98 protein-coding genes, 2 tRNA genes and 1 pseudogene (2 of these 101 running past the window's edge) are annotated in these 115343 nt (G+C 65.6%); 23 read left to right on the top strand and 78 right to left on the bottom strand.

Annotated elements, in window-relative coordinates:
- From AC1DCF_RS13550 to AC1DCF_RS13540, 3 genes are all read left to right on the top strand, one after another.
- Positions 1–117: the final stretch of an APC family permease gene (locus tag AC1DCF_RS13550; RefSeq protein ID WP_477211458.1), read on the top strand. Its footprint begins 1371 nt before the window's first position; only the last 117 of its 1488 coding nucleotides appear in the window; the start codon falls outside the window, past its left edge; the stop codon is at positions 115–117.
- Positions 118–327: 210 nt separating this feature from the next.
- The gene (locus AC1DCF_RS13545; RefSeq protein ID WP_477211457.1) at positions 328–1737 is read left to right on the top strand and encodes an aldehyde dehydrogenase family protein; all 1410 of its coding nucleotides are present in this window, start codon (positions 328–330) and stop codon (positions 1735–1737) included.
- Positions 1738–1972: 235 nt separating this feature from the next.
- Positions 1973–3385, top strand: coding sequence for an amidase (locus AC1DCF_RS13540; RefSeq protein ID WP_477211456.1), 1413 nt, complete (start codon positions 1973–1975; stop codon positions 3383–3385).
- A gap of 38 nt (positions 3386–3423) precedes the next feature.
- On the opposite strand, the gene AC1DCF_RS13535 is transcribed toward AC1DCF_RS13540, so the two are convergent.
- Together AC1DCF_RS13535 and AC1DCF_RS13530 are read right to left on the bottom strand one after the other, a co-directional pair.
- Complete coding sequence (locus tag AC1DCF_RS13535; protein WP_477211455.1) at positions 3424–4701, bottom strand: aspartate aminotransferase family protein; 1278 nt, start codon at positions 4699–4701, stop codon at positions 3424–3426.
- A 67-nt stretch (positions 4702–4768) separates the two neighbouring features.
- Complete coding sequence (locus AC1DCF_RS13530) at positions 4769–5788, bottom strand: phosphotransferase enzyme family protein (protein WP_477211454.1); 1020 nt, start codon at positions 5786–5788, stop codon at positions 4769–4771.
- A gap of 149 nt (positions 5789–5937) precedes the next feature.
- Here AC1DCF_RS13530 and AC1DCF_RS13525 point away from each other — a divergent pair, with 149 nt between their 5' ends.
- Positions 5938–6543 (top strand): TetR/AcrR family transcriptional regulator, encoded by a 606-nt coding sequence (locus AC1DCF_RS13525; protein ID WP_477211453.1) that lies wholly within the window; start codon positions 5938–5940, stop codon positions 6541–6543.
- A 21-nt stretch (positions 6544–6564) separates the two neighbouring features.
- Here AC1DCF_RS13525 and AC1DCF_RS13520 read toward each other — a convergent pair whose 3' ends face one another.
- Positions 6565–7107 (bottom strand): hypothetical protein, encoded by a 543-nt coding sequence (locus tag AC1DCF_RS13520; protein ID WP_477211452.1) that lies wholly within the window; start codon positions 7105–7107, stop codon positions 6565–6567.
- 77 nt (positions 7108–7184) lie between these two features.
- On the opposite strand from AC1DCF_RS13520, the gene AC1DCF_RS13515 reads away from it, so the two are divergent.
- Positions 7185–9200, top strand: a complete 2016-nt coding sequence (locus tag AC1DCF_RS13515) for a primary-amine oxidase (protein WP_477211451.1) — start codon at positions 7185–7187, stop codon at positions 9198–9200.
- A 93-nt stretch (positions 9201–9293) separates the two neighbouring features.
- Here AC1DCF_RS13515 and AC1DCF_RS13510 read toward each other — a convergent pair whose 3' ends face one another.
- The 4 genes from AC1DCF_RS13510 to AC1DCF_RS13495 all read right to left on the bottom strand — a co-directional run bounded on the left by AC1DCF_RS13510 (position 9294) and on the right by AC1DCF_RS13495 (position 14181).
- A complete protein-coding gene (locus tag AC1DCF_RS13510) occupies positions 9294–9881 on the bottom strand; it encodes a TetR/AcrR family transcriptional regulator (RefSeq protein WP_477211450.1) in 588 nt (195 codons plus the stop codon).
- A gap of 66 nt (positions 9882–9947) precedes the next feature.
- Positions 9948–11363: a pyridoxal phosphate-dependent decarboxylase family protein gene (locus AC1DCF_RS13505; RefSeq protein WP_477211449.1), complete on the bottom strand. Its 1416-nt coding sequence runs from the start codon at positions 11361–11363 to the stop codon at positions 9948–9950.
- Positions 11364–11528: 165 nt separating this feature from the next.
- Positions 11529–12830 (bottom strand): MFS transporter, encoded by a 1302-nt coding sequence (locus AC1DCF_RS13500; protein ID WP_477211448.1) that lies wholly within the window; start codon positions 12828–12830, stop codon positions 11529–11531.
- Between the two features lie 67 nt (positions 12831–12897).
- Positions 12898–14181, bottom strand: a complete 1284-nt coding sequence (locus AC1DCF_RS13495; protein WP_477211447.1) for a M20 metallopeptidase family protein — start codon at positions 14179–14181, stop codon at positions 12898–12900.
- 111 nt (positions 14182–14292) lie between these two features.
- On the opposite strand from AC1DCF_RS13495, the gene AC1DCF_RS13490 reads away from it, so the two are divergent.
- The 5 genes from AC1DCF_RS13490 to AC1DCF_RS13470 all read left to right on the top strand — a co-directional run bounded on the left by AC1DCF_RS13490 (position 14293) and on the right by AC1DCF_RS13470 (position 21176).
- Positions 14293–15342, top strand: a complete 1050-nt coding sequence (locus AC1DCF_RS13490) for an Lrp/AsnC family transcriptional regulator (protein ID WP_477211446.1) — start codon at positions 14293–14295, stop codon at positions 15340–15342.
- Between the two features lie 90 nt (positions 15343–15432).
- On the top strand, positions 15433–16218 hold the full coding sequence (gene hpaH / locus AC1DCF_RS13485) for a 2-oxo-hept-4-ene-1,7-dioate hydratase (RefSeq protein WP_441790154.1): 786 nt from the start codon (positions 15433–15435) through the stop codon (positions 16216–16218).
- Entirely contained in the window at positions 16203–17039 is an 837-nt protein-coding gene (locus AC1DCF_RS13480; protein WP_477211445.1) for an HpcH/HpaI aldolase family protein, read from the top strand. Before hpaH ends, AC1DCF_RS13480 begins: the two co-directional genes overlap by 16 nt.
- Positions 17040–17152: 113 nt before the next feature.
- Positions 17153–19300 carry a hypothetical protein gene (locus AC1DCF_RS13475; RefSeq protein WP_477211444.1) on the top strand — a complete coding sequence of 716 codons (2148 nt, stop codon included), beginning with the start codon at positions 17153–17155 and terminating at the stop codon, positions 19298–19300.
- A gap of 205 nt (positions 19301–19505) precedes the next feature.
- Positions 19506–21176 carry a thiamine pyrophosphate-binding protein gene (locus tag AC1DCF_RS13470; RefSeq protein ID WP_477211443.1) on the top strand — a complete coding sequence of 557 codons (1671 nt, stop codon included), beginning with the start codon at positions 19506–19508 and terminating at the stop codon, positions 21174–21176.
- Between the two features lie 120 nt (positions 21177–21296).
- Here the strand turns inward: AC1DCF_RS13470 and AC1DCF_RS13465 are convergent, their stop codons facing one another.
- Complete coding sequence (locus AC1DCF_RS13465) at positions 21297–22301, bottom strand: aldo/keto reductase family protein (RefSeq protein ID WP_477211442.1); 1005 nt, start codon at positions 22299–22301, stop codon at positions 21297–21299.
- Positions 22302–22422: 121 nt separating this feature from the next.
- Here AC1DCF_RS13465 and AC1DCF_RS13460 point away from each other — a divergent pair, with 121 nt between their 5' ends.
- The 4 genes from AC1DCF_RS13460 (at position 22423) to hpaD (ending at position 27394) form a co-directional block, all read left to right on the top strand.
- Positions 22423–23910, top strand: coding sequence for a fumarylacetoacetate hydrolase family protein (locus AC1DCF_RS13460; RefSeq protein ID WP_477211441.1), 1488 nt, complete (start codon positions 22423–22425; stop codon positions 23908–23910).
- Positions 23910–24629 (top strand): GntR family transcriptional regulator, encoded by a 720-nt coding sequence (locus AC1DCF_RS13455; RefSeq protein ID WP_477211440.1) that lies wholly within the window; start codon positions 23910–23912, stop codon positions 24627–24629. The genes AC1DCF_RS13460 and AC1DCF_RS13455 overlap by 1 nt, the downstream gene beginning before the upstream one ends.
- Positions 24630–24676: 47 nt before the next feature.
- Complete coding sequence (gene hpaE, locus AC1DCF_RS13450; protein WP_477211439.1) at positions 24677–26170, top strand: 5-carboxymethyl-2-hydroxymuconate semialdehyde dehydrogenase; 1494 nt, start codon at positions 24677–24679, stop codon at positions 26168–26170.
- 144 nt (positions 26171–26314) lie between these two features.
- Positions 26315–27394, top strand: a complete 1080-nt coding sequence (gene hpaD, locus AC1DCF_RS13445; protein ID WP_477211438.1) for a 3,4-dihydroxyphenylacetate 2,3-dioxygenase — start codon at positions 26315–26317, stop codon at positions 27392–27394.
- Between the two features lie 78 nt (positions 27395–27472).
- On the opposite strand, the gene AC1DCF_RS13440 is transcribed toward hpaD, so the two are convergent.
- From AC1DCF_RS13440 to AC1DCF_RS13425, 4 genes are all read right to left on the bottom strand, one after another.
- Positions 27473–27793 (bottom strand): hypothetical protein, encoded by a 321-nt coding sequence (locus tag AC1DCF_RS13440; protein ID WP_441790163.1) that lies wholly within the window; start codon positions 27791–27793, stop codon positions 27473–27475.
- Between the two features lie 121 nt (positions 27794–27914).
- Complete coding sequence (locus tag AC1DCF_RS13435; RefSeq protein WP_477211437.1) at positions 27915–28094, bottom strand: hypothetical protein; 180 nt, start codon at positions 28092–28094, stop codon at positions 27915–27917.
- 203 nt (positions 28095–28297) lie between these two features.
- Positions 28298–29011, bottom strand: coding sequence for a GAF domain-containing protein (locus AC1DCF_RS13430; RefSeq protein WP_441790165.1), 714 nt, complete (start codon positions 29009–29011; stop codon positions 28298–28300).
- A gap of 10 nt (positions 29012–29021) precedes the next feature.
- Entirely contained in the window at positions 29022–29729 is a 708-nt protein-coding gene (locus AC1DCF_RS13425; RefSeq protein ID WP_477211436.1) for a GAF and ANTAR domain-containing protein, read from the bottom strand.
- Between the two features lie 178 nt (positions 29730–29907).
- Between AC1DCF_RS13425 and AC1DCF_RS13420 the strand changes: the two genes are divergently transcribed.
- The gene (locus AC1DCF_RS13420; protein WP_477211435.1) at positions 29908–30672 is read left to right on the top strand and encodes a helix-turn-helix transcriptional regulator; all 765 of its coding nucleotides are present in this window, start codon (positions 29908–29910) and stop codon (positions 30670–30672) included.
- On the opposite strand, the gene AC1DCF_RS13415 is transcribed toward AC1DCF_RS13420, so the two are convergent.
- The 9 genes and pseudogenes from AC1DCF_RS13415 to topA form a co-directional block, all read right to left on the bottom strand.
- On the bottom strand, positions 30597–31004 hold the full coding sequence (locus AC1DCF_RS13415; RefSeq protein ID WP_477211434.1) for a VOC family protein: 408 nt from the start codon (positions 31002–31004) through the stop codon (positions 30597–30599). The two genes, AC1DCF_RS13420 and AC1DCF_RS13415, sit on opposite strands and share 76 nt — an antisense overlap.
- 237 nt (positions 31005–31241) lie before the next feature.
- Positions 31242–31817: pseudogene (locus AC1DCF_RS13410) on the bottom strand (isochorismatase family protein); the annotation flags it as partial.
- A gap of 51 nt (positions 31818–31868) precedes the next feature.
- On the bottom strand, positions 31869–33425 hold the full coding sequence (dacB, locus tag AC1DCF_RS13405; RefSeq protein WP_477211433.1) for a D-alanyl-D-alanine carboxypeptidase/D-alanyl-D-alanine endopeptidase: 1557 nt from the start codon (positions 33423–33425) through the stop codon (positions 31869–31871).
- A gap of 187 nt (positions 33426–33612) precedes the next feature.
- Positions 33613–34596, bottom strand: coding sequence for a Gfo/Idh/MocA family protein (locus AC1DCF_RS13400; RefSeq protein WP_477211432.1), 984 nt, complete (start codon positions 34594–34596; stop codon positions 33613–33615).
- A gap of 80 nt (positions 34597–34676) precedes the next feature.
- A tRNA-Thr gene (locus AC1DCF_RS13395) sits at positions 34677–34749 on the bottom strand.
- 152 nt (positions 34750–34901) lie between these two features.
- Positions 34902–36434 carry an alpha/beta hydrolase gene (locus tag AC1DCF_RS13390; protein WP_477211431.1) on the bottom strand — a complete coding sequence of 511 codons (1533 nt, stop codon included), beginning with the start codon at positions 36432–36434 and terminating at the stop codon, positions 34902–34904.
- 49 nt (positions 36435–36483) lie between these two features.
- On the bottom strand, positions 36484–37671 hold the full coding sequence (locus AC1DCF_RS13385; RefSeq protein WP_477211430.1) for a DNA polymerase III subunit delta': 1188 nt from the start codon (positions 37669–37671) through the stop codon (positions 36484–36486).
- 143 nt (positions 37672–37814) lie between these two features.
- Positions 37815–38438, bottom strand: coding sequence for a dTMP kinase (gene tmk, locus AC1DCF_RS13380; protein WP_477211429.1), 624 nt, complete (start codon positions 38436–38438; stop codon positions 37815–37817).
- Positions 38435–41416, bottom strand: coding sequence for a type I DNA topoisomerase (topA, locus tag AC1DCF_RS13375; RefSeq protein WP_477211428.1), 2982 nt, complete (start codon positions 41414–41416; stop codon positions 38435–38437). Before topA ends, tmk begins: the two co-directional genes overlap by 4 nt.
- Before the next feature lie 118 nt (positions 41417–41534).
- Between topA and AC1DCF_RS13370 the strand changes: the two genes are divergently transcribed.
- On the top strand, positions 41535–41774 hold the full coding sequence (locus AC1DCF_RS13370) for a hypothetical protein (protein WP_441790175.1): 240 nt from the start codon (positions 41535–41537) through the stop codon (positions 41772–41774).
- 8 nt (positions 41775–41782) lie between these two features.
- Here the strand turns inward: AC1DCF_RS13370 and AC1DCF_RS13365 are convergent, their stop codons facing one another.
- The 6 genes from AC1DCF_RS13365 to AC1DCF_RS13340 form a co-directional block, all read right to left on the bottom strand.
- Complete coding sequence (locus AC1DCF_RS13365) at positions 41783–42211, bottom strand: Rv3654c family TadE-like protein (RefSeq protein ID WP_477211427.1); 429 nt, start codon at positions 42209–42211, stop codon at positions 41783–41785.
- A gap of 11 nt (positions 42212–42222) precedes the next feature.
- A complete protein-coding gene (locus tag AC1DCF_RS13360) occupies positions 42223–42585 on the bottom strand; it encodes a TadE family type IV pilus minor pilin (protein WP_441790177.1) in 363 nt (120 codons plus the stop codon).
- Positions 42566–42751: a DUF4244 domain-containing protein gene (locus AC1DCF_RS13355; RefSeq protein ID WP_477211569.1), complete on the bottom strand. Its 186-nt coding sequence runs from the start codon at positions 42749–42751 to the stop codon at positions 42566–42568. The genes AC1DCF_RS13360 and AC1DCF_RS13355 overlap by 20 nt, the downstream gene beginning before the upstream one ends.
- 300 nt (positions 42752–43051) lie before the next feature.
- On the bottom strand, positions 43052–43573 hold the full coding sequence (locus AC1DCF_RS13350) for a hypothetical protein (RefSeq protein ID WP_477211426.1): 522 nt from the start codon (positions 43571–43573) through the stop codon (positions 43052–43054).
- A gap of 45 nt (positions 43574–43618) precedes the next feature.
- Entirely contained in the window at positions 43619–44626 is a 1008-nt protein-coding gene (locus AC1DCF_RS13345; RefSeq protein ID WP_477211425.1) for a type II secretion system F family protein, read from the bottom strand.
- A complete protein-coding gene (locus AC1DCF_RS13340) occupies positions 44623–45744 on the bottom strand; it encodes a TadA family conjugal transfer-associated ATPase (protein ID WP_477211424.1) in 1122 nt (373 codons plus the stop codon). The genes AC1DCF_RS13345 and AC1DCF_RS13340 overlap by 4 nt, the downstream gene beginning before the upstream one ends.
- Before the next feature lie 405 nt (positions 45745–46149).
- Here AC1DCF_RS13340 and acs point away from each other — a divergent pair, with 405 nt between their 5' ends.
- On the top strand, positions 46150–48096 hold the full coding sequence (acs, locus tag AC1DCF_RS13335) for an acetate--CoA ligase (RefSeq protein ID WP_477211423.1): 1947 nt from the start codon (positions 46150–46152) through the stop codon (positions 48094–48096).
- A gap of 103 nt (positions 48097–48199) precedes the next feature.
- On the opposite strand, the gene AC1DCF_RS13330 is transcribed toward acs, so the two are convergent.
- The 5 genes from AC1DCF_RS13330 to AC1DCF_RS13310 all read right to left on the bottom strand — a co-directional run bounded on the left by AC1DCF_RS13330 (position 48200) and on the right by AC1DCF_RS13310 (position 52522).
- Complete coding sequence (locus tag AC1DCF_RS13330) at positions 48200–49555, bottom strand: acyltransferase family protein (protein WP_477211422.1); 1356 nt, start codon at positions 49553–49555, stop codon at positions 48200–48202.
- 137 nt (positions 49556–49692) lie between these two features.
- Complete coding sequence (locus tag AC1DCF_RS13325; protein ID WP_477211421.1) at positions 49693–50400, bottom strand: response regulator; 708 nt, start codon at positions 50398–50400, stop codon at positions 49693–49695.
- The gene (locus tag AC1DCF_RS13320; RefSeq protein ID WP_477211420.1) at positions 50397–51698 is read right to left on the bottom strand and encodes a sensor histidine kinase; all 1302 of its coding nucleotides are present in this window, start codon (positions 51696–51698) and stop codon (positions 50397–50399) included. The genes AC1DCF_RS13325 and AC1DCF_RS13320 overlap by 4 nt, the downstream gene beginning before the upstream one ends.
- 171 nt (positions 51699–51869) lie before the next feature.
- Entirely contained in the window at positions 51870–52340 is a 471-nt protein-coding gene (locus tag AC1DCF_RS13315; RefSeq protein ID WP_477211419.1) for a RidA family protein, read from the bottom strand.
- 2 nt (positions 52341–52342) lie between these two features.
- Entirely contained in the window at positions 52343–52522 is a 180-nt protein-coding gene (locus tag AC1DCF_RS13310; protein WP_441790187.1) for a DUF4177 domain-containing protein, read from the bottom strand.
- A 51-nt stretch (positions 52523–52573) separates the two neighbouring features.
- Between AC1DCF_RS13310 and AC1DCF_RS13305 the strand changes: the two genes are divergently transcribed.
- From AC1DCF_RS13305 to AC1DCF_RS13295, 3 genes are all read left to right on the top strand, one after another.
- On the top strand, positions 52574–55177 hold the full coding sequence (locus tag AC1DCF_RS13305) for a transglycosylase domain-containing protein (protein ID WP_477211418.1): 2604 nt from the start codon (positions 52574–52576) through the stop codon (positions 55175–55177).
- A gap of 29 nt (positions 55178–55206) precedes the next feature.
- A complete protein-coding gene (locus AC1DCF_RS13300) occupies positions 55207–56160 on the top strand; it encodes a metallophosphoesterase (RefSeq protein ID WP_477211417.1) in 954 nt (317 codons plus the stop codon).
- A 108-nt stretch (positions 56161–56268) separates the two neighbouring features.
- Positions 56269–56342 (top strand) — tRNA-Pro (locus tag AC1DCF_RS13295).
- 72 nt (positions 56343–56414) lie between these two features.
- Here AC1DCF_RS13295 and AC1DCF_RS13290 read toward each other — a convergent pair.
- From AC1DCF_RS13290 to AC1DCF_RS13245, 10 genes are all read right to left on the bottom strand, one after another.
- The gene (locus AC1DCF_RS13290) at positions 56415–57848 is read right to left on the bottom strand and encodes a GntT/GntP/DsdX family permease (protein WP_477211568.1); all 1434 of its coding nucleotides are present in this window, start codon (positions 57846–57848) and stop codon (positions 56415–56417) included.
- 84 nt (positions 57849–57932) lie between these two features.
- On the bottom strand, positions 57933–58457 hold the full coding sequence (locus AC1DCF_RS13285; protein WP_477211567.1) for a gluconokinase: 525 nt from the start codon (positions 58455–58457) through the stop codon (positions 57933–57935).
- Between the two features lie 163 nt (positions 58458–58620).
- Positions 58621–59403: an HAD-IIB family hydrolase gene (locus AC1DCF_RS13280; RefSeq protein WP_477211416.1), complete on the bottom strand. Its 783-nt coding sequence runs from the start codon at positions 59401–59403 to the stop codon at positions 58621–58623.
- A 165-nt stretch (positions 59404–59568) separates the two neighbouring features.
- Positions 59569–60882, bottom strand: coding sequence for a UDP-glucose dehydrogenase family protein (locus AC1DCF_RS13275; RefSeq protein WP_477211415.1), 1314 nt, complete (start codon positions 60880–60882; stop codon positions 59569–59571).
- 62 nt (positions 60883–60944) lie between these two features.
- Positions 60945–63317, bottom strand: coding sequence for a sensor histidine kinase (locus tag AC1DCF_RS13270; protein WP_477211414.1), 2373 nt, complete (start codon positions 63315–63317; stop codon positions 60945–60947).
- 2 nt (positions 63318–63319) lie between these two features.
- Positions 63320–63988 carry a response regulator gene (locus AC1DCF_RS13265; RefSeq protein WP_477211413.1) on the bottom strand — a complete coding sequence of 223 codons (669 nt, stop codon included), beginning with the start codon at positions 63986–63988 and terminating at the stop codon, positions 63320–63322.
- Positions 63989–64047: 59 nt separating this feature from the next.
- Positions 64048–64761, bottom strand: a complete 714-nt coding sequence (locus tag AC1DCF_RS13260; RefSeq protein ID WP_477211412.1) for a thymidine kinase — start codon at positions 64759–64761, stop codon at positions 64048–64050.
- Positions 64762–64836: 75 nt separating this feature from the next.
- Positions 64837–65916: an Rv2578c family radical SAM protein gene (locus AC1DCF_RS13255; RefSeq protein ID WP_477211411.1), complete on the bottom strand. Its 1080-nt coding sequence runs from the start codon at positions 65914–65916 to the stop codon at positions 64837–64839.
- A 91-nt stretch (positions 65917–66007) separates the two neighbouring features.
- Positions 66008–67438 carry a malate:quinone oxidoreductase gene (locus AC1DCF_RS13250; RefSeq protein WP_441790311.1) on the bottom strand — a complete coding sequence of 477 codons (1431 nt, stop codon included), beginning with the start codon at positions 67436–67438 and terminating at the stop codon, positions 66008–66010.
- Between the two features lie 137 nt (positions 67439–67575).
- A complete protein-coding gene (locus tag AC1DCF_RS13245; RefSeq protein ID WP_477211410.1) occupies positions 67576–68028 on the bottom strand; it encodes a DUF1801 domain-containing protein in 453 nt (150 codons plus the stop codon).
- Positions 68029–68126: 98 nt separating this feature from the next.
- Here AC1DCF_RS13245 and AC1DCF_RS13240 point away from each other — a divergent pair, with 98 nt between their 5' ends.
- Positions 68127–69014, top strand: a complete 888-nt coding sequence (locus AC1DCF_RS13240; protein WP_477211409.1) for a response regulator transcription factor — start codon at positions 68127–68129, stop codon at positions 69012–69014.
- A gap of 53 nt (positions 69015–69067) precedes the next feature.
- On the opposite strand, the gene AC1DCF_RS13235 is transcribed toward AC1DCF_RS13240, so the two are convergent.
- The 16 genes from AC1DCF_RS13235 to AC1DCF_RS13160 form a co-directional block, all read right to left on the bottom strand.
- The gene (locus tag AC1DCF_RS13235) at positions 69068–69457 is read right to left on the bottom strand and encodes a hypothetical protein (protein WP_477211408.1); all 390 of its coding nucleotides are present in this window, start codon (positions 69455–69457) and stop codon (positions 69068–69070) included.
- Positions 69454–69921 carry a hypothetical protein gene (locus AC1DCF_RS13230; protein ID WP_477211407.1) on the bottom strand — a complete coding sequence of 156 codons (468 nt, stop codon included), beginning with the start codon at positions 69919–69921 and terminating at the stop codon, positions 69454–69456. The genes AC1DCF_RS13235 and AC1DCF_RS13230 overlap by 4 nt, the downstream gene beginning before the upstream one ends.
- The gene (locus AC1DCF_RS13225; protein ID WP_477211406.1) at positions 69921–70580 is read right to left on the bottom strand and encodes a signal peptidase I; all 660 of its coding nucleotides are present in this window, start codon (positions 70578–70580) and stop codon (positions 69921–69923) included. The genes AC1DCF_RS13230 and AC1DCF_RS13225 overlap by 1 nt, the downstream gene beginning before the upstream one ends.
- Before the next feature lie 84 nt (positions 70581–70664).
- Positions 70665–71303 (bottom strand): SipW-dependent-type signal peptide-containing protein, encoded by a 639-nt coding sequence (locus AC1DCF_RS13220; RefSeq protein WP_441790202.1) that lies wholly within the window; start codon positions 71301–71303, stop codon positions 70665–70667.
- A 34-nt stretch (positions 71304–71337) separates the two neighbouring features.
- The gene (locus tag AC1DCF_RS13215; protein WP_477211405.1) at positions 71338–71958 is read right to left on the bottom strand and encodes a SipW-dependent-type signal peptide-containing protein; all 621 of its coding nucleotides are present in this window, start codon (positions 71956–71958) and stop codon (positions 71338–71340) included.
- Positions 71959–72131: 173 nt separating this feature from the next.
- A complete protein-coding gene (locus AC1DCF_RS13210; RefSeq protein WP_477211404.1) occupies positions 72132–73301 on the bottom strand; it encodes a GGDEF domain-containing protein in 1170 nt (389 codons plus the stop codon).
- Between the two features lie 39 nt (positions 73302–73340).
- On the bottom strand, positions 73341–75080 hold the full coding sequence (locus tag AC1DCF_RS13205) for a sensor histidine kinase (RefSeq protein ID WP_477211403.1): 1740 nt from the start codon (positions 75078–75080) through the stop codon (positions 73341–73343).
- A 48-nt stretch (positions 75081–75128) separates the two neighbouring features.
- Positions 75129–77546, bottom strand: a complete 2418-nt coding sequence (locus tag AC1DCF_RS13200; RefSeq protein ID WP_477211402.1) for a putative bifunctional diguanylate cyclase/phosphodiesterase — start codon at positions 77544–77546, stop codon at positions 75129–75131.
- A gap of 99 nt (positions 77547–77645) precedes the next feature.
- Positions 77646–78425: a dienelactone hydrolase family protein gene (locus AC1DCF_RS13195; protein WP_477211401.1), complete on the bottom strand. Its 780-nt coding sequence runs from the start codon at positions 78423–78425 to the stop codon at positions 77646–77648.
- Between the two features lies 1 nt (position 78426).
- Positions 78427–78954, bottom strand: coding sequence for a MarR family winged helix-turn-helix transcriptional regulator (locus AC1DCF_RS13190; RefSeq protein ID WP_477211400.1), 528 nt, complete (start codon positions 78952–78954; stop codon positions 78427–78429).
- On the bottom strand, positions 78944–80779 hold the full coding sequence (locus AC1DCF_RS13185) for an MFS transporter (protein WP_477211399.1): 1836 nt from the start codon (positions 80777–80779) through the stop codon (positions 78944–78946). Before AC1DCF_RS13185 ends, AC1DCF_RS13190 begins: the two co-directional genes overlap by 11 nt.
- Positions 80780–81098: 319 nt before the next feature.
- Positions 81099–81857: an SDR family NAD(P)-dependent oxidoreductase gene (locus tag AC1DCF_RS13180; protein ID WP_345065228.1), complete on the bottom strand. Its 759-nt coding sequence runs from the start codon at positions 81855–81857 to the stop codon at positions 81099–81101.
- 47 nt (positions 81858–81904) lie between these two features.
- Positions 81905–83227, bottom strand: coding sequence for an ATP-NAD kinase family protein (locus AC1DCF_RS13175; RefSeq protein WP_477211398.1), 1323 nt, complete (start codon positions 83225–83227; stop codon positions 81905–81907).
- Between the two features lie 134 nt (positions 83228–83361).
- Entirely contained in the window at positions 83362–84924 is a 1563-nt protein-coding gene (gcvPB, locus tag AC1DCF_RS13170; protein WP_477211397.1) for an aminomethyl-transferring glycine dehydrogenase subunit GcvPB, read from the bottom strand.
- A complete protein-coding gene (gene gcvPA / locus AC1DCF_RS13165; RefSeq protein ID WP_441790209.1) occupies positions 84921–86351 on the bottom strand; it encodes an aminomethyl-transferring glycine dehydrogenase subunit GcvPA in 1431 nt (476 codons plus the stop codon). Before gcvPA ends, gcvPB begins: the two co-directional genes overlap by 4 nt.
- A gap of 4 nt (positions 86352–86355) precedes the next feature.
- Complete coding sequence (locus tag AC1DCF_RS13160; protein WP_477211396.1) at positions 86356–88503, bottom strand: beta-galactosidase; 2148 nt, start codon at positions 88501–88503, stop codon at positions 86356–86358.
- 155 nt (positions 88504–88658) lie between these two features.
- On the opposite strand from AC1DCF_RS13160, the gene AC1DCF_RS13155 reads away from it, so the two are divergent.
- Entirely contained in the window at positions 88659–89324 is a 666-nt protein-coding gene (locus AC1DCF_RS13155; protein ID WP_441790211.1) for a GntR family transcriptional regulator, read from the top strand.
- 340 nt (positions 89325–89664) lie between these two features.
- Here the strand turns inward: AC1DCF_RS13155 and AC1DCF_RS13150 are convergent, their stop codons facing one another.
- The 19 genes from AC1DCF_RS13150 to AC1DCF_RS13060 form a co-directional block, all read right to left on the bottom strand.
- A complete protein-coding gene (locus AC1DCF_RS13150; protein ID WP_477211395.1) occupies positions 89665–89892 on the bottom strand; it encodes a GIY-YIG nuclease family protein in 228 nt (75 codons plus the stop codon).
- Between the two features lie 330 nt (positions 89893–90222).
- Entirely contained in the window at positions 90223–91077 is an 855-nt protein-coding gene (locus AC1DCF_RS13145) for a carbohydrate ABC transporter permease (protein WP_477211394.1), read from the bottom strand.
- Complete coding sequence (locus tag AC1DCF_RS13140) at positions 91074–92000, bottom strand: carbohydrate ABC transporter permease (RefSeq protein WP_477211393.1); 927 nt, start codon at positions 91998–92000, stop codon at positions 91074–91076. The genes AC1DCF_RS13145 and AC1DCF_RS13140 overlap by 4 nt, the downstream gene beginning before the upstream one ends.
- A gap of 1 nt (position 92001) precedes the next feature.
- Positions 92002–93315 (bottom strand): ABC transporter substrate-binding protein, encoded by a 1314-nt coding sequence (locus AC1DCF_RS13135; protein ID WP_441790214.1) that lies wholly within the window; start codon positions 93313–93315, stop codon positions 92002–92004.
- Positions 93316–93614: 299 nt separating this feature from the next.
- Positions 93615–95360 (bottom strand): amylo-alpha-1,6-glucosidase, encoded by a 1746-nt coding sequence (locus AC1DCF_RS13130; RefSeq protein ID WP_477211392.1) that lies wholly within the window; start codon positions 95358–95360, stop codon positions 93615–93617.
- A complete protein-coding gene (locus AC1DCF_RS13125) occupies positions 95357–96304 on the bottom strand; it encodes a carbohydrate ABC transporter permease (protein ID WP_477211391.1) in 948 nt (315 codons plus the stop codon). Before AC1DCF_RS13125 ends, AC1DCF_RS13130 begins: the two co-directional genes overlap by 4 nt.
- Positions 96301–97263 (bottom strand): carbohydrate ABC transporter permease, encoded by a 963-nt coding sequence (locus tag AC1DCF_RS13120; RefSeq protein ID WP_477211390.1) that lies wholly within the window; start codon positions 97261–97263, stop codon positions 96301–96303. Before AC1DCF_RS13120 ends, AC1DCF_RS13125 begins: the two co-directional genes overlap by 4 nt.
- An 11-nt stretch (positions 97264–97274) precedes the next feature.
- A complete protein-coding gene (locus tag AC1DCF_RS13115; protein WP_477211389.1) occupies positions 97275–98564 on the bottom strand; it encodes an extracellular solute-binding protein in 1290 nt (429 codons plus the stop codon).
- A 111-nt stretch (positions 98565–98675) separates the two neighbouring features.
- On the bottom strand, positions 98676–99431 hold the full coding sequence (locus AC1DCF_RS13110) for an SDR family NAD(P)-dependent oxidoreductase (protein ID WP_477211388.1): 756 nt from the start codon (positions 99429–99431) through the stop codon (positions 98676–98678).
- Positions 99432–99505: 74 nt separating this feature from the next.
- Positions 99506–100315 carry an amino acid ABC transporter ATP-binding protein gene (locus AC1DCF_RS13105; protein ID WP_477211387.1) on the bottom strand — a complete coding sequence of 270 codons (810 nt, stop codon included), beginning with the start codon at positions 100313–100315 and terminating at the stop codon, positions 99506–99508.
- A complete protein-coding gene (locus AC1DCF_RS13100; protein WP_477211386.1) occupies positions 100312–101283 on the bottom strand; it encodes an amino acid ABC transporter permease in 972 nt (323 codons plus the stop codon). The genes AC1DCF_RS13105 and AC1DCF_RS13100 overlap by 4 nt, the downstream gene beginning before the upstream one ends.
- Positions 101284–101415: 132 nt before the next feature.
- Entirely contained in the window at positions 101416–102375 is a 960-nt protein-coding gene (locus tag AC1DCF_RS13095) for an ABC transporter substrate-binding protein (protein ID WP_477211385.1), read from the bottom strand.
- 77 nt (positions 102376–102452) lie between these two features.
- The gene (locus tag AC1DCF_RS13090; RefSeq protein ID WP_477211384.1) at positions 102453–104054 is read right to left on the bottom strand and encodes an amidohydrolase; all 1602 of its coding nucleotides are present in this window, start codon (positions 104052–104054) and stop codon (positions 102453–102455) included.
- A 317-nt stretch (positions 104055–104371) separates the two neighbouring features.
- On the bottom strand, positions 104372–105274 hold the full coding sequence (locus AC1DCF_RS13085) for an ABC transporter substrate-binding protein (protein ID WP_477211383.1): 903 nt from the start codon (positions 105272–105274) through the stop codon (positions 104372–104374).
- Between the two features lie 230 nt (positions 105275–105504).
- Positions 105505–106650: an aspartate-semialdehyde dehydrogenase gene (locus AC1DCF_RS13080; RefSeq protein ID WP_477211382.1), complete on the bottom strand. Its 1146-nt coding sequence runs from the start codon at positions 106648–106650 to the stop codon at positions 105505–105507.
- A gap of 122 nt (positions 106651–106772) precedes the next feature.
- Positions 106773–108089 (bottom strand): aspartate kinase, encoded by a 1317-nt coding sequence (locus tag AC1DCF_RS13075; protein WP_477211381.1) that lies wholly within the window; start codon positions 108087–108089, stop codon positions 106773–106775.
- Positions 108090–108286: 197 nt separating this feature from the next.
- The gene (recR, locus tag AC1DCF_RS13070) at positions 108287–108886 is read right to left on the bottom strand and encodes a recombination mediator RecR (protein WP_441790227.1); all 600 of its coding nucleotides are present in this window, start codon (positions 108884–108886) and stop codon (positions 108287–108289) included.
- Between the two features lie 3 nt (positions 108887–108889).
- Positions 108890–111382 carry a DNA polymerase III subunit gamma and tau gene (locus tag AC1DCF_RS13065; RefSeq protein WP_477211380.1) on the bottom strand — a complete coding sequence of 831 codons (2493 nt, stop codon included), beginning with the start codon at positions 111380–111382 and terminating at the stop codon, positions 108890–108892.
- Positions 111383–111582: 200 nt separating this feature from the next.
- Complete coding sequence (locus AC1DCF_RS13060) at positions 111583–113067, bottom strand: phytoene desaturase family protein (RefSeq protein WP_477211379.1); 1485 nt, start codon at positions 113065–113067, stop codon at positions 111583–111585.
- 429 nt (positions 113068–113496) lie between these two features.
- Between AC1DCF_RS13060 and AC1DCF_RS13055 the strand changes: the two genes are divergently transcribed.
- Positions 113497–114312: a hypothetical protein gene (locus AC1DCF_RS13055; RefSeq protein WP_477211378.1), complete on the top strand. Its 816-nt coding sequence runs from the start codon at positions 113497–113499 to the stop codon at positions 114310–114312.
- 170 nt (positions 114313–114482) lie between these two features.
- Here the strand turns inward: AC1DCF_RS13055 and AC1DCF_RS13050 are convergent, their stop codons facing one another.
- Positions 114483–115343, bottom strand: the 3' portion of a protein-coding gene (locus tag AC1DCF_RS13050) for an acetate/propionate family kinase (RefSeq protein WP_441790231.1). 261 nt of this gene lie beyond the right edge of the window; only the last 861 of its 1122 coding nucleotides appear in the window; its start codon lies off the right edge, out of view; it ends in the stop codon at positions 114483–114485.

The raw sequence follows: 115343 nt of genomic DNA, 5'->3' as shown, positions 1-115343 counted from the left end.
GCCGCCTGGCTGAAGAAGTACCGGCCGGCCGTCTACGCGAACCTGGAGACCGACCTGGAACAGTCTGAAGCGGCCGCCGTCGCCAACAGCGACGCCTCGACTTCAGCGGTGCGCTAGAACCGCTGCTCGAGCGAAAACACGCGAGGAGAGGAGACCGCCCGCACGGGGTGGTCTCCTCTCCTCGCGTTTTCGGCGTGCCCTGCGGCCCGCAGCGATGGTGCGCCACCGGGCAACCATCGCGCGCCCTGGGACAAGCGACCGTTGCGCCCCAGTGCATACGGTGGAAGAGGTGTTTGACTCACCGTTCTGACTCACAGTGGAGGACCAATGCAGACCTACGACAGCCTTCTGGCGACGATCACTCCGTCGTCGGGACCCACCCGCGACATTCTCGATCCGGCCACCGGCGCGGTCGTTGGTTCGGCCCCCGTGCACTCCGTCGAGGACCTCAACCGTGTTGTCGCCGCGGCCGTCGCCGCTCAGCCGGCCTGGGCCGCACTCGGGCACGCCGCTCGCAGTGAGACGATGCAGCGGGTCGCGGATGCGATCGACGCCGCCGCCGAGCCGCTGGCCGAGTTGCTCTCCCGTGAGCAGGGCAAGCCGCTGAACGGCCCGAACGCCCGCTTCGAGGTCGGTGGAGCGTCAGCCTGGCTGCGCACTGCGGCCGCGACGGTGCTGGAGACCGAAGTCGTTCTGGACGACGGCCCCGCCCAGGCGTCGCTGCACTATCGCCCGATCGGTGTCGTCGGCGCGATCGGCCCGTGGAACTGGCCGATGATGATCGCCATCTGGCAGATCGCCCCGGCACTGCGCATGGGCAACGCCGTTGTCGTCAAGCCGTCGGAATACACGCCGCTGAGCGTGCTTGCTCTCGTCGCTGTGATGAACCAGGTGCTGCCGGAAGGCCTCGTCACCGTCGTGTCGGGCGACCGCGAAATCGGCGCCGGCCTGTCGAGCCACCCAGCCATCGGCAAGGTCATGTTCACCGGTTCGACCGCCACCGGCAAGGCAATCATCCGCAGCTCCGCTGACACCGTGAAGCGCCTCACTCTTGAGCTCGGCGGCAATGACGCCGGCATCGTGCTGCCCGACGCCGACCCGGCGGCCATCGCCGAGGGACTCTTCTGGGGCGCCTTCATCAACACCGGCCAGACCTGTGCCGCATTGAAGCGCCTCTACGTGCACGACGACATCTATGACGAGGTCTGCGAGGCTCTCACCGCTCTCGCCGCCGCCATTCCGATGGGCGTCGGCCTGGATGAGAACAATGTGCTCGGCCCGCTGCAGAACAAGGCCCAGTACGACATCGTGAACCGCCTGGTCGAGAGCGCGAAGGAGTCTGGCGCTCGCGTTCTCATCGGAGGCAACCCCGTGGCCGAGCAGCCCGGATACTTCTACCCGACCACGCTGATCGCCGACATCGACCACGACAACGCCCTGGTCGTCGAGGAGCAGTTCGGCCCGGCGCTGCCGATCATCCGCTACAGCGACATCGACGAAGCCATCGCGCTGGCGAACAGCCTCGATGTCGGTCTCGGCGGTTCGGTCTGGTCGTCAGACCTCGACAAGGCACGCGAGATCGCGGCCCGCCTGGAGACCGGAACCGTGTGGATCAACTCGCACGGCACCATCCACCCCATGGTTCCGTTCGGCGGGGCGAAGCAGTCCGGCTACGGCCTTGAGTTCGGTGTCGAGGGCCTCAAGGCGCTCGGTGTGCCGCAGGTGATCAGCGGCTAGAACTGTCACCGGCTCCATGTGACGATCGCCGCCCCGCCGGCTTGCGGGGCGGCGATCACCCTGTCGTGGCTCGCCGCCGCGCCGCGCTCACCCAGCCACTCACGTTGACGCGCATTCCCTGAACTCGTGCACAATCGCACGCTGCGTCGTGAACCGAACTGTGCGTATAGTTCACTGTGAATTCCGGTCACACAGTAGTGCCCGCATCACAGCACGCAACGAAGGGTCTGTGGAGATGAGCGACGACCTCACCCGGCTCTCAGCTCGCGCGCTCACCGGGATGATCGCGACCGGCGCGCTGTCGGCCCGCGAAGCGTTGCACTCGCACTGGGACCGCATCGACCGAGTCAACCCGGCCATCAACGCGATCATCTACGAAGACCGGGACCGGGCCTTCGCCGAGGCTACCGCCGCCGATGAGCGGCAGGCGTCGGGGGCCGTGCTCCCGCCACTGCACGGATTGCCCATGACTCACAAAGACACCAACGACGTCGCTGGAATGCCGACCACCTGGGGCTCACCACTGCTCGCCGGCTCGGTACCCGCGGCCAATGACGTCGTGATCGAACGGCTGCGCGCAGCGGGGGTGGTCAGCACGGGCAAGAGCAACGTGCCGGAGTTCGCCGCCGGCGCGCACACCTTCAACGACCTCTTCGGCACGACGCACAACCCTTACGACCTCTCGCGGAGCGCCGGGGGGTCCAGCGGCGGAGTCGCCGCAGCACTCGCCGCAGGAATCCAGCCGCTCGGCGACGGATCCGACATGGGCGGGTCGGTGCGCATTCCCGCTGCGTTCTGCAATGTTGTCGGGCTGCGGCCGTCGCGCGGGCGCATCCCGATCGTCACTCCGAACTCGTGGGCCTGGCTCGCACGCGCCGGCCTGATGGCCCGCGAAGTGGCGGATGTTGCCCTGGCGATGTCGGTCGTGTCGGGCCCGGATGCCCGGAGCCCTCTGTCTCTCGCTGAGGATCAGGCGTCATTTGCCGCCCCGCTGGAGCGCGACCTTCGGGGATTACGCATCGGCTGGACCGTCGATTTCGGACTCGACCTGCCCGTCGAACCTGAGGTGGTCTCGGTCTTCCTGGCCGCCCTCGGCGAATTCGAACAGCTCGGTCTGCACATCGAAGAGGCGGCGCCCGACCTCTCCGACGCCGACTTCGTGTTCAACCAGACCAGAGCCTTCGACTTCGAACTCGGTTGGGGTGATCTGGTGCGGGGCGACCCTGCGCGAGTGAAACCCGAGATGCTCTGGAACGTGGGCCTCGGCACCCGACAGACCGGGGCAGACATCCGTGAGCTGGCACTGGCCCGCACCCGGCTCGAGGGCCGGATCCGCGAATACTTCAGTCGATTCGACCTGTTGCTCACCCCGGGGTCGCAGTGCCTGCCCTTCCCGGGCGAGTGGCGCTATCCCGGGAGCATCGACGGCCAGAAGTTCGACACCTACCTCGATTGGATGCGCTCGGCCAGCGTCATCTCCGCCGCCGACGTCCCGGCCTTGGCCATGCCAGCCGGGTTCACCCCATCGGGCCTTCCGGTGGGCCTGCAACTGGTGGCTCCGCACGGCGCCGACCTCCTGCTGCTCCAGGTCGGTCATGCCTTCGAACAACGCACTCGCTTCTTCGAGCGTGCACCCGAGCTAGCCTGACCCTCTGCTGAACGAGGCGGCTCGATTGGCCGCTTCCCTCAGCCCAGGAGCCCGGCCAGGCTTCCCTCCATCTCCCGCAGGAGTAGCTCGGCGTGCTCGCCCTGAAAAGCGAGCGGTGGGCGAATCTTCAACACCGAATCGTTCGGACCGATCTTGCTCATCAGCACGCCGCGCTCGCGCATGTCTTCGACCACCGCCCGGGTGAGCGCCGCATCCGGCTGACACTGGCCGGCATCGCTGAAGAGCTCGAAGCCGAAGAAGAGGCCGGCACCGCGCACCGGACCGATCCGGTCATAGTGGCTCGTGATCTCGGTCAGTCGCTGGTTGATGAGGGCGCCCAGCTGGGCGGACCGGTTCATCAGGTCTTCGTCACGCATCACGTCGAGCACGGCAAGCCCCACCGCCGCCGAGACCGGAGTGCCGGCAAAGGTGTTGAAGTACATGTTGCGACGCCCGAACTCATCGAGAAGCGCCTCGGTCGTCACGACGCCGCCGAGCGGATGACCGTTGCCCATCGGCTTGCCGAGGGTGACCAGGTCGGGCACGATCCCGAGACGCTGGTAGCCCCAGAAGTGTGAACCGGTGCGCCCGAAACCCGACTGCACTTCGTCGGCGATGACGAGTCCGCCCGCCGCCCGCACCCGCTCGGCGACGCCGGCGAGGTAGCCGTCGGGTGTGTGGCAAAGCCCTTCGGTCGAGAACAGGGAGTCGACGAGCACCGCGGCAACGCCGTATCCGGCGGCGACAAGTGCGCCGATCGCCGCGTCAACCTCGGCCAGGCTCGTGGCGAGAAGTTCTTCGTCACTGAGCGCACTGCTGAGGGTGTCGGGAATATGAATCGTGCGCACGTGCCCGCCCAGCCCTTCGTGCGCCGTCAGCCCCGTGGTCAAACCAGCGAGATAGGCCGTGTTGCCGTGGTAGCTGAAGTCGGAGACCAGCACGCCGGTGTTGCCGGTGTGCTGGGTGGCGACACGGAATGCGAGTTCATTCGACTCGGACCCGCTGTTGGTGAAGAACACGCGGTCGAGGCTCGGCTCGAAGTTCTCCAGCAACGCCTCGGCGTAGTCGACGACCCGGTCGTTGAGATAGCGGGTGTGGATGTTGAGCGTCGACGCCTGCGCGCGCAGGGCCTCGATCACCCGGGGGTGGCAGTGCCCGACGTGCGGCACGTTGTTATAGGCGTCCAGGTAGCGCTTGCCCGCGACGTCGGTCATCCACACCCCCTCGGCGGAAACCAATTCGATGGGCTCGTTATAGAAGAGGGGCGAGTGCGGGCCCAGGGTCGCGATCCGGCGTTGCAGGAGATCGTGTGTCATCGGGTTGGTCCTTTGCTGCCGTCGCCGGCGGTGAGAGCGAAAAGTGAAGGTGAGGGCGCCGGCCGAGTCAGGGCCGACCCCAAGGCAGTGGTTCGCCGGCCAGATAGACGGATGCGCAGTGCACGACCCAGGGGGCGACATCCGTTTCGATGTGGTCGGCTGCCTCATCACCTGGCCGGTCCGAGGCCCAGCCGAGGTAGGTGAATGCGCGGGCGAGCAACATCGCGTCCCAGGCCGCGAGCTCCGCGGCGGTCAACTCGCGCACCGCGTTGTAGCCGTCGAGAAGTGCGCTGCGGTACTCCTCGAAGCGCGGGTGATGCGTGTAAAAGAAGAGAATCGTGGCCAGGTCGAAGAGGTACCAGCCCTCACCGAAGTCGTCGAAGTCGATGATGACCAGACCGTCGGCGTCGCGCAGGATGTTCTCGGGCGTCAGGTCGGCGTGAATCACGCCGTAGTGGTGCGCATCGACGCTGAGCGTCGCCAGTTCGGCACGCACCAGGGCGACCGCCGCCCGGAGGATCGCGCGCTCGGCGTCGTTCAACGTGCGGAGCTGTGTCGGGTCACCCCAGAGGGGCTGGTTCCCGGTGAGACCGTCCAGATCCCACGGCGCCCGTTCGAACCCGGCCGGGCGACCGAGCGCCTCGGAATCGTTGTGCACGGTGCCGATCAGCCGACCGATCTGGGCGAAGGTCGCGGCATCGGTCTGGTCGAGGCCGTCGAACGCCGCCGCCACATCGCCGACGGGCGCGGCATCCTCAAGCCAGCGTTGCACCGACACCCGCCGTGAGTGGCCGTTGCAGTCGACCCGGCTCCAGAGGGCACCGGATGTCGCCGGAACGATCTCGACGACCGGCAGCCCCCGCTCCTTCAGCGCGCAGATGTATTCGAGCTCGTTCTCGATCTCCCGGTCGCTGCGATAGTCCGGTCGGTGCAATCGGAGGGCCACCGCGGCGCCGTCGGCGGGAGCGACCCGGAAGACATGATTTTCGCGGTACTTGACGAAGGTGATCTCTGCCTCGTCATCGATTCCGAAGTGGGACAGAGCGGCTCGCGCGGTCTCCCGTGCTGCGATCTGGTCAAACACCATGCGGTGATCCTTTCGTCGTGAGCCGCCCTGAACCGGCGTCACCTGTGACGCTCGACCGGAGCCGGAAAAACCATACTCACGTTCTTGTTTACAGAATGGAAGTCTGGAAATAGGATTGCATTAACCGACCGAGAAGAAAAGGGGAACTCGTGACGACTGCTGCGCGGACACCACTGCGCGAGCGCCGGCAGCAACGCGTGCGCGAGGATCTCATCGCAGCGACCGTGAACCTGGTCTCGACCGGTGACCTCGCCGCCGCCACCATTGATCGGATCACCGCCGAGAGCGGGATGTCGAGGGCAACGCTCTACGCCCACTACCCGGCAGGCCGGGACGACCTGCTGCGCGACACCTACAACGCGGTCGGCAGCGCACTTCTCGCACAAGCCCGTCAGGGCGCCTCGTCGGCGGAGACCTGGAACGCGAAGATTCTCGCGTACGCGGCGGCGATGCTCGAGTTCTCGACCGACCCCCGGCTCGGCTCCTTCTACAACATTTCCGGACCCCATCTGGTCGGCTTCCGTGCCGAACGCGGCATCGGCTCCCAGGGGTTCTTCGACGCATTCTGTGAGCAGCTCCGCAGTGCCGTCTCGACCGGTGCGATCGATGCGAGCATCGACGTCGAGTCGACCGCGACACTCCTCACCGGGAGCCTGCGCGACGCAGGGATCGAAACGTCCCGCAATCCGGCCCGCGCGAGCGCTTTTCTTGACAGCTTCGACCGACTTCTCGTCGGCCTCACCGCTTCGCACTAACAACACCGGCTACAACATGGGCTACAACACCGACGCGGCCATCGCGGCGAGCATCACACCGAGACTCGCCGCTTCAAGAGCGCTTGACCGCCGACGACGCGTGCGACGCGCGTAGCGGACAATGAGCCACGCGGCATGCACGAGGAGGCCGATGACGCCGACCAGCAGCCATCCGGTCGCCCCGCCGTGCAATCCGGCATGGGCGTGCCCACCCGGCGAGCGCCTCGCACCGACGAAACCGACGGGACCGGCGAGAACCAGGATCAGCCCCCCAGCCGCCACGAACGTCAGCGCGCGGTGCAGATCCAGCGACGCGCAGACCGAGCCAGGGTCCGGAACCGACCAGCGCCGCCGCGCCGCCCCATACATTCCGGCCGCAATCAGCAGTGCCGACCAGACGAGAGGCGGCAACCAGTCGCCGGGCACCGACATGTCGAGCATGGCCGCAACCATGATCACCTGCCCCAGCCAGCCGGACACGGAGGGCCGGTGGGGCCCGAGCAGCCCGCAGGCCGTGCAGGCGAGTGCCGAGATCAGCATGCACACGTGTAGCGCAACTTCCATGCAGAACTTCCTTGTTTTGTGGAGTTGACCTAAGTTACCCTACAACCGTAGGGAAAAAACAGAGAAGAGAGTGAAACATGACAACGACGTCACCGAACGCAGCACTACATGCCGGCACCCCGGCGTCACTGCCCGCACCGGCCGACCCATTGGCCAGCCTGCAGGCCGAAGAAATCGTGACGGCGCGCAGTCTCCTCTCGGCGGCCGGCCATGTCAGCGACACCACGCGCTTTGTCTATCTGGGCGTCGACGAACCAGACAAAGCAGCTGTTCTGAGCGGCGGCGAACTGCCGCGCATTCTGCGTTCCGTGCTCCTCGACCAGGCGACGGGCATCGCGCTCGATGCGCGAGTCTCACTTGGCGATGGGCAGATCACCGTCTTCGATATCGACGGCGAGACCGGTCAGGTGGCCATCCTCGACGAGGAGTTCGGGTCCATCGACGGCATCCTGGCCAACGAACCCGACTGGCATGCAGCCCTCGCCAAACGTGGCATCACGCATGATCAGGTTGCGCTCGCTCCCCTCTCCGCCGGCAACTACGGCTTCGCCGAGGAGAAAGGCCGCCGGATCATCCGTGTGCTCGCCTTCATGCAGCAATATGAGGGCGACCACTGCTGGGCGCACCCCGTCGACGGCCTCTGCGCCTACGTCGACATGATCGACCAGAAGATGTTCAACCTGATCGACCACAAGGTCTACCCGATCCCCGCCGAGGGCGGCAACTTCAACGACCGCGCGGTCGTCGGGCCGGACCTCGACACCCTGAAGCCGATCTCGATCACCCAGCCCGAGGGGCCGAGTTTCACCGTTGAGGGTGAGGAAGTCACCTGGGCGAACTGGCGGTTCAGCGTCGGCTTCGACGCCCGCGAGGGTCTTGTGCTGCGTCGCATCCGTTTCAACGATGCGGATGCCGGCGAGGAGCGCGACGTGATCTACCGCGCCTCGATCTCGGAGATGGTGGTGCCCTACGGCGACCCGTCACCGACCCGCTTCTGGCAGAACTACTTCGACACCGGCGAGTACATCTACGGTCGTTACGCGAACTCGCTCAAGCTCGGCTGTGACTGTCTGGGCGAGATTCACTATTTCGACGCGACCCTCGCCGACGAACTCGGCAACCCGCATGTCATCCCCAACGCGATCTGCATGCACGAGGAAGACTTCGGCACCCTGTGGAAACACACTGACATTTACACCGGTGCCGCGGAGGTCCGTCGTCAGCGCCGCCTGGTGATCAGCTTCTTCACGACCGTCGGCAACTACGACTACGGCTTCTACTGGTACCTCTACCTCGACGGCACCATCGAGTGCGAGGCCAAACTGACGGGCGTGCTGTTCACCTCGGCGTATGACCCCGAAGCCGGCGACTTCGCCAGCGAGGTGGCGCCCGGCCTCGGTGCTCCGTACCACCAGCACCTGTTCAGTGCCCGCCTCGACATGATGGTCGACGGTCTGTCGAATGCCGTCAACGAGGTGGATGCCGTGCGCCTGCCCATCAGCGACACGAACCCGTACGGCAATGCGTTCACCAAAAAGACGACACGACTGCGGGTCGAGTCGGAGGGCGCGCGCGACGCAGAGCCCGCGGTCGGCCGCGCCTGGCATGTCGTGAACACGGAGAAGACGAATCGCCTCGGATACCCGGTCGGCTATGAGCTGCTTGCCCAGGGAACACCGACGCTGCTCGCCGCCGACGACTCTGTCATTGCTCAGCGTGCCGGCTTCACCCGCAAGCACCTCTGGGTGACCCGGTACTCCCCCGCGGAGCGCTATGCGGCCGGCGACCTGCCCAACCAGAACCCGGGCGGCGACGGCCTGCCCCGCTACAGCGCGGCGAACCGCAGCATTGACGGTGAAGACATCGTGCTCTGGCACACCTTCGGCCCGACGCACTTCCCGCGCGTCGAGGACTGGCCGGTGATGCCCGTCGATTACGCGAAGTTCACGCTCAAGCCCTACGGGTTCTTCGGTCGCAACCCTGCTCTGAACGTGCCGGCGTCTGCCTCGGCCGGCCATGGCGCGAGCGCGTGCGCCTGCGATCACAGCGGCGGCGACAGCGCGGGCTGTGTCTGTGCGGGCTGCGAGCGCTAAGCGCTCATTCGCTCTCAGACGATGACCGGGCGGCACGGGCCGCCCGGTCATGTCGTTGTGTGGTCATGTCGGTGCGTGGGCGTTCAGTTCAGTTCAGTTCAGACGTGTGAGAAAGTCGTCGAGCATCGCTGTCAAGCGTGCGGCGGCGCCAAGGTCTGACGACAAGACGGTGAGCACCTGCACTCCGTTCAGCATGGCCATCAGCTGGTCGGCGACCAGACCGGTGTCGAGATCAGATCGAGCCTGGCCCTCCCGCTTCGCCTCCTCGAGATACTCCAGCATCTCGGCGCGCCAGCGGGCCATGGTGTTCTGGTGCAACTGGTTCAGCGCCGGGTCAGTGGCGGCGTGTTCCCAGAACGCGACAACGATCCGCGCCTCAAGCAGGCGCTCCCCATCGAGCGGGAAGATCTCGATCAACATCACGCGCAAGGCCGCGAGCCCGGTTTGATTCGAGCGGGCCCGGGCGAAACGATCGTTGGTCGCAGCGAACACGTGCTCGAAGGCTGCCGTCAGAATCGCATCCTTGTCGGTGAAATACGGCACCAGCGTTCCGTTGGCGACGCCGGCCTCACGGGCGATCTCGCGCATGGTGGTGGCGCGGATGCCCTGGGTGGCGATCAGTCGCCAGGTCGCCTGGACGATCGTCCGGCGGCGCTCGGCATGATCAACGATCTTCGGCATCGCTCCTCTTTCGCACTCGGAACGCCAGACTATCGGCGCGCGGCGGTTCGGAGCGGTGCCCGGCCTTCACATCGTGTCGAGGATGCCCGTGAGCTGTTCGAACGTCGTCAGCGGGTTCACGATGGCGAAACGAGTGTTCGTGCGACCGGCGTGCGAGCTGGGCGTCACGAACGCGCGCTGCTCGCCGAGCAGCCGGGCCGACCATGCCTCGTGGTCGGCCGGCAGCCATCCGTCTCGTTCGAACACCACCACCGACAATTGCGGCCGGCGCACGAGACGGAGGTGCGGCCGGCGCTCGATCTCCTCGGCGATCTGCTGGGCGAGTTGGAGCGACGCACCAATTGCATCGCGGTAGGCGCCGGCGCCATAGGTGGCCAGTGAGAACCAGAGTGGAAGACCCCGGGCGCGACGGGTGAGGTGCGCCGCGTAGTCCGACGGGCTCCAATCGGACATCTGCGTGAGTGTGTCGAGATACTCGGCATGCTGTGTGTGCGCCTTGCGTCCGGCCTCCGGGTCGCGGTAGATCAGGGCGCAGGCGTCGAATGGAGCGAACAGCCACTTGTGCGGGTCGACGATCACCGAGTCGGCATGCTCGACTCCCGCGAACAGCGGCCGCGCCAGCGGGGATAGCATCGCCGCCAAACCGTAGGCGCCGTCAACGTGCAGCCAGAAATCGAACTCCCCCTTCAACGCGGCGATTGAAGCCACGTCATCGACGATGCCGAAGTTCGTCGAACCGGCGGTCGCGACGACCGCGAACACCGATCCCTCATACTCCTCCAACGCCGCCCGCACGGCCTCGCCGCCGAGGGAACCGGAGTCGCGCGGAGCAACGGGCACGACATCCACATCCATGACCTGGGCAGCGGATGCGATCGACGAGTGCGCCTCAGCACTGCAGACGACAGCCCAGCGGGTCGGCATCGCGGCCCCGATTTCCCGGCGTGCGCGCCGGGCGTGGTCGCGAGCGGCGACGAGGGCCGAGAGGTTTCCGAGGGTGCCACCCTGCACGAAGACTCCGCCGGCAGTCGCGGGGAGGCCGAATTCGTTCGCCAGCCACGACAGCGCCTGATTCTCTGCATAGACCGCGCCAGAGCCCTCCAACCAGGACCCGCCATAGACGGCACTGGCCGACACGACGAGGTCGAATGCGGTCGCTGCCTTCGTTGGAGCCGTTGGAATGAACGAGAGGTATTGCGGATGATCGGTGGTGATGCAGGCCGGCGCCAGCACATCCTCGAAAAGCGCGAGCGCCCGCTCGGCGCCGATGCCGCCCTCGGTGAGCGCTCCGGCGGCCAGCCGGTCGAGCGCGGCTTCGGACTCCGGCTTGTCGAGCGGGGTGTCACTGGACAGCATTCGGCGGCGCGAGTAGTCGAGCACCAAATCGATCAGCTGCGTGGTTTCCGTTGAGACGGAATGCATCCGGCCCGGGTTGCCAGCGGCCGCCGCGTTGCCCGGCGAGTTGTTGTTTTCTCGAGTCATCGGTCTGCACCCTTCATCAGCCCCATCCCCCTCCAGGCCGACTGTACTTCATTGGTACGTCGAGCGAGAGTGAGATCAATCAACCGGAGCAGATCAAAAAACCACCGCGCTGCAGGTACTCACCGAGCGCGGTGGTTTTCGATTCGCGGGATGCACAGCCGAGGTTTACACCTCCGTCAGGTCCTTACCCTTGGTTTCTTTCAGAGTGAACGCGATCACCGCAGTACTGACCAGCAGCAACAGAACCGCGTAGACCGAGAAGAGCACGCTGACGCCGATCGAGCTCAACCAGGCCTGCAGGTACGGGGCGGTACCGCCGAAGATCGCCACACAGAGCGCATACGGAATTGCAGTGCCGACGGTGCGGATGCGAGTCGGGAACAGCTCGGCGTACACCGCGGGAACAATTGACGCGCACGCGGCCAGGAAGAGCAGCATGACGCTCATCGAGGCGGCAAGCTGCCACGGCTGCTCGCGCAGGAGTGCCATCATCGGAAAGAACATCACGGCCGCGCCGAACGTGCCGATCATGAGCACGGGGCGACGCCCGATGCGGTCGGAAAGCATTCCCCAGAGCGGGAGGGCGATCAAGAAAACGACGTTACCGACGACGCTGGCCCAGAGTGCCTGGCCACGATCCATCCCGAATGCCGTCGACGCGTAGCCGGGGGCCGTGACACCCCAGACGTAGAACGAGACGGTGAAGCCGACGGTGAGGCCGATCACCTGAAGCGCCTGCTTCTTGTTTTTCAGCACCTGCGGCCAGATCGATTCCCTGCGCACGGCCAGCTCAATCTTGTTGAAAGCTTCAGTCGCATGCAGACGTGCGCGCATCACGAGCGCATACACGCCGAGGATGGCACCGAGGAAGAACGGCACCCGCCAGCCCCAGGCGAGCATGGCCTCTTCGCTGAGTGCCATATTGAGCACGGCGCCGAGCAATGTCGCGAACAGGATGCCGAGCATGCCGGAGAAGTAGATGAGGCTCGACCACAGACCGCGTTTTTCTTTCGGTGCAGACTCGGTCAGGTAGGTCTGCGCCGACGGCATCTCACCTCCGTGGGCGAGACCCTGAATGAGGCGTGCCCCGAGCAGCATGGCCGAGGCGAGAACTCCGACACTGTTGAACGTGGGAGTCACCGCGATGAGCAGGCCGCCGAACGAGGCGATACCGACAGCCAAGGTGAGCGCAAATTTGCGGCCACGCCGGTCGGCGATCCAGCCGAACAGCAGCCCGCCGAATGGGCGAGCGACGAAGCCCACGGCGAAGATCGCCAGGGCGGAGAGCATGGCGCTGACCTTGTCGTCGGAGTTGAAGAGCTGGGTCGCGAAGAACGGCGCGAACGTGGCGTAGGTCTGCCAGTCGTACCACTCGAGGGCGTTTCCAATTCCGGTGCCGACCAATGTCTTTCTGGTTTGCTTCTGACGTTGAACTGGTGACGGCGCAACGGCTGTGGTGCTAGTCATCTGGTTACTTTCTCTGAGTGGACGGAATGATCGTGCATGAGCACGAGGTCGATCGCTGAAGTGCGCGTCAAGCCGGTGGGAGGTTGGCCGGTGGGAGGTTGGCCGATGCGAGGTCGGCCGGTGCGCGGGTGAGAAGCTGCGCCAGCCGCCGATCGGCGATTTCGGCGAACAGCGTTGCGCCGTCGGCGAGCACGCTGTCGTCGAACGTGGCGAAAGGTGAGTGGTTGAACGCCGCAGTCCGGGGGTCGCCGCCGACGGGGATGGCTCCCAGGCCGATGAACGCGCCGGGCACCGCCTCGAGAATGCGGGAGAAGTCCTCGGATGCCGCCATCGGCTTCGCGAGACGGGAGTACCGTTCGGCGCCGAAAACGTCGGTCACGACGCCCGCGACGATCTCGGCTTCTGACGCGTCGTTGACCGTCGGCGGATACTCAGTGATGTACTCGACGGCGACGTCGAGCCCGTGGGCCGACGCGATTCCCTTGAGCAGTCGCGGAACCGCACTCTGCAGCGTGACCTGCGACGCGACGGAGAACGAGCGGATTGTCGCCTCGAAGTAGGCGGTGTCGGGAATGATGTTGCGTTTGGTGCCCGCCTGCAAGAGCCCCACCGTCACGACGACCGGGTCGAAGGCGTCGAACTGCCGCGCCACCATCACTTGGAGCGCCGTCACCATCTCGGCGACGGCGACGACCGGGTCCTTGGCCAGGTGAGGCGCGGATCCGTGGCCACCCTCACCATGCACCGTGACCTTCAGCCCGTCGGACGCCGCCATCATGATGCCGGGCTTCGTCGAGAACCGGGCATGAGGTTCGAGGGCGGAGAAGACGTGCATGCCGTAGGCGGCGTCGACGCGGCGACCGGAGACATCCAGAATGCCTTCGTCGATCATGATCGAGGCACCGTCGAATCCCTCCTCGCCGGGCTGGAACATGAACACCACATCGCCGTCGAGTCGGTCGCGGTGGGCGGAGAGCACTCGTGCGGCCCCGACCAGCATCGCGGTGTGCAGGTCGTGCCCGCAGGCGTGCATCACGCCATCGATGCGGGAGGAATAGGCCACGCCCGTTTGTTCCTGCACCGGAAGCGCATCCATGTCGGCGCGGAGCAACACCGTCGGTCGACTGCTCGGCTGGCGAGAGGCGGATGCCTGACTCGTGCCGCGCAGGACCGCTGCGATCGAACTGCATCCCGTGCCCAGTGTGATCTCCAGCGGAAGCCCCTCGAGCGCCGCGAGCACGCGCGCCTGGGTACGCGGCAGGTCGAGGCCGACCTCCGGGTAGCGGTGCAGTTCGTGACGCAGCATCACCAGGTCAGCTTCGATCGCGTGGGCGTCGAGAGTTGTTGACACCAGTTCCTCCTTGATTCTGGTCACTTGCAGGGTTCGCCAATTGTGTGGTGAAGTTGCGCACATGCCGAAAAATCTCTCGAAATCTGCATTCCAGATGCAAAATCGCAAGAAATGATGCAGACATCCGCAGATTTTGACGTGACCGAAGAAGATCTCGCTCTGATCCACGGCCTACAGATTGCGCCGCGTGCAAGCTGGAGCGACGCGGCTCGAGTGCTCGACAGCCACCCCACCACCCTGGCAGCCCGCTTCGGGCGACTTCGCGACGCAGGCTGTGCTTGGGTGACGACGCATCTCATCGGAACCCCTTCGCAACGCTGCCTCTCGTTCATCGATATCGAGTGCGAGCTGAGCCGGCGGGATGCGGTCATCGCCGCGGTCTGCGCGATTCCCGAGGTCGTTTCGGTCGATGTCTCAGCCCGCAACCGTGATCTCCTGCTGACCGTGCTCACCCCGTCGATGGCCGGGCTCAGCGACCAGATCTTTCCGCTGCTCTCCCGGATCGATGGCCTGACCCGCTATCAAACCTCGGTGTGCACCGCTCTGCACGTGAGCGGCGACGCCTGGCGGTTGAACGCACTCGACAAAACACAGATCTCGGGATTTCGTGCGCTCGCCCCGCTCACCACGGCGACGCCACCCGTCGAGCTTTCGCCACCCTCCTGGCCGATCACCGAGATCCTGGCTCGTGACGGACGCGCGACCGCCGCCGATATCGCGAGAGAAACTGGAATGCATCCGGCGACGGCCAGACGACAACTCGGGCGCATGCTGGCAAGCCGCGCCGTGTCGTTTCGCACCGAAATCGCTCAGCCGATTTCCGGGCTCCCCCTGACCTGCCAGTGGTTTGCCAAGGTTCCGGCCGGCCAGCACGAGCTGGCCGCCGAGGCGATCCGTTCGCTGCCGAACGTGCGTCTCTGCGCCTCCACGACCGGGCCCACGAACTTCATCATCGTGATGTGGCTCACCGGGATCGCCGATGTCATGCCAACCGAGAGGCTCATCGTCGAGAAGATTCCCGGCATCGAGCTCACCGAGAGCGCGATCGCCCTCAACATCGTCAAACGGGTGGGCTGGATGCTGCGCCCCGACGGAACTTCCACGGGCACCGTCGTCACACCGCGACCACCAACATCCGGGCTTGCATCGTATACGATCTAACAAACGGGCGAACGGTCAACAACGCATCGAAGAAAAACGCGACATGACGCTGACGCCCGAGTTCCCATCAACAAGGAAGTGGTGCTGAACGTGTTGGAACCCTCACGGATCGCCGAGATCGCCGACGAACTCTTCGAAGCCGACCGGTCTCGCACCACGGTGCCCCGGCTCACCGCCCGCAATCCCGAGATGACCGTCGAAGACGCCTACGCGGTCCAGAGCCTGTGGAAAGAACGCGGCATCGCGGCCGGTCGCCGGCTGGTCGGCCGCAAGATCGGCCTGACCTCAAAGGTGATGCAGGTCGCCACCGGGATCACCGAGCCCGACTACGGCGTCATCTTCGACGACATGATCTACGAAAACGGCGCGAGCATCCCGTTCGACTCCTTCTCGAATGTGCGCATCGAGGTCGAACTCGCCTTCGTGCTCGGCAAGCCGCTCGAGGGCCCGAACTGCACCCTGTTCGATGTTCTCGATGCGACCGACTACGTCATTCCGGCGCTCGAGATTCTCAGCTCCCGCCTCGAAATGCCCGGACGCACCATCGTCGACACGATCTCTGACAACGCCGCGATGGGCGGCATGGTGATGGGCGGCAACCCTGTCAAAGTCGGCGACGTCGACCTGCGCTGGGTCGGGGCGCTGCTCTACCGCAACCAGACCATCGAGGAATCGGGTGTCGCCGCCGCCGTGCTGAACCATCCGGCCGCCGGCGTCTACTGGCTCGCCAACAAGCTCGCCCAGCACGGTACGCGATTGGAGGCGGGCGAGATCATCCTGGCCGGCTCCTTCACGCGCCCGATGTGGGTCGAACGGGGCGACACCATTCACGCCGACTACGGACAGCTGGGAGCAATCACATGTCGTTTCGAGTAGACCCCACCTTCCGGGACACCCTGGCCGCATCCGACCGCCCCCAGATCGGGATGTGGGTCTGCTCCGGCAGCGCCCTCGTCGCCGAAATCTGTGCCGGCAGCGGCCTCGACTGGCTGCTCATCGACACCGAGCACAGCCCGAACGGTCTCGAGTCGACGCTCAGCCAGCTGCAGGCTGTCGCCGCCTACCCGATCGTTCCGTTGGTGCGGGTGCCGATCGGCGACCGGGTGATCGTCAAGCAGCTGCTCGACCTCGGGGCACAGAATCTGCTCATCCCCATGGTCGACGACGCCGAGCACGCCCGCGAGATGGTGGCCGCCGTGCGCTACCCGCCGCTCGGGGTGCGCGGGGTCGGCAGCGCCCTGGCCCGGGCGGCGCGCTGGAACCGAATCGACGGCTACCTCGCGAATGCCGACGACACCATTTCGTTGTTCGTACAGATTGAAACCGCCTTGGCCGTGCAGAACGTGGCGTCGATCGCGGCGGTCGACGGCGTCGACGGCTTGTTCATCGGACCGTCAGATCTCGCCGCATCCATGGGCCTGCTCGGTCAGCAGGATCACCCGGATGTCGTCGCCGCGGTCGAACACTGCATCCGCACAATCGTGGCGCTCGGCAAGCCGGTCGGGGTGAACGCATTCGCGCCGAAAACTGCCGAACGCTACTTGGCGGCGGGGGCGAACTTCGTGCTCGTCGGGGCGGATGTCGCGATTCTGGCGCGCTCCTCGGAGGCCCTCGCGCAGAGGTACATTCACGATCGTGCTGTCTCCGCGCCCGCGTCCGCGACCCCACCCGATCCGGCGCCGCGCGCGAGCTACTAGATCGCACAGTGCGCCTCGGAATGGGGGAGGCGCTGGATTGCTCGCTCCGAGAGGATGGGAGGCACGATGGCTGAGTCGCCTCTCGCCGTTGTCCCGACAAAGGAGAGCCTTCAATGCCGCATGCCCACCGTCATTTCCACGTGACCAAGGCAGGGCGTTTCCTGGCGCTCACCACCGCTGCCACCCTGTCACTCGGATTCCTGAGCACGGGTGCCGCCCTGGCCGCACCCGCACCAGGGCCGACAGTGTTGAACAGCACGACCACCACCGCCGTCGCGTCGACTCTGAACGTCAGAGCGCAGACCGGAGAATGGGCTCTTGCGCTGGGATCGATCGATCCCTCGCGCAATCGGCTCTATCTCGCCGTCGCGTCTGAGGTTCCGAAGGTCGCTCAGGTGGACCTGGCCACGGGAGCGGCCACCCTGATCCCCCTCGGCGCCGCCGGCGCCTACGCCGCAATCGACACTGCGGTTTCTCCGGTGGACGGCACCGTCTATGTGGCTCACAACAGCTACGACCCGGGCATCTCAGTGATTGACCCGTTGCAGATCGGCGCGGGAGCGCCGCTCCCCCCGGTGATCACCACCGGACTCGAGGACAACCCCCAGCAGCTCGATGTCGGAAATGACGGTCGCGTGTACGCCCTGCATCTCGGCCAGCGCACCGTGTCGGTGATTGGGGCCTCTGACGGCCCGGATCGCCTGAACGTCGTGCAGACGCTGACCGGCCTCGAAAGCAGAGAGGGAAACATGGCCATCGACAACGACCGTGACCGTCTCTATGTCGTGAGCCCGGTGTCCAAGACCCTCACCGTCATCGACACACACGCTGTGCCCGCGGTCGTGCTCGGCGTCATTACCCTTGCCGCCTCGCCGGTCGGGGTCGGGGTCAATTCCGCAACCGGTCAGGTTCTCATCACCAGCATCGTTGACAATTCCGTGTCGTGGCTCACCGTCGCCGACGACCAGAAATCAGCCATTGTCACGCGCACTGAACCACTCGCCCCGCTGCCAGTCGGAGCGAGTTCGGCGTCGCAGCCGGCATCGATCAGCGTGCGCGCTGACGGAACCACGTTCGTCGTCACGACGGTGTACCCCTCACGCATCCGCTCACAGGTCACGGTCATCCCGCCCGTCGTTTCGGCGGCCACCCCCATCCCGCTCGCCACCGTCGGCTTTGGAGCGAACGGCGGAGTCTTCGACCCGCGCGCGGGCGGCACACTCTATGTACCCAACGGGAGCCAGGGCACACTCTCCGAGATCAGCGATGTGACGTTGTCGACCTACGCCACCAGCACCAGCATCGGTTCGCCCGGAACGCTCCGGGCAACGGTCAGCCGGTCGGATGCGCGTGCGTTCACCGGCACCGTCAGCTTCACCGATTCGTCGGCTCAACCGCTCGGCACCGCACCGGTCGACGCGTCGGGCACCGCTGAACTGGCCGTGAGCAACCCGCCGCTCGGGTCGCTCGGCTTCACCGCGGCCGTCGCCACTCCCCAGGAGATCCCGCTCAGCGCGGCCGGCACACTCACCGTCTCGAAGGCCGCCTCGACGACCACCCTGACGACTTCGACCGTCGTCGAAGGGACATCCGCGTCCGCCACCATCGAAGTGACCGGCCTCACCGGGGTTGCCGCGACCGGCGGCTACACCGTGACAACAGCTGCGGGCGTCGTACTCGCCTCCGGCACCCTGACCGATGGTCGGGCAACGGCGAGCTTCACTGCTCCTCCGGCTGGCACGACGTCCGTCATCGCGCATTTCGCCGGTGACAGCACACTGCTCGCCTCCGACTCGGCTACAGTCGATCTTGTGGTGACCGCCCGAACCCCGGCCGTGACGGCACCCGCGACACAGGGCACCGTCGGCGGAAAGGCGAGCGTCTCAGTCTCCGGCTTCGCCCCGGGAGAGAGCGTCAGCGTCACGCTGCATTCCGACCCCATCTTCCTCGGCACGGTCAAGACCGACAGCGTCGGCTCCGGCACGCTCACGTTCGTGGTTCCGGTTGTGGCTCCAGGGCTGCACCACATCGTCGCGGTGGGCGAGACCTCAGGGCGCGTGACCACGTTGTCCTTCACCGTCGCTGCGACCGGGACGACTACCCCGGGCACAACGACCCCCGCAACCGGAACTGGCGGCACTGCGTTGGCGAGCACCGGCACAAACCCGGCCGCATCCCTCTGGCTCGTCGCCCTACTCGTGCTGCTCGGTGCCGGCGCCAGTGCCGTCGCCGGCACCCGGCGGGCGCGCCGGGTTCGCTAACCCCACGCTCGCGAGAGGTCGCAGACCCCCCTTGAACTCGATCGAGGGGGGCGGACTGCGACCTCTCGCGTGATTAACCCCTAGAATCGTCAGGTCTGACGGCTTTGGCCGTTGCGCCCGGAAAAGGGGCGCTGAGCGATCGGGAATCGCATCGCGAGACATATACGGAAGAACACCCGCTATATGACTCGTTAAGGATTCACCCATGACCACTGTGTCAACGCGCGTCGCCGACGCCATTTCCGCCCACGTCACCGACGTCTTCGGCGTGATGGGCAACGGAAACGCCCACTTCATCAACGCCCTCTTCACCGGCGCAGGGGTGACCGACGACACGACCCGTGTGCGCTACACCGCCGTGCGCCACGAGACCGCCGCCGTCGCCGCCGCCGACGCCTACTTTCGCGCCTCCGGCCGTGTCGCCGTCGCCACCGTCACCTACGGCGCCGGCTTCACCAACATGGCCACCTCCCTCGCCGAGTCGGTGCGCGCCGGAATCCCCCTCGTCGTCGTCGTCGGCGAGGCCCCGACCGCGGGACTTCGCCCCTGGGACATCGACCAGGTCGCCCTGGCCGCTTCCCTCGGCGCCGAGACCTTCACCGTCGGCGCCGACGATGCCGGCCGAACCACGCTCATTGCGCTCGAGCATGCCCTGAACAACCGCACCGCCGTCGTGCTCGCGATCCCCTACGACTTGGTCGCGGCGCCGGCCGGCGATGAGACGCTCCCCACCGAGCTCCGCCTCACGGCACCGCTCGCCCCCACCGCCACCGAGACGGATGCCGCCGCGGCCGTGCTCGCGCGGGCCCAGCGCCCCTTCATCTTGGCCGGCCGGGGTGCCTGGGTGTCCGGCGCGGCCGACGCGCTCGGCGCACTCGCCGACACCCTCGGCGCGGTGACCGGGTCGAGCGCGCTGGGCCGCGGAATCTTCCCGAAGCAACAATTCGACCTCGGGGTCACCGGCGGCTTCGGTCAAGACGAGGCGATGGCACTCGTGCGCACCGCCGACGTCGTGCTCGTTGTCGGCGCGAGCATGAACCAGTTCACGATGAGCTTCGGCTCCCTCTTCGCGCCCGGAACCACGGTCATCCGGATCGACGAGGATGCCGAGGCGACGCATCCGCAGGTCACCACCCTGATCGTCGGCGACGCCCGCCTCGCCGTCGAGGCGATCGTGGCCGACCTCGCCCGCATCGGCGCCCCCGCATCGGGCTGGCGCGAAGCGATCGACGGCTTCGCCGACGGCTCGCTGCACCGCCGCGATGCCGGCGATGAGAACTTGCCCGACGGCCTGCTCGACCCGCGCCGGGTCGCCACTCGTCTCGCCGAGCTCCTGCCCGACGACCGCGTCGTCGTCTCCGACGGCGGGCATTTCATCGGTTGGGCGAACACCTACTGGCCGGTCGCGGCCCCGAACCGGATGATGATGGTCGGCACCGCCTTCCAGACCATCGGCCTGGGCTTTCCGAGCGCCGTCGGCGCGACGACCGCCCTGCCAGACCCGACGCTCGTGATCACCACTGGCGATGGCGGCGGCCTGATGGCGCTGGCCGACCTCGACTCCGTCATCCGCTCGACGAGGCGCGGCGTGATCGTGGTCTGGAACGATGCCGCCTACGGCGCCGAGATCCACATGTACGGACGCATGGGGCTCGATACCCGCCCGATGATGATCGAGCAGGCCGACTTCGCCGCCCTCTCCCGCGCGCTCGGCGGTCACGGTGACGTGATCAACACCCTCGACGATCTGGATGCGTTCGAGCAGTGGTTGGCCACGGATGCCGACGGCGTCTATCTGCTCGATTGCCGCATCTCGGGCACGATCATGGCGCCGTATCAGCACGAGATCTACGCGTTCGCGACGGGCAAACACTAGAGCCCACCATTCCCCTCCGCCGAGCTTGACGGTTCCGGTCGAGAATCCCCGGCACATCGGGGTGTCTCGACCGCAAGTGTCAAACTCGGCGGGTTCTCGGCGGGGTTGAGCGGGTGAGCGCTAGACGACCCGCGCGGGCGGACTCACCGTCAGCGCCGGGTCGCGCACGACAACGGTGCCTAGCGCCGCATCGATCGCCGCCATCTGCTCCGCCGGGATACGCACGCCGCCGGCTGCGACATTCTCGATAATCTGCTCCGGCCGGGAGGCCCCCACCAACGCGGCAGACACATTGTCGTTCTGCAACACCCAGGCAATCGCGAGCTGCGACATCTTCAGCCCGAGGTCGTCGGCGATCGGTCGCAGCTTCTGCACCGCGGTCAGCACAGGTTCTTCCATCAGTCGCGAGATAAAGTTCTTACCGCCCTTGTCGTCCGTGGCGCGGCTTCCCTCCGGTGCCGGGTGACCGGGCAGGTATTTTCCGGAGAGCACGCCCTGGGCCATCGGCGACCAGACGATTTGGGCGATCCCGAGCTCCTTCGACACCGGCACGACCTCGGCCTCGATGACCCGCCACAATGCCGAGTATTGCGGCTGGTTCGACACGATTGAGAATCCGGACTGCTTGGCCAGAGCCTGACCGGCGCGCAGCTGCTCGGCGTTCCACTCCGAGACACCGATGTAGAGCGCCTTGCCGGAGCGCACGACATCCGCGAACGCTTGAATCGTCTCCTCCAGCGGGGTCTCGTAGTCGAAGCGGTGCGCCTGATAGAGATCGACGTAGTCCATCTGCAGCCGTCGCAGGGAGCCGTTGATGCCCTCCATGATGTGCTTGCGTGAGAGGCCGGTGTCGTTCGGCCCCTTCGGCCCAACAGGCCAGTACACCTTGGTGAAGATCTCGAGAGATTCCCGGCGCTGCCCGGCGAGCGCCGCCCCGAGCACGTCCTCCGCCGCGCCATTGGCATACGTGTCGGCGGTGTCGAAGGTGGTGATTCCGACGTCGAGCGCTGCCCGGACGCAGGTGCTGGCGACATCGCTTTCCACCTGGGAGCCATGGGTGATCCAGTTGCCGTAGGTGATTTCAGAGATTTTGAGGCCCGAAGCGCCCAAGAAGCGATAGTCCATGGGCTCAGCCTACGAATTCGATCGCTGACGGCCTAGTTATTTCGCTGGTTCTCGATCACCATCCTTGGCAACCACCTCCAGATCGTATATCATTTGTGATACCACGATCGACGAGGACGTAATGAGCAACGAGACCTTCACTACACCGGGCAAGATCATCGCCGTGCACCTGAACTATCGCTCGCGTGCCGAACAGCGCGGCCGCATTCCCGCCCAGCCGTCGTACTTTCTGAAGCCGAGTTCCTCGATTTCCGCCACCGGCGACGTTCTCGAGCGGCCGGCCGGCACCGAACTTCTCGCCTACGAGGGTGAGATCGCCCTCATCATCGGCGAGCGCACCCGCCGCGTCTCCCCCGCCGAAGGATGGTCACGCGTCTCCGGTGTGACGGCAGCCAACGACTTCGGCCTCTACGACCTGCGTGCCGCCGACAAGGGGTCGAACGTGCGCTCCAAAGGCGGCGACGGCTTCACCCCGATCGGCCCCGGCGTCATTCCCGCCATCGACATCGACCCGGCCGCCCTCCGCGTGCGCACCTGGGTCAACGGCGCGCTCGTGCAAGAAGACACCACCGACACCCTCCTCTTTCCGTTCGGCCAGCTCGTCGCCGACCTCTCCCAGCTGATGACGCTCGAGCCCGGCGATATGATCCTCACCGGCACCCCGGCCGGATCCTCGGTCGCCCGCCCCGGCGACGTCGTCGAAGTCGAAGTGGATGCGCCGACCGCGCCGGGTGCGCCGACCAGCGGCCGTCTGGTCACCACAATCACCGCGGGCACCGAACCGTTCGGCGATTTCGGCACCAAGCCGAGCGTCGACGACCTGCAGCGCACCGAAGCCTGGGGCAGCGCGGAAGCCGCCGGTCTCCTTCCCGCCGTGTCGAGCATCGCCGAACCGCAGAAATCCGCAGCGTCCTTCGAGCTCACACCCGAACTGCGGGAGCGCATCCTGAGCGTCGGCGTCGCAACACTCAGCGTGCAGATGCGCCGCCGCGGCTACAACGACATTTCGATTGAGGGCGTCGCCGCCAACAAGCCCGGCGCGAAGATGGTCGGACGCGCCCGCACGCTGCGCTTCGTGCCGTTCCGCCCCGACCTCTTCGAATCGCACGGCGGCGGCTTCAACGCTCAGAAACGCGCCTTCGATTCGGTGAATGCCGGCGAGGTGCTGGTGGTCGAGGCCCGCGGCGTGCGTGAAACGGGCACAGTCGGTGACGTGCTCGCGCTGCGCGCCCAAGTGCGCGGCGCCGCCGGAATCGTCACAGATGGCGGCGTGCGCGACTTCGATATCGTCGCGTCCCTCGATATCCCCACCTTCTCTCAGGGCCCGCACCCCTCGGTGCTCGGCCGCCGTCACGTGCCGTGGGACACCGACGTCACGATCGCCTGCGGCGGCGCGGCAGTGCAGCCCGGTGATGTGATCGTCGGCGACGGAGACGGTGTCATCGTGATTCCTCCTGCGCTTGTCGAAGAAGTCGTCGACGCGGCGATCGTGCAGGAGCGTGAAGAGACTTTTGTGGCCGAGATGGTCGCGGCCGGTGAGCCGGTCGACGGTTTGTTCCCGATGAACGCGGCCTGGAAGAAGCGTTACCTCGAATGGCCGGGTGTCTGATGCCTTCCCTCAGCAAGGCCCAGTTGGCTCACCAGTGGATCAGCGAGCGCATCAACGACGGCCGTTTCGTGCCCGGCTTTCGCCTGGTGCTCGGTCAGATTGCCAAGGAACTCGACGTCAGCGTCGTGCCGGTGCGCGAAGCGATTCGTTTGCTTGAAGCCGAAGGACTCGTGACCTTTGAGCGCAATGTCGGCGCGCAGGTGGCGATGATCCAGGAGACCGAATACCTGCACACCATGCAGACCCTGAGCATCGTCGAGGGCGCGGCGACGGCGCTGTCGGCGCCAACCCTCACCGCCGATCACTTCGCCCGGGCGCGCGCCATCAACGCACAGATGATCGCCTGTCTCGACGACTTCGACCCGCACCGGTTCACCCAGCTGAATCTCGAATTTCACTCCGTGTTGTTCGAGGAATGCCCGAACCCGCACATTCTCGACCTGGTGCACCGCGGCTGGAACCGGATGAACGTGCTGCGCGACTCCACCTTCAGCTTTGTGCCGGGCCGGTCCCGCGCATCGGTGCAGGAACACGAAAACCTGCTGCGACTGATCGAAGGCGGGGCGCCCGCACTGGAGATCGAACTCGCGGCACGAGCTCACCGCACGGCGACGCTCGACGCGATGTTGGCGTACCAGGCCGAGCACAAACATCCGTCTGCTGCTCAGCCGGCCGAGGCTCCCGTGCCGACCAGCAACGCTGCAGCGACCGCCTACTGATTCACCCCTGCCCCCAATCTGCCTGATCCAATGGAGGAAAGACACAGATGAACCACTACATTCCCGACGGGCTGCCGTCGTCGATTCAGCATTTCATCGGCGGCGCGTTCGTCGAAAGCGTCTCGGGCAAGACCTTCGACGTGCTCGACCCGGTGTCGAACCAGACCTATGCGACGGCCGCGGCCGGCCAGCAGGAGGACATCGACCTCGCCGTCGCCGCCGCGAAGGACGCCTTCGACAACGGCCCGTGGCCGCGCATGAAGCCGCGTCAGCGTTCGCGCATCCTCAACAAGATCGCGGATGCGATTGAAGCGCAGGATGCCCGCCTCGCCGAACTCGAATGTTTCGACACCGGCCTGCCGATCACGCAGGCTCTCGGCCAGGCGCAGCGCGCGGCCGAGAACTTCCGCTTCTTTGCCGACCTGATCGTGGCTCAGGCGGACGACACCTACAAGGTTCCGGGCCTCCAGGTGAACTACGTCAACCGCAAGCCGGTCGGCGTCGCCGGGCTGATCACGCCGTGGAACACCCCGTTCATGCTCGAGAGCTGGAAGCTGGCCCCTGCCCTCGCCTCCGGTTGCACCGTCGTACTCAAGCCGGCCGAGTTCACCCCGCTGTCCGCCAGCCTCTGGGCCGAGATCTTCCGCTCCGCCGGCCTGCCCGACGGCGTCTTCAACCTCGTGAACGGCATCGGCGAAGAGGCCGGCGACGCGCTGGTCAAGCACCCCGATGTGCCACTGATCTCCTTCACCGGTGAGACGACCACCGGCCAAACCATCTACCGCAACTGCGCGGCGAACCTCAAGGGCATGTCGATGGAACTCGGCGGCAAGTCCCCCGCCATCGTCTTCGCCGACGCCGACCTCGAGGCCGCCATCGACTCGACCCTGTTCGGCGTTTTCTCGCTCAACGGCGAGCGCTGCACCGCCGGCAGCCGCATCCTCGTCGAACGCAGCATCTACGACGACTTCTGCGCCCGCTACGCCGCACGCGCTCAGAACATCGTGGTCGGCGACCCGCACGACCCGCAGACCGAGGTCGGCGCGCTCGTGCACCCGGAGCACTACGCCAAGGTGATGAGCTACGTCGAGATCGGCAAGGGCGAAGGCCGCCTGCTCGCCGGTGGCGGTCGTCCCGAGGGCCTGCCGGAGGGCAACTATGTTGCACCGACCGTGTTCGCGGATGTCGCCCCGAGTGCCCGCATCTTTCAGGAGGAGATCTTCGGACCGGTCGTGTCGATCACCCCGTTCGACACGGACGAGGAAGCGCTGGCTCTCGCCAATGGCGTGAAGTACGGCCTCGCCGCCTACATCTGGACGAGCAACCTGCAGCGCGCCCACACCTTCGCCCAGTCGATTGAGGCCGGAATGGTCTGGCTGAACTCGCACAATGTGCGCGACCTCCGCACCCCGTTCGGCGGCGTCAAGGCCTCGGGCCTCGGCCACGAGGGCGGCTACCGCTCGATCGACTTCTACACCGACCAGCAGGCCGTGCACATCACGCTCGGCGCCGTGCACACCGCCCGCTTCGGCGCCCACTAGCCCTTCGGTGGTCGAGCCTGTCGAGACCCGGTCACGAGATCTCGACAAGCTCGATCAACGCAACCCCGGTGGTCGAGCCTGTCGACACCCGGTCACGAGATCTCGACAGCTCGATCAACGGCAAATACTCAACGAGGAGACATCATGAGCACCACAGCACCCATCCCCACCCCCTCCATCGCGCCCCCGGACATCCTGCGCTGCGCCTACATGGAGATCGTCGTCACCGACCTCGCCGCCTCGCGTGAGTTCTACGTCGACATCCTCGGCCTCGTCGTCACCGAAGAAGACGAGAACTCCATCTACCTGCGCTCCTTCGAGGAGTTCATCCACCACAACCTGGTGCTGCGCCAGGGCCCGGTCGCCGCCGTCGCCGCGTTCAGCTACCGGGTGCGCACGCCCGAAGACGTCGACATCGCCGAGGCCTACTTTCGCGAGCTCGGCTGTCGAGTCGAGCGTCGCTCCGAGGGTTTCGTCAACGGAATCGGCGACTCGGTGCGCGTCGAAGACCCGCTGGGCTTTCCCTACGAGTTCTTCTACCAGGTCGACCATGTCGAGCGGATGTCCTGGCACTACGAGCTGATGGGCGCCGGCGCTCTGGTACGTCTCGACCACTTCAACCAGGTCACCCCCGATGTGCCGCGTGCGCGTGCCTACATGGAAGATCTCGGGTTTCGGGTGACCGAGGACATCAAGGATGAAGACGGCGTCACCTACGCCGCCTGGATGCGCCGCAAGGACACCGTGCACGACACCGCCCTCACCGGTGGCGACGGTCCGCGGATGCACCACATTGCGTTCTCGACGCACGAGAAGCACAACATCCTCTACATCTGCGACAAGCTCGGCGCCCTGCGCAAATCCGATGTGATTGAACGCGGCCCCGGACGCCACGGCGTCTCGAACGCGTTCTACCTCTACATCACCGACCCCGACGGCCACCGGGTTGAGATCTACACGCAGGACTACTACACCGGCGACCCCGACAACCCCGTCGTCACCTGGGATGTGCACGACAACCAGCGCCGCGACTGGTGGGGCAACGCTGTCGTGCCGAGCTGGTACACCGAGGCCTCGCTTGTGCTCGATCTCGACGGCAACCCACAGCCGATCGTGGCGCGCACCGACGCGAGCGAGATGGCCGTCACGGTCGGCGCCGACGGCTTCTCGTACACCCGCGAGGGTGACGTGGAGAAGGGTTTCAAACTCGGCAACACGCTTTAACGATGTATCGGGGTGCCCCGCGCATTTCAGCGGGGCACCCCGAAGCTTGGTTGACTCACGGCCGGTCGACTCCTCTCATCAGTCGAGGAGCGTACGTTCGCCGATCTTGCTCGTGCTTCCCGCCGGCATCAATTCATCGCGCGTGCGCCGGCACAATGCGTCGAGCCGGTCGGGGTCGACGAGCTCGCGCCCCGTCCCCTTGGCCGGAAACCCGGCGACCGGGCTGCCGTAGCCGATGACGACAGCGGCGTGGGCGGTTCGTCCTCGCTCATCGACGACCAACATGTCCACGGTGTCCTTGTGGCGCTGTGTGGTCAATGCATTCGCGTAAAGCAGCAGCGCCTCACCCAGATCGCTTCCCGTCAGGATCGATCCGCTGGTGTGGAAGATGTGCATCATTCCCGGTCTCCTTCGCTGTTGAAGAGAAGGGGGCGTGCGCCCGATCGGGCGCCGCCAGAGCCGCCGCTAGCTCAGTGACAAAGTGGCGTGGACGCGCTGCGGCAATGACCGCGATTCCACGTCAGTAGCTGAGGTCTTCAACCATCGCTCGATCGGCATCGTCGAACTCCCACGCCCGATACTTCGAGTCGTCGTTGTGGTGTGCCGGTCGTTCGTCGCGCGCCACCGTCTCGACGTCGTCCGGAACATCCGGATCGGCATCGGTGACAGCCGGATTGCTGTCAAGAAGAAAAAGTTTCATCGCCAGACTCCCGATTCCTCGCGATTTGAATAGTTACAATCGGGCCGGGGTCTGGGGCTTCTCTTAAATATAGAACGGCATCAAATCTGACGCTACCGGTTGATACAGTCGGCCTGTTTTAGCCGGCTCATGCAACCCGTACTCATGCAACCGGTGGTCTCATGCAACCGGTGGTCTCATGCAACCGGCACAGGTAACGCCGGTTAGAGCTCCAACGTGCGTGCGACGATACCGGCGGCGACATCGCCGAGTGCCAACTGGTGAGCGCGCGCATAGCTGCGGATCAGGTCGAATGAGTCTTCCATCGTCGCGTTCCGTGTGTGGGCCACCACACCCTTGGCTTGCTCGATCAAGACCCGGCTGTTGAGGGCGCGTTGAAGCTGTTCCCTCGCGATGTCGTTCTCCCGAATCGCGCGTTCTTGCAGGATGCTGATCGTCGCAACATCGGCGAGTGCCTGTGCGATATCTACGTCGCCCCGATCGAGCACCCGGGGCTGCTCCCAGAATAGGTTGAGCGAGCCGATCGTCGTGTCACGCAGTCGCAGAGGAACGGCTTGAAGCGAGACGAATCCTTGCTCCAACGCAGCGGAGCGGAACTGCGGCCAGCGCGGGCCCACCTGGTCGATGTCGGGCACCGCGATCGGCTTGCCAGTCGTGACGCATTCGAAGCAGGGTCCGCCGCCGACACGCAGCTGCATCAACTCGACAAGAAGGCTGCGTTCGTTGGTCGACGCCACGACCTCCAGCTCGCCGTCGGCATCTGCCAGGAGGATGCCAGCGGCCGAGGCGTCAAGAATTTCCGCGGAACTCTCGACCAGCGTGTGCAACATGTCGACCATGTCGTATCCGGCCACAAGGGTATCCGCCAAGGCGACAAATGTCTCGACGAGCTGAATCTCTCTGGTCTTCAACGCCATACCCTTTATTCTAAAACTCGGCATTCGGAGACGAAAGGTCAAGTCGACGTTCGACAATTGCATTCGCCGTTTCACGTACTGATCTGCCGTGCGCAAAGGCATGTGCCCGGATGATGACGTGGGCGTCGGCAGCGCTCACGTTCAATTGCGCGAGAACCATGCCCGTTGCTTGATGCTCAACCCGACGGGAGTACTCCTTCTCGCCCGGCACAAACTGTGCTTCCAATTCGTGCGAAGCCATCGCCCGTTTGAGCAGCTGCACCGCCGCGAGATCGGCCAGGGCTATTGCGTCATTGACCTGCGCCGAGGTGAGCTCGCCGGGAGATTCGGCGTACAGCTCGACCGCCCCGATTTCGAGCGATCCGACGGCAAGCGGAAACGCGTACAGCGCACCGACCGCATCCGCAGAAAGAGCCGCAAGGAGCATCGGCCAGGTCGATCGGCCGGGTTTGGTCAGGTCCGAGGCAAACACGGGTGTTCGCCCGGTAAAGGCGTCCCAGCTCGGGCCTTCGCCGAGGTCGATCTGTAATTCGTCGACCCGCGCGGCTTGCGGGTTTGTCGCACACACCGTCTCGATGCCGAACGGTGCCCCGAGCATCGAAATTGCGGCGCCCTCGATGGGCAAGACCGACAGGAAGGGGCGGCACAGACTGGTACGACGTTCGAAGGCGTTCGAGAGCTCACCAGTGGCCACAGCCATCGCATTGCGCTCAGACATGACGCGTCCCCCCGTCAAACTGAAGATACCAAACAGCCACGTTACCCCCGCGGTCGATATGAAGGATCTGAATCCGACAGCGCACCGTAGGTGCGGCTCGCCGACATGATTTCAGAGTACAGCGTGGGCAGGGGTGCACGAGATTTCCGACGAGGCCGGCCGAGAGGATACTTGAGGGATGTACCGTGAGCTGCCGTCCCACGTTCCCGGAGCGACGCTCTGGTGCACGGATTCGACGGAGTTCGCCGGCTCAACTCGAATCGTTCCCGACGGCTCCATCGACATCATCTGGCTCGGCGATCGACTGATCGTCGCCGGTGCAGACACTCACGCCCAGCTCGCCCAGGCCGTGCCGAGACGCCCCACGGCGGGCATCCGCTTCGCACCGGGATTCGCCCCGGCTCTCCTTCACACGGCCGCGCACGAACTCACCGATCAGCGCATCCCTCTCGACGCAATCTGGGCCTCTCGACTGGTCGACCCGATGACCGAGTGTTTGCAATCCAGCCGGACAACGGATGCCGACACGCTCGCCTACACCCTCGACCAACTGATCGTCACCCGCCTCGACGCTCTCGACCTCGGCCGCGCCCATCGCAGCCGGGGGCTGTTTCAGTTGGCCGACGCCGGCTTGCCTGCCGGTCTCATCGCCGATCGGCTCGGTGTCTCCTCGCGCCAGCTTCACCGACGCGCCGTCGATGATTTCGGCTACGGGGTGCGTACACTCCAGCGCATCCTCCGTTTTCAGCGCGCCCTCGGAATGCTCGAGCGGGGTCTCCCCCTCGCCGACGTGGCTGCCCTCGGCGGCTTTGCCGACCAGTCGCATCTGACACGGGAGGTGCGAGCCTTGGCCGGGGTCACCCCCGGTCAGCTGGCCAGCGAGTCGGGCAGTGCTGCAAACAGGTCGGCTGAGTTGCCGTCGGGGTCGAGAAGCGTCGCGTAGCGCTGCCCCCAGAAGGCATCCCACGGTTCAACATGCGCGGTAAACCCGGCGCCCACCATGTCGGCGAAGGCAGCATCGACCCCGGCCGGCGACTCGCAGTCGAACGCCAACGCCACGCGGTGGCTCCCGCTCGGTGCGCTCCACGCGGAATCGAAGGTTCTGATCGTGTCGATGGTGTCCCAGCCCAGGCGGAAGCCGCCGGGCAGAGTCGCTTCAACGTGCGGCTCGGCATCCGAGTCCGGGGGAATTGGCACCCCGAGGCGCCGATAGAAATCGAGGGAACGCGCCATGTCGGCCACGACAAGGCCGATGAAACTGAAGTGAATGCTCATATCGACAGACTACAAAGCGAGCTTCACCCCGTCTTGAATGATTCGGACATCGGGCGAGTCCGAGGCGCAGTCGGCCAATCAGGAGTGCCCGGCCCACTCGTCGTCGCCGTCCTCGGCATCGTCGGCCGGCGAGTCAGTAGCCGGCGATTCAGTAGTTGGCACCGCCGCATCCGGCATTTCCGCGGCCGGCTCCTGAGTAGCCGGCTCCTCGGCAGCCGGCTCCTCGACGATCGCTTCAGATCGCGCGAGCACCGCGCCGGCGTGCGCGAGCTCGGCCAAGGCCGCTTCGCTCGCCGTCGCCGCGACTCCCGCGATCAGGTCGGTGAACACCCGCACGTGCTGGCCGTGATCAAGCGCGTCGAGCGCCGAGGCCCGCACACAGTGGTCGGTCGCGAGGCCGACGATGTCGACATCCGTCACACCGCGCGCGGTCAACAGCGCGCCGACGCTCTCGCCTGCCTCTGTCGTGCCTTCGAAGATGGAGTACGCCGCCTTGCCCTGCCCCTTGCGAATGTGAAAGGTGACCGCGTCGGTCACCAGGGCCGGGTGGTACTCGGCGCCGGGGGTGCCGGCTACACAGTGCACCGGCCAGGTGGTCACGAAATCGGGCGCGGCATCCCGGGCGAAATGACCACCGTTGTCGTTGTCGATGTCATGCCAGTCACGGGAGGCGAAGACGCTGTCGTAGTAGAGCGGATGCTGCGCCAAGAGTTCGCTCACCCCGGCGGCGACCTGGGTGCCTCCGTCGACGCCGAGGGCACCGCCCTCGGTGAAATCATTCTGAACGTCAATGATGAACAGTGCTCTGGCCACGGTTCGCTCCTCTTCACTCGTTCCCGACTCAAGCTTCTCTGATTCAAACACTCAATTGTTCGACAGGTTGTCTCCGCAGTTGAAGAATCCGGCGGTGATCGTGTCGATGGCTTGTTTGGCGCTGTCATCGACGTCGCCGAGGGCGTAGACAGCGAAGGTGAGCGGGGTGCCGTCTGCCGCGTGAATCACACCCGACAGGGTGTAACCGGTGTCGATCCAACCGGTCTTGGCGAAGACGGCGCCGTCGGCCACCGAGTTGTCGCCGGAGAACCTGTCGCTGTAGCTGAGCGACCCACTCTCACCGGCGATCGGGAGGCCGTCGAAGATCACGCCGAGGTTGCCCTCGCGGGCGTTGATCTTGATGAACAGCTGGGTGAGGTACGACGGCGGTACCGCGTTGTTGTCGCTGAGTCCCGAACCGTCGGCAATGACGATGCCGGTGGTGTCGATGCCATACGGTTTCAGCCCGGCGACCGTTGAGGTGCCCATCGCCGCGAAGGTGTTTCCGGCGCCCGACTCAACGGCGACGAGGCGTCCGAGCATCTCGGCGATCGCGTTGTCCGAGACGATCAGTGATTGCTGGATGAGGGTGGAGACCGGTGCGGACTGCACGGTCCCGAGCACCGCGGCTCCGGCCGGGGCCGTTCCCCTGGTGATGTTGACGGAGCCGGGAAGCAGCTCGGCGAAGGCCTCACCAGCGCGGCCGACGGGGTCTTCGCTGCGCTCCGACGTGCTCCGGTAGGGATTGTCGCGGTCACCGTCGACCTGCAGGGCGGTGATTTCAGGCATGTAGCCGTCGGTGAGTTCCTTGCGGTTCCAGCTGGGTTCCCAGCCCGGGTCGCCGAAGAACGACGAGTCGAGAACGAGGGATGTGATCGGGGTGCCGGCGGTGGCCGGGTTCGCCTTCCAGGCTGCGATTGCCTGGTCGGCCAGGCTGTCGAGGTGGGCGGCGCCCGGGTAGGTCGATTCGTCTCCGGTGCTGGTGCGGGACAGCGTGAGGTCGCCGCCACCGACGAGAACGATGGAGCCGGGCTCGCTGCCGGCCACGACCGTGGTGGTGGCCCGGTAGTCGGGGCCGAGCACGGTGAGCGCCGCGGCCGAGGTGAGGACCTTGAGCACGCTCGCGGTGCGCGACGGGGTGCTGCCGCCGCGGTCGAAGAGGATTTCGCCCGTGTTCGCGTTGACGACCTGCCCTTGGAAGCTGCCGAGTCGGGGGTCGGTGGCGAGGCTGGCGACGCTGCAGGTGCGCAGTCGGCTGGCCACAGCTTCACCGGCGGGAACCGCCCGCGGCGGAACGGTTGGCGTGGCAGTCGGGGTGGACGTCGGAGGGGTCACGGCGGCCGTCGACGCCGACGGCGATCCGGTTGACGCTCCGGCCATGACCGCGCCCGTGCCCAGAAGCGCGAACACGGTGACCCCGGCGACGACGCTGGAGGCCACACGGTGGCGGCTGAGAAAACCGAGGAATCCCAAACGCTGCGGCTGGGTTGTCGACGCGGATGCGGCATCCGTCGTGTCGGCAGGGCTCGCGTCGGCGGGTGTCGCGTCGGCAGGCGTCGCGGAGTCGGGGCGGCCGGTCAGCTCGGGGTCAGGTTCTTGCACCCCCATATTTTAGCCATCGCGGGGTGGGAGACCCCTCCGAGCGGCTGTCGCGAAAACCGCAACGGTCACCGTGTGCCGCACAATCTGTGCGGCGCACGGTGACCAATGCGCAGTCTTTGCGGTCTAGCTGACCGCGACGAGCTCGGCGCGGGCCGGGCGCAAGCCCGGCGCCGCGCGGCCCTCCCCCGTGCGGCTATTCGCCCGGGTAGCGCAGACCGATCTGCTCCCGCACGGCGTCGAGGGTCTGCATGATCGCAACCGACTCCTCGGCCGGCATGATGGCGCTCGTGAGCGCTCCGGCGCGAATCAACTGCTCGGCTTCGGCAGCCTGATAGTGCATCCCCCGACCGTTGACCTCGGCGCTGAACGACTCGAGCACGACACCGTTGTTGTCGATCACCCGGAACGTCGTCGGCGAGTACCAGACCCGGTCGATGTCGATTCTGGCCGTGGTGCCGAGGATCGTCGCCGCGTTCGGCCCGCGAGTGTCGCTGGCCGAGAGGGTCGAGGCGATCCGGCCACCGGGGTAGCGGAAGATCGTCGCCACCTGAGCATCCGCGCCGGTCTCTTTGAAGGTGGCGGAGGCGAGGATGCTCTCCGGCTGGCCGAACAGAGCGTGAGCGAACGACAGGGGGTAGATGCCGAGGTCGAGCAGTGCTCCACCGCCGAGCGCCATCGAATTGATGCGGTTCTCGGGGTCTTCGGAAAGCCTCTGGGTGTGGTCGGCGATCAGGGTGCGCACCTCGCCGAGCGTTCCCGCCTCGAGAATCTCGCGGATGCGCACCATATGCGGCAGAAACCGGGTCCACATTGCCTCGAGCACGAGAAGTCCCTTGCTCGCGGCCAGATCGACGATCTGGCGCGCCTCAACGGCGTTCAGAGCGATCGGCTTCTCGATCAGCACGTGCTTGCCGGCGTTCAGGGCCAGTGTCGCATTCGCGGCGTGGAACGGATGCGGCGTGGAGATGTAGACGATGTCGACATTCGGGTCGGCGACCAGGGCTTCATAGCTCGCGTGGGCCGTCGGAATGCCGAACTCTGCGGCGAAGGCATCGGCGCCGGCTTGCGAGCGGGAGCCGACTGCGGCTATCTGAAACCCGTTGAGCACGAGGTCGTGGGCAAATTCGTGGGCGATGCCACCGGTGGCCAGGATTCCCCAGCGAAGCGCGTCAGTCATGCCGCGAGCCTAGCGCGCCGCGGGATGCTCGTTAAACGAAAACTGGTCACCAGCCGGCGAGGGCTGATGACCAGTTGTCGGGCCGCCTATCAGAATCGAACTGATGACCTATTCATTACGAGTGAATCGCTCTACCGACTGAGCTAAGGCGGCTTGATCCACACGCTCCTCCGAAGAAGAACGCGGTGACACAAGAAGATAGCTTACCCGATGCAGCGAGGAGTCACGTACACGTCAGCACATCGCGTCGGTGCACCACGTCACCACCTCGCGTCGGTGCATCGCGTCAGCTCACCGTCAGCGCATCAACACTTCGGATCGGCGGCGGGCACCGTCCCGTTGATCAGATAGTCGTCGACCGTGTCATTCACACAGGCATTGGACTTGTTGTAGGCGGTGTGGCCTTCACCTTCATAGGTGACGAGGTGTCCGCTTTCGAGCTGCTTGGCGAGGCTCACTGCCCAGGAATATGGCGTCGCCGGGTCGTTCGTGGTGCCGACGACGAGAATCGGGGCAGCGCCGGGCGCATGGATCTCGCCGCGCTCCACGGTGGTCTTGTAGGGCCAGTTTGCACAGCTGATGTCACCGAAGCTCATGAACGGGCCGATCACCGGGGCTGCTGCTGCGAGCTCGGCGGCCTGGGCGCGCATCGCGGCAGGATCGTCGTTGTAGCTGTAATCGAGACAGTTGATCGCGGTGAACGCTTCGGTGGAGTTGTCGGAGTAGGTGCCGTCTTCCAACCGTCCGTTGTAGGCATCCGCGAGCTTGAACGCCGTGTCGGCGTCGCCGTGCATCACGCTGGTGAACATGTCGCTGAGCACCGGCCAGGCGCCGGCCTGGTAGAGCGGGAAGATGATGGCGGTGAACAGGGTGCTCGAGCCGAGCTGGCGACCGTCGGAGGCCGTGATCGGGCTCGCATCGACCGATTCGAGCAGGGCATGGATGGTGCCCATCGCGTCGTCGACGGTGCCGTCGAACGGGCAGTCCTCTCCGGCGAGGCAATCCTTCAGATAGGCACGCAGCGCACTCTCGAAACCCTGCGCCTGTGTGCGCGTGACATCGAAGTTACTGGCCGACGGGTCGAGTGCGCCATCGAGCACCATACGCCCGACCTTGTCGGGGTAGAGGCCGGCGTAAACCGCGCCCAGGTAGGTGCCGTACGAGTAGCCGAGGTAGTGAAGCTGCGTGTCACCGAGCACGGCCCGCAGCAGGTCCAGGTCGTGTGCGGCACTGACCGTGTCGACCTCCCCGAGCAGGGCACCCGTGTTTGCCTGGCAGGCCGCGCCGAAATCAGCGGCGATCTTCTCCTGCTCAGCAATCCAGGCATCCGTGCCGCGCGGTGCGTCGACAAGACCGAAGAGGTACTCATCCATCTCAGCCGGGCCGTAGCACTTCACCGCTGTCGACCGGCCGACGCCGCGTGGGTCGAAGCCGACGATGTCGAAGTTTTTCTGCAGACGCTTGTCGACGGCGTAGTCGAGGGAGTCCTTGACGAAGTCATAGCCCGAGCCGCCTGGGCCGCCCGGGTTCACCAGCAGCGAGCCAATCCGGGAGCTGTCGGTCGACGGCTGGCGGACCAGGGCGAGGTCGACGCTTCCGACGCTCGGGTCGGACCAATCGAGCGGCGCCTTCGCCGTCGAACATTGCAGGCCCGAGCCGCAATTCGACCAGGTGAGCGTCTGGCTGTAGAACGGCGCGAGGGCTGGGTCGACCTTCTCCGAGACCGGAACAGAGGTGCTCGGCGCCGGATCAGGCAGAAACAGCGACACGCAGCCGCTCAGCCCGATGGTGAGAGCCAGGGTGGCGGCCACCGCCGCAAACGCACGAGTTCGTTTCATTGCAAGGTTCCTTTTCGTGGCGCCCTCTGAGTTGCGCCGAGCAGCGGATTCACCGACGAATCGCGGTCACCAACATCGCTTCGAGAGCAAGAGCCGGTGCCACGTTGGATTCAATTCTCTGACGCGCGATGGCAATCGCATCGAGCGTTGCCACCGTTTGTGCGGCGGTGCACGAGGTGCTCGCCTGTCGAAGCTCCGGCAGGAGCTCCCGGTTGATCACGGTGCTTTCACGGTCAAGCTGCACCATCATCACGTCGCGGTAGAGCGAAGCCAGGTCGACGAGGATGCGGTCGATCCCGTCGCGCAAGCCTCGCGTGGCGCGCCGTTTCTGGTCATCTTCGAGAGCTTTCAGCTGCCCGCGGAGCCCCGGAGGAACGGTGCCTCCCGGCTCGACACCGAGTGAGCGCAGCACGCCGGCGCGCTCGGCGGCATCCTGTTCTTCGGTGAAAGCCTTGGCATCGTCGCCTGCGATCGCCAGCAACCGGGCGGCCGTCATCACGGCCTGTGACACTCCCCGGATGCCGAGGGCGGCCCGCAGCGTCTCGTCGCGGCGGTCGCGGGCATCCGCGTTGGTGGCCAGGCGTTGTGCCATGCCGATGTGGCTCTGCGCCAGGCGCGCGGCGCGCTCGGCCGTTTCGAGGTCGACCCCATTGCGCTTGACGAGCAGAGCCGCGACATCTTCGACACTCGGCACCCGCAACCGCACCGAACGCACGCGCGATCGGATGGTCGGAAGCAAGTCGGCTTCGCTCGGCGCGCAGAGGATCCAGACGGTGCGCTCCGGCGGCTCCTCGAGAGCCTTCAACAGAACGTTTGAGGTGCGCTCGACCATGCGGTCGGCGTCTTCGACGACGATCACCCGGTAGCGGGACATCGACGGAGAGTATTGGGACCGCGCGACGACCTCTTTGACGGTGCCCATCTTGATGATGACGCCCTCGGTGCTGAGCACGGTGAGATCGGGGTGCGTGCGGGCGTTCACCTGACGATGGGTCGCCTCGTCACCCTCGGGAGTGCCGGGGCTGAGGAGCGCCGTCGCGAATGCGAATGCCAAGTTGGAGCGCCCCGATCCGGGCGGCCCGGTGATCAGCCAGGCGTGCGTCATCGACGCCGATTCGGCGGACGAGCCGGCTGATGCGCCTGCGGCTGCGCCGGTATCAATGCCGGGACGCGCGGCGGCGGCCCGAAAAATGGCAATCGCATCGGCCTGCCCTGTCAGGTCGTCCCATGCTGCCATGGTTCAAGGGTACCGTCCGGCGCTGACAGAGTTCTCCGGTCGCGCAGACAGTTTCGGCGCGGTATATCCCGGTGGGCGCGGGGTAGAGCGCGCGCCAGTGGGGATACACCGCGCCGAAATGGTTGGCGCAGGCGACTTGCCGGCTACGCCTCGAGCAGTTCAGCCACGCGAGCGCGCACGATCGCGGCGATCGTGTCGACCGGTTGCGCGGCATCCGTCACGAGAAAACGGCTCGGCTCCGCCTCGGCGAGCCCCAGAAAAGCGGAGCGCACCCGAGCGTGGAACTCGTTCTTCTCTGCTTCCAAGCGGTCGAACCGCTTGTTCGCCGCGTCGAGACGCTCGCGGGCGACCGTCTCATCCAGATCGAGCAGAATCGTGAGATCCGGCAGCAGCCCCTCGGCGGCCCAGAGCGAGAGGTCGCGCACCTCGGTCGCACCGAGAACCCGGCCCGCACCCTGGTAGGCGACGGATGAGTCGAGGTAGCGATCCTGGATCACGATCTCGCCCCGTGACAGGGCCGGCCGCACCTTCGTCGCGATGTGGTGCGCTCGATCAGCCGCGTAGAGCAGCGCCTCGGCGCGTGGAGCAATCTCTCCGGGGTGGTGCAACACGATCTCGCGGATCTCGATGCCGACCTCGGTTCCGCCGGGCTCCCGGGAGCGGAGCACGGTGTGCCCCTGTTCCGCCAGCCAGTCGGTAAGCAGGCGGGCCTGGGTCGATTTGCCTGACCCGTCGCCACCTTCAAATGTGATGAACAGACCGGTCACGACGTCGCGGTCTCCGCGGCAGCGGCAGCCGCTGCCTTGTTGGCCGCCCGCGTGGCCGCAGCCTTCTGCGCCGACGCCGACCGGGCGGCGCTGGTCGCAGCCGACACGGTGGGGTTGCCGGTCTTCTTGACCGCTGCCTTCTTCGCCGGTGCCTTCTTCGCTGCCGGCTTCTTGGCCGCGGCCTTCTTCGCCGGTGCCTTCTTCGCGGGGGCCTTCTTGACCGCTGGTCCCTTGGCCCGCTTGTCGGCGAGCAGCTGCACTGCGCGGTCGAAGTCGACGTCTTCAACGGTCTCGGACTTCGGAATCGTCGCGTTGGTGACGCCGTCGGTCACATAGGCGCCAAAGCGGCCGTCCTTGATCTTGATCGCCTTGCCGCTCTCGGGGTCGGGCGCTTCGAATTCTTTCAGCGCACTCGACGCCCGACGGGCGCCGTACTTCGGCTGCGCGTAGAGCTCGATCGCACCAGCCAGGTCGATGTCGAAGATCTGGTCTTCGCTGGTGAGCGACCGGGTGTCGACGCCCTTCTTGAGGTAGGGACCGAACTTGCCGTTTTGCGCCAGAATCTCAGCGCCGGTCTCGGGGTCGACACCGACGACTCGGGGAAGATCGAGCAGACGCAGAGCCGTATCGAGATCGATCGTCGCGAGATCCATCGACTTGAAGATGGATGCGGTGCGCGGCTTGGCCGCGGCGGCAGCCTTCTTGGCCGGCGCCTTCTTCTTCGGCTTGCCCTCGGTGACCTCGCCGGTCTTCGGGTTGACGACGCTTCCGTCGGCCAACGCGGTGGCGGCTGCGGCTGCAGCGGCGGTCTCGGCCGGATCAACGACCGGTTCCGGGTCGACCTCGGTGACGTAGGGGCCGAACCGGCCGTCTTTCGCCACGACGTTCTTTCCGGTGGCCGGGTTCACGCCGATCACGCGGTCGGTGACGACCGGGGCGTCGATGAGCTCGCGGGCCTTGGCGGCTGTGAGCTCGTCGGGTGCCAGGTCCGGCGGAATGTTGACGCGGCGGGGAGTCGCCTCCGGGTCGGCACCAGGATCGATGACTTCGAGGTAGGGGCCGTACTTGCCGATGCGCAGCGTGATGTCGTCGGCGATGGTGACCGAGTTGATGATCCGCGGGTCGATCTCACCGAGGTTGTCGACGACCTGGCGGAGGCCGCGGTGCTTGTCGGAGCCGAAGTAGAAGCTGGTCAGCCAGTCGACCCGGTCCGCCTCGCCATCGGCGATGCGGTCGAGGTCGTTCTCCATTTCGGCGGTGAAGTCGTATTCGACCAGGTCGCCGAAGAAGTCCTCGAGCAGGCGCACGACTGAGAAGGCGATCCAGTTCGGAATCAGCGACTGTCCGCGCGGGGTGACGTAGCCGCGGTCGGTGATCGTGGAGATGATCGAGGCGTAGGTCGACGGGCGACCGATGCCGAGTTCTTCGAGCTTCTTGACCAGGCTGGCTTCGGTGTAGCGCGCGGGCGGCGTGGTCTCGTGGCCCTTCGCCTCGACCTCGTCGAGGGTGAGGGTCTGGCCTTCGGCGAGCGGCGGCAGTTTCGACTCGGTCGGGTCGGTGGGCGCGTTGCGCTCCTCGTCTCGGCCCTCCTCGTAGGCGAGCAGGAAGCCACGGAACGTGATGACCGTACCGCTGGCCGAGAACTCGGCGCGGGCACCGGAGGCCGACGGGTGGTCAGCGGTTCCGGTCGGGCCGGCTTCGATCGTGACGGATGCCGTCGATCCGGTGGCGTCGGACATCTGCGAGGCGACAGTGCGCTTCCAGATCAGTTCGTACAGCTTGAAGTCGTTGCCCCGCAGGCTGCTGGCGAGCGACGCCGGGGTGCGGAAGGTGTCGCCCGACGGACGGATCGCTTCGTGCGCTTCCTGGGCGTTCTTGCTCTTGCCCTTGTAGACGCGCGGCGCATCCGGAATCGTCTCGGCGCCGTACAGCGCCGTCGCCTGGGCGCGCGCTGCCGAAATCGCCTGCTTCGAGAGCGACGGTGAATCGGTACGCATATAAGTGATGTAGCCGTTTTCGTACAGCGACTGGGCCACGCTCATCGTCTGGCGGGCGGTGAAACGCAGCTTGCGCGCTGCCTCCTGCTGCAGGGTCGAGGTCGTGAAGGGCGCGGCGGGGCTGCGGCGGTAGGGCTTCGAGGCGACCTTGCTGACGGTCACGGCGACGCCGGGCTGCTTGAGGGCTGCGGTCAGCGCGACGGCGGCGGCTTCATCGAGGGTGACGGCCTTGACGGAGGGCTTGAGTTTTCCGGAATCGTCGAAGTCGCTGCCCGAGGCGATGCGCTCGCCATTCAGTCGAACGAGTTTGGCCGAGAAGGAGTTCTCTGCGGCCGCGGATGCCGGGGTGAGCTGGGCAATGAGATCCCAATAGCCGGCGGCGACGAACGCCAGGCGTTCACGCTCCCGTTCGACGACCAGACGGGTCGCTGCCGACTGCACGCGGCCGGCCGAGAGGCCGGGGCCCACCTTGCGCCAGAGCACCGGGGAGATCTCGTAGCCGTAGATGCGGTCAAGGATGCGCCGGGTCTCCTGCGCGTCGACGAGTGCAGTGTCGAGGTCGCGGGTGTTGTCTTTGGCTGCCAGGATCGCGTCTTTGGTGATTTCGTGGAACACCATGCGCTTGACCGGAACCTTGGGCTGCAGCACCTGCAGCAGGTGCCAGGCAATGGCCTCTCCCTCGCGGTCCTCATCAGTGGCGAGCAGGAGTTCGTCGGCGTTCTTCAGCGCACGCTTGAGTTCGCTGACCGTCTTCTTCTTGGCGTCGGAGACCACGTAGTACGGCTCGAACCCGTTGTCGACATCGACAGAGAATTTGCCGAGCGGCCCCTTCTTGAGCTCAGGCGGCAAGTTCTTGGGCTCGATCAGGTCGCGGATGTGTCCGACAGAGGACAACACCTCATAGCCGTCACCCAGATAGCCCGCAATCGACTTCATCTTGGTCGGCGACTCAACAATGACCAGCTTCTTAGTGCCTGGCACCAGACTCCTCTTATAGGTAGGGGCCCGCGTGTGGGCCAAGGCACACCATACACACAGGAAACGGGTACTCGCCGAATTGAGGGCTTGTCACTTCTCTGCCGGTGAGGACAATGGAGGCATGGGCACAGCATCGGCGGCCACCTATACGGCCAAGTTAACTGACGGTCCCCTCGAGGGAAAGACGATCACCACCGAGTTTCTCGACTCCGGCGATCCGCGTCCTCGCCTGGAGATTCCCGCCACTGCGGGTAAGAGCTACGTCTATACGCGTGGCTCGGGGCTGGAGTTCGATTCAAGCGACCATCCCGAGCGACCGAGCGCCGTCGACTACCGCTACCTTGAGGCTGTCTTCGAATAGTTCCTGCACTAGCCGTCCGGGCGTGGTTCTGCGCCGGGTGGCCCTGCCCGCGCCCGCGCACCGATCGTCATACCGACGACTTCGCGTGCGACAGTGACTGCGGCGATCAGGCCGTCCATGCTGCACGCGGTGAGGGATGCCCCATTCGCCTCTGCGGTGCGGCTCGCCGCTTCGCAGGGCACGCCGGGAAGGGCTCCCGACGCCGTGTCGGCTGCGGCGAGCGCGGCGGCATCTGCGGCGCCCTGTGCCTGGGCGTTTCCGGTCAGCGCAACGAGTACGGGAATGAAGGCCGCAGTGGCGGCCATCGTTGCGCCGAGGAGTCCGATGGCCAGCACCGAACCCGCTCCGTGTTCTGGCCCCCGCGTCGGCGCCCCGACGCGAAGCCACACTGTCGCCGCGCGACGCCAGACTGTCACCGTGCGGCTCCAAGCTGACATTGAGCGAAGCATCAGAGTCCCCCGGCCGGAGCGCACGAGACCGCGGTCACCGTGAGCCCGACCAGCGCGAACGGTCCGATTCCGCTCGGGGCACTCAGCGTGGCGCAGACGAACTCGCCGCGCGACTCGGCGCTGAGAGCGACACCGGGCACCGCACCATTCGCGAGCGCGGTGGCGTGGTCGCTGCTTTCACCACGGCCGAGCGCGCGGGCGGCCCCGGCCGCGGCATCCGTCATGCGCACCTGCTGACCGACCACCTGAATCGCCCCGAGACAGCAGCCCAGCACGAGAACGACGGCAGGAATCACCAGGGCGAACTCGGCGGTGACGCTGCCGGCGTCGCGGCCGATTCGGTTACCCCACGGTGAGCGCATTGCGCACCAGGTCGGTCAGGATCGCCCGCACTTCGTCGCCGCGCAGGATGATGATAAGCAATCCAGCGAACCCGACGGCCGCCATCGTCGCTACCGCGTACTCGGCAGTTGCGGCACCGTCGTCGGCGCTCAGCCGGCTTGTGGCCCGGCGCAATATGCGCTTGATCTGGCGCTCATTTCTGGCCGCGTTCCGTTCCTGGTCACGGAGCGAAGCCCGTGCTGGCTGCTGGCTCGGCGCGGCCGCCTCGTTTTCTTGATTGCTTGATTGACGATGCATGTGTTCTTCTCCTGGGTGCGTCACTCGACGCTTCTGGCGGTGACACGAGTGATTCCAGGCTGATCCGTCAGACGGCTGCGGATCGATGATCGAGCAGATCGGTGCACAGGATGGTGGTGGCACCGAAGTGGAGGGCGCTTCGGCCACGCGGCAGTGGCCGACGAAAACCAGCCCAAGCCCTGTGAAGGTCTAGTGAATGAACGCCTTCAGCAAGATCATTGCCACACCGAACGAGGCAGTGCCGAGGCAACCGAGCACCCGATAGTGCCACGGGCTCCCCCGCAACGCGAACGCGCTGTAGCCGAGGACTCCCAAGATGATCACGCCGAGCCAGAGCGCCGCCCAGAGTGCAAATTGATCGGGGACGACGCGCAGTGCGCCAAGCAACAGCACGGCGCTCGGCGGCACCGCCGAGAGAAGGAAACCGATGGAGCGGCGGATCGAGCGCCGAAACGCAGTCGGGAGGGTCGTTTGATCACCCTCGACAACCCCATGGCCGGCGACGGTGCCGGCGTAGACGTGCGCGGCCCAAAACACCACGACGGTCCCCACCACGGTCAGAAACGTCTCCATGAGAGTCGCGTCATGCGACCCAGCCGCGACGATCATTCCGCTGACCAAAATCGTTCCGTAGACCGACTCTTCGGTGATGATGCTTTCGCGAAAAGTTCGCGAAGCGGTCAGGGCATTGTGCGCATGCGGCTCGTTCATACGCCCATCCTTTCTTGGCGCACAGACGATTACAACGAGATGCGCTCAGAAAGTGTGGATGGTAGAAGAAAGCACCGCCAGCAAAAGCGGAACGACGGCGACGAGCATGAACGCGGGCAGTACGCACAGGCCTAGTGGCATCATCAAGGTCACAGCTAAACCTTCCGCCCGGCGCTCCCCGACACTCCGCACCTCCCGACGGCGCTCATCGGCTTCGCTCCGCAGTAGCTCGGCCGCCGGAACTCCGGCCCGGCTCGAGAGTTCAAGCACGTCGTCGAGTACCGCGTCGTCGACGCGGCCCGGTAGGTCGAACTCAGTCGCTGCGTTCTGCACGAGCAGCCGGGCGCGGTCTAGCGATCCGCCGCCGGCCATGGCGATGGCCATCAGGTCAAGCTCCAGGCCCGGCGCGGGGTCTCTCGCCCGCGCCAATCGCATCAGCCGGCCGTTCCAGAGATGTCCGAGCAGCATCAGCGCGGCTCCGACGACCAGGCAGAGCAGACCCGGCACGGTCAGAAACAGAGTGCGCACGGAGTCAAACCCCATCAGCGTGCCGAACAGGATGCCGACCACCGGCAGGGCCATCATCATGCGGGCCGTTGCCGCCGGCCCCGTCAGGGCCAGTTCCACGGTGCGATGCAGTTGCGCCACGTCACGAAACGTCGTCGCCAGCTGCCGAAGGCACGAAGCCAGCGGCGCTCCCGACCGAGTGGCCACCTCCCACGCTCCGGCGAGCGCCAACCACGCCTGGGCGATCTGGCCGCCGACCAATCGGGCATCGAGCGCTATTGCCAGAGAGATGCTCTCTCCCTTACTGCCGGCTTCGGCTGCCGCCGCGATGATTCGGGCTGTGCCTTCGACGTTCGTGGGGGCATCCCCGGCAGACCGAGGTTTCGGGAGCTCCCCCGCAGGGCGACCGTCAGGTGCGCCCAGATATCCCCAGGCGGAGTGCGGTGGCACTCCGGCGGAGAGCAACACCGCCAAGCGCTGGGCGACAGCAGCAACCGTTTCGATCGGCGACACCGCCTGATCTGGCCGGTGCCGGCGCCAGATCATGCGGCGATCACAGCCAGCCGGTCATGGTCGTCGAGACTGAAACGCCCCACCTCCGCCAGGCGGCGCACTCCCCGATGCCGTTCCAGGTGCAACACCAGTCCGATCGCGCTGACCGTTTGCCTGGCCACCGATTCGACGCTCATCCCGGCGAGCGCACCAAGTGCCTCGATGCGGGCCGGCACATCCCGAAGTGAATTGGCGTGCAAGGTGCCCGCCCCACCGTCGTGGCCGGTGTTCAGCGCGGCCAGGAGCTCACGGATTTCGGTGCCCCGGCATTCGCCGAGCACGAGCCGATCGGGGCGCATCCGTAACGCCTCACGCAACAGCGAATCGGCGGCGATGCGTCCGGCGCCCTCGAGGTTGGCTTGCCGAGCTTCCAGGCCGACCACGTGAGGATGCTCGATCTGAAGTTCTGCGACATCTTCGATCGCGATGATGCGTTCGTCCGGGGGCGATTCGGCAAGAAGCGCGGCCAGCAGTGTTGTCTTTCCGCTGCCCGCGGCTCCGGTGATGAGAAGGTTCACCCGATCGTGCACCGCCTGACGCAGCCGGTCGACCATGGCCTCAGCCGCGCTTCCCGCACCGCACAGGCCCGCCGCTGCGAGCGTTTCGAGCGAGAACCGTGTGGCGTTCGGCAGGCGAATGGAAATGAGTGTGCCGGTGCTCGAGACCGGCGGCAGCACGGCGTGCACTCGGATGCCGTCGGCCAGTCGCACGTCGACGCATGGGCTTGCCTCGTCGATGTGTCGCCCGCCGAGTGCGATCAACCGCACAGCCAGCTCCCGAAGTGAGCGCTCGGGGCACATCCAATCCGGCTCGTGTACAAGACCGTGGCCGGAGTCGACCCAGAGCCCCGCTTCGCCATTGATGAGCAGATCGGTCACTCCCCCAGCCGCAAACGTGGCCAGCGGCCCGAGTACCGTGACGTCGCGGGTCGCCTGCGGGGCGAACCGAACGACGGGTGATGGCGCTGGACGCGGGGCGAGGATGTCGACGCCGGCGTGCCGGGGCGCGGGAGCTGTGTTCGCTGAGGACGGGAACGCGACGAATGGAGTGAGCATGGCCCGACGGTACGCCGCAGTCGCGACGCCCAGCCGCTCGGCGTCGTTCGCGTGCATAACCCGCGCACTCCGAGACTGTGGAGGGATGCACCCGGCGACCGATCGGGCCAGGCGAATTTCTTCTGCCTTCCGAACGGGGGTAGCGAACCACCGGTTAAAAAAAGGGGGGCGGCACCTATTGGGGGGAACAGGTGCCGCCTCGGCAATGCGCAGATTGGGGGGAACCATACGCATCGCTGGTCAAAACATTACGTTCGGACGAGTCCAAGCATACGCGGGATGTTGGAAATCGCAACATCGTGGTCCCCCTAAATGAGGACACTCCGAGATTTCTTTCAGGAACACCCGCCAACTTCGCGAGGCGTCACGCTGATTTTCGGTCATTCCAAGCAGAGTAGGGTTCTTTTGTGGCTGGCCACACGCTAAGGATTTCATGCATCGCGAAGGAGCGAACCAAAAACAATGAGCGTCCAAATTGACCACCTGCTCACTGAATCGCGTCGATTCGCCCCCACCGCAGAATTTGCCGCCGCCGCAACTGCGACGCCGCAGCTCTACACGGATGCCGCGGCGGATCGCCTCGGCTTCTGGGCCGATCAGGCTCGCGACCTGCTGCATTGGCACACTCCGTTCACCAAGACGCTGGACTGGTCGAATCCTCCGTTTGCGAAATGGTTCGAAGACGGCCAACTCAACGTTGCCTACAACTGCCTCGACCGCCACGTTCTGGCCGGCAACGGCGACCGGGTCGCACTGTATTGGGAGGGTGAACCGGGCGATTCCCGCGCCATCACCTACGCCGAGCTGACCGCCGAGGTCAAGCGGGCAGCCAATGTGCTCACGAAGCTCGGCGTGAAGGCGGGCGACCGAGTCGCCATCTACCTGCCGATGATTCCCGAAGCCGTGATTGCGATGCTCGCCGTTGCCCGCATCGGTGCTGTGCACTCGGTGATTTTCGGCGGTTTCAGCGCGGAGAGCCTGCGGTCGCGCATCGACGACGCCAACGCGGCACTCGTGATCACTGCCGACGGCGGCTTCCGCAAGGGCCGAGCGTCGGCACTGAAGCCGGCCGTTGACGCCGCGCTGGCCAGCAACGACTCGTCGGTCACCAACGTGCTCGTCGTCAAGCGCACGGGCCAGGACGTCGAATGGAACGACCGCGACCTGTGGTGGCACGACGAACTCGCCTCCGTCGAGGCCGAGCACGAGGCACAGCCGTTCCCCGCCGAGAACCCACTCTTCATCTTGTACACCTCCGGCACCACCGGAAAGCCGAAGGGCATCCTGCACAGCAGCGGCGGCTACTTGACCCAGAGCGCGTTCACGCACCGAAACGTCTTCGACCTCAAGCCGGAGACCGATGTCTACTGGTGCACCGCCGATGTCGGCTGGATCACCGGGCACAGCTACGTGGTCTACGGCCCGCTCGCCAATGGCGCGACCCAGGTGCTGTTCGAAGGCACCCCCGACTCCCCGCACCCCGGCCGCTGGTGGGAAGTAATCGAGAAGTACAAGGTCTCGATTCTCTACACGGCGCCGACCGCCATCCGTACCTTCATGAAGCTCGGCCGGCAGATCCCGCAGAAATTCGACCTGACGAGCCTTCGCCTGCTGGGCTCGGTCGGCGAACCGATCAACCCGGAAGCCTGGATGTGGTACCGCGAGGTCATCGGCGGAAACGTGGCCCCGGTCGTCGACACCTGGTGGCAGACCGAGACCGGCGCAATTATGGTCTCCGCACTCCCGGGCATTACCGAGGCGAAGCCCGGAAGCGCCCAGGTGGCCATCCCCGGCATCACCATCGAGATTCTCGACGATGACGGAAATCCCGTCGCCCATGGCGATGGCGGACTGCTCGTGGTGAGCGAACCGTGGCCGTCAATGCTCCGCGGCATCTGGGGCGACCCCGAGCGGTTCAAGGAAACCTACTGGGACAAGTTCGGCGACAAGTACTTCGCCGGCGACGGCGCCCGCTTTGACGAAGACGGCGATATCTGGCTGCTCGGCCGAGTCGACGATGTGATGAACGTGTCGGGCCACCGCCTGTCGACCGCTGAAATCGAGTCGTCGCTCGTCGCGCATCCGCTCACCGCAGAAGCTGCGGTGGTCGGCGCCGCCGACGAGACAACCGGTCAGGCCGTCGTCGCGTTCGTGATCATCAAAGCCAGCCAAGAGAACATCGCGTCGCACGAAGACGTGTCGGCTGTGCTTCGCGCGCACGTCGCGCAGCAGATCGGGGCGATTGCCCGACCGCGTCAGATCTTCATCGTGAACGAGCTGCCGAAGACCCGCTCCGGCAAGATCATGCGGCGGTTGCTTCGCGATGTGGCGGAAGGGCGCGAGATCGGCGACACCACGACGCTCGCCGACACCTCGGTGATGCAGATCATCACCGACAAGCTCAAATAGCTGTTTCGGTGCGCCGCGATCTCGGCCGCGGCGCACCGTCACACGTATCGCCACCCGATCGATCCCGGCTCCGAGGACGCGCGCCGCTGACGCTTGTGGCCGGCTACAGGGCCGCGCGCGCAGGCCTGAGGATGCGGCCCGTACCGTAGAGCGCGCTGCTCAGCATGAGAATGGCGGCGGATGCCGGCAGCACGCCGAACCCCGCGACGAGCACCACGGTGACGCCTCCTGCCCCGAGCACCGTATCAAGCGCGACGGATCGCGGCGTCGATTCGGCCAACGGGATGCAATTCTGCGCGGTCCGGCGGCCGCGTTCGAAGCGAGCGAACACGGCGACGACCGGTACGACGCTAAGCCCGGCGACGGCCAACCAGAGCGGGCGGCTGCTCCACCATGACGGGCTGAGTGGTTCGGGCAGCGCAAGGCCGGAGGCGGAATTCAGCACCAGCAGCAGGGCGGCAAGCGCGATGAGCACTGGCATGTGCCAGATGTAGACGGTCATACCGCACCGACCGAGCGCCTCGATGAGTCGACGAACGAGCGGGTGACCGGCCAGGGAACCGATTCGACGCCGCAGCAGGGAGAAGAGCATCAGCTGTGCAACGCCGAGCAGCACGAGGCAGAGAGTCGGAGGGTTGAGATTCACCAGCATGTCTGCTGGGTACGGCCCGATCGTCAGCGCGAGCAGCGCCACGAGTGCGGAAATCAGTATGCCGAACTGTGTGCGCCGGCCGAGCGCGTCAACGTCTCCGTCAGCCAACCAGAACCCCAACTGCTGCACCAGGAGCCAGACGAACAGCAGATTGAGCAAGCCGACGGCCTGGATGCCGCTGGCCATGCGGGCCACATCGACAGCGATGACTGCGCCGAGCAGCAGCAGCGGGGTCGCATACCGCGCATATTCATGCGCTCGCACCATCAGCGGCACCAGCGCCGAGCAGAGAATGTAGACGCCGAGAAACCAGAGAGGCTGGCCGATGCGAAAACCGGCCGTCGCCGCGATCTCCGCGGGAACCCCGAGCAGCGTCATCGCGAACAGTGAGGTGCCGACCACCGCGACGAGCACCAGCGCCGGGCGCACCAGTCGATCGATCCGGCCCCGCAGATACGCGGAAGCGGAGACGTTGCGCGCCCTCAGGCTGCGCCACTGGGTGATGCTCGAGAAGCCACCGATGATGAAGAACAGCGGCATGACTTGAACGAGCCAACTCACCGGGGCAAACCAGGGTTGATTCTCGAGGGCGTTCTGCATGACCGGCCCGTCTGCGCCTGCGCTGACTCCGACCATCATTGCGTGAAGCACGACGACGGCCGGGAGGAGTGCCGAGCGCATCGCATCGATACTGTGATCGCGGTTGACCGGGGCAGGGCCCGTGGATGCCGCAGCGCTTGCGATCGGCCTGTGCGGCGCTGTGCTGCCTGTTCGTACTGAGCCGCCACGCTCTGGCGCGATTGTCACGATGTTCTCCCTGCCGGGGCGGCGTATCCGCCCGTGACGGCAGGCTAAGGAGACGGTTGGCTCCCGGGCATCACCCTGGGGAACCGTTCCTGGGCCCTACCCGAGTAGGGGTGGAACGGCGACAGCTACGACTCGGCTCAGGTTCTGGTGCGGAGTTCGGGCGTGTTGCCCGAGCCACCACCCGGCTGCACCAGTGCCACGTCGTAGGCGAACACCACGGCCTGCACCCTGTCGCGCAGCATGAGTTTGCCGAGCACCTTGCTCACATGCGTCTTGACCGTCTGCTCGGCGATGAAGAGTGCCGAGGCGATCTCGGTGTTGGACAGCCCGCGACCGACCAGGGTGAGCACCTCGACTTCCCGCTCCGTGAGGCCGGACAGTAGCGCCGTGTCGGTGCGCGGCGGCGGGCCCGACCGGGCGAAGTCTTCGATCAAGCGCCGGGTGACGCTCGGTGCGAGCAGGGCATCACCGCTGGCCACGATGCGCACAGCCGCGACGAGGTCTTCGGCCAACGCATCTTTCAGCAGAAACCCACTGGCCCCCGCACGCAACGCCTCATAGACATAGTCGTCGATGTCGAAAGTTGTCAGCATGAGAACGTGCGGGACATAGCTGCTGCTCCGCGGCGGCGTTTGCAAGGCGCGCGTCGCCTCGAGTCCGTTCATCACCGGCATCCGAACGTCCATCACGACGACATCCGGTCGCAACTGGTGAGCGAGTTCGACAGCTTCCTGCCCGTTCGCGGCCTGGCCGAGCACCTCGATGCCCGGCTGCGCGGCGAGCACGGCGGCGAAGCCCGCACGCACCATGGCTTGGTCATCGACAATGAGTACGGTGATCGTCACGGTTGAGTGGGGCCTTTCGCCTCAGTGGGGATGGCTGGCGCGTAGCGGCGCTCAGCGGCAGCGATCGGCAGCGTCGCAAGCACTCGGAATCCGCCGCCGGCGGTGGGGCCAGCGTGAAGCCTGCCACTCAGTATGCTGCAGCGTTCGCGCATGCCGATCAGCCCGTGCCCGCCGCCGGTCTGGGGAGTGCCGCCGGACGGGTGGCCGTTGATCGGCCCTGCCGGCGCGTCGTTCTCAATGCAGAGAACGATTGCCCCGTCGACGAACTCGGCTCGCACACTGGCTCGCGCGCCGGGCGCGTGCCGAACGACATTGCTGAGCGACTCCTGGGCGATTCGATAGGCCGCCGTGCTGGCCAGGCCATCGCCCGGCAGCTCAGGATCGATGTCGACAATCACGGTGATGCCGGCGCGGTCGATTGATGGCACGAGTTCGGCAATCTGGAAGATTCCGGGCTGCGGCATCCCGTCGCTGCTCGCATCCTCGCTGCGCAGCACCCCGAGCAGCAGCCGCATTTCTTGCAGCGCTGCACGAGCGGATGCCGCGATCTCGCCGAATTCACCGCGCGCCTCTTCATCGAGTTGCGCGAGCCGATAGGGGGCGCTTGACGCTTGCACTTGGATCACCGACATGCTGTGCGCGACGACGTCGTGAAGTTCGCGGGCGATGCGGTTGCGTTCTTCAACGATCACTCGGCGCTCGAGTTCGCTGGCTGTCTGCAGACGCTCCACGGCAAGCTCTCCCCGAATGCCTTCGCGTTGCGTGATCAAGATCGCAACGAGGAGAGCAAGCGCCGAGGTCGCGGTTGTTGTGACAAGGTTCGCCACCACGCCGTCGAGAGTGAGATCGATCCACGGATAGAAAAGCACTTGGAGCGAGGCCACCGCGCTCAGCAGCCAAGCGGCGATGGCGACCGAGGCACGCTCGCGCAGGCCGAGTACGACGAGCAACGCACACACACTGAGCAGACTGGGCACAGCGCGGGGCCACGGGGCCCCAAGCGGCACGGTGCTGAATGCGACGAAGACGGTGAACCCTGCAATTGACGCGGCGATTGCCCACCGGGGGGCGACAACGGCCAACGGGATGCTGCCGCATTGCAGTAGCCCCACGGCGAACGCCGCAAGGACCGGTAGCCCGTAGAGAGTCGCCGAGAGCGGGACGTAGACGGCGTAGAGCGCGACGGCAACCGTCGAGGTACACATCCACAGCCAGAAGTGCTGTTGCGTCTCGGTCAGCGGCAGCCGCGGAAAATGCAGCTGCGGCAGCGGCGGCTTAGGCGGTTGGGGCGGTCGCATTCTTCAACTCTGACAGGCGAAAGCGGCTCATGCATCACCCCGCGGTGGGGTGCACCCCCTACCGGCGTAGCATTCACGCCGCGCTTAGCCCGGGCCGGAACGCGAGAAAGCGGGACAGGGCTACCTGTCCCGCTTCCTCTCAGCCTCCGGTGGAGACCGCTCTGCTCGTCGTTAGGCGAACGAAACGATGAGCTCCACCTCGACCGGCGAGTCGAGCGGCAGCACCGCAACACCGACGGCCGAGCGCGAGTGGACGCCGATCTCGCCGAAGATCTCACCGAGCACCTCTGAGGCGCCGTTGATGACGCCGGGCTGACCGGTGAACGCGGGGTCGGATGCGACGAAGCCGGTGACTTTGACGACCTGCGTGATGCGATCGAGCGATCCGATCACTGATTTGATCGCGGCCAGGGCGTTCAGCGCCGAGATGCGCGCATACTCACGGGCATCCGCTGCCGGGATGAGTCCGTGGCCGTCGCCGACCTTGCCGGTGGCCGGCAATGCGCCGGACACCATCGGCAGCTGGCCGGAGGTGAAGACCAGCGAACCGGAGACGATGGCCGGGATGTAGCTGGCAACGGGGGGAACAACGGTGGGAAGGTCGATTCCCAACTCAGTGAGGCGTGCTTCGATCTGCGACATGCTCATGCTCCTTCAGTGGTGTCGTCGGCGCTGACGATCTGACGCTTGAGATAGGCGACGAGCCCGCCTTCCGGCCCATTCACCACCTGCACGAGTTCCCATCCCTCCGAACCCCAGTTGTTCAAGATCGCGGCGGTGTTGTGAATCATCAACGGCGTTGTGAGGTATTCCCAAGCAGGCATGTCTCTCCTATTCAAGCTGATGTTCAGCTTCGTCCCTATAGGGTCAATCTTATGTCTGTCAAAAAACGAACGACCAAAGGTGTGCTCGGCGGTGTCCTTGGTTTCGTCGGGATGAGCGCCGTTGCCGGCGTGCTCGTCACGGTCGCCGTCACCCCCGCCTTGGCCTTGTCCGGTATGGCTGCAACAAATACCATCGGCGTCTTCGAGAACCTTCCCGAGTTTCTCGCGATCGACCAGCTCTCCCAGAAGAGCAACATCTACGCCACGCAAAGCGATGGCACCCCCGTGCTTCTCGCCTCGTTCTACGACCAGAACCGTGTCGAAGTACCCTCAGACCAGATCAGCCAATTCGTCAAGGATGCCGCGGTCGCTGGTGAAGACCCGCGCTACTTCGAGCACGGCGGAATCGACGTCGAAGGCACCGTCAAGGGTGCAGTGCAGACTGTCGCCGGCGGGTCCACTCGAGGTGGCTCCTCGATCACGCAGCAGTACGTCAAGAACGTTCTCGTGCAAAAGTGCGAGGTCATAAACGTCGAGAAGGAACGCGAAGCCTGCTACACCGATGCGACAGAGACGAGCATCGACCGCAAGCTGAAGGAAATGCGCCTGGCGATCGGCGTTGAGAAGAAGTACTCGAAGGACCAGATCCTGCAGAGCTACCTCAACATCACCGGTTTTGGTGGCACCGTCTACGGCATCGAAGCCGCTGCCAACTACTACTACTCGACCAGCGCCGCGAACCTGACCCTGCCCCAGGCAGCCAGCCTCGTCGCGATCGTGAACAACCCGTACAAGTTCCAGCTCGACCGGCCGGACAGTGAGACCAACGGCGCCGCGAACGGCTACGCCGCGAACAAGGTGCGTCGCGACTACATCCTCGGCGAAATGGTCAAGCACAAGAAGATCGCCCAGGATGAGTACACCGCTGCGATCGCCACCCCGATCGAGCCGGTCATCACCGAGCCGAGCACCGGCTGCCAGACGGCTGGTGACAACGCGTACTTCTGTGACTACGTCACCAAGATCCTGCAGAACGACCCGACCTTCGGCGACAACGAAGACGAGCGTCTGCTGAACTTCAAGCGTGGCGGCTACGACGTCTACACGACACTCGACCTGGACCTTCAGAACGCCGCTGTTCAGACTCTGCGCGAGAACGTGCCGATGAGCTACCCGGGTTGGGATGCGGGAGCGGTGGTTACGAGCGTGCAGGTCGGAACCGGCCGGGTGCTGGCGATGTCGCAGAACAAGCTGTACAGCCAGGATCCTGCGGTTTTGGACTCGAGCACTGATTACACAAGCATCAACTACAACACCGACCTTGCCTATGGCGGGTCGAGCGGATTCCAGCCCGGCTCGACCTACAAGGTGTTCACCCTCGCCGAGTGGTTGAAGGAAGGCCACTCGCTGAACGAGCGCGTCGACTCGACCCGTAAGTCGAACTGGGGAACCTTCCAGGACAGCTGCCTCGGGCCGCAGACCTTCCCCGGCTTCAACCCGAGGAACGATGCGGGCGAGAGCGGCAGCAACTACAGCGCGCTCCAGTCGACCGAGCAGTCTCTCAACACCGGCTTCATCGGAATGGCCAAGAAGCTCGACCTCTGCGGCATCCGTAAGACGGCCGAGGCCTTCGGTGTGCACCGCGCCGACGGCGATCAGCTCGCGCAAGGTGCGGGCTCAGTCCTCGGCACCAACGAGGTGGCGCCGCTCACCATGGCTGCCGCTTTCGCGGGCATCGCCAACAACGGCAACACCTGCTCCCCCGTCGCCATTGACAAGATCGTCGGCCCGGACGGCACCGAGCGCGCCGTTCCGACATCCACCTGCGCGCAATCGGTTGATCCTTCCGTCGCGGCAGGAATGACCTATGCGATGCAGCGAGTGATGAACAACACCGCCGCCCAGTCCAAGGCCGCCACCTCTCCGCGGGTGCCGATGATCGGTAAGACCGGAACCACCGACGACAACTACGACACGTGGATGAGCGGCGCGAGCACCAAGGTCGCCACCGTCGCCGGCGTCGTGTCGCTGCGCGGCGGGCCCGACGGTGTCGCCAACCAGCGTCAGATCTACTTCGACAGCGGCCAGGCCGCCACCGCCCGTCACCGGATGTGGCCGGCCGTCATGTCGGTCGCCAACGCCAAGTACGGCGGAGATGACTTCCCCGAAGCGTCTTCCTCGGTCATCAACGCCGTTCAGGTTCCGGTGCCCGATCTGCGCGGCAAGTCGATGTCTGACGCCAAGTCGACGCTCGAATCTGCCGGCTTCAGCTTCGCCGACGGTGGCGTTGTCAGCGACAACGCACCGGTCGGTAGCGTGGCTCGCACCGATCCGGCAGCCGGCGCGACCGCCGGCCGCGGCTCGACCATTACCGTCTTCTCCAGTGACGGCAAGGCAGTGACCGTGCCGGATGTCGTGGGCAAGACTCAGAAAGACGCTCAGAGCGCGCTCGGCGGCTTCCAGGTCGAGGTCAAGGTGCAGCAGACCGACGATCTCACTCAGAATGACAAGGTGCTCTCGATCGAACCGGGCGCTGGAACTGTCGTCGCCCCGAATTCCAACGTCATCATCGTCGTGGGCAAGGCCAAAGACAATGGCGGCAACGGCGGAAATGGTGGCAACGGCGGTAACAACGGCAACGGCAACAACGGATGAGTCGACGTAGCGCTGGATCGAAAGCGTTGATGACCGGTGCCGGCCTAGTGGCCGGCGCCGGCCTCGCCGCCTTCGCCTGGGGATCCCTCGTGGAGCGCAAGCGTTACACCTTGCGTCAGGTGCGGGTTCCGGTGCTCCCTGCAGGCTCCGACTCGCTCCGGGTGCTTCACCTCTCTGACCTGCATATGGCGCCCTGGCAGCGCGACAAGCAGGAATGGGTACGCAGCCTCGCCACGCTGAGGCCCGACCTGGTGGTGAACACCGGCGACAACCTCGGTCATGTCGACGGGGTGTCCGGAATTGAGTACGCCCTCGAACCGTTCGCCGGCATCCCTGGCGTTTTTGTCAACGGCTCCAACGACTACTTCGGCCCCCAGTTGAAGAACCCGTTCAAGTACTTCGGCGGCCCGTCGATGGCGCGTAGCCACCCCATCCGACTCGACATTGACAGCCTGCACCGGGTCTTTGCGGGACTCGGCTGGAAAGATCTCGACAATGCGGCAGACGTGCTGTCGCTCCGCGGAACCCGGATCGAGTTCTTCGGGGTCGACGATCCCCACATCGGCCGTGACCGTTTGGATCTGATCGCCGGCGCCATCGACGAGATGCGGGCCAACGACCCGCTCGCCGAGGAAACTTGGCCGGATCCCGCCACACCACGGGCCGCAGAGGGCATTCTGACGGTCGGCGTCACCCACGCCCCCTATCAACGCGTTCTCAATTCCTTCGTGAATCACGGCGCGCAGCTGATTCTCGCCGGCCACACGCACGGCGGTCAGGTATGCGTGCCCAAGTTCGGCGCGCTCGTCACGAACTGCGATGTTCCCCGGCGTCAGGTACGTGGGCTGAGCCTCTGGAACCAGGGTCTCCGCACCGCGTTCCTCAACGTTTCGGCCGGGCTCGGCACCTCGATCTATGCGCCAGTACGTTTCGCTTGCCCGCCCGAGGCAACGTTGCTCACGCTGACGGCTGTCGACGCCTGAGCTTCACCGAGCGGCGTGAAATTTTGTTCACTTTGACCGCTGGAGACGCCGAAGCGTCATCGAGCACCCCTCGGAGCGTCTATACTAGTAGAGGCCCGCAGGGGCCATCGGGGTATGGCGCAGCTTGGTAGCGCGCGTCGTTCGGGACGACGAGGTCGCAGGTTCAAATCCTGTTACCCCGACATAAAAGAGAAGGACATCCACACATCGTGTGGGTGTCCTTCTCTCGTTAACTCATCGGCTGAGATGCCAGCTCACAGGAACAGTGAGAACAGCAGCGTGAACCCGAGGCCCATCACTGAAATGATGGTCTCCATGACGGACCAGGTTTTGATTGTCTGGCCGACGGTCATCCCGAAGTATTCTTTCACCAGCCAGAATCCGGCATCGTTCACGTGCGAGAAGAACAGCGATCCGGCGCCGATGGCGAGGACGACGAGCGAGAGCTGACCCGGGGCCAGACCAGTGGCCAGTGGAGCGACAATTCCGGCCGCGGTCACGGTAGCCACGGTTGCCGAACCGGTGGCCAGTCGAATGAGTACAGCCACCATCCAACCGAGCAACAGCGCAGAGAGGCTGGCCGCCAGGGCGATCTTGGCGATGGCTGTTCCGGTGCCGCCGTCGATCAGCACCTGCTTGAACCCGCCGCCCGCGCCGACGATGAACACGACGCCCACGATCGGGAGCAAACTCTGTCCGATCTTCGTGGCAAGAACGGATGCGGAGAAGCCCACGCTGGTTCCGAACGTCACCATGGCCAGCAGTACCGCCAGCAGCAAGGCCACGACCGGGTCGCCGAGAAAGTCGAGCACCGTGCGTGCCGTGGTGTCCTTCGGGAGCCAGATATCTGCGGCCGCCTTCGCCAACATCAGTACGAGCGGCAACAGGATGGTGGTCATCGTCCAAGCAAAGCTAGGGGTCCTGGTTGCTATCGGATCCTGGGATGCACCGGCCTGCTGGATTCCCTTTTCTTTGTTGGATTCTGCCGTTGTCTCGCTCACGGCCAGTCCCGCGCCAGCGGCGCCGATGGGTACCCACCTGGCGGCGAGGCGCCCGAACAACGGACCGGCGACAATCACCGTCGGAATCGCAATGACCAAACCAATCGCCAGGGTGAATCCGACATTTGCGCCCAGGATCCCGATCGCGGCCAGAGGGCCGGGGTGCGGTGGAACGAAGCCGTGGAGGACTGACAAGCCGGCCAATGCGGGGATGCCGAGCCGCATCGCCGGGGTATTTGTGCGCCGAACGGCAAGCATGACGATGGGGATCAGCAGCACGAGCCCGATCTCAAAGAACATCGGAATGCCGATAATTCCGGCGATCAAGGCCATCTTCCATGGCAGTGTGGCTGGGCGACCCCTCAAAATGGTGCTCACCACGATGTCGGCGCCGCCCGAATCGGCGAGGAGCTTGCCGAGCATGGCGCCGAGCGCTATCAGGATGCCGACGTAGCCCAAGACGCCACCGACGCCGAGCTCGTATGACGCTGTCACCTTGTCCAGCGGGATGCCAGAGCCGATTCCCACGCACAGGGCGCCAATTGTCAGGGCCAAGAATGCGTGGAACTTCGCCCAAACAATGAGCACGACCACGACGGCGATGCCGAGCGCCGCCACGATCAAGACCTGGGTGTCGTGACTATTCCAGGGTTCGTCAACGGGGTTGGTCGCACCATGCACGCCCATCCAGGTCAGCGCAGAAGATGCGTGGTCCAGAAGGTTCATCGCGTTCCCCATCCTGTTCAGCCGTACCTGTTCAGCCGTACCTGTTCAGTCGTGCGATTTCAGGGCTCGCAATTCGGACGTCGGCACGTCGGTGAGATGCAGTTCGGTGATGATCGACTTCGCGATCGCCTTCGGCTTTCGTCCGATCTCGATAGCGATCGCCGGTTCATCCGACCCCGGCACCTCCAGTGTGGCGAACTGGCTGTCGAGGAGCGCCGTCGGCATGAAGTGGCCTTGCCTGGCAGCCATCCGACTCTCGATCAACTCGCGACTGCCGGCCAAATAGACGAAGAGCACCCCGGAATTCCTGCGATTCAGAATCTCGCGATACGCGCGTCTCAGCGCTGAGCACGTGATTACGCCGTTTTCGCCGGCATCAAGACGCTCCTCGATCCAGTCGGCGACCAGCGCTAGCCAGGGCATCCGATCGGCGTCATTCAGCGGATGTCCCGCCGCCATCTTCTCGACATTGGCAGCGGGATGCAGGGCGTCACCTTCTTCGAACTCCCAGTGCAAACGACCGGCAAGCATCGCTGCCACCGTCGATTTCCCGCATCCGGACACGCCCATCAGCACGAGGACGAGTGGGCGGTGTGCTGCGATCCTCTGCCAGTCGCTCATGCCTCCATACTTCTCTCGATGGGATCCGATGCGCAAGCAACGATCCGGCCCAATCAGGCACCGGATTGCCCCGATTCGGCGAGAAGCAATGCGTCTACATAGAGAGAGCTCTCTAGGCGGATGCGCCCGCTGCGGCACGCAGTTCGGGGAGCAGCTTCTCCAGGAACGCGGCGGTGTCTTCCCAGCCCTCGACCGCGACGCACTCGACGCCGAGCACCTTGACCGGATAGTCGTTGCCGTTCTCATCGAGACGGTCACCGACGAACAGCATGTCGTCGAGCGGAACACCCGTCAGGGCGGCCAACTTCTTCATGCCATAGGCCTTGTCGATGCCCTTCCGGGTGATGTCCACCGAGGTCGACCCGCCCGAGCGCACCTCCAGATCGGGAACCAGCGTCTGCACCGCTTCGCGCAGCGTGTTCTTCTTCTCACCTGTCGGATCCCACGCCATCTTTGCGGCCACCGGGGCAGCCTGCCCAAGTGCGGAGAAGGTGATCTGCGAATCGCGGTCTTCCAGGATCGGACCCCAGGTGTCGCTCTCCCAGTAGCCGAGTTCGCGTGCTGCGCTTTCGACGGAGGCGAGGGCGCGGGCCTTCTCATTGTCGGTCAAACGCTCGTTGTAGAGCTGCGACCAGTCCCCGTCCACGTGACGGTAGTACTGCGTGCCGCAGGTGGGCATGAGGTGCAGGCGAGCGAGTGCCGCATCGCTGACGTCCGTCAGGTTGTCAATCAGCTGCATCCGGAACTGAGCGATCTGCCCGCCCGAGATGACGCATACCTCGACCTCGTCAAGCAGTTCGACCAGCAAGCGAGCCATGCGCGGGTCGAGCGGTGATTTTGACGCCGCAAGCGTGTCGTCGAGATCGAATGCCACCAGGCGTGGAGATGTCGTCACGTGAAAGTTCCTTCTCTGGGAGAGGAACTGGTCGCCGTTTCGGCAATCCGGCCAGTTCACGAACCCCCTCAAACGACCCTAGGCGACGCTGTGGCGCTCGTCCAATCAACGCCGGGCAGGCCACAATGCGACGCCCCTGCCGGGCTGTGGAGACGCGGACGGGCTCTAAGGGCGACCGAGCCCGTAGTAGGTCCAGCCCGCCGCGCGCCAGGCGACGGGGTCGTAGGAGTTGCGCGCGTCGACGACGTTGCGGGTGCGCACGTGGGAAGCCACCCAGACCGGGTCAAGGGTGCGAAACTCCGGCCACTCAGTCACGAGCACGACAACGTCAGCCCCATGAAGCGTCTTCTCCAACGATTCGTCGTAGCTGAGTTGCGGATGCCGCGCCCGCGCATTCTCGATGGCCTGCGGGTCCGTGGCGACAACATCGGCACCAAGCCCGTGCAATTGCACCGCAACGTCGAGGGCCGGCGAATCACGCACATCGTCGGAGTGCGGCTTGAAACTGAGTCCGAGCACTGCGACCTTGGAGGTATGCAACGTCGATCCGAGGGCCTCAACGGTGAGCTCGACCACCCGCTGGCGGCGACGCAGGTTGATCTTGTCGACCTCCTTGAGGAACGCGACTGATTCCCCCCGCCCGAGCTCCTCGGCACGTGCCGTGAATGCGCGAATGTCTTTGGGCAGACACCCACCGCCGAAGCCGACCCCTGCACCCAGAAATTTGCGACCGATTCGTTCGTCGAACCCGATGGCATCCGCGAGCTGCGTCACATCCGCACCCGTCACTTCGGCGATCTCAGCCATGGCGTTGATGAAGCTGATCTTCGTTGCGAGGAAAGCGTTCGCGGACACCTTGACCAGCTCAGCGGTCGCATAGTCGGTCACCACAAGCGGGGTCTCGGCGGCCAGGGCCACCGCATAGACCTCGTTCAAGAGCGCGGCCGCCCGCTCGCCGGCCTCGCCGGCCGGAACACCGTAAACGAGACGGTCGGGCGAGACCGTGTCGGCGACGGCAAACCCCTCGCGCAGAAACTCAGGGTTCCAGGCGAGGTGCGCCCCCGAACCCGAGGCGCCGATCACCTCGGCGAGCCGAGCCGCGGTTCCCACCGGAACGGTGCTCTTGCCGACCACGAGGTTGCCGAGAGCCAGGTGAGGCAGAAGGGCATCGATGGCAGCATCGACAAATCGCATGTCGGCGGCGTGACTGCCGGGCTTCTGCGGGGTTCCGACGGCGATGAAATGCACATCAGATCCTGCTGCATCAGAGATGTCAGTGCTGAACCGCAGCCGCCCCGAGGCCATGGCAGAGGTCAGAACCTCGGGAAGACCGGGCTCGTAGAAGGGCGGAGTGCCTGCCGTGAGCAGCGCTATCTTTGCCCCATCAACGTCGATTCCGACGACGTCGTGCCCGAGTTCAGCCATCGCAGAAGCGTGAACTGCTCCCAGATAGCCGCAACCGATGACGGATATTCTCATGCGTTGTTCCCCATCTCACCATCGTATCGGCGATCTGAACCGCCTCCATTCCGACCGCTGCGTCAGAGCTCCCGCACCGATCCGGCAGCGTCGACCGTGAGCATGCGCTGTTCCGTCGACTCCACAACGATGGTGGCGAATTCCGGGCGACCCGACGGAAGGATCCGGGCGGTAAGCCGGCCGCCCTGCATCCGTTCGAGTTCGTTGGCAATCGCCACCGACGTTGCGACCACGCCGATGTTGCGCGCATCGGACCCGTCGTCGCCGTCGTCGATCAAGGTCACGTCGACCCCGCGGGCGCGTGCCCGGTGCGCAGCGGTGATGACCGGTTCGATGCTCAGCGACCTGCCGCGAATTGAATCGCGCAACGACGCTTCAACGAGCAGGCACTCTGCCCGAAGCGCGGTTCGGACAGGTTTCAGATCATCGCTCGGAGCTTGAGCGTGCGCACCCGGTTCACTCTCGCCGGGTCGCGCCTCACCCACGCGCAGCCCGGCGAGTCGATCGAGCAGGCTGCGTGCCCGGGAATTGACCCTGGCGAGTTCCGACGCGCGCTCCCGCAGGCTGGCGGCCGTCGTCGCCTCCTCGATCGCCCGCTGTGTGCGCTCACTGTTGATGGTCTCCAGCGTCGCCGCAGAACGACGCAGCCCCAGCACGAAGAGCGAGCCGGCCACGAGAGTGCCAGCGTGACGGATGACCATGTCGACTCCGTCGCCGGGCGTCAGCCCGTTGGCGACAGCCCACCCGATCATCGCCCCCAGGAGTACTGCGTAGCCGATCCACGCCCAGCCGATACGTCTCTGAGCGACGAGCACCAGCAGAATGAGGGTGATCGCCCCGAGGTGCCACTGCGCGAACGGCAGAGCGCTGTCTGGAGTGACCTGGAAGAGTTGCAGAGTCGCGGTCACCGCACAGAGCGCCAACGCCTGCACTGTCGTTCGCCGTGGCAGCGGATAGGGGGCCGGCGAGGTGACGAGCACGGCGGCAGCACTCACAGCGAGTACCGCGGCGATTTCAAGGACAAGTGGACCACGCGGGTCACGGTCACCGAATGCGAGGAGGGCATGAGCCGCCACGAAGAGAAGCAGCGCTCCGCGCACCGCACGGCGGGTAACCAATCGAATACCGGCGAAGGAATACCCCGCAATCGGCGCCCGGGAATCCTGTGAAAGGTCGGGCGGTGACCACGACAGGGTGATCTTGGTTCCGTGCCCCGGTGCCGACCAGACGGTGGCCGATCCCCCAGCGACCCGCTGCATCCGCCCCACCATGCTCTGCGCAATTCCGAGACGCTGCGCCGGAACCTCTGCCGCGTTGAAACCTACTCCGTCATCGGCCACGATCACGCTCACGCCAGCCGCACTGCGCTCAAGTGCGATGCTGCGCGACACCGCGCCGCCCCGGCCGCGGCCCGCATGCAGAGCGGAGTTGCGCACGGCCTCGGCGACAGCGTCGACGAGCGCCTCCGCTGCTTCACGGGGAATCGATGGCGCCGGTTCCCCCTCGTGCACCACGAAGTCGATGCCCGGCTGCAGCTTGACGGCGGTCTCCCGGAGACGAGTTTCGAGCTCACCGGCGGTGATCGGGGTCGACGATTCCCTCACGGCCAACGAATTGAGCAGGTTCGTCGTTCTCCGCGCATGTAGAGCGACGGCATCGGCTGACGTGCGACCGAGGCCGGCCATCAGTAGCGTGGAGAGCACGCTGTCGTGCACGAGAGCGTTGATCAGCAGCCGCTCGCGCCGGCGCGCCAGACGGCCGGCACGTTCGGCACTTTCCCTGCGCGCCGCGCGCATCGTCTCGTCGCGGCGAACGGCGCTCTCCTTGGTAGCCAGTACCAGTCCGACGAAAACACCGACGAGCAGGAAGGAATAGAGACCATCTTGCAGCCCGATCAAGATCGGGTGGTGATAGCTGGTCGTGTCAGCCCGGAGCAGTGCGCCGAGCGAGCACACCAGGATCGCGTAGGCCCAAGCCACACGGCTGTTGACCGCAGCGGCAAGGGCGACAGCCGGAACTCCGGTGAATGTGGTTGCCCAGGGAATTCCTGCATCCGCCGGAAGCCGTCCCTCCCCGATGACCAGCCAGAGGAGGATCGTGGCGAGCTGCACTAGCCCGGCGGTGACGGCAATGATGCGCAGCACCCGGTGCGGCGCCCAGCGGGCCAAGATTCCGAGCGAAGCCAGGAGCCCGACCAGAAGCGTCCAGAGCGCCGGGGACAGCCAGGGCATCGGTGGGTAGCTCTGCAGCCGCATTGCGCCGTAGACCAACGCCCCAAACATGACGCCCGAGATCCCGATTGCCAGATAGAGCGTTCGGGCGACGCTGTCGCTCGCTTCGGTTGAGGTGACGGATGCGATTGACGGGGTTGCCGCGGATGCTGCGACATCCGTCGGCGCGGTCGTCACCGTCAGCGCGGACTCCCCCGAGTTCACGCTCAGTATCCGGGTACCGGCAGAATGCCGTCTTCCAACGCCCGCTTATACAGGTCGATTTTAGTGTTGGCCGGCCGGCCGACGCGCTCATACTTCGAGCGCACGCGGCGGATGTAGTCAATCACCGTCGACTCGGCGATCCCGGCGCGGGACGCGACCAGGGGCGCCTTCGCGCCTGCCGCATAGAGCGACAAGACCTGACGCTCGCGCGGACTCAAGCCGGCGTCGGCGAGGTCGGGGTCGCCGTCGAGCGCTGCCGCCCATTCTGTTGACGCGACGGGTTCCCCGGCTGCCGCACGCGTGACGGCGTCAAGGAGAACCGCCGTCGACTCAGACTTTCGCACGACACCGAGCACGCCGCTTCGGGCGGCGAAGCGCATCAGCTGCGCATCATCCCCGCCGGTGAACGCGAGCACATCGATTCCGCGTTCGCGCAGCCGGTCGACATTGCTGGCGACCATCGAGCCGTCGGCCAGGCGCAGATCGAGAATCGCCAGGTCGAGGCGTTCCCCGGGGGCCAGAGAATCGAGCAGCGCCGACACACTGTCGACCGTCGCGACGACTTCGATCTCGGGAAGCGTCGAGAACAGGTCGGCAAATCCACGGGCGACAATCTCGTGGTCATCGATCAACGCAACACGGTAGCAGGACATACGAGTCTCCATCTCCATCGCTGCCCCCTTTTCGGGGGCCGGTGAAAGTTGCGGCTTGAACGAAATTCTGGGGATGCCTACGGTGTGATGGGGGAACTACCGGGGGGACGAGTGGGGGCGCTCCAGGGCACGTTGACATTGTCACGTTCTCCAGCAGGGCGCCCCTTCTCCCCACCGCGGCGGCGGTTGTTGAGCACCCCGCCGCTTTCGTCGAGGTAGCACGATCCGCAGAGGGATTCGTAGGTCACCTCAACACCGTCGATGGCCACTTGATCGCCGTCGAAGACGAAGACACCGTCGATCTTGCGCCCGTTGAAAACGGCCTTCTTGCCGCAGCGACAGATGGTCTTCAGTTCTTCGAGGCTGTGCGCGATCTCGAGCAGGCGACGACTGCCCGGAAAGGCGACGGTCTGAAAGTCGGTGCGGATTCCGTAGGCGAGCACCGGAACCCCCTCGAGAATCGCGATCCGCAGCAGGTCATCGACCTGGGTCTCACTGAGAAATTGCGCTTCGTCGAGCAGCAGTGCGCTGACGTCGCGGCCGGTGTTCTCCCGGGTGAGCGCGCGCCGTTCCTGAAACAGAGCGTAGACATCCGTTTCGGGCGCGATCAAGAAGTCGACGGCGCGGGTCACGCCGAGCCGGGACAGGATTCCGATGTCACCGCGGGTGTCGATGGCCGGCTTCGCGAGCAGCACCTGGTGCCCGCGTTCCTCGTAGTTGTAGGCGGCCTGCAGCATCGAGGTGCTCTTGCCACTGTTCATGGCCCCATAACGAAAGTACAACTTGGCCATGACTGGGCGGATCCGTTCTCGGTGTGTGATCGCTGGTAAGTATTGAGCGTACCAACCCACCCTGCCCGATCGGAGTCAAAACAAGGTGGGGGCAAGTTCCGGCGGAAGCTCCTCTGCGATGAGCGAACGCGGTGGCCGTTCACCGTCTGCGTGACGCAATCGCCCGAGCACGCTCTCGCGCACAGTCGAATCCCCCGGCCCGTGCTGCACCCGCTCCAGCCCGTGCGCCCGGATGAGCGGCTTGATGCGCGCCGCCAACCAACTCCGGTACTCCTTCGGCGCGTAGGCGCCTCGGTAGAGCTCGCGGTAGCGCGGAAGCAACTCGGGGTAGTCGCGAGCCAGCCAACCCAGGTACCACTCCTTCACTCCCGGCCGCAGATGCAAGGCGGTGTAGAGCACACTCGTCGCGCCGGCGGCTCGTGCTCGCCGGAGAGCCTCATCGAGATGCGCAGTGGTGTCGGTCAAGAAGGGAAGGATCGGCATGAGGAAGACAGCACAGTCGAGACCGTGCTCACGCACCGCAGTCACCGTCGCCAGACGTGCCGCCGTCGACGGGGTGCCCGGCTCAACGGCCTGCTGCAACTCATCGTCATAGATCGCTATCGAGAGGGCGATGTCGACCGGGACATGTTCGGCCGCTTCGGCGAGAAGCGCGAGATCGCGGCGCAGCAGGGTGCCTTTGGTGAGGATCGAGAGCGGGGTTCCGCTCGAGGCGAGCTCGGCAATGATGCCCGGCATCAGCCGGTACCGGCCCTCCGCCCGCTGGTATGGGTCGGTGTTGGAACCGAGGGCAACGGTCTCCCGCGCCCACATCGGCTTGGCCAACTCCTTGTGCAGCACCTCGGCCACGTTGACCTTGACGATGATCTCGCTGTCGAAATCCTTGCCGGCGTCGAGGTCGAGATAGGTGTGCGTCGGGCGGGCGAAGCAATACGTGCAGGCGTGGCTGCATCCGCGATACGGGTTGATCGTCCAGTCGAATGGCATCGCGCTCTGGCCGGGAACACGATTGAGCGCCGACTTCGCCAGCACTTCATGGAAAGTGATCCCCGCGAATTCGGGAGTCGTGACGCTCCGAACGAGATTGTTCAGGCGGGCAAGCCCCGGCAGGGTTCCCGTCTGTTCCGTCTGTAATTCTTGTCCGCTCCACCGCATAGACCAATTCGAACACATGTTCGATACTTAAGCAATGGGCGCGCCGAACGCCTCGTCGTCACGACGAGTGATTCAGGATGCTGCAGCAACCTTAGGCGGGAAGGTGCAGGGCCTTCGCGGTCGCGGCCAGCGACGTGGCGGCGGCCTCGGGGTTGTCGGAGAGCTTGGTGCCGAGGCTCGGGATCATCGTGCGGAGCTTCGATTCCCAGGCGACGTACTCCCGGGGGAAGCAACGCGCAAGCAGGTCGACCATGATCGGGGCTGCGGTCGAGGCTCCGGGCGATGCGCCGAGCAGGCCGGCGATGCTGCCGTCGGCCGAGGTGATGACCTCGGTGCCGAACTGCAAGACGCCACCCTTCTTCTCGTCTTTCTTCATGACCTGCACGCGCTGGCCGGCAGTGATGAGCTCCCAGTCTTCCGACTTCGCGGTCGGCATGAACTCCTGCAGCGCCTTCATCTTCTTGGTGCGCGAGGCAAGCAATTCACCAACCAGGTACTTGACCAGGTCGAAGTTGCTCATGCCCACGGCGAGCATCGGCACGATGTTGTGCGCGCGAATCGAGAACGGCAGATCGAACCAGGTGCTGCTCTTCAAGAACTTGGGTGTAAAACCGGCGTACGGGCCGAACAGGAGCGACGTCTCGCCGTCGACGACGCGGGTGTCGAGGTGCGGAACCGACATCGGCGGAGCACCGACCGCTGCCTTGCCGTAGACCTTTGCCTGGTGCTGGGCGACGATCTTCGGGTTGCTTGTCTTCAAGAACTGGCCGCTGATCGGGAACCCACCGAAGCCCTTGGCCTCGGGAATCCCGCTGTGCTGCAGCAGGGCGAGGGCGCCGCCGCCGGCACCGACGAAGACGAATCGGGCGTTGACCTCACTGCGGGTCTGACCGACCAAGCGCAGCAATTTAACGTTCCAGGTGCCATCCTCACGCTTGGTCAGGTTGGTGACCTGGGTGTTCCGGTGCACGCCGGCACCCTGCTTGACCAGGTCGTCGAGGTAAAACTTGGTGAGGGCGCCGAAATCGACGTCGGTGCCCATGTCGCTGCGGGTCGCGGCGATCTTCTGACGCGGGTTGCGCTTCTTGGTGAGCAGCGGGGTCCACTCGCCGATCACGGCGGGGTCGTCGCTGTACTCCATACCAGCGAACAGGGGCTGGTCTTTCAGCACCTCGAAACGCTTCTTGAGGTAAGCGACGTTGGCCTTGCCGTGCACGAATGTCATGTGCGGGGTCGGGTTGATGAATTTCTCGGGCTCGGGCAGCACACCGGTTGTGACGAGGTGGGCCCAGAGCTGACGGCTGATCTGGAACTGCTCGTTGATGCTCACGGCCTTGTCGGCGGTGACGGATCCGTCGGCCGCCGCGGGCATGTAGTTGAGCTCGCAGAGTGCAGCGTGACCGGTACCGGCGTTGTTCCAGGGATTCGAGCTCTCTTCGGCGACGTCGCCGAGACGCTCATAGACCTGGATGCTCCAGTCGGGTTGTAGCTGCTTGATCAAAGTGCCGAGAGTTGCACTCATGATCCCGCCACCAATGAGTACGACGTCGATGGGAGCCTCAGAATTCACACCTTCGAGTCTAACCTGGCGAAACCGGGGCTCCGTCCTCCCGACGGGGGTCAGGGCTGTCAGTCCGCTGTGCAGCTGGGCGGCGCGAGTCAGCTGCGCGGTTTGATTCGCTCGTATGTGGCAAGAAAGCGCTCGACCGGAATTGCCGCGATGGCTCGCGCGATGATGTCCAGGTCAACGTCTTCGAGTTTCTTGAATCGCAGGCAGCTCTTTCCCATGTTCAGCGTGCGCCCGGTCGCCGCCCACTCCGCGCGGAACGCCGCATCCAGTTCTGGATTGCTATAGAGCCCGGTCAGGTAGAGCGAGTTGTACTGTTTCTGAGCGGCGAGTCCGGCATAGGCAAGCGGCTGCTTGTTATAGGTGTCGGGGTAGGTCGACAGCGGGATCACCCAGCCCGGCATTCCCCAGCCCATCACCAACTCGTAGCCGTCCGGCATCGATTCACGCACCACGGTGAAGACCGGGAGTATCACCTCGCGGCGTTTCTCGTCGAGCGCGGCGAAGTATTCTTCAACCTCCGGGGGCACAGGTGGCAGGCTCATTCCGCCAGGCTAACGGATGGCGCCGCCCGGCGACACAGCCCGACACTCAACGCCAGGATCTCCAGGCGCGCCGCCCGCGCGTTGGTACGATGAGGCCGATGGACACCATGGCGGAACGACGTGTTGCAGTAATTATCGAAGATGACACCGACATCCGTCATCTGCTCGAGACCGTGCTCGAACAGGCCGGGTTCGAGGTCGTTGCGACGTCAAACGGACTCGACGGCATCGCCGCCGTGCGTGAGCACAGCCCCCTCGTCACCACGCTCGACGTGAGCATGCCGGGAATCGACGGCTTCGAGGTCGCCAAACGAATCCGGGCGTTCAGCTCGACCTATCTGGTGATGCTCACCGCTCGCAACGAAGAGATCGATCTGCTGCAAGGGCTCGATTCAGGCGCCGACGACTACGTGACAAAGCCGTTTCGGCCTCGCGAGTTGCGGGCCCGGATCGAGGCGATGCTGCGGCGCCCGCGTACGCACGGAACGGTCGCACCGGAAGGCACCACACCCACCGCATCGGTCTCCCCCGTCGCCGTGGCCACGACCGTGAGCGAAGCCGGCACCCCGGTCGACCTCGGCGGTGCGACCGAGCCGGGCAGGGCATCCGTGACCACCCCGTCCGACCACCTGGATGCCGAATGGTTGCGACACAACGGGCTTCAGCTCAACTTCTCAAGCCGCATCGTCACGCTTGACGATATCGAGGTCGATCTGACCCGCAGCGAGTTCGAGCTTCTCGCGGCTCTGCTCGATTCGGGCCGACGCGTGCGCAACAAACAGGAGCTCGCGCTGCTGCTGCGTGGCGACGCCTACCTGACCAGCGACTTCGTGAGCGAAACCGACAAGCGTGCCGTCGAGGTGCACTTGACGAATCTGCGCCGGAAGCTCGGCGACAATGCGCAGTCTCCCCGCTTCATCGAAACGGTGCGCGGGGTCGGCTATCGTCTGAGCGCCGCGCGGGTTGAAAACCACCTCGCGGGTTGAATTCATCGCGCGCCGCGGTTTTCAACGCGCGCGGTGACGACAATGCGTGCGCGTCAGGCGGGGTTGACGTCGAGCACCGCGACGAGCGCCCGGCAGCTGCCCTGGCCGTCGGCCATGAGCGAGCCGATCGACCCCGCACACGCAGCAATGCCCGAGTGATGAAGCGCATCAAGCATTGTCGTCGTCGACGCCTCGAGTGCGACCGCGCCGATCATGTGAGCCGACGAACGGATGCTGAGCAAGACGACATGCGCCGCGTCGACCGACTGGGCGGCGAGCGCATCCGTCAACCTCTGGGCTCGGGTATCCCAGAGGCTGACGAAATCAGTGATGAAACCGGTCAGGCTGAAGATGTCGCCGCCGAGATCGTCGAGAAGTGCGCGCAGCACGCTGCCGTCGAGATAGTCCGACGCCGGCCAGGTCGAATTTCGTTCAGCTGTCATCTGCATGTGTTCGGGTTGCCGGCGCCGTTCGAGCCCTTGCGAAACATGACGGTGGTGCCTTCGGTGGAGGTCCAGCCGGGCGCGGAGGACAGCTGCGTCAGCACGCTGACGCGATAGTCACTGTTGTTTTGAAACTGGCCGCTGTTGACCGAGATCCGTGTCGTCTGAGCCCCGGAGGCGACGGGGAAGTCAACGACCCCGCCGGCCAGCACTCCGACGAACCTGACTAAGTAGCCATCACCGGCGATGGTTCCCGGCGCTGTCGTCCAGGCCAGTGTGAGCTGGGGTCCGTCGACCGCGCAACCGGAAATCGTGGCGGAGCCGAGCGTGCCGGCCGTGATCGACGGGCTGGCCACGGCTATCTCGGAGTCGGTGAACGACGCGAGAGTGGGGGTGATGGGAACAACGGCGGCCCCGAGCACGATGGCGAGGGCCGTCAGAGTTGCACCGATGAGGAGGCGCATCAGACAGCCACCTTCGAATGGCGGTGGCTTCGGTGCCTCGGAGAGCCCAACGAGCCGGTGGTCGAAACGGTGGTCGAGGTGGTGGTCGAAACGAGGGCTGGGGCGACCGGGCCGACGGCACCGGCAGAACTCCCGACCTCCTCATTCGCATCGTCCTCAACCCGACGCGGCCAGAATGCCCAGACCACGAGAGCCGTTGCGCCGAGCGTGATCGAACCGAGCACGAGCGGGTTGCTGAGCCACACGACGACGCTGGCGAGGCCCGGAGCCGACCAGAGCACGATGCGCACCGTCGAGACGGTGTACGGCGCCGGATCTTCCAACTCGTTCGCGTCGCCCTTGAGGGTGATCGAGCGCGTGCCATCGGCAGCGACCGGTGTCTCGGTGGTGACGCGGTGGGTGACCGGCAGCTTGCCCTCGCGATCGACGGTAACCACGTCGCCGACCTTGATCTCAGAAGCGGAGATCTCCCGCACGAGCGACAGAGAGCCGGTCGGGATGGCGGGACTCATCGAACCGGTTTTGAACATGATCAGCGAGATGTTGAAGAAGAATGCGAGGGCGACCAGCGTGAGCGCCACCAGACCGCCGAGGGCAGCGAGGTTCAAACCGATTTCGGCCAGGCTGTGGCGAATGCGCCGGGTATGGGTGGCGGTCATCGTGTCTCCCCTTCTGTCGGTGTGGCGGTGGTGCGTCTCAGGTGGCAATGGTGCGGATGCTGCGTCGTGCGTGATGCCGGCCGATTAGCTCGACACGGCGCTGAAGCTCCAGCTCGGCGCCGATGTCTTGCCCTGCGCCGCATTGTCGACGCTGTTCGGCATCGTCACGGCGAGGCAGTAGTTGATCTGGTCGGCGCCATTGGCACTGACCGGAAGGGTGACGCCAGCGGCCTGGCTCGCGGTCAGCGCCGAACCCGGCGCAACGACGGTGGTTCCGGCGGCAAACGAGGCTGCGGTGCAGGCGCCGGTTGCGCCACTGGCGATGGTCTTCACGCCGTACGTGAGGTAGGCGCCCAGTCCGGTTCCGCTGGTGGTGTTCGTCGACGCCGCGGCCACTGCCACTGTTCCGGCCACGCTCGGGTTCGCGGTCTTCACTGAAAACAGGGCGTAGGTCGTCGTTCCGGGGGCCATCCCCGACAGCGGAACCGGAAAATTGAGTGCTGCGGCACTAGTTGCCGCGTGATGGCCGAACGCTCCGCCGTCGATGCTGCCAACGACGTCGAAGCGCCCGGCCGTGAGCGACGCTGTCGCCGTCTCGCTGTCGTTCCACGAGGCCAGAGTGACGCTGGCGCCCACTCCGAGAACCAGCGCGCCCGCCAGGATCGCGCGGAGCCGGGTGAATCGGCTACTTTCGCGAACTCGGGGGTGTGAATGACGAGACATGACAGCAGTGCTTTCTGGTTGGAGTGCCGGTTGGTTAGAGCGCCGGGGTGGCGAGTGCTGCGTTGGAGACGCCGGCGAACTCCCACGTGACGGTGCTTGTGCTGCTCTGCGCCAGGGTGCTGTCTGCGGTCACGGCGACGCACAGGTAGGCCGTGGTGGCTGCGTCGTTGAGCGAGAAAGCGTTGGCGAGAGTGCTTGCACTGACGGCGGTGTTCGCCGCTCCAACGGTGGTGCCGGTCGTAGCGGCATCGCAGCCCCAGGCCGCGGTCTTCAGGATCTTGTAGGTCAGGTGGCTGCTGGCGTCAACGCCCGGGGCGATGGGAGCGGCAGAGGTGGACTTGATCGTCACATCGGACACGTTCGTGGTGCCGGTCGCCAGCTTCACGGCGAACGGAGCGTACACCGTGGTGTTCGGCGAGAGGGTGCCAGGGCCGACCTTGAAAGTCAGGGCCGCGGGGCTCGACGACGTGGCGTCGGTCCATGTGGTTCCATTGGCGCTGCTCTGGACGTTGAACTTTCCACCGGTGAACGCACCGAAGGCAAACTCCGAGTCGTTCCACGATGCGAGCGTGACTGCTGCTCCGACGCCGAGCACGAGGCTTCCGGCGAGGATGGCGCGAGCCTTGACTCCGAATGTGCGAGTTGATTTCTTCACTGGGACCCCTTTGTGCTGATGTCTGCGAGTTGTCGAGACTGTCGGCATCCGTCGCCCCGTCTCATAAACAGGATCACGTGTGAAGTGCAGGGTTCCGCGAGCGAAGACACACGGGTGCCCCAGGCTTTCTGCAGTTTTAGCGCAGGATTGTCGCGAAGTCGGTCGTGACGGGGTCAGTGCACGGTGGTCGCAACCACAATGTCGTTGCCGCCCGCAGTTTTCACTGCCTCGAGGGTGTCGGTGACGGCGGTCGTGAGCGTGCCGAGATCGTGGCCGTAGTCGCCCGTGAGCGCAACGCTGAAACTGGCGGTAAACCGAATCTGACCGTCGTGTTCGAGCGGAGTGTCGACGAGTGAGCTCTGCAGCCGGGCGGCGAGTGCCCGTGCTTCGGTGTGGTTGGCCACCTCGGCCAGGATCAGGAAACGTCCGGCCGCCGGGTGCCCGACGACCGACATCACCGGTGCGGTGCTCCGCAACGTCGAGGCGAATCGAGCGATCGCCTGGTCGCCGGCTGCGCGACCGAACGCGATGTTGAATTCGGGGAGGTTGTCGATATCCGCAGCAATCAGGGCGAGCGGCACGGCCCCTCCTGGGGCATACTCGGCACGATCGAGATGATCGGCGGCGGCTTGGGCGAATGCTGCGGCCGACAGCACTCCTGCCGCAGAGTGGATGCCGGTGGTGAAGTCACCGACCGCTCCCGCGGCACGCTCTGCCCGCAACGTCGACAGGGCGATCGACAGGGTCACCAGCAGCAGCGTGTTGACGAAAGTGACGGTGGAGGTTCCGAACACCGTGGTGAAGAACGTGCCGTCGTGGCCGTCGACCACCAGCGCGACCGACCGGGCGGCATAGAAGCAACCGACCAGCCAAAAGACCACCGATGCGATCCGGGCGTTGACATTGCGTTTCAGACGACGGCTGAACATCTCCACCGCCGCGCAGAGGGCGAGCGCTGCGACGCCGAGATTGAACTCGACGGCACCGGCCCAGCCACCGGCATCCGGACCCCGCACGATCACCGCGCCGGCGACGAACGCCGCGACAATGCCCACAACGACGAAGCGGGAGGTTTTTCCGTTGTACAAGCGTGCGCCAGACCACATGGCGCCCAGGGCGAGCGGAAGTGCGCCGTTGCCGACGATCAGGGCGAACCAGGTCGAGGGGCTCATCGCATAGATGGTGAGGCTGATCCCGCCGAGAATGGCGGCGATGAATCCGACGCTCCACATTCGTCCGGTGGCGTCATTACGACCAAAGGCGGTATTCAGCACGAAGGACATACCGCACAAAACCGCAATGACCCCGCTGACCGCGAGGAGGGTCAGCGAGTCAAGTGGCATCGAAACTCCGGAAAAGTGTTGAGGAATCCATCGGCATCATCATGCGTGTTCCACCGTCGCTTGCGCCTGCTCGTGAGCGGCATTCGACGCCAGAGGCACCGTCGCCACCGCCGTCGTGCCGACCGCCGGCTCCGAGCGAAGTTGCAGCTCGCCGCCGTGTTGACGCATGATGTCACGGCTGAGGCTCAGACCGAGGCCGGTTCCGTGCACGGCGGAGCCGCGCACCGAATCGGCACGATAAAAACGTTCGAAGAGGCGCGTCTGCTCGGCCGCGCTCATGCCCAGACCCGTGTCGGTGACGCGCAGCTCAGCCACCGACTCGTCGGCGCTCACCACGACCTTGACCGTGCCCGATCGCACGTTGTACTTCACCGCGTTCGAGAGCAGATTGTCGACAACCTGGCGCAGGCGGAACGCATCTGCCTGAATCCAGACCGGCTCCCCGTCAGACTGCGAGATGACGATGGCGCGTTCCTCTGCCAGCGGACGGATCGCTTCGACGGCGTCGGCGACGATTTGCGACAGCTCAGACCGCTCAAGCGCGAGCAGCAGCAGGTTCTGTGAATCACTGGCCGCGGTGAGCAGATCTGCGACGAGAGAGAGCAGCCGCTCGGCGTTCTTCTCCGCGACGGTGAGCATATGCCGGGTCGACGGCTCAAGACGCTCGTCGTCCAGAGCGAGCTCCAGATAGCCGAGCACCGAGGTCAGCGGAGTGCGCAGCTCGTGGGAGACGGATGCGACCAGGTCGTCGCGCGCCTGGATGGCACGCATCTCAGCGGTCACGTCACGGAGCACGAGCACGCTGCCGTCGAAGTCGCCGGCCAGATCGCGCAGTGGGCGCGTCGAGACGAGGAAGGCCGCCCGGTCGCCACCCGGATGCCCCATCCAGACGGTGACACGGTCGATCGTCTCGCCCCGGAGCGCACGGCGATACGGCCGGTCGTCATCGTCGTACGCCGTCACGCGATCCTCGCGATAGACGACACTCGGCACGGCGAGGTCGCTGCGCCCTTCGAACCGTTCGAGAATCTCACGCTGTGCGCGGTTGACGAGGTGCGCATGCCCGGTGCGGTCGAAACTGACCACACCGAAATCGACGGCGTTCAAGATCTCGTCCAGGGTTTGTTCCTGGCGACGAGAGCCGCGCAACGCGACCTCGAACAGGCCGGCCTGCTGGGTGAGCAGAACGCGCTGGGCCGCGGCACGCCGAGTCGTGCCGTAGATGGTCACCGCCACAAAGGAGAGCACGATCGGCACGATCGCCAGGCGCGGGACCTCCGCCTCGCTCATTGGCACGGCCCGAACCAACGCGGACCCCCAGACCAGAACCGAGGAGAGGACCACCCCGCCGATGGCCCCACGAATCCCGAAATGGCTCGAGAGCCAGATGATCGGGAAAATCAACAGGAAGGTGGCCCCGAGCAACGGTTCGGCCTCGCGCATGATGACGATCGCGATGATGTCGAGCGCCGGGAGCACGGTGATCGCCGCGGTGGGAAGCCGGCCCCAGGGCACGGCCGCGGCCAGCGCAGTGGTCACAAAAACGAGAACCGTCGCGGTGAAGAACAGCGGGCCGCTCAGCATCTCCGGCATCACGACGGCGGAGATGGCAACGAGCAGGAGCGTCGACGCCGCGAGGAGCAGCTGAGAGACGAGCGCGGAGCGACCGAGCAGCGAAACCTCGGGATTCGACGCAGCGGATTTCGACGCAGCGGGCCGTGAGGTCACTGGTTTCGACGCGATGGAGTTCGGCACAGTGCGGCGCTCCGTTTCCCCCATTCGTTGAGCCTAGCAACGGTTCGCTCATCCCCCGTCTGCACCGGCCGATTAGACGCTCTGAACTGCTCCGAGCGCACGAGGGGCGATGGCCGCCGCACCGAACAGTTCGAGTCGCGAGATGGTGTGGCCCGAACTTTCCGGCACCCCGTAGTGGTACCCCTGCGCGCTGCGCACACCAATCGCGTTGAGGTGATCGGCCATCGCTTGGTTCTCGACGCCCTCGACGATCATCGAGTACTCGAGATTGTCGCCGAAGCTCTGCAGGGCCATCAGAACTTCACGTTGGCGGATGTCGTCGAGGTCGTCGACCAGGCTGCGATCGATCTTCAGAATATCCATCGGCATCCGCACGAGTGCGTCGACGGACGAGTCTTGGGAACCGTAGTCGTCGAGGGCGATCAGGATGCCGAGGTCGCGCAGTCGCTCGGCTTCGGCACGCACCTCCAGTGAGACCCGGGCGACCGAGCGCTCGTTGAGTTCGAGGCAGAGGGAGATTCCGGGGTACTGGGCGGCGAGGTTGACCAGAAAGTCGCCCATCCGTTCGGGCAGCAACTGCGATGCCTCGATGTTGATGGCCATGCAGACGATTTTCGGTTCGACGCTTCGAAAATCGGCGGCTGCGGTCATCGCCTTGGTCGCGACTTGGCGAGTGAGGGCGTCCATGCGTCCGAGCGCTTTCGCCGCCTCGATGAGGGTCGACGGCGACACCGTTCCGACCTCAGGATCCGCGAAGCGCACGAGTGCCTCGAATGCCCAGATCTGGTTGTTGATCAGGCTGACGATCGGTTGGAATGCGAGGTCGAGGCGATCCTCGTCGATGGCACGCACGACGACGTCGTTGAGGTGCGCCGAACGGTGACTCGAAACATAGATGCTGCTCTTTTTGCCCGGCCCTACTGCGCGGCGAGCCTTCTTGGTGATGAGCATGCCCTGGTCGGCGTCGTGCACGAGGTCGTCGATGTCGCTCTCGCGGTGGGCGGAGTAGGCCAACCCAATGCTGAGCACCGGGGTGAAGGTGTGCACGCCGATGCTGACCGGTTTGCTGGTGGCCGCCGAGATGCGCTCCGCGATGGTTTTTGCCTCTTGAATCGACGAGAGGTGAGTCAGGATGACCACGAATTCGTCGCCGCCGACGCGCGCGACGAAGTCTTGCGGCCGCACTGCGTCGCCGAGGCGCTGCCCGATGGCGCGCAGCATCTCGTCACCGGCCGAGTGGCCGTGCCGGTCGTTGATTGTTTTGAAGTCGTCGAGGTCGATAAAGAGCACGGCCAGCGCTTCGGAGTACTCGCGGTGGTCATTGATGTTCATCAGCGCATTGTGGAATGCGCCGTAGTTCGGCAACCCGGTCAGCGGGTCGGAGTTCGCCCGCACCGTCAGACCGCCGATGTCGAACCGGGAGGTCATCACCGCACTGGCGGTGTGGGCGAGCGCGACGAGGGCGCTGCGGTCGTCGGTGGTGAATGCGCTGTCGCGGCCGTCACGCTGTGCCACGACATACTCGGTGTGGCCGCGGTGCAGCGCGACAAGTGCGCCGATCTCTCCGTTCCGCGGCGCTTCGGCGCGCACCACCACTGACTCGGCACCGATGGTGTCGTTCACCGCTGCGCAGAGCAGCTGGGCCACCCCCGCCGCGGCATCCGCGTCGCTCACTGCCCGCGAGCCGCGGACCTCCGCCGTGACCTTGGTGAAATCTTCGCTGGTCGACAGTGCCCGTGTTCCCGCAATCAAACCGACCAAGCGACGATGCATCGACAGATTGAGTGAGCTGACGCTGACGGCGGTGGCGATGACCACAAGCAGCAGGAGCACAATCAGCGTGTTCAGCTCGCCGGTTCCCGCGCTCATCAGCGGGAGGCCGAACTCGCTCCAGCGACCGGCGAGCAGGGCGACGGCGACGGCGACCACGATCGTCACCGTGATGCGAAGCGGGGAGAGGTTGAGTCGGCGCGAGGCGGGGCCCGGGTGCGAAAAATGACGCACGCGCAGCGTTTCGGCCACCATCGCAAAGATCACATAGAGGCCACAGGCGATGGCCAGTGAACCGTTGGCGGCAAAGCCGGTTGCGGAGAGCAGTGCGGCGAGCACGAGCACGACAACGCCGCCGGCGCCGGCCAGCGCCGCACTGTACAGGGCGACAAGCCGGCGCGCCCGGTGCATGTTCACCACGAGGAAGGCTCCGAGAACGACGACCCCGACTGCCGCAAGGGGCGGAAGCTCTGGCACGAGTGCGGGAAGGGCGAGCACCGGAAGGCTGATCATCATGCTGCGATGCGGCACCTGCCCGAGCCGGATGCGGCAGGCTTCCAGCGCGGCCGCGCAGAACACACCGGCGACCGCGATCGGCCAACGGGCGACCTCGCCCATGACCAACACCATCGTGGCGTTCACGACCAGCACCCCGACAATGATGCTCATCAGAATAACGATCACGCGTCTGACGCCCGACAGCCCCCGAAATTCCTTCACGCAGTCAGAGTAGTGGAGGCCTGGGCGATTCAGTGGTGACAGGCCCACAGCGCGAGAGCGATTTGGGTGCGGGCCGGTGAGCGGACACGTGTGCGCGGTTCAGTCGCGCAATGCCTCGGCGAGAAACTCCAGAGTCCGCTGCCAGGCCCGCGTTGCCGCATCCGCGTTATACGCGAACGGGTTCGTTTCATTGAAGAAGGCATGCCCGCAGTCGGGAAAGACTTCGGCCCGAAAGTCGATCCCCGCCTCCTGCATCTGCCGGCGGAATTCAGGAAGCTGGTTCATCAGTCGAGCGTCGTTCTCTCCGTAGAAGGCTTGAATTGGGCAGCGGATGCCCGCCAACTCGGCCACCGTGAACTGGGCGTGCCCGTAGAACGGGACTGCGGCGCGAAGCCGGGGCTCGTGGACGGCGAGGGTGAAGCACTGGGTTCCGCCGAAACAGAAACCGACGATGGCAACGCGTCCATTGACGCCGGGCTCGGCGAGAAGCGTGTCGACGCAGGAGCGCAATTGGGCGAGTGAGCGGGCGGAGAGCTCCGGTGAACTGAGCGGGGTCAGCAGCTCGCGGAGCCGAGGCTGCACCCGGGTTCGTTCCTCCTGATCGGGGTTGAACGCCGCGTTCTGCAGTTCCGCGATCTCGCCGCGCGGCAGCCCCAGCACGGCGAACAGATCAGGCGCGAGCACCAGGTAGCCCTCCGCGGCGAGACGATCGGCGACGCCGGTGACCTGCTCGACGAGACCCCATACCTCGTGGACCACGATCACCGCACCGGCGAGCGAAACACCGCCTGAAGGCTCACTCCGATACACCGAAACGGTGCCCTGGCCGGTGCCGGTGCCGGTCCGGTCTGCGGTGCCGATCTGCATCATTCCATTCATCTCAGCGCTCTCCTTCGTGGAATTTCGGCGGGGGTTCCGCCGCGTCCCGAACATCTGTCGCGACGAGAGCCTCCAGCACCGGAAGCGCGGCGGTAAGACGACCGCGTTGCTCCGGGTCGAGGGAATCGAGCAGTCGGCTCATCAACTCCGCGCGCCCCGAGCGGGCACGGAGCACCAGCTGCGTTCCCGCCTCGGTCGCTTCGATGACAACGGAACGCCGGTCGAGCGGGTCGGCCTCCCGGCGCACGAGGCCGGCGGATTCGAGCGCTGCCACCGTGCGCGTGATGGTGGCGGCGGCCACCCGTTCTTGCGCGGCCAGGTCGCCGAGTCGTTGGGGGCCGAACTTCACCAGGGTCGACAGCGCCGACAGCGCCCCATGGCCCAGGCCGACGCCGCCGGTGCTCATTCTCCGGTTCAGCCGTCCGATCGAGAGGGCGAGCCGGCCCGCCTCGTCGTTCTGATCGGCGTTCTGAACGTCGTTCTGAACGTCGTTCTGAACGTCGCGTACCGGCGCCGCGTCATCCGCCATGGGCGACCGCCTCTCCGGTCACGGGCTCAGCGGTGTACTCCGCGTCGTCGGTGTCCTCTTCATAGAGATATTTCTTGCCCCGGCTGAGCGAGAAGGCGGCGCCGATCAGCGACATCACGGCAGCAGCGATAAAGACGATCTCGAGCCCGTCGCTGAACGGGCCGGAGATCAGCTGCGGAAAGAACTCTTTACCGGTCAACGCGTTTGCGTTCGGAGCGGAGAGGTGGGCGAGCTCCCCCGTCGGCGCGAGCAGATTTTGAATGGGGTTGTAGCCGAGGAACGCCGCAAACAGACTGCCGACCGGCGGGGTGTGCGCGACTTCGGCGGCGACGGCCGGCGATACCCCGTGCGTGGTCAAACCCGTGGCCAATGCGGCAGGCAGGCTGTTGGCGAGTCCTGCGATCATCAGCGAGAAGAAGATCCCGATCGACAGTGACGAACCGGCATTCTGGAAGGCGCCGGCCATTCCCGACGCCGCACCGCGATCGGCGGCCGGCACGCTGTTCATGATCGCCGTGCGGTTCGGAGCGCTGAAGAGGCCAGAGCCGACGCCGTTCAGGAAGGTGATCACGGCGAACTCCCAATAGCTGAAATTCACCGGGATGACCAGCAGAGCAAGGAACGTCAGTGCGACGAGCACGAGACCCGACGAGGCCAAGGTGCGGGCCCCCATCCGGTCGGAAATCGCTCCCGAGATGGGTCCGGCGATCAAGAATCCGAGCATCAGCGGAATCAGATAGATTCCGGCCCAGAACGGCGTCACGTCGTAGCCGTAGCCGTGCAGCGGCAGCCAGATTCCCTGCAACCAGATGATCAACATGAACTGCAGGCCGCCCCGGCCGATCGCCGCGAGCAACCCGGCCGCGTTCGCTGTCGCGAAGGCGCGGATGCGGAACAATCGCATGTTGAACATCGGTTCGCTCACGCGCAACTCAATGAATACGAAGGCGGTGAGCAGCAGGATGCCGGCCACAATGGCGCCGAGCACCCACGGGTTGGTCCAGCCGGTCGGGTGACCACCGTACGGCTGGATGCCGTAGGTCACGCCGCCGAGCAGAACGGTCAGGCCGAGGGCGAAGCTCAGGTTTCCCGGCCAGTCGATGCGACTCGCGCGGCGCCGGCCCACCTCGCGCAATGAGGTGTACGACCAGATGGTGCCGATGATTCCGATCGGAACGCTGACGAAGAAGACGGCCCGCCAGCTGATCACGGCCAGGAGACCGCCGGCGACGAGTCCGATGAAGCTTCCGGCGATGGCGGCAACCTGGTTGATGCCGAGCGCCATCCCGCGTTTGTTCGCGGGAAAGGCATCCGTCAAAATCGCCGTCGAGTTGGCGAACAGCATCGCGCCGCCGATGCCCTGAACCACGCGCCAGAGAATCAGCCAGAGGGCGCCGGCCTCGCCGGTGAATGGGTCGAGGGCCAGGGCGATCGATGCGATCGTGAACACCACGAAGCCCAGACTGTAGATGCGCACCCGACCATACATGTCGCCGAGACGGCCGAAACTGACCACGAACACGGCGGTGGCGAGCATGTAGCCCATCAGCATCCAGAGCAGGTAGTTGACGTTGCCCGGTTCGAGCGGGTTGAGCTGAATGCCGGTGAAGATGGCCGGCAGCGAGATGATCACGATCGACGCGTTGATGGTGGCCATCAGCATCCCGAGGGTGGTGTTGCTGAGCGCGACCCAGCGGTAGTGCGGATGGTTGTTGTCGAACAGGCCAGGGCGCGGCGGCGCGGGTGGCGATGGCGCGGGCGACGGTGACGTTTGTTGCGGTGCCGAGGTGATTTCTGACACGGATGCTCCAGCGAGCTGATGCACGGCCAAACTGTTGCTTGACGTCAAGCAACGATACGCCGGGCGCTCGTCACCGGCTTCAACTCTCAGCGAATGCGCAAGGTGGGCTCGCTCGCCGCATCCGTCGCTCTGCCGGTGCTCAGACCCGGCGGTGGCTAACTCAGGAAATCCTGTGGGGCGGGCCAGAACTGCCGCACGAAGTCGGGACTCCGTCGTCTGAGTTTCGGGGATTTCCTGAATTAGCCACCGAATGTGCGCTCAGAACCACGCAAACGACCCCCGGCCCGGGAAGAAAGCCGGGGCGAGGGTCGTTCGGTGACGCGGATGGTGCCGGTGCTCCTGCTTAGGCGATGCCACCACCGTCGACGACGAGTGCGGAACCCGTGACGTAGGAGGAGTCGTCGCTGGCGAGCCAGACGACGGCAGCTGCGATTTCACTCGGCTGGCCCATGCGTCCGAGCGGACGGTCGGCCGACTCGGCGAGGAACGCGTTGGCGTCCTGCGAGAGCTGACGTGCCTCTTCGAGCAGCATGCCGGTGTTCACGTCGCCCGGGTTGACCGAGTTGACGCGGATGCCCTGCGGGCCGTGGTCGATCGCCAGCGCGCGGGTCATGTTGACGACGGCGCCCTTCGAGGCGCAGTAGGAGATGGCCTGGCCGCCACCCTTGAGGCCCCAGCCGGAACCGGTGTTGACGATCGAGCCGCCCCCGTTCGCGGCCATGATCGGCACGACGTGCTTGCTCATCAGGAAGATCGACTTGACGTTGACGCCGAAGACGCGGTCCCACTCCTCGGCCGTGGTCTCGACGGCCGTGGTGCGACGGATAATGCCGGCGTTGTTGAAGACGACGTTGACGCCGCCGAACTCCTCAACCGTGGTGGCGATGATGCGCTGGATGTCGTCTTCGTTGGAGACGTCTGCTGCAATGGCAACGGCGGTGCCGCCTGCCGCGCGGATCTCCTCGACGACTGCTTCAGCGGCATCCGCACGCAGATCGACGACGGCGACCTTGGCACCTTCAGCAGCGAAGGCCAGCGCCGTGGCGCGGCCGATTCCGCCGGCGCCGCCGGTGACGATTGCGTTCTTGTTTTCTAGACGCATGACTGCGCTCCTTCATCTTCGGTGAGTGAAACTCGTGGTGCTGAAACTTATGGGGTTGAAACTGATGCTTTTGCTGATGCTGTCGCTTCGGGCGCAGTGACAGGGTAGACGCCGGTGCTGCCAACACCCGTGATCACGCGAATGTAGCCCGCCACCGTGCGATCGACTACGGGATCGCCCGTGTCGACGAGGAGAGGCTGCCCGAGCAGCAGGGCGAGCTTCTGTTCGGTGGCGACGACGAGCAGTGGGTCGTTTCCGAGCGCCGCGACAACTGCGGCAGAGATCTGCTGGTTGCCGCGCCCGAGCAGAAACCCTTGTCCACCGATGACGGTGACGACGGCTTGTGCGTGGGCGACGCCATCCGTGACGCCAGCCATGGCCGCGCGTGCGCCCATATCGTCGCCTCCGGCGGTGGGCACGCGACGATTTGAGCGCACGCGCGAGGAATCTTCGGAGGAATCAGCCGCCGAATGAGCGTGGTCCGACGACGGACCGGCCGCGAGCGAGACGATCAGGTCGAGCAGCTGCTGCTCGGAAGCATCGGCGAGCACGAGCTCGCCCTTCTTCGCCGCGTCGACCCGCACCACATCGACGCCGAGGGGCGTCTTCGGGGTGCCGAGCTGGCGGGCGACCTCGCGGGTGGTTCCGCCGGGGCCGAGCAGATAGAGGGTGGTGTCATTCATGGCCGCGATCACACCGCGTGCCGCCGCCTGCACGGCCGCTGCCTCGGTGACCGGGGTCGCGGATTTGCGCGATTGGGTGCGCCCGACAATGAACGGAACCTGCACGAGGGCGAACAGTTTCGGGTCGACCCGTCCGTGCCGAATCTGCTCCTCGTCGACGTCGAGCACCTCCCGCTCGGCGAGCGGAACCTTCTCGTCGCCGAGCCAGTGGGTGACCAGCGCGCCGGCCGCCGTCGGGCTGACGGCGAAGCAGCCGGAGTACATCTTCACCCCGGCGGGCACACCGAGCATCGGCTGCCACGGGCGCAGAGCGGATGCGACGTCGCGCGCGGTTCCGTCGCCGCCGACGAAGAGGATCAGGTCGGCGCCCGCCTCCTCGATCGCCAGCGCCGCAGCGGTGGTGTCGGCCCCGGTCGAGGGTACGTCGGCCTGGTAGACGACGCGAGCCGACAGCCCGGCTTGACGCACAGCATCCGCGCCCATCGCGCCGTCGGCCGTGATGATCTCGGCCCGCGGGTGCGCGGCCGCGATCACGGTGAGCGCGGCGACGGCACGCTCACCCGAGCGCGCGTGCGCCCCCCGGGCGAGCGCCGTGGCCTGAACCTCTGGCCCGTCGCTCCCCTTGAGGCCGGCCGGCCCACCCACCCCGGCGACGGGGTTGATGAGCAGGCCGATGGTGCGAATCATGCGTGGGGCTCCGGCTTCTGGTTGTTCGGTGGTCGAGCTTGTCGAGACCTGGCGACCCGATCTCGAGACCCTGTCGCGCGATCTCGACAGGCTCGATCACCGAGATTCCGCCTGTCGAGACCGTACTCAGCGTTTTAGCTGAAGTACTTGCGCTGGTACATGCGCCAGGTGATCGCCCAACGCTCTGGATCGTCGAGGTCATCGTGGTGCGTGTGGTGAACCGTCTGATTGTGCGGCGCGGTGCGCACGACCTCCGGCGTCTCACGGGCCTCACGGGCAACCTCGGCCAGCACGCCGGCATACTCGTCGAGTTCGGCCATCGTGTACGACTCGGTCGGCTCGAGGGTGAACGGCTGCGGCACCACGTAGGGGTGGTGGCTGGTCCAGTAGTGCATGCCGAAGTCGCTGGCGCGCACACCGATCTCTTCCGAGCTGATGCCGGTCTCTTCGAATAGTTCCTCCCACGAGTAGCGCACCTGTTCGATGCGGCGACGGCCCGTTGCGTACGGGGCCGATGCGCCGGGGATCTCGAGGATGCGCTTCATCAGGTAGTTGTTGTTCAGCACGGCGATCTCGGCGACGGCGCGGAGGCCTTCTGCGCCGAGGGCCATGATCCACGAGTACGCGCGCACCAGGTTCGGGATGACGCCGTAGAACGGGGCAACCTTGCCGATGGACTGCGGGCGGTCGGCGTTCAGGGTGTAGCGGTCGCCCACCTTCTCGACGATCGGGCCCGGCAGGAACGGTGCGAGGGCCTCGGAGACGGCGTTGGCGCCGGCGCCGGGTCCGCCACAGGCGTGCGGGGTCGAGAACGTCTTGTGCAGGTTGAAGTGGCAGACGTCGAAGCCGGCGTCACGGGCACGGGTGATGCCGAGGATGCCGTTGGCGTTCGCCTGGTCGTACGAGGCGAGGGCGCCGACGGAGTGGGCCAGGTCGACCCATTCCTTGACACGCGGGTTGAAGATACCGGTGTCTTCCGGGTTGGTGATCATGATCGCGGCGGTCTGCGGGCCGATCACGGCACGGAGGGCGTCGGCGTCGGGGTAGCCCTCTGCATCGGGGTAGAGGGTGATGACCTTGTAGCCGGCAGCCTTGGCCGTTGCGGCGTTCGACGGGTGGCTGAAGATCGTGGTGATGACCTCGTTGCGCTGCTCGCCCTCACCGTTCGACTCGTGGAATGCGCGAATCGTGGCGATGTTGGTCCAGATCGCGGTCGAGCCGCCACTGGTGTGCAGCGAGACGCTGTGCATGCCGGAGATCTCGGCGATCATCCGCTCGAGGTCGTAGATCAGGCCGAGCACGCCCTGCGCGTCTGCTTCATCCTGCAGCGGGTGCATGTCGACGAGCTTGGTGGTGCGGATCAGTGCGTCGTTGACCTTGGGCGAGTACTTCATGGTGCAGGTGCCCTGTCCCACGTCGACGTTGAGGTCGGCGCTCAGGTTCTCCTGGCTCAGGCGCAGGTAGTGACGCAGCACGCGCATCTGGCCCATTTCGGGCAGGGCAGCCTGCTTCGCCCGACGCATGCCGGAGGGCAGGTCGGCCACGACGTCGCCGACGGCCGCGGTGACGGCGGCCTCGGGGCGCGAGACGAGAACGCCGCGCTCACCGGGCGTCGTCAACTCGAAGATGATCTTTTCGTCCCAGCTCGCCTGGTGGAAGCGACGCAGGGCTGGCTTCGGTGCAATGGGGAGGCTCATGCGCTCTTCTCCTCGGTGTTTGCTGACGTGTTTACTGACGTGTTGGCAGCGGCGGTGTTCAGAACGGCGGCGACGGAGACGACCAGGCGGTCGATGTCGGCCTGGGTGGTGACCTCGGTCACGCAGACGAGCAGCTCGTATTCGCCGACGACGACACCGGGCTCGATGCCCTCGGCGCGCAGCGTGCTGACGACCGAGTGAGCGGTGACGGATGCGCCGCTGAAGTCCACGACGAACTCGCGCAGGTGCAGCGCGTCATCGGTCAACCGAACGCCGGCCAGGCCCGAGAGCTGCTGCTGGGCGTAGCGGGTGCGAGCCAGCAGGGTTTCGCCGAGGTCGGCCATTCCCTGCGGTCCCATCAGAGCGAGGTACACGCCGGCGGCGATACCCCAGAGTGCGGCGGCCGTGCCGACCCACTCTTTGCCGTCTTCGCGCAGTGCGAAGGAGGTGCGGTCGTAGGCGACGTCACCGAAGCCGTACTCGCCGGCGACATCCGTCGAGGCCAGGCCGAACAGACGCGACGGCATCTCCATGATGAACTTGGGGTCGTCGTGCACGGCGATGAAGCCACCGTGTGCGCCACCGAACCACTGGTGGATGCCGAACGACTGGATGTCGCCGCAGACGATGTCCGCGCCCTGGTCGGCGGGCGGGGTGAGCACGCCGTAACCGACCGGGTCGGTTCCGACGACGAGGATGGCGCCGATTGCGTGGGCGGCGTCGGCGAGCTGACGGATGGCGGTCTCCACCGCTCCGGTGTAGCTGGGGGTCTCGACCCAGATGGCCGCGATCTCTTCGCCACGCGACTGGGCGAGCGCGACGACTGCCGCGACATCCGCGGTGCCGTTCACGGTGGGAACGAAGGCGAGGTCAAGGTTGGTGCTCACGAAGTCGCTGACGCGCGAGAGCTTGTCGGGCAGCACGTCGCTGGCGACGATAACGCCGCGGCGACCGCTCATGCGACCGGCCATCGACAACGACGTGGCCGTGGCCTGGTAGCCGTCGTAGGTCGGGACGTTGACGACGTCCATGTTCAGCAGCTCGGCCATGAGCGACTGGTAGGTGAACAGCGCCTGGAAACGGCCGTGGTCTTCGTAGGGCTCACCGGCGTAGGCGGTGAGGAATTCGCTGCGGTTGATGACCTCGTCGACGACGGCGGGAACGAAGTGGTTGTAGGTTCCGGCGCCGAGGAAGCTCAGCTTCTCTTTGGTCGAGCGGTTCTTGTTCAGAACACCTTCGACGTGACGCACGAGGTCCTGTTCGGCCACGAGCGCGGCCGGCAGATCGAGCGGACGGGTCATGCGAAGGTCGGTGGGGACATCCACATAGAACTCTTCGATCGACTCTGCGCCGACGGCGGCAAGCATCGCTGCTTTGACGTCGGGTGCCGAGTTCGGCAAGTAGGGGTGCACGAATGGTTGTGTCATCTGACTAGACCTCTGTCTTCTCGGTCGGGTGGGATTCTTCGGTGGATTCGGTGGTCGAGCCTGTCGAGACCGGTGACCGGGTCTCGAGGTCGGCGTGCGGGATCTCGACAAGCTCGATCAACGGGTGCGCGACATTCACCGGGTGCGCGAGCACCGCGACGCCGGCCGGCGCCAGCGTCAGCTCGCCGGTCACATCGGCACCGGTGATCAGGTCATGTGCGCCGGCCGGCACGGTGACGGATGCGTCGGAGTGGCCGTGGTTCAGCACGAACGTGTAGTCGGTGTCACCATCGGTGCGGGTGACGACCTCCAGGTCGCGAGTGGCGACGCGGTTTTCGAGGCCGGCGGCGGTCAGGGCGCGAGCGAGAACCTGCTCGAGTCCGGCCGGTGCCAGCGTGGCGGAGAGGTACCAGGCCGAGCCGGCTCCGACCATGTTGCGCACGATCGCGGCGCGCCCCGCCAGCACTCCGGCGGAGTACGACGCGACGATCTCGGCATCCGGTGCCGCGTCGATCCACTCGCTCCAGATCTGGGTTTCGAGCTGTTCGCCGCCCAGGCTGACCTGACCGGTCTCAGCGTCGGAGAGAGGCCACCACTCGTCGACCTCGACACCGAGCAGCGCGCGGAGCGGGCCGGGAGCGCCACCCTCGTGCACCTTTTCGGTCGGGTCGACGACGCCGCTGAACGGACCGACGACCAGCTGGCCGCCGCGCTCGACGAACGCGGTCATGGCTGCAGCCTGCTCGTCAGTGGCGATGTAGAGGTTGGGCACGACGACGACGTCATAGCCGTCGAAGGAACCGGTGGCGCGCACGACGTCGACGGTGTGACCGAGGGCGAACAGGGCGCCGTGCCAGGCACGGGCCTGCTCGAGCCAGTTCAGACGCTGCGAGGGCAGCGAGTCGGGGGCCGCGCTCCCCCACCAGGAATCCCAGTCGGCGACGAGGGCGACGGACGCGCGCACGCGGGTTCCGCGCACGGCCTCGATCTGCTTGAGCTCGTGTCCGAGTGCTGCCGTCTCCTGGAAGGTGCGGCTGTTCTCGCCGCGGTGGCCGAGCATGGCGGAGTGGTACTTCTCCGGGCCGAACTTGGCCTGGCGCCACTGGAAGAACATCGCACCGTCTGAACCGTGCGCGATGGCCTGGAAGCTGTCGAGGCGCATGCGTCCCGGAGCCTTGGGCACGTTCACGTCACGCCAGCTGACCGCGCTCGGGGCCTGCTCGAGCAGCAGCCACGGCTGGCCGTCTTTCAGCGAACGCATCAGGCCGTAGTTGAGAGCCGCGGGCACGTGTGCCTGGGGGTCTGCGGGGTCGGGATAGGCGTCATCCGTCACCAGGTCTTCGACGGCGGCGAAGTCCCAGTAGTCGAGTTCCTTGAAGAGGCTCATGAAGTTTGTCGTGACTGCAACGTCGGGGGTGACCCGGCGCAGCACGTCGATCTCGCTCTGGAACAGCTCGAGCAGGGCGTCGCTCGAGAACCGCTCGAAGTCGAGGTTCTGCGAGGGGTTGATCGGTCCCATCGAGGTGCGCGGCGGTTCGATGTGTTCGAATGAGTTGTAGTTCTGGCCCCAGCAGGTGGTGCCCCAGGCCTCGTTCAGGCCGTCGATGCTGCCGTAGCGAGCCTCGAGCCAGCGGCGGAAGTGACGGGCCGACTCGTCGCACCAGCAGCGCGGTACGTGGTCGCCGTACTCGTTGGAGATGTGCCAGAGGGCGAGGGCCGGGTGGTTGCCATAGCGTGTGGCCATGGCTTCGGTGAGGCGCAGCGCGTGCTCACGGAAGATCGGTGAACTCGGGCAGTAGGCCTGACGCGAACCGAACTCGAGACGCTGGCCGTGGATGTTGGAGGGCAACACCTCGGGGAACTCGCGAATGAGCCAGGCCGGCGGCGTGGCAGTCGCCGTGGCGAGGTCGACCTTGATACCGTGCTCCCAGAGCAGGTCGATCACGCGGTCAAGCCAGCCGAAATCGTAGACGCCCTGCGTCCGTTCGATCTGCGGCCAGGAGAACACCGGGAGAGAGACCAGGTTGACGCCGGCCTTCTGCATCAGCCGGGCATCCTCGATCCAGGTCTCTTCAGACCACTGGTCAGGGTTGTAGTCGCCGCCATAGGCGAGTGCATCAAGCCTGATCGGCCGTGCAGGAGTCGAGGTCATGCCCGCTCCCCTTTCAGGATTTCTCGTGCAGTGTGAGAGCGAACCATTTACACCGCGTTGTGAAGATTGTATTCTGTATACAGCAACCGTATGACGAATATTGTATGGAGTCAACCCATAAACTGGGCGTCTCATTGGTGAGCCTGGGAGGGCGCATGGCAATCGAACGTAAGACACTTCGCGCACAGGTGCGCGATGAATTGCTCGCACGCATGCGATCAGGCGATGCCCAACCCGGCGAAGGCATCAACGAGGTCCAGCTTGCCGCCGAACTCGGCGTGAGCCGCACCCCGCTGCGTGAAGCCCTGATCGGCCTCGAGAGCGAAGGCCAGATCACGAGCGAGAACGGCAAGGGCTTCCGCTTCGTCGAGTTGAGCGCCAGCGAGTTCGAAGAACTCGCGCCGGTGATTGCCACCCTCGAGGGCCTCGCAATCGAGCTCTCCCCGCTCGACAAGATTCAGGAGATCGGGCGCCGGCTCGCGACCCTCGCCGCTGAGTTCAACGACGATATCGCCGAGCACGCCGAGGTCGCCCATCGCGACGACGAGTGGCACAACATCATGCTCAGCGCCTGCCCCAATTCACGACTGCTCGAGATTATCGGCGGCGTGCGCGGGCTCTTCCACCGCTACGAATCACTTCTCGTCGAGGACCGCGCGATGATCGCCCGCGTCGCGGCCGAGCACGCCACGATCGCGAACCTGCTCGTCGAGGGCGACATTCCCGGAGCGCAGGCGGCCCTCAAGGCGAACTGGCTGAACGGCGTGCAGCGCATTCTCGCCAACGCGGAGTTGACGTCGGCGCTGGCTCCGCGCCGCTGATCGACCCGCACCGGTGATCGAGCCATACCGGTGATCGAGCCATACCGGTGATCGAGCTTGTCGAGATCACGCGAGCCGATCTCAACACCCGCGCGAGAAATTGACCGGCTGCCGAGCCCTGCCGTGACGGGCGAGACGGCCACCACGTCTCGACAAGCTCGACCACCGAACGGAGCGCGTCCCGCAGGCTAGGTCGCCAGGTCTCGACAAGCTCGACCACCGAACGGAGCGAGTCCCGCAGGCTAGGTCGCCAGGTCTCGACAGGCTCGACCACCGGGCTACGCGTCGGGCGGTGGCTCGAAATGGCTGAGACCCGGAAGGTCACTCAGCCGTCCTTCGATCAAGGCAATCCGTTTCTGACGGCCCCAACCCTGAACCTGCTTCTCGCGCGCGAACGCATCTTCGATCCGTCGCAGTCCTCGAAGTAGACCAGTCGCACCGGCATCCGTCGCCGCGTGTAGGCGGCACCTTCGCCGTGGTTGTGCTGCCAGAGTCGGCGCTCGAGATCCCAGGTGCTTCCGACATAGAACGACCCGTCGGCGCAGTGCAGGATGTACATGAACGGCATGCGTCTGAGGCTCGCAGTTAGCCAGCGCGTGCCCAGGGCGTCTGACCGAACCCGTGGACAACATCCGGTGATCGAGCCTGTCGAGATCACGCGAGCCGATCTCGARACYCGGTCACGAGGTCTCGACAAGCTCGACCAACGAAATGGTTCGAACCCGAAGAGGGCGCACCCGGTCTCGACCAACGGCATCCGCCTCGGATGAACGACCGGTGATCGAGCCTGTCGAGATCACGCGAGCCGATCTCGAAACTCGGTCACGAGGTCTCGACAAGCTCGACCAACGAAATCGCACCCGGTCTCGACAAGCTCGACCAGCGATGACGGGCAGCGCTAGCCCTTGACCGCCCCACCGAGGAGGCCAGAGATGAACTGGCGCTGGAAGATCAAGAACAAGATCAGCAGCGGCAAGGTCGCCAGCAGCGAACCGAGCATCAGACCGGAGTAGTCGACCCGCGACAAGCCGATCATCGTGTTCAACGCGACCGGAATCGTGTAGTTCTCTTCGGTGTTCAGCATCAGCAGCGGCCAGATGAACGCGTTCCACTGCGTCATGAACGTGTAGATGATCAGCGCGGCGATCTGCGGCCGGGCGACCGGCAGCACGATCCGGTAGAAGGTGCGGAACTCGTTCGCGCCGTCGATCCGGGATGACTCGATCAGCGAGTCCGGGAAGTCGAGGAACGACTGCCGCATCAGGAAGATTCCGAAGGCGCTGGCGACAAACGGCAGGATGACGGCCTGGTAGGTGTCGATCCAGCCGAGGCTGGCCATCATCTGGAACAGCGGCACAAGCAGCACCTGCATCGGAATCATCATCGTGACGAGGATGAGCCCGAGCGCGATCCCACGCCCGCGGAATTTGAATTTCGCGAGCCCGTAGCCGGCCATGATGCTGATGACCGAGCTGAACGCCGTGTAGACGATCGCGACGAGCAGGCTGTTCACCATGACGCGGCCGAAGTTCACCGATTCCTGCAACCGGGCCAGGTTGGTGAGCAGTTCGCCGCCCGGCAGCACCGGCAGCGGGGTGCCGAACAGGTCGGAGGTCTGATGCGTCGAGGCGATGATCATCCAGAGGAACGGGATGAGGCTGATGATCGAGCCGATCAGCAGAACGATGTAGATGGGGGCGTGACGGATGGCCGAGCCCAGTTTGGTGGCGGCCGTCGGCGTAGCGCGGGTCACGATTTCTCCCTCGTGAGACGGAACTGGATGAGCGCGATCACCGCGGTGATCGCAACGATCATCCAGCCGATGGCGGAGGCATAGCCGAAGTCGAACTGACGGAAGCCGACCTTATAGAGGTAGAGCACCGGCGTGAGGGTGGCGTCGCTCGGCCCTCCCCCGGTGAGAATGAAGTTCTCGTCGAACAGCTGCAGGGCGCCGATCGTTGAGGTGATGCCGGTGAAGAGAAGAACCGGGCGCAGTTGCGGAACGACAATCTTCGAGAAGATTGCCCAGCGGCCGGCGCCATCCATTCGCGCCGCCTCATAGAGCTCGCCGGGGATGGCCTGGAGTCCGGCCAGGATGATGACCATGTTGTAGCCGGTCCAGCGCCAGGTGATTGAGGCGATCAGGGCGACGCGCGCCCAGACCTCGTTGTTCAGCCAGTCGACCGGAGCGATGCCGATCAGGCCGATCATCTGGTTGACGGCGCCGCCGTCGGTCGCGAGCATGACGCGAAACACGACCGAGTAGGCCACCAGGGTGGTGACGGCCGGCAGGAAGTGCAGAACGCGGAAGCCGCCCTTGAACTTCAGCCAGGTCTGATTGAGCAGGTAGGCCAGGCCGACGGCCAGGCACATCATCAGCGGAACCTGGATGACGAGCAGGATGCCCGCGTTGAACAGGCTCTTGCCGATCAACGGGTCGGAGAACAGGCGGGCGTACTGGTCGAGACCGACGAACACGGTCTGGCCGCCGACGGTCTTCGTCATGCTCTGGTAGAGCGACGAGCCGAGCGGGTAGGCGAAGAACAGTGCGAACAGAACGAGGGCGGGGGCGGCGAAGTACAACCCCGGACGCTGAAGCTTGCGCCCCAGCGTCCGGGGTGTGGTCAGCCCGCCCTGGGCGGCGCGGGTGCGCGCCCGAGAGGACGAGACGGTCATGCTATTCGGCGATCGTGCGACCAGTCGCGTTGGCGATCTGGTTGGCGACGTCGTCGAGGGTCTTCTTCGGGTCTGCCCCGTTGATGACGGATGCGACGACCGCGTTGGCGACCATATCCTGCGCCTTGGCGTTGTCGCTGGTGTAGTTGATCGACGGGATGTTCGCCGTCTCTTCACCGAACAGCGAGTAGACCTTCTGGCCGGAGAAGTACGGGTCTTCCTGCTGGAAGAAGTCGTCTTGCAGGGCCGGCAGGTACGACGGGAACAGTCCCTCGTTCTTCATCATCGAGACCTGGTTGGCCGTGTCGGCCAGGGTCCAGGCGACGAAGGATGCGGCGAGGTTCGGGTTCTTCGCCTGGGCCGGAACCGCGAGGCCGGAGCCGCCGCTGTTCGAGGTGCGCACACCGTCGGCGGTGAAGCCGGGCAGCGGGGCGACGGCGAACTTGCCCGACAGCTCGGGCATTTCACCGGTGAGTGTTCCGGTCCACCAGACGGCTTCGGGGTGCACGGCGGAGTCGCCGTCCTTGGTCGCGGTGACGCGGCCATCCCAGCCCTTGACGTTCTTGATCAGGCCCTTGTCGTTCATCTCTTTGAGAACGGTGAGTGCCTTGACCGCTTCGGGCGAGTTGACGGTGATGTCACCCTTCGCGTCGAACAGGCCCTGGCCCTGCTGCTGCAGCATCATGGTGAACGTCGCGCCGGTCGACACGTCGATCGACATGAGGGTGTGGCCGGTCTCGGCCTTGATCTTCTCGCCGGCGGTGATCAGGTCGTCCCAGGTGGTGAGGGATGCCGGGTCGACGTTCGCCTCGGCGAGGTAGTCGGAGCGGTAGAACAGGCCGACGGTTCCGGAGTCCCACGGAGCGACGAGGATCTTTCCGGCTTCATCGGAGGCGGCAGACCACTTCGACGGGTCGAAGTCGGCTTTCTGGTCGCCGATGATCGGGCCGAGGTCGGTCAGGCCGGTCGGGAACTCGGTGATGTAGCCGGGTGCGCGGTCGGTTTCGATCGTCACGACATCGGGCAGACCGCTCCCGGCCTTGAACCCGACCGAGAGCTTGTCGTACGCGTTGTCGTAGCCGACGTCGACGACCTTGATGGTGGTTCCGGGGTGGGCTGCTTCGTATTCGGAGCTGAGGCGCTTGAGCGCCGTCGCCGCGACATCCCATGACCACACGGTGATCTCACCGGAGACCTTGGCACTCGGGTCGAGGGCCGGAGCGGCCGCGCCCCCGGTGCCGCCCGTCGCGCAACCGGCGAGAAGAGCCACCGCTGCGAGAGCCGTAACTGGAACGAGATATTTGCTGATCTTCATGATGACTTCCTTGTCGAGAGCGCAGAATATTGTATACAGTACACGGATGCCGGAGGCCCGTCAACGCGTTGCGCGGGGGTCGTGCGGGGGCCTCTCGTTGGTCGACGAGCACGCGACGCAGGAGCGCGCATCTCGAGACCACGCGAGAGAATCTCCGGACTTGGGTCGCGTCTGAGCATCGGCTCACGAGATTTCGAGACATGTGCTCGCTACGCTCGCGCGCTCCTCAATCAACGAGGATGTCGGAGGACGCGAAAAGGCCCGGCCCCGAGAGGGCCGAGCCTTCGAACGTGATCGCGCTAGGCGGAGAGCCGCACCGCGAGATCGATGTAGAGCGCCGCCGACCAGCCGAAGGAGGTCGTCGCCGTGCGCGCCTTCTGCCCGGTGACCGGGTTGAAGTACTCGTTCGGCCCGCCGCCGTGAATCACGAGCGCGACGGTCTGCTCGGCCAACTGGCGTGCCTCGTCGGGGTAACCGGAGGCGTCGAGCCCGTCAACGATCAAGGCGTTGATGTTGATCCAGACGGGGCCACGCCACATCCGCTCAGTCGAGAAGTCGGGGTCGCCGACAGCCACGGTCGGGATGCCCCAGGGGGTGCCGAACTGGGCCGGGTCGGTGAGCGCCGCGACGAGAGTCGCTGCGGTCTCGGCCGGCAGCTCCCCGGTCAGAAGGGGAAGGAGGCTGACCGCGGTGTACGAGGCCACAATCTCATCGCCGGCGTGGGAGAGGAAGCGGCCGGACTCGGCGTCCCACATCTCGAGCAGCAAACCCAGGGTCGCGTCGGCACGCGCGGTGCACGCAGCGGCCCGCAGGGCGTCGCCAGAAGCGGTGAAGCGGGCGGCCAGAAGCCGGTCCTGCAGCACGAGGTAGGCGCCGAGGTCGGGCGAAGCCAACGGGAACGGTCCGTCGAAGATCGGGCTGTCGTCGAGACCCGACGAGTAGGGGTGGCCGTATTCGGGCATCCCGTCGCCGTCGAGGTCGGAACCGGCGTACCACCAGTCCTGCGAGCGAGCGATGGTCTGCCAGTTGGTGTCGGCCCAGGAGGCGAGCTCCGCGGCGCCGACATCCGTCGACTTCGCCAGGATCTTGCCGAGCGCCCAGGCGGCCAGCGGCGGCTTGGTCAGCGGAACCGGGATGCTCGGGTCGGCAACGTTCGACCCGTGCGCACGCAGGGTCTCGCGGTCAGCCGGCGGCAGGTCGTCGCTCGACGCGAGCACGCCTTCGTCGTGCACGACGTCGGGGAGCTGACCGGCCTCGGTCGGAAACCGGAAGGCCAGGTCGAGCTGCTCGCGTGCGAGCTCGGCGTCGCCATGGCGGAGGCCGACGGCAATGAAGTAGGCATCCCACTGCCAGAGACCGACGTAGCCGATCTTCGAGGGCACGACGGCGCGCGCACTCCCTTGGCCGGGCAGTTCGACGATGTTCGCGCCGAGAACCCACCAGCAGAATGCGGTCATCGCCTGCAGGTCGGGCCGCACGCGCGGGCAGCGGTCGAGCCAGTCGCGCCAGATCGTCTCGGTCGCCCTGAGGTGCGCGGCGTGACCGTCGGCGTCATCCGCACCGAAGAGTGACGTGGTGACCACGCGCTCCTCGCCGACGGTGAGCGAAACGGATGCGGCGGCGTCGCCACCGAGGGCGATCGCCGCTGTGTTTCCGCCCGGCAGCTCGAGCCGGAGCTCGGCGGATGCCCCGGCTGCGACACCGACACTCATCGCGTGCGGGCCCGCGAAGGTCAGCGTGACGAGCCCTCCGCCGAATTCGATCCGCTGCGGAAGCACCGCGGTGACGGCGAGGAGCTCGCCGTCACCGCCGGCCACGGAGAGGCGGTCGAAGACCACGCAGTCCGAGAGGCGGCGCTCGTACTCGGCGCGGCAGACGCGCACCGAAGTGAGCGGTGCGGCATCCGTCGCCTGGTCGCCGTGAGCGAGCACGAGAATGCGCGAGCGTGGCAGCGTGAAGGGGGCGGCGACGAGGTCGAGGAAGGTGCCGACCGTCGCGAGCAAGTCACTGGTTGAGGCCGTCGAAACGGTCGCGGTGTCGCTCAACGTCCGCCCAGCCCTGAGGCAGCCATGCTGGCGATGATCTTGCGCTGGCCGATCACGAATGCAATGAGCATGGGGATCGTCGCAACGGCGGAGGCCGCCATGATCAGGCCGTAGTTGACCGCACCGAACTGGCCACTGAATGACGACAGCAGCAACGGAACAGTGAACAAGTCGGGGCTGTTCAGCAGCACCAACGGGAAGAGGAACGAGTTGAACACGTCGAGCGCGACGATGATGCTCAGCGCACCGATGCCCGGGCCGAGGTTCGGCAGCACGACGCTCCAGAAGGTGCGCCAGCGCCCCGCGCCGTCCATCAGCGCGGCTTCTTCGAGTTCACGCGGCAGCGACATCACGAACTGGCGCATCAGGAACACCGCGAACGGGTTGACCATCATGGCCGGAATGATCAGCGAGAGGTGCGAGTCGACCCATCCGAAGTTGCTCATGATCAGGTAGAACGGGATCAGCGTCACCTGCTTGGGGATCATCTGCGTCGCCAGGAAGATGATGAAGATGACTTTGCTGCCACGGAACTTGATGCGCGCGAAGGCGTAACCGGCCATGGATGCCGTCAGCAGGGTTCCGACCACGGCGAGCACCGTGATGTAGATGCTGTTCAGGTAGGCCTGAGCGAATGGGGCAGCGTTCCAGGCATCGGAATAGTTGCTGAACGTCCACGGGTCCGGCCAGAAGCTCAGTGGGTCCTGCAGCAGCTGCGGCAGCGTCTTGAACGAGGTCAGCAGCATCCAGATGAACGGGAACACCATGGCGATCCCGACGATCGTCAGAATCAGGTGAAGCAGGCCCTTGCGGGTCAGTGAGGCGCGCTCCCCCGGCTTGGCCGACGTGCGCGGCTTGCGCGGCGTGGCCTGTTCGGGGCGACCGGCTTCGGTGGCAAGGATCTGTGCGGCCTCATCGACGACATCTGTTTCGACCGGGGTCACTCTGCACCATCCTCGTAGTGAACGAACTTCTTCTGCGCACCGAACTGAATGGCCGTGATCACCAGGGTGATGACCAACAGGATGATGGCGGCCGCGCTCGACGGCCCGAACTCAAACCGGCCGAAGCCGAGATCGTAGATGTGGTAGACGATCGTGCGAGTGGCGTTGTCCGGCCCACCCTGGGAGGTCAGCACGAAGACGACGTCGAACGTCTGCAACGAGCTGATGAAAGCGATCACCGACGAGAAGAAAATGATCGGCGAGAGCAGCGGCATCCGGATGCGCCAGAACAGCGTGAAGGCGCCGGCGCCGTCAATGCGAGCTGCTTCAATGACCGACGCCGAAATGTTCGACAGACCGGCCAGGAAGATGATGACGTTCAAACCCATCGACGCCCAGATCGACACGATGCAGACGGAGATCAAGGCCAGGGTGGGGTCACCGAGCCAGTCGGGCGGTGAAATGCCGAAGGTCTTCGAGATGACGTCGCTCAGCACACCATCGGCGCGGAGCATCTGCTGCCAGATCATCGCAACGGCGACGGTGCTGGTGACCACCGGGGCGAAGAACAACACCAGATAGAGGGTGCGGGTCTTCAGCTTCTCCAACGCGACGGCGATGATGAGCGAGAACGCGAGGCCGATCGGCACGGTGATCAGGGCGATCAACAGGGTGTTGATGATGCTGCGGATGAGCAGCGGGTCGCCCAGCTGTGACACGAAGTTATCGAACCCGACCCAGGTGAGGTCAGTCAGGCCATCCCAGGAGGCGAAAGCGAGAATGAAGCTTCCGGCGAACGGCAACAGCACGAAGAGTGCCATTCCGATTACCTGAGGTGCAACGAACACGTAGCCCCAACGCCGGTCCCGGCGCCGCCAGGCGGACTCCTTGTGGAGTCCGCCTGCCACCGGAGAGGCGTTGTGCGTTTGCTCGGTGTGCGAGCTCGACACGACGGTCATTATTTACAGCCTTACTTGCTGGTCTTGCTGGTGATCAATTTCTCGACATCGTCGAGGGTGCTCTGCGCGTCGCCCTTGCCCTGGTAGAACGCGAGCATCTTGTCGCTCACGTCGGTCGAGAGGCCGGGAACGCTGGCCTCCGTTGCGGGACCGGCGAAGCCGATGTCGCGCATGTCAAGGAAGGTCTGGGCGTGCGCCGGGTAGCCGTCCTTGAGCACGACATCGTCGGCGCCCTTGATCGACGGCACAGCGTTGCCGCCGCCGCCGAGACGGAAGGTCTGGCCTTCTGCGCTCAGGAACTCGGTCCAGAACGTGAACGCGGCATCCTTCGCCTTGGTGTCCGCGTTGATCGCGAGGTACGAGGCGGCGACGCCGGTCGGCGCGGGGGTGCCGTCGGGGGTCGGCCACGCGACGATGTCGTAGTCGTCCTGCACGCCGGCCGACTCAACGGTTCCGATCGTGTAGCGGCCCTGTGAGAAGAAGCCGGCCTTGTGGGTCACGAAGACGCTGTCAGCGCCGGCGCCGGAGGGAAGGGTGTCGGCAACGACGAAGGTGCCGTCGTTGAAGTTCTTGCCGAGTTCCTCAACCGCAGCGACCGAGGTCTTGTCGGTGTTGGCGACGAATTTTCCGGCCTCATCAAAGGCGGTGCCGCCCTGCGAGGAGATCCAGCTGTAGTGGGTGGCCCAGTAGTTCCAGAACATCGAGCCGGTCAGGCCGGCGGCCTTGAGCTTGTCGTTCATCTCGAGGTACTTCGCGGTGGTCCACTCGCCGGCGGCGGCGAGGGTGGCCGGGTCTTCGGTCACGCCGGCGTTTGCGAGGGCGACCTTGTCGTACCAGAGCACGTCGGGGTTCGAGTCGTTCGGCGCCRCGAAGATATCAGTGTCGGTCTTGGCTGCACCGAAGAGGCCAGGGAAGAAGTCGTCCGGCTTGGTCTGGCTCGCCGGGGACTCCATCAGATCGGTCAGAGGCATCAGACGCTTGGAGGCGACGAACTGGCCGATCTTGTCATCGCCGACGTAGAACACATCGGGAGCGGTGTTCGAGGTGAGCTGAGCGAGAAGCTTCGAGTGATAGTCGGCGTACGACGCGACAGGCTGCAGCTTCACGGTGATGTCGGGGTGGCGCTTCATGAATTCGGTATTGAACTCGTTGAATCGCGTGAGTTCCTCTGGCGTACCCCAGGTTGACCACACAATAGAGTTCGGGTCTGACTTGGCCGACGTTCCGCTACACGCGGCCATCGACAAAGCGATCGCCGCGGCAGCGCCAATCGCGATAAGTCGTCTCGACTTTGAGAACATACAGATACCTCTTCCGGGTGACAGTTGTCTCTGTATTCTGTATACAGATGCACCCGTTGTCAAGATGACACGGCCCGCGCAGCTCATCTCCCGAGGTTTTCTCAGTGTTTTTTACACGCTGAGGGTATCCGCGATTCCCGTGCGATACGCCGAGGCAGTTCCGCCGGCGAGCTCTCCCCCATCGACGATCAGCTGCTGACCGGTGATGAACGCGGCGTCCGGCGAGGCGAGAAAGTAGAACGCTGAGGCAATCTCGCTCGGCTCAGCATGGCGCCCAGACGGAATCTTCGCGTTGACCTCCTCAATCATCTCATCGCTATATTCCAGTCGCTGCATGGGTGTCATGACATAGCCGGGGCTGACACAGGCGGTGCGCACCCGCGGCGCCAGTTCGAGCGCGACGCTCTTGCAGAGTGCGAGCACCGCCGCCTTCGACGCGTTGTAGTCGGCGTACCAGGGGTAGCCCGCCGTTCCGTTCGTCGATGCGGTGGCCAGCAAGACGCCCGAGCCGGCATCGAGCATGTGGCGCCCAGCCGCCTGCCAGAGATTGATCACGCCGATCACGTTGATGCTGAACAGCTTCTCAATCTCCGCGCGCTTCATCTGCAGAAAGGGGCGACGGATGCTGATTCCCGCGTTGGCGATGACGACATCGACTCGGCCTTCCGCCGCGACAACCGCGTCGACGAGCGACGCGACCTGCACGTCATCCGTCACATCACACTGGCGCCAGATCGAGCCGGCCGCCGGGTCGGTCGGCTCCAGCAGATCGAAGTTGTAGACCGTCGCGCCGCCGGCGATGAAGCGTTCGGCACTGGCGCGTCCGATCCCGGACGATGCACCGCTGATGATGACGATCTGCTCCATCTCGGAGCACCTCCTTGATACTGAAACTTGAACTGGGTGTGGGTGTGAATGGGGGTGAAGGGGTGGCGCGTGCGCTAGAGAACCTTCGACAAGAACTGCTGCGTGCGCGGGCTCTGCGGATTGGCGATGACCGTGCGCGGGTCGCCCTTCTCGACGGCCACGCCGCCGTCGACGAAGGTCAGTGAGTCGCCGACCTCGCGGGCGAAGCCGATCTCGTGGGTGACGACGACCATGGTCATTCCGGCCAGGGCCAGCGACTTCATCACTTCGAGCACCTCGTCGACGAGCTCGGGGTCGAGGCCGGAGGTCGGTTCGTCGAACAGCATGACTGAGGGGTCCATGGCGAGCGACCGCGCGATGGCGACCCGCTGCTGCTGGCCTCCGGAGAGCTGGTTCGGGTACTTGTGCCCGTGCGTGCCGAGGCCGACCATTTCGAGCAGCGCCTGCGCGCGCTCCTTGGCCTCCTTCTTGTTCACGCCCTTGACCTTGATCGGTCCGCAGGCCACGTTCTCCAGCGCGTTCATGTTGTTGAAGAGGTTGAAGCGTTGAAAGACCATGCCGATTCCGAGCCGGAACTGGGCGTAGTCCTTCGAGCCCCACTCATAGAATTTGTCGTCCTTGAAGGTGTATCCGACGTCGGAACCTGAGACGCGGATGCGCCCGCTGTCGATGGTCTCGAGGGCGTTGAGGCAGCGCAAGAACGTCGACTTGCCCGATCCCGACGGCCCGATCACGACGGCGACCTCACCGGCGGCGACCTCGAAGTTGATGCCGGCCAGCACCTGGTTGGTGCCGAACGACTTGTACACCTGTTCGGCGATGATGATCGGTTCGGTGGATGCTGCGGCTGCGGCCACCTTCACATCAAGCTGAAGTTTCGTCACAGTGATCCTCCTGAGGCATTCGTCGTCGGGATGGCGAGCTTGCGCTTCGCCTGAGCGTTGATCAGCAGGGATCGACCCCAGCTGGCTCGGGGCGACGGCGGCAGGTTTGCCGTGCCGAATTTCTTCTCGAGCTTGTTCTGGAAGTAGGTCGCGATGGCCGTCAGGATCATGTACCAGATGCTGACGACGATCAGGAGTTCCATGATCTTGCTGTTCTGCTTGTAGATCTGGCTGGCGTTGGTCATCAGGTCGTTTCCGGCGACGACGTAGACGAGCGACGTGGTCTTCAGCATGCTGATGAACTCGTTGCCGATCGGCGGCAGGATGATGCGTCCGGCCTGTGGGAGAACGACGATGCGCATCCGTTGGGCCGGGGTCATCCCGATCGAGCTGGCCGCTTCCGACTGCCCGACATCGACGGCCTGGATCCCGGCGCGCACGGTTTCGGCCGCATAGGCGCCGAGGTTCAGGGCCAGGCCGAGCATTGCGGCGTTAAAGCCGGTCATCAGGGTGTTCATGTCCCACTGGTAGCCGATGTTGGTGAACGGGATGGCCAGGGTGAGGGTCGGAAACAGGAAGGCGAGGTTGAACCAGAAGATCAGCTGAACCAGTACAGGGGTGCCGCGAAAGAACCAGATGTAGAGGTTGCTCAGCATCTGGGCGAGTGGGTTCGACGAGAGCTTCATGATCGCCAGGATGACGCCGATGCTGAGGCCGACCACGGTTGAGATCACCGAGAGTTCGAGGGTGACCAGCACGCCCTCGAGAATCTTCGGGAAGACCAGATAGGCCGCGACATCCGGCCACGAAATGTGCGGATTGGTCGCCAGGGTGACGGCGAAACCGACCAGCGCAAGCACGCAGAGGATGCCCACGACGACCCGGCCGGGGTGTTTCAGTGTGACGGTGTTGTCGGGGGTCGGCTGCAAAACCGTTGCCGCCTTCTCCATCGTTTGTTCTTCCAGCATGTGCACTTCTCCTGGCATTGGTTCGATTGCGTTGGATCGATTGCGTTGGCTCGGTGGTCGAGCTTGTCGAGACCGCGTGCGCGTCTCGAGATCGGCTCGCGTGAGCTCGACAGGCTCGATCACCGGATCTGACTACTTGCCCTGGTTGACCGTTGCCTCGGTGAGTGCCATGCCAGAGAGGTCCCAGGCGGCGAGGATCTCGTCGTAGTCGCCGTCGGCGATCAGCTTGTTGACGGTGTCCTGCAGAAGCGTGATGAGTTCTTCGTTCGTCGGGTCGACGGCCAGGCCGAAGAGCGATTCACCCGGGATCTCGATGGCCTCGATGGTGCCGCCGGACTCCTTGGCCCGGAAGACGCCGACCGGGTAGTCGTTCATGCCGGCCTGTGCGCGGCCGCTCTGCAGCTGCAGCAGCGCCTCGGGGTCGTTGGCGAAACCGAGGATCTCGATGGCGGCCTTGCCCTGGGCAACGCAGTCGTCGCTGAAAGTCGTGGCGAGCTGCATGTAGTAGCCGTTGTCGAGAACTGCCATCGTGTGACCGCAGAGGTCGGCCGGCGCGTTGATGCCCTCTGGGTTGCCTTTCGCGACGATGATGGCGCCCGACGACTTGGCGTAGTCGACGAAGGAAGCCTTCTCGCGGCGCACCTCGGTGTCGTTGAAGCCCGAGGCGAGCACATCGAAGCGACCGGATGCGACGCCCGGCATCATCGAGTTCACATCGGAGTTGGTGATCACAACTTTGACGCCCCAGCTGTCGGCGATGGCGCGCATCAGTGACATGTCGACGCCCACCATGGTCTTGCCGTCTGCGTCGAACATCTCCATGGGCGGGTAGCCGTCGGCCGTGGCGACCTTGAGCCCGTTGGTCTTGATCTCGGCCGGAACACGGGCGGCGAAGTCGGCGTTCTGACTGATGCCCTCGAGCACGGATGCGGCGAGGTCGCCGGACGGGATCGGGTTCTTGAACGCTTCAGCCGCCGGGGCGTCGGTGCCGACCGGTGCGGCGGCCAGCGACTGGCCACCACAGCCGGTCAGCAGCAGTGAGCCGAGGGCTACAGCAGCGAGGGCGGTGAGGCGGAACGGGGTGCTTTTCATTGTCAATCTCCTTTGATTCAACGTGAGGCAGAACGGTGGTGCGGGTGAATTGGTGCGGGTAGAACGTGTGTGAGGGCTTAGCGAGCCCAGCGCACCTCGCCGCCGACAACGGTCAGCGCGACCGCGGTCTCCAGCAACGCGGCCGCGTCGACAGCGAAAGGATCCCGGTCCAGCACAGCGAAGTCGGCCAGAGATCCGGCGGCGAGACGCCCCTTCGAGGCGGTCTCGCCGGATGCGGTGGCCGGTCCGGTCGTGTACGCGGCGAATGCCTCAGCCCGGCTCAGGCGTTCGGCGGGCTGCCAGCCGCCCTGCGGGTATCCGTTCGCCCGCTGCCGGGTGATGGCGGCGTGGATGCCGGTGAACGGGTTGGTGCTTTCGACGGGCGCATCGGAGCTGAAGGCGAGCGTGCCGCCGGCATCCAGGATGCTGCGCCAGGCGTAGGAGACGATGTCACGGCCGCCGAGCAGTTCGTCGACCATGTCGATGTCTGACGTGCACGACGACGGCTGCATGCAGGCGACGGCGCCGAGCGCGCCGAGCCTCGTGATGTCGTCCGGGGTGCTGTGTTGAACGTGTTCAATCCTGTTTGGCAGCAGGGCGCCGGAACCGGCAGGCAGCGTCACCCGTTCGAGCGCGGCGACGGCGTTCGTGACGGCGCCGTCGCCAATGGCGTGCACTGCCGCAGCGAGGCCGTTGTCGGCCAACCGTTGCACCAGCGCGTTCAACAGTTCCGGCGGGGTGACGGCGATCCCGGTGTTGCCCGGCTGGCCGGGGTACGCCTCGTGCAGCAGACAGGTGTGCGACGAGAGCGATCCGTCACCGAAGATCTTGACGGCGCCGAATCGCAGCCAGTCGTCGCCGTCGCCCGAGCGGATGCCGCGCTCGATCAGGCTCTCGAGCGACGCGACGGGCATCAGCTTGTGCACGCGCAACGGGAGTCGCCCGGCGTAGTGCAGTTCGCTGAACGCGCGGAGGGCATCCTCACCGTCGATGTCGTGGATCGAGGTCACGCCGTGCGCGAGCAACCCCTGCAGCGTGGCGCCGAGTGTCGCATCGAGCGCGGTGCTGGTCAGTGGTGCGAAGAATCGTTCCGCGGCGAAGGCGGCGGCCTCCCCGAGGATGCCGGTGAGCTCGCCCGACGAGTCGCGTGAGTAGCTGCCGCCGATCGGGTCGGCCGAGTCTTGCCCGATGCCCATTCGCGCGAGTGCCGCCGAGTTCACCCAGAAGGTGTGCAGGTCGCCGTGGTGCAGGGCAACCGGGATGTCGCCGGTCACCGCATCGAGCTGGAATCGCGTCGGAGTGGCGCGGTCGGCCCAGAGGCGATTGTTCCAGCGTCCGCCGAAGATCCAGTCGGTGCCGTGCGGCTCTGCCGCCCGTGCCGCGCTGACGCGGGCCGCGACGAGCGCGAGGGTTTCGTCGAGGGAACGCGCCGACGAGAGGTCGATTTCGGCGGACTGCAGTGCCAGCTGGGCAGTGTGGATGTGGCTGTCGGTGAAGCCGGCGACGACGTCGGCCCCGCCCAGGTCGACCGTGGCGTGAGGCCCGTTGGCGCGGTCGTGGCAGTCGGCTGCGGTGCCGATGTGTTCGATCGTTTCGCCCCGTACCAGCACGGCCGGTGATGACTGGGTGCGCGCACCGGGGGTGTGAAACACGCCGTTTTCGTAGACGGTAACGCTCATGGTGGTCTCGCAATGCCTCAGACAGCTTCGCTCGAACGCACCTGGCGGCGAGGAATCTGATGTCCCACGTGAAACTGTCGTCTGCCCAAGACCGCTGCGCTCGAGGTCGATTGTGTCGACCCCGCTTCAGTGCCTCATTGCCAACCTGAATACTGCATACAGTACATTCACAGCCGCTCAGACACAAATTCGCAGCTTCGCGACCCCGCAGCCCGCAAACGGAGGCCGGCACCAACGCCGAAGGCGGGCGGGCGAGGATGCGGCACTCCGCTTCCTCCGCCCACCCGCCTTCGTGTCAGCGAGGGGTTTTCGACGAGCTAACTGTTGCTCGCCGCGTTGATCGTGATATTGCCGAGGCCGCCGTCGGCGACACCCCAGGCATCGAGGATCTTCGTGTAGCTGCCGTCGTCGACCATCGACTGCAGGGCAGCCTGCACGGCTTCAGCCATGCCGGTGCCTTTGGCTGTCGCGATTCCGTAGGGCGACAGGTCGAACGTCTTCCCTGCTGGAATGAGCTTGCCCTTGGTCTGCGAGATCGCGTAAAGCGCGACAGGTGAGTCGGCGGTCCAGGCGTCGGCCTGGCCGAGCACGACCGCGTTCACCGCCGCATCCTGAGTGTCGAACCGCACCTGCTCGATCGGCGCCTTGCCGGCGGCGACGCAGGCACTGCTCTTGGCCGGGATCTCCTCGGTGTCCTGCACAGTGTTCGCCTGCACGGCGACCTTCAGGCCGCAGGCATCGTTCGGATCTACGACCTTGTCGGTCTGCGACGCCCACTGGATTCCGGCGGCGTAGTGGTTGACGAAGGAGACCACCTCCTCGCGCTCGACGGTGTCGGTGAACGACGACATGCCCATGTCAAGCTGACCGCCGACGATGCTCGGGATGATGCTGTCGAACTGGGCGACCTTGTACTCAGTGGTCAGACCGAGCTTGCCGGCGATGCCTTCGGCCAGCTCGATGCCCCAGCCGACCGGGTTGCCATCGGCGTCCTTGTACTCGTTGGGGGCCGACTGGGCGTCGGTGCCGATGCGCAGCACGCCGGCCTTCGCGATTCCTGCCGGGAGCAACCCGGCAGCCGTCGCATCCTTCTGTGTGGCTGCGGAGCTGCTCGTGCCGCTGGTGCCCTTTTCAGCGGCCGGTGCGGAGTTGTCAACGCATCCGGTCAGCAGAAGGGCCGCAGTAGCCGCAAGAACCGGAAGGATGAGTCGAACGCGCATAGTTCCTCTTTCACTGTATGTGTCGCGAGCCGCTGCCGAAGCGGACGCGGGCCGGGCGACGTCATCGTCGCGGCCATGCACCGTTGCATTCTGCACACTGTATAGCCATCGTGGCGCCGGATCGAAAACGACCGGCTGAAACGACCAGCTGTCGCGGGCAGAACGACGAATGGGCACCCGCGAATCGCGGGTGCCCATTCAGGCGGTGCCTACGTGTACTGCGGGTTCGGTCAGCTGGCGACCGGGGCTGCGAGCACATCGGCAGCCACCAGTTCGGCGATCTGCACGGCGTTCAGTGCCGCGCCCTTTCGCAGGTTGTCGTTGCTGATGAACAGGGCAATGCCGCGGCCATCCGGTGCGCCCTCGTCCTGACGGATGCGACCGACGAAGCTGTCGTCCTGGCCGGCGGCTTCGAGCGGGGTCGGGATGTCGGTGAGCGTGACTCCCGGCGCATCCGCCAGCAACTCGGTGGCCCGGGCCGCCGAGAGCGGGCGAGAGAACTCGGCGTTGATCGACAGCGAGTGGCCGGTGAAGACCGGAACGCGCACACAGGTGCCGCTGACTCGCAGATCAGGAAGCTCGAGGATCTTGCGCGACTCGTTGCGCAGCTTCTTCTCTTCGTCGGTCTCGTTGGAGCCGTCGTCGACAATGGAGCCGGCCAGCGGGATCACGTCGAACGCGATCGGGCGCGCATAGATGGTGGGTGCCGGCAGTGTGACGGCCGAGCCGTTGTGAACGAGCTGCAGCAGGTTCTCGTCTTCGACCGCAACGCGCACCTGGGTGGCCAGCTCTTCGGCACCGACGAGGCCGCTTCCGGACACCGCCTGGTAGGTGCTCACGGTGAGTCGCTCGAGCCCGGCTTCCTCGTGCAGCACCTTGAGCACGGGCATGGCCGCCATCGTGGTGCAGTTCGGGTTCGCGATGATTCCCTTGACGGCCTGCTTGATGGCGTGCGGGTTGACCTCGCTGACGACGAGGGGAACCTCGGGGTCCATCCGCCAGCCCGACGAGTTGTCGATCACAGTGACGCCGGCCGCGGCGAAGCGGGGGGCCTGGGCCTTCGAGAGCGTGGCACCGGCAGAGAAGATGGCGATGTCGAGTCCGGTCGGGTCGGCGGTCGCCGAGTCTTCGACGACAATCTCCCCGTCTTTCCAGGGCAGAACCTTGCCGGCGGAGCGGGCCGAGGCGAAGTAACGGATGCTGGCAACGGGGAAGTCGCGCTCTTCGAGCAGGCGGCGCACGACGGCTCCGACCTGTCCGGTGGCTCCGACGACGCCGATGTTGATTCCTGCGGTGCTGGTCACTGGTGCTTCCTTACTGTCGAAACTGTCGTTCTCGGTAGTTCTCGTCGCTTCCGCGTTGGTAACTCCGGTCATTCTTGCAAAACCACCCGAATTCGGCCTGAGTCAGGCACTTGAGGGAGGCATTACCGGAGTTAGCCACACAACCCGAGGTGCCGGGTGTGAACTCTGTGGCGAGGCGGTGCGGGCGACGCAGCCTAGCGGCCGGTGCCGCCGTGGACCTGCGCCTCGGACTCGGCGTCGAGGCCGAACGAGGTGTGCACGATGCGGAGCGCGGTGTTGACGCTGTCGGCCCGGACGACGACCGAGATGCGGATCTCGCTGGTGGAGATCATCTCAATGTTGATTCCGGCGTCTGAGAGCGCTTCGAAGAGCTTGGCCGAGACACCCGAGTTGGTGCGCATACCGGCGCCGACGAGCGCGAGCTTGCCGATCTGGTCGTCATACTGCAGCGACTCGAAGCCGGCTTCGTCCTTCTCGGCTTCCAACGCCTGCATGACGCGGTGGCCGTCGTTCATCGGAACGGTGAACGAGATGTCGGTGCGACCAGTCACGGCCGACGACACGTTCTGCACGATCATGTCGACGTTGGCGTTCGTCTTGGCGACGATCTTGAAAATCTGTGCGGCCTTGCCCGGGATGTCGGGCACGCCGACAATCGTGATCTTGGCTTCGCTGAGGTCGGCGGCAACGCCGGCAATCATCGGGTTTTCCACGACAGTCTCTTTTCTCTCTGACACGGCTTCGTCGTTGCTCGTGATCCCCCGGTCGGTGGCGCTGTCCGGGTTGTAAACGATGGTGCCTTCGTTGTTGTTGAACGACGAACGCACGTGCAGCGTCACGTTGTGACGTCTGGCATATTCCACGGCGCGAATATACAGAACCTTGGCTCCGTTGGCCGCGAGTTCGAGCATCTCTTCGCTCGTGATGCGGTCGATCTTGCGGGCCAGGGGAACGACGCGGGGGTCGGAGGTATACACGCCGTCGACATCCGTGTAGATCTCACAGATGTCGGCGTCGAGCGCCGCGGCCAGGGCGACGGCTGTGGTGTCTGAGCCACCGCGACCGAGCGTGGTGATGTCTTTGGTGTCGCGGTTGAAGCCCTGGAACCCGGCGACGATGACGATGGCGCCCTCGTCGAGGGCCTCGCGCAGGCGCACCGGAGTGACGTCGACGATGCGGGCTGAGCCGTGCTGGGCGTCGGTGATCATGCCGGCCTGGCTGCCGGTGAAGGAGCGGGCGTCGTGTCCGAGGCTCTTGATCGCCATCGCAAGCAGCGCCATCGAGATGCGCTCTCCGGCGGTCAGGAGCATGTCCAGCTCGCGCGGAGCAGGAATCGGGGTGACCTCGTGCGCGAGGTCAAGCAGCTCATCAGTCGTGTCGCCCATGGCGCTCACGGCGACGACCACATCGTGGCCGGCCTTTCGGGTCTCGACGATCCGCTTCGCGACGCGCCGAATGCCCTCAGCATCGGAGACGGACGACCCGCCGAACTTTTGCACGATCAAACTCACGTGGCACTCCTGGGGTTGGGATGTCCGAGCACGGCTCGGACTTCCATCCTAAGTGCTGGCATATTCCGTCGAAGCCATGTGACGAAGGCCGCGCTGCCGGACCCGGAACGCGTTGCATGAGCTGCGCGAGTGGGACAAAACGGGCGGACGCTCGACCTCGGGAGAGGAGTCACGGACGGCCACGCTCGCGCGCTCTGCTAGGCGCCGACGACCCGTCGGCCTTCGAACGCTCGACCCAGCGTCACTTCGTCGGCATACTCGAGGTCTCCGCCGACGGGCAGGCCAGAGGCCAGTCGGGTGACCCGAATCTCCAGCGTGTTGAGCAGCCGCGACAGGTAGGTCGCCGTGGCCTCGCCCTCCAGGTTGGGGTCTGTCGCAATGATGACCTCTTGAACAGTGCTGTCGGCCAGTCGCTGCATCAGCTGACGGATGCTGAGATCGTCGGGTCCGATCCCGTCGATCGGGCTGATCGCCCCGCCGAGCACATGGTAGAGACCACGGAACTCACGGGTGCGTTCGATCGCCACGACATCTTTGGCTTCTTCGACGACGCAGATCAGCGCCGGGTTGCGACGCGGGTCACGGCAGATGCTGCAGGTCTGCTGCTCTGACACGTTGCCGCATATGTCGCAGAAACGCACTTTCTCTCGCACTTCGAGCAGCACGTTCGCGAGGCGTGTCACATCAAAAGTCTGCGTCTGCAGGATATGGAACGCGATACGCTGTGCTGACTTCGGACCGATGCCGGGCAACCTGCCCAGCTCGTCGATCAGTTCTTGAACAATGCCTTCATACATGCGTTAATCGCCTCTCGGTCGGGGTGCCGAGTTGTGCGGCTGCTCTTCAAGGAAGGTGGCGCCGAGAATCTCGCGCACCACCGATTCGCCGTAGCGCTGCTTCTCACCGAAGGCCGGTGCGTTGCCCTGGGCGGAGGCGGCGGGGCGCTTGATCGGGACCGACGGGGCGACCGTCGGGGTGACCGGAGGGCGCTGCGATTCGGCCGCCGCTGCGACAGGGGTGGCTGCCGTCGGCGCCGAAACCGACGAGGCGGGAACGCCCTGCGGCCGGGCAACCGGCGGGATCGAGGTCGGCGGGATCGAAGTCGGTACGGACGCCGGGCCGCTCATCTCGTCGGGAGCGACGAAACGGTCGGTCGGTGGCTCGGTCTCCGGCGGGACGTCGTCATCGAAGGGCGGCGGCTCTTCGTCGAATGGCGGTTCGTCGGCCGACGGACCGTCCGACGGAGCGCCGGCCGGCCGGGCTGCCGAAGTGGCAGATGCTCCGGCGGCCGATCCCTCGGCGGTCGCAGTGGGTGCCGATGCATCGGCGGCACCGGGAATCGCCACTGTTGCCCAGCCGCTGCCCGAGGAAACCGTGCGGCCGGCGGGCGCGGTTGGCGCTGCCGCCGAGTCACCGGTTGACGGAGTGGGTGAAGCAGCCGCAGCCGTCGTGGCCTTTGCCGCTGCCGCTGCCGGAACGGATGCTGCCGGAACCCGTGGCGCCGCGGCATCCGTCGCCCCACTCGTGCGTGTGGGCGGGACGGCCGCTGCGCCGGTGTCGGCACGCGCGATGAACTTCACCCGGAGTCCGAGCACCTCGATAATCGCAGCGCGCAGGTAGTCGCTCACTCCGGTGTTCGTGGGCTGCTGCTGCTTGAAGCTCGTCACGTCGCTCTCACTGGGGAACGACAAGACGAGGATGTCGTCACCGCGGAGCTCGAGCACGCTCGCCGTGAGAATGATCAGCCAGGCGCTCAGCTTGGCCGTCTTGACCTCGTCGAGAATCTCAGGCCAGGCGTCCTTGATCTGCGCAACTGTGACGGGTCCGGTCGGCAGCACGCGTGCCGGGGCGGCCGCGGCCGAGGCCGGGGGTGCGGACTCGGCCGGAGCAGATTCCACCGACGCGCCGGGAGTCGCCGTCGTCGCGGCCGGGCTCGACGAAGCTGCGGGTACCGGCACGGTCGCCGGCGCTGCACCGGGTGTCGCCGCAACGGGAGCGACAGCAACCGGAGCCGAGGCTGCGGGAGTCGAGGCTGCGGGAGTCGCAACGGGCGCGGGTGCTGCCGAAGGAGCAGCGACCGGTCGCGCAGGCACGGTCTGCCCACTGGGCGCCGCACTCTCGCCGCCGTCGACCCCGATGCGTCGTTCGAGCCGCTCAACACGGGCCAGCGCGCCCCGGTTCGAGTCGTCGCTGGCCGGGATGAGCGTGCGCGCAACCATCAGCTCGAGGTGCAGACGCGGCGAGGTGGCCCCGCTCATCTCGCTGAGCGCGGCGTTCAGGATGTCGGCGGTGCGTGACAGCTCGGCCGGGCCGAATTTCGACGCTTGCACGGCCATCCGGTCAAGTTCGTCTTGCGGCACTCCGCGCAGCACAGCCGCGGCGGCGGTCGCCGACGTTGCGGCAACAATAATGAGGTCGCGCATCCGCTCAAGCAGATCTTCGACAAAGCGGCGCGGGTCTTGACCGGTCTGGATCACCCGGTCGACGGCGTCGAACGCCGCAGACGAGTCACGGGCGCCGATCGCGTCGACGGCATCGTCAAGCAGAGAGGCGTGGGTGTAGCCGAGTAGGGCGACGGCGCGCTCGTACTCGACCGAGTTGTCGTCGGAGCCGGCCATCAACTGGTCGAGCAGCGACAACGTGTCACGCGGCGACCCGCCCCCGGCCCGCACAACGAGGGGAAGAACGCCGGGAGCGACCTTCATTCCCTCGCTCTCGCAGAGCCCTTGCACATACTCCAGCATCGGTGCCGGCGGCACCAGCCGGAACGGATAGTGGTGGGTTCGCGAACGGATGGTGCCGATCACCTTGTCGGGCTCGGTCGTCGCGAAAATGAACTTGACGTGCTCCGGCGGCTCTTCGACGATCTTGAGCAGGGCGTTGAAGCCCTGCGGCGTGACCATGTGCGCCTCGTCGAGGATGAAGATCTTGTAGCGGTCACGGGCCGGAGCGAAAATGGCGCGCTCACGGATGTCGCGGGCGTCGTCGACACCGTTGTGGCTGGCCGCGTCGATCTCGACCACGTCGAGGGATCCGCTCCCGTCGCGGGACAACTCAACGCAGCTCGGGCAGACGCCGCACGGAGTGTCGGTCGGCCCTTCAGCGCAGTTCAGGCAGCGGGCCAAGATGCGGGCGGATGTCGTCTTGCCACACCCCCGCGGGCCGCTGAACAGGTAGGCATGATTGACCCGGTTGGTGCGCAGTGCCGTCATCAGCGGATCGGTCACCTGCGACTGCCCGATCATCTCGGAAAATGTCTCTGGCCGGTAACGGCGATACAGGGCTGTAACCACGATTCAATCGTAGTCGGAGCCGCTGACAGAGCGCCCCGAACGGCACCGGTGACTCACCGCTCCCCAACTCACGGTGCACCACTCGCGCATCCGTCTCCCTCCCCGCGCCGCTCCCCACCATTCGATGGAGATTTTTCGGGATGTCGCCGCAGAACGGCCGCAACGACCGCGCGGCCGGCACACTCTCCGTCGAATGGTCGCTATGGCGCGAGCGACGGCATCGGCAGCCCGAACACCTCGGCGAGCGCGAGCCGCGCTGCGTGGAATCCGCCCATACCGTGCACGCCCGGACCGGGCGGGGTCGCGGCCGAGCAGAGATAGAGGCCGGGGGCGGCCCGCCACGGTTTGGTCGACAGCACCGGACGCGCCAGTAGCTGCAGGAAGCTTGCGGCGCCGGTGGCGATATCACCGCCGATGAAGTTGGCGTCGTGACGCTCCAGCTCGGTCGCAGGTGTCGCCTGCGAAGCCAGGATGACGTCGCGAAAGCCCGGAGCGAAGCGCTCGATCTGCGCGGTGATCGGCTCGGTCATGTCCCGGTCCGACCCAGCCGGAACGTGGGTGTACGCCCACAGGGTGTGCTTCCCGGCGGGCGCCCGCGTCGCGTCGAACAGGCTCGGCTGCGACACAAGCACGTACGGCGAGCGTGCGTATTTGCCCTTCGCAACGGCAGTTTCGGCGGCCGCGACTTCGGCGCGCAGTCCCCCGACGTGCACGGTGCCCGCCTGGCGCAGGTCGGCGTTCGTCCAGGGCACGGGCGCGTTCAGCGCGAAGTCGACTTTCGATGCGGCGTTGCCGTTCCGAAACCGCCGCAGCGCGCGCCGATATCCCGGTGCGAGCCGCTCCCCTGCGAGGTGCTCCAATTGCCGTGCCGAGGTGTCGAAGAGGATGGCACGCGCCGCGGGCAGTTCGGCGAGCGAGCCGATGCGACGGCCGGTCTCGATAACGCCGCCGTGGGCCGTGAAATCTGACGCCATCGCATCCGTGATCGCCTGTGAACCGCCCACGGGAACCGACCATCCGACGCTGTGCGCCAGTGTGGCCAGGAGCATCCCCGAGGCGCCCGCACCGAGCGTCGAAAGCGGGCCGATCGAATGCGCGTACACCCCGGCGAGCATGGCCGGAGCGACCTCATCCCGAAAGCGCAGCCCGGCGAGGGGCGAACCCTGCTCGAGCGCGCGCAGGCCGTAGGCCGCCGCAGTGAACGGATGCCGCGGCACCGGCAGCATGGGCGAGGTCACGAACTCGGCGACCCGCTGACCGTTGTCGACCAGCGGTTTCAGCAGGCGCGACCAGGCGGCGCCGTCGCGGCCGAGCCCCTCGGCGGTGCGGGCGAGATCGCGCCAGGCGATGCCGGCCCGGCCGCCGTCGAGGGCGTGCCCGTACGAGATCTCGGGCATGACGAACGACACCCGCTCGGTCAGGCCGAACTGCTGAAAGAACGGCGAAGCGAACGCCATCGCATGCACGGCCGAACCCCAGTCGTGCAGGAACCCGGGCTCGGTCAGCTCGAGCGTGCGAGCGCCGCCGCCGATGGTGTCTTCGGCTTCGTAGACGCGCACCGAGAGCCCGGCGCGCGCGAGCACGACGGCAGCGGCAAGCCCGTTCGGCCCGCTCCCGATGATCGCGACGTCAAGTTCGGTCGCGCTGTGCTGCGTGCGCTGCTTGTGCTGCGTGCGCTGTCTCACGTGCGCCTCCCTCTCGCCAGCATAGGTCGCCGTCCGCGCTCTGGGCCTCTCCCTCACTAAACGGTTCTCTCTCCTATCTCCTCTATCTCCTCTATCTCCTCTATCTCCTCTCTCTCCTCTCTCTCCTATCTCCGCATCCTCCCCCGCAGCTCTACGCATCGCCCTTCCGCACGCCTCACTTCGCACGCAAGGGAGGAGATTCTGCGACACACCGTCTCAGGCCGGCCGAAAAGCTCGGCGCGTCGCCGAATCTCCTCCTTTCCGTCATTCGGGCGGACGTACGGCGAATTGATAGCACTCCCCCACCGGTGATCCCGGACAGAGTTCTCCACGGGAATCTGCTCCTGACCATTGCGCTCGACACTCCGAGCGCAGGATGCCGTCATGCGCCAGATACCGGAAAGTCTCATCTGCTCGTTCGGTCACGTCGTGACGACCACCGACCTCACCCGGTGCGGCCTCGCGGCTGGCGACATCCGCGGCGCGATGAGTGCCGGAATCATCCACCGCGTCTCGCGCGGTATCTACGTCTGTCGCCATGCCGACGCAGATCAGGTCGCGGCGGTCACCTCTCACGCCCGAATCACCTGCCTGACCGCCTTGCGCCGCGCCGGCGTCTGGGCCGGTCTCGATCAAGCTCTGCATCTGCAGTTGTCCCCAAACTCACACAGCCCGCTACGACCGGCCCATGATCACGCCGGCCGTTTGATCCGATATCACTGGACGCCGGCGAAGTTCGGCTCGGCAGGAGCGGAATCTTGGCTTGTCGATCCGATGGAGGCTGTGTGGCAGGCGATCCATTGCCTCGATGAAGAGCACGCGATTGCGTGCCTCGAATCGGCAGTTCATGAGAATTACCTGACCGAACAGCAGGTGCGCCGCATCGGCGCACATGCTCCGCGCTACCTGCAACAAGGCATCCGGGAGATGGAATTCACATCGGACTCCGGGCAGGAGACGATTGCGCGCCGTCGATTGCGACAGGTTGGATTTCAGGTCGTAGCCCAGGAGAGGATTCGGGGGCTGCATTACCGCGAAGATCTCGTGGTCGACGACTGCGTCGCGCTCGAGACCGACGGAAAAAAGTGGCACGGACCCGACCGCTTCGAGCCGGATCGGCATCGCGACATCGTATTCGCCGGGTTCGGTCGGGTGTCGCTCAGACTCACTCCGCGCCTGATTCTTCGCGAGTGGCCCTCAACGCTCGCCGCGATCGAGCGCACGGTCAGAGATGCACAGCGATGAAACCTCGCGACCTGAACAACGCAAAGAAGGAGAATCTGCAACACGCCGCCTCAACCCGCCAGAGAAGCTCGGCGAGTCGCCGAATCTCCTCCTTTGCGTGCGCCGAACGAGCAGGTCAGACTTTGCGTGCGCCGACCAATCACGTCAGACGGCAGCCGAAGCCCGCGGCCTCAGACGATCGACGCCACCTGCCGAGCGATCTCCAGCTCCTCGTTCGTCGGAATCACCATCACCGTCACCGGTGCGCCCGCCGGCGAGATCACCCGGGCCGCCCGCGATGCCAGCTCGTTGCGGTCGTTGTCGACCAGGATGCCGAGGTGTTCGAGGCCCGCCAACGCGCGGCGTCGCAGCAGCGCATTGTTCTCGCCGATGCCCGCCGTGAACACGAGCGCGTCGAGCCCACCCAGTTGCGCAAAGTAGGCGCCGATGTAGTGACGGATGCGATGGCGCCAGACCTGCAACGCCAGCTCGGCCGTCTCGTTGCCGTTGATCGCCGCATCCTGAACATCGCGCATATCGCCCATGCCGGTCAGCCCGAGCAGCCCGCTTCGCCGGTTGAGCAGTTCGTCGAGCTCGGTCACGCTCATCCCGGCGGCCCGGTTGAGGTGCACGAGCACGGCCGGGTCGATGTCGCCCGAACGCGTTCCCATCACCAGGCCCTGCAGCGGGGTCATCCCCATGGAGGTGTCGATCGAGCGCCCGCCGTCGACCGCCGTGACCGAGGCACCGTTGCCGAGATGCAGCACGATCGTGCGGGTGTCGGCGAGCGGTTTGCCGAGCAGCAGCGCGGCCTGCTCCGACACGTACTTGTGTGAGGTGCCGTGAAATCCGTAGCGCCGCACCTTGTACTCGCGGGCGATGTCGGCGTCGATCGCGTAGGTGTACGCCGCGGGCGACATGGTCTGATGAAACGCGGTGTCGAAGACCGCAACGTGCGGAACGTCGGGCAGCGCACGACGGGCCGCCCGAATCCCGAGCAGGTTCGCCGGGTTGTGCAGTGGAGCCAGCCGGGCGAGCGCGTCGATCTCGCG

The organism is Leifsonia sp. 10L418 (assembly GCF_056395445.1).
The sequence above is the reverse complement of the archived record's forward strand: the minus strand, read 5'-3'. Positions and strand labels throughout refer to the sequence as shown.

Excerpts from the sequence above, each read along its gene's own strand:
- AC1DCF_RS13500 (WP_477211448.1), bottom strand. The coding sequence starts at position 12,830 with ATGACTAGCACCACAGCCGTTGCGCCGTCACCAGTTCAACGTCAGAAG.
- AC1DCF_RS13210 (WP_477211404.1), bottom strand. The coding sequence starts at position 73,301 with ATGCCACTTGACTCGCTGACCCTCCTCGCGGTCAGCGGGGTCATTGCG.
- AC1DCF_RS13150 (WP_477211395.1), bottom strand. The coding sequence starts at position 89,892 with ATGCCGTTCATGTACATCCTGCACTGCGCCGACGGGTCGTTCTATGTC.
- AC1DCF_RS13400 (WP_477211432.1), bottom strand. The coding sequence starts at position 34,596 with ATGACTGACGCGCTTCGCTGGGGAATCCTGGCCACCGGTGGCATCGCC.
- AC1DCF_RS13190 (WP_477211400.1), bottom strand. The coding sequence starts at position 78,954 with ATGGCGGATGACGCGGCGCCGGTACGCGACGTTCAGAACGACGTTCAG.
- AC1DCF_RS13440 (WP_441790163.1), bottom strand. The coding sequence starts at position 27,793 with ATGATGCACATCTTCCACACCAGCGGATCGATCCTGACGGGAAGCGAT.
- AC1DCF_RS13420 (WP_477211435.1), top strand. The coding sequence starts at position 29,908 with ATGTACCGTGAGCTGCCGTCCCACGTTCCCGGAGCGACGCTCTGGTGC.
- AC1DCF_RS13160 (WP_477211396.1), bottom strand. The coding sequence starts at position 88,503 with ATGACCTCGACTCCTGCACGGCCGATCAGGCTTGATGCACTCGCCTAT.
- AC1DCF_RS13300 (WP_477211417.1), top strand. The coding sequence starts at position 55,207 with ATGACCGGTGCCGGCCTAGTGGCCGGCGCCGGCCTCGCCGCCTTCGCC.
- AC1DCF_RS13195 (WP_477211401.1), bottom strand. The coding sequence starts at position 78,425 with ATGAATGGAATGATGCAGATCGGCACCGCAGACCGGACCGGCACCGGC.
- AC1DCF_RS13320 (WP_477211420.1), bottom strand. The coding sequence starts at position 51,698 with ATGCGACCGCCCCAACCGCCTAAGCCGCCGCTGCCGCAGCTGCATTTT.
- AC1DCF_RS13100 (WP_477211386.1), bottom strand. The coding sequence starts at position 101,283 with ATGCTGGAAGAACAAACGATGGAGAAGGCGGCAACGGTTTTGCAGCCG.
- AC1DCF_RS13360 (WP_441790177.1), bottom strand. The coding sequence starts at position 42,585 with ATGCGCTCACCGTGGGGTAACCGAATCGGCCGCGACGCCGGCAGCGTC.
- AC1DCF_RS13095 (WP_477211385.1), bottom strand. The coding sequence starts at position 102,375 with ATGAAAAGCACCCCGTTCCGCCTCACCGCCCTCGCTGCTGTAGCCCTC.
- recR (WP_441790227.1), bottom strand. The coding sequence starts at position 108,886 with ATGTATGAAGGCATTGTTCAAGAACTGATCGACGAGCTGGGCAGGTTG.
- AC1DCF_RS13245 (WP_477211410.1), bottom strand. The coding sequence starts at position 68,028 with ATGAGCCTGCCACCTGTGCCCCCGGAGGTTGAAGAATACTTCGCCGCG.
- AC1DCF_RS13480 (WP_477211445.1), top strand. The coding sequence starts at position 16,203 with ATGTCGTTTCGAGTAGACCCCACCTTCCGGGACACCCTGGCCGCATCC.
- AC1DCF_RS13310 (WP_441790187.1), bottom strand. The coding sequence starts at position 52,522 with ATGCCTGCTTGGGAATACCTCACAACGCCGTTGATGATTCACAACACC.
- AC1DCF_RS13255 (WP_477211411.1), bottom strand. The coding sequence starts at position 65,916 with ATGCGGTGGAGCGGACAAGAATTACAGACGGAACAGACGGGAACCCTG.
- AC1DCF_RS13385 (WP_477211430.1), bottom strand. The coding sequence starts at position 37,671 with ATGGCAGCATGGGACGACCTGACAGGGCAGGCCGATGCGATTGCCATT.
- AC1DCF_RS13490 (WP_477211446.1), top strand. The coding sequence starts at position 14,293 with ATGATGCAGACATCCGCAGATTTTGACGTGACCGAAGAAGATCTCGCT.
- AC1DCF_RS13315 (WP_477211419.1), bottom strand. The coding sequence starts at position 52,340 with ATGTCGCAGATCGAAGCACGCCTCACTGAGTTGGGAATCGACCTTCCC.
- AC1DCF_RS13250 (WP_441790311.1), bottom strand. The coding sequence starts at position 67,438 with ATGAGTGCAACTCTCGGCACTTTGATCAAGCAGCTACAACCCGACTGG.
- acs (WP_477211423.1), top strand. The coding sequence starts at position 46,150 with ATGAGCGTCCAAATTGACCACCTGCTCACTGAATCGCGTCGATTCGCC.
- hpaD (WP_477211438.1), top strand. The coding sequence starts at position 26,315 with ATGAGCACCACAGCACCCATCCCCACCCCCTCCATCGCGCCCCCGGAC.
- dacB (WP_477211433.1), bottom strand. The coding sequence starts at position 33,425 with ATGGGGGTGCAAGAACCTGACCCCGAGCTGACCGGCCGCCCCGACTCC.
- AC1DCF_RS13305 (WP_477211418.1), top strand. The coding sequence starts at position 52,574 with ATGTCTGTCAAAAAACGAACGACCAAAGGTGTGCTCGGCGGTGTCCTT.
- AC1DCF_RS13535 (WP_477211455.1), bottom strand. The coding sequence starts at position 4,701 with ATGACACACGATCTCCTGCAACGCCGGATCGCGACCCTGGGCCCGCAC.
- AC1DCF_RS13275 (WP_477211415.1), bottom strand. The coding sequence starts at position 60,882 with ATGAGAATATCCGTCATCGGTTGCGGCTATCTGGGAGCAGTTCACGCT.
- hpaE (WP_477211439.1), top strand. The coding sequence starts at position 24,677 with ATGAACCACTACATTCCCGACGGGCTGCCGTCGTCGATTCAGCATTTC.
- AC1DCF_RS13365 (WP_477211427.1), bottom strand. The coding sequence starts at position 42,211 with ATGTCAGCTTGGAGCCGCACGGTGACAGTCTGGCGTCGCGCGGCGACA.
- AC1DCF_RS13085 (WP_477211383.1), bottom strand. The coding sequence starts at position 105,274 with ATGCGCGTTCGACTCATCCTTCCGGTTCTTGCGGCTACTGCGGCCCTT.
- AC1DCF_RS13180 (WP_345065228.1), bottom strand. The coding sequence starts at position 81,857 with ATGCGTCTAGAAAACAAGAACGCAATCGTCACCGGCGGCGCCGGCGGA.
- AC1DCF_RS13090 (WP_477211384.1), bottom strand. The coding sequence starts at position 104,054 with ATGAGCGTTACCGTCTACGAAAACGGCGTGTTTCACACCCCCGGTGCG.
- AC1DCF_RS13545 (WP_477211457.1), top strand. The coding sequence starts at position 328 with ATGCAGACCTACGACAGCCTTCTGGCGACGATCACTCCGTCGTCGGGA.
- AC1DCF_RS13520 (WP_477211452.1), bottom strand. The coding sequence starts at position 7,107 with ATGGAAGTTGCGCTACACGTGTGCATGCTGATCTCGGCACTCGCCTGC.
- AC1DCF_RS13155 (WP_441790211.1), top strand. The coding sequence starts at position 88,659 with ATGGCAATCGAACGTAAGACACTTCGCGCACAGGTGCGCGATGAATTG.
- AC1DCF_RS13370 (WP_441790175.1), top strand. The coding sequence starts at position 41,535 with ATGGGCACAGCATCGGCGGCCACCTATACGGCCAAGTTAACTGACGGT.
- AC1DCF_RS13350 (WP_477211426.1), bottom strand. The coding sequence starts at position 43,573 with ATGAACGAGCCGCATGCGCACAATGCCCTGACCGCTTCGCGAACTTTT.
- AC1DCF_RS13425 (WP_477211436.1), bottom strand. The coding sequence starts at position 29,729 with ATGTCTGAGCGCAATGCGATGGCTGTGGCCACTGGTGAGCTCTCGAAC.
- AC1DCF_RS13415 (WP_477211434.1), bottom strand. The coding sequence starts at position 31,004 with ATGAGCATTCACTTCAGTTTCATCGGCCTTGTCGTGGCCGACATGGCG.
- AC1DCF_RS13540 (WP_477211456.1), top strand. The coding sequence starts at position 1,973 with ATGAGCGACGACCTCACCCGGCTCTCAGCTCGCGCGCTCACCGGGATG.
- AC1DCF_RS13465 (WP_477211442.1), bottom strand. The coding sequence starts at position 22,301 with ATGGACTATCGCTTCTTGGGCGCTTCGGGCCTCAAAATCTCTGAAATC.
- AC1DCF_RS13205 (WP_477211403.1), bottom strand. The coding sequence starts at position 75,080 with ATGGGGGAAACGGAGCGCCGCACTGTGCCGAACTCCATCGCGTCGAAA.
- AC1DCF_RS13390 (WP_477211431.1), bottom strand. The coding sequence starts at position 36,434 with ATGAAACGAACTCGTGCGTTTGCGGCGGTGGCCGCCACCCTGGCTCTC.
- gcvPB (WP_477211397.1), bottom strand. The coding sequence starts at position 84,924 with ATGAGCCTCCCCATTGCACCGAAGCCAGCCCTGCGTCGCTTCCACCAG.
- AC1DCF_RS13080 (WP_477211382.1), bottom strand. The coding sequence starts at position 106,650 with ATGACCGGAGTTACCAACGCGGAAGCGACGAGAACTACCGAGAACGAC.
- AC1DCF_RS13430 (WP_441790165.1), bottom strand. The coding sequence starts at position 29,011 with ATGGCGTTGAAGACCAGAGAGATTCAGCTCGTCGAGACATTTGTCGCC.
- AC1DCF_RS13120 (WP_477211390.1), bottom strand. The coding sequence starts at position 97,263 with ATGACCGTCGTGTCGAGCTCGCACACCGAGCAAACGCACAACGCCTCT.
- AC1DCF_RS13460 (WP_477211441.1), top strand. The coding sequence starts at position 22,423 with ATGAGCAACGAGACCTTCACTACACCGGGCAAGATCATCGCCGTGCAC.
- gcvPA (WP_441790209.1), bottom strand. The coding sequence starts at position 86,351 with ATGACACAACCATTCGTGCACCCCTACTTGCCGAACTCGGCACCCGAC.
- AC1DCF_RS13340 (WP_477211424.1), bottom strand. The coding sequence starts at position 45,744 with ATGCACGCGAACGACGCCGAGCGGCTGGGCGTCGCGACTGCGGCGTAC.
- AC1DCF_RS13345 (WP_477211425.1), bottom strand. The coding sequence starts at position 44,626 with ATGATCTGGCGCCGGCACCGGCCAGATCAGGCGGTGTCGCCGATCGAA.
- AC1DCF_RS13510 (WP_477211450.1), bottom strand. The coding sequence starts at position 9,881 with ATGCCGAAGATCGTTGATCATGCCGAGCGCCGCCGGACGATCGTCCAG.
- AC1DCF_RS13285 (WP_477211567.1), bottom strand. The coding sequence starts at position 58,457 with ATGGGCGTGTCCGGATGCGGGAAATCGACGGTGGCAGCGATGCTTGCC.
- AC1DCF_RS13475 (WP_477211444.1), top strand. The coding sequence starts at position 17,153 with ATGCCGCATGCCCACCGTCATTTCCACGTGACCAAGGCAGGGCGTTTC.
- AC1DCF_RS13265 (WP_477211413.1), bottom strand. The coding sequence starts at position 63,988 with ATGGAGATGGAGACTCGTATGTCCTGCTACCGTGTTGCGTTGATCGAT.
- AC1DCF_RS13135 (WP_441790214.1), bottom strand. The coding sequence starts at position 93,315 with ATGAAGATCAGCAAATATCTCGTTCCAGTTACGGCTCTCGCAGCGGTG.
- AC1DCF_RS13455 (WP_477211440.1), top strand. The coding sequence starts at position 23,910 with ATGCCTTCCCTCAGCAAGGCCCAGTTGGCTCACCAGTGGATCAGCGAG.
- AC1DCF_RS13230 (WP_477211407.1), bottom strand. The coding sequence starts at position 69,921 with ATGCGCCTCCTCATCGGTGCAACTCTGACGGCCCTCGCCATCGTGCTC.
- AC1DCF_RS13220 (WP_441790202.1), bottom strand. The coding sequence starts at position 71,303 with ATGTCTCGTCATTCACACCCCCGAGTTCGCGAAAGTAGCCGATTCACC.
- AC1DCF_RS13240 (WP_477211409.1), top strand. The coding sequence starts at position 68,127 with ATGGACACCATGGCGGAACGACGTGTTGCAGTAATTATCGAAGATGAC.
- AC1DCF_RS13140 (WP_477211393.1), bottom strand. The coding sequence starts at position 92,000 with ATGACCGTCTCGTCCTCTCGGGCGCGCACCCGCGCCGCCCAGGGCGGG.
- AC1DCF_RS13435 (WP_477211437.1), bottom strand. The coding sequence starts at position 28,094 with ATGAAACTTTTTCTTCTTGACAGCAATCCGGCTGTCACCGATGCCGAT.
- AC1DCF_RS13505 (WP_477211449.1), bottom strand. The coding sequence starts at position 11,363 with ATGACTCGAGAAAACAACAACTCGCCGGGCAACGCGGCGGCCGCTGGC.
- AC1DCF_RS13110 (WP_477211388.1), bottom strand. The coding sequence starts at position 99,431 with ATGGAGCAGATCGTCATCATCAGCGGTGCATCGTCCGGGATCGGACGC.
- AC1DCF_RS13515 (WP_477211451.1), top strand. The coding sequence starts at position 7,185 with ATGACAACGACGTCACCGAACGCAGCACTACATGCCGGCACCCCGGCG.
- AC1DCF_RS13175 (WP_477211398.1), bottom strand. The coding sequence starts at position 83,227 with ATGATTCGCACCATCGGCCTGCTCATCAACCCCGTCGCCGGGGTGGGT.
- AC1DCF_RS13225 (WP_477211406.1), bottom strand. The coding sequence starts at position 70,580 with ATGACCGCCACCCATACCCGGCGCATTCGCCACAGCCTGGCCGAAATC.
- AC1DCF_RS13235 (WP_477211408.1), bottom strand. The coding sequence starts at position 69,457 with ATGACAGCTGAACGAAATTCGACCTGGCCGGCGTCGGACTATCTCGAC.
- AC1DCF_RS13290 (WP_477211568.1), bottom strand. The coding sequence starts at position 57,848 with ATGGGCGTGCATGGTGCGACCAACCCCGTTGACGAACCCTGGAATAGT.
- AC1DCF_RS13260 (WP_477211412.1), bottom strand. The coding sequence starts at position 64,761 with ATGGCCAAGTTGTACTTTCGTTATGGGGCCATGAACAGTGGCAAGAGC.
- AC1DCF_RS13530 (WP_477211454.1), bottom strand. The coding sequence starts at position 5,788 with ATGGTGTTTGACCAGATCGCAGCACGGGAGACCGCGCGAGCCGCTCTG.
- AC1DCF_RS13470 (WP_477211443.1), top strand. The coding sequence starts at position 19,506 with ATGACCACTGTGTCAACGCGCGTCGCCGACGCCATTTCCGCCCACGTC.